Annotated in this window: 120 protein-coding genes, 1 tRNA gene and 6 pseudogenes (2 of these 127 only partly in view); 94 read left to right on the top strand and 33 right to left on the bottom strand. The window is 59.6% G+C overall.

Features of this window, described 5'->3' with window-relative positions:
* Window positions 1-348, bottom strand: the 5' end (the start) of a protein-coding gene (locus tag QA644_RS07505) for an oxidoreductase (protein ID WP_283071747.1). The gene continues 501 nt to the left of window position 1, outside the view; 348 of the gene's 849 nt are visible here — the first part of the coding sequence; its start codon is at window positions 346-348; its stop codon lies off the left edge, out of view.
* 126 nt (window positions 349-474) lie between these two features.
* Here QA644_RS07505 and QA644_RS07510 point away from each other — a divergent pair, with 126 nt between their 5' ends.
* The 5 genes and pseudogenes from QA644_RS07510 (at window position 475) to QA644_RS07530 (ending at window position 4,362) form a co-directional block, all read left to right on the top strand.
* Complete coding sequence (locus tag QA644_RS07510; protein ID WP_283071748.1) at window positions 475-1,014, top strand: NAD(P)-dependent oxidoreductase; 540 nt, start codon at window positions 475-477, stop codon at window positions 1,012-1,014.
* A gap of 119 nt (window positions 1,015-1,133) precedes the next feature.
* A pseudogene (locus tag QA644_RS07515) lies at window positions 1,134-1,763 on the top strand (CoA transferase); the annotation flags it as partial.
* A 92-nt stretch (window positions 1,764-1,855) separates the two neighbouring features.
* A pseudogene (locus tag QA644_RS07520) lies at window positions 1,856-3,099 on the top strand (aldehyde dehydrogenase family protein).
* A gap of 237 nt (window positions 3,100-3,336) precedes the next feature.
* Window positions 3,337-3,636 carry an MFS transporter gene (locus QA644_RS07525; RefSeq protein ID WP_283072346.1) on the top strand — a complete coding sequence of 100 codons (300 nt, stop codon included), beginning with the start codon at window positions 3,337-3,339 and terminating at the stop codon, window positions 3,634-3,636.
* A 486-nt stretch (window positions 3,637-4,122) separates the two neighbouring features.
* Entirely contained in the window at window positions 4,123-4,362 is a 240-nt protein-coding gene (locus QA644_RS07530; protein WP_194729614.1) for a hypothetical protein, read from the top strand.
* Here the strand turns inward: QA644_RS07530 and QA644_RS07535 are convergent.
* The gene (locus QA644_RS07535) at window positions 4,343-4,546 is read right to left on the bottom strand and encodes a DUF1515 family protein (protein WP_283071749.1); all 204 of its coding nucleotides are present in this window, start codon (window positions 4,544-4,546) and stop codon (window positions 4,343-4,345) included. The genes QA644_RS07530 and QA644_RS07535 overlap by 20 nt on opposite strands.
* A 150-nt stretch (window positions 4,547-4,696) precedes the next feature.
* On the opposite strand from QA644_RS07535, the gene QA644_RS07540 reads away from it, so the two are divergent.
* Window positions 4,697-5,227: a cytochrome c gene (locus QA644_RS07540; protein WP_283071751.1), complete on the top strand. Its 531-nt coding sequence runs from the start codon at window positions 4,697-4,699 to the stop codon at window positions 5,225-5,227.
* Between the two features lie 409 nt (window positions 5,228-5,636).
* On the opposite strand, the gene QA644_RS07545 is transcribed toward QA644_RS07540, so the two are convergent.
* From QA644_RS07545 to QA644_RS07560, 4 genes are all read right to left on the bottom strand, one after another.
* On the bottom strand, window positions 5,637-5,780 hold the full coding sequence (locus QA644_RS07545) for a hypothetical protein (RefSeq protein WP_283071753.1): 144 nt from the start codon (window positions 5,778-5,780) through the stop codon (window positions 5,637-5,639).
* Between the two features lie 556 nt (window positions 5,781-6,336).
* Window positions 6,337-6,678: a hypothetical protein gene (locus QA644_RS07550; RefSeq protein WP_283071755.1), complete on the bottom strand. Its 342-nt coding sequence runs from the start codon at window positions 6,676-6,678 to the stop codon at window positions 6,337-6,339.
* Window positions 6,679-6,986: 308 nt separating this feature from the next.
* Window positions 6,987-7,250 carry a DUF982 domain-containing protein gene (locus QA644_RS07555; RefSeq protein ID WP_283071756.1) on the bottom strand — a complete coding sequence of 88 codons (264 nt, stop codon included), beginning with the start codon at window positions 7,248-7,250 and terminating at the stop codon, window positions 6,987-6,989.
* Window positions 7,251-7,672: 422 nt separating this feature from the next.
* Window positions 7,673-8,191 (bottom strand): hypothetical protein, encoded by a 519-nt coding sequence (locus tag QA644_RS07560; protein WP_283071758.1) that lies wholly within the window; start codon window positions 8,189-8,191, stop codon window positions 7,673-7,675.
* Window positions 8,192-8,360: 169 nt separating this feature from the next.
* Here QA644_RS07560 and QA644_RS07565 point away from each other — a divergent pair.
* Window positions 8,361-8,738, top strand: a pseudogene (locus tag QA644_RS07565) (transcriptional regulator); the annotation flags it as partial.
* Window positions 8,739-9,185: 447 nt separating this feature from the next.
* Entirely contained in the window at window positions 9,186-9,473 is a 288-nt protein-coding gene (locus QA644_RS07570) for a DUF1330 domain-containing protein (RefSeq protein WP_283071760.1), read from the top strand.
* A 266-nt stretch (window positions 9,474-9,739) separates the two neighbouring features.
* Here QA644_RS07570 and QA644_RS07575 read toward each other — a convergent pair.
* Window positions 9,740-10,632: pseudogene (locus QA644_RS07575) on the bottom strand (NAD(P)H-binding protein).
* 86 nt (window positions 10,633-10,718) lie between these two features.
* Between QA644_RS07575 and QA644_RS07580 the strand changes: the two are divergent.
* Complete coding sequence (locus QA644_RS07580) at window positions 10,719-11,651, top strand: LysR family transcriptional regulator (RefSeq protein WP_283071761.1); 933 nt, start codon at window positions 10,719-10,721, stop codon at window positions 11,649-11,651.
* Window positions 11,652-11,826: 175 nt separating this feature from the next.
* Window positions 11,827-12,405 (top strand): alkylhydroperoxidase, encoded by a 579-nt coding sequence (locus QA644_RS07585; protein ID WP_194729619.1) that lies wholly within the window; start codon window positions 11,827-11,829, stop codon window positions 12,403-12,405.
* Between the two features lie 162 nt (window positions 12,406-12,567).
* On the opposite strand, the gene catB is transcribed toward QA644_RS07585, so the two are convergent.
* On the bottom strand, window positions 12,568-13,203 hold the full coding sequence (gene catB, locus QA644_RS07590) for a type B chloramphenicol O-acetyltransferase (RefSeq protein WP_239598916.1): 636 nt from the start codon (window positions 13,201-13,203) through the stop codon (window positions 12,568-12,570).
* Between the two features lie 298 nt (window positions 13,204-13,501).
* Window positions 13,502-13,653: pseudogene (locus tag QA644_RS07595) on the bottom strand (IS481 family transposase); the annotation flags it as partial.
* Window positions 13,654-13,759: 106 nt separating this feature from the next.
* On the opposite strand from QA644_RS07595, the gene QA644_RS07600 reads away from it, so the two are divergent.
* Window positions 13,760-14,518 (top strand): nucleotidyltransferase domain-containing protein, encoded by a 759-nt coding sequence (locus tag QA644_RS07600; protein WP_283071764.1) that lies wholly within the window; start codon window positions 13,760-13,762, stop codon window positions 14,516-14,518.
* A gap of 38 nt (window positions 14,519-14,556) precedes the next feature.
* Complete coding sequence (locus QA644_RS07605; protein WP_283071765.1) at window positions 14,557-15,276, top strand: HAD family hydrolase; 720 nt, start codon at window positions 14,557-14,559, stop codon at window positions 15,274-15,276.
* 16 nt (window positions 15,277-15,292) lie between these two features.
* Here QA644_RS07605 and QA644_RS07610 read toward each other — a convergent pair whose 3' ends face one another.
* From QA644_RS07610 to QA644_RS07635, 6 genes are all read right to left on the bottom strand, one after another.
* Complete coding sequence (locus QA644_RS07610) at window positions 15,293-15,418, bottom strand: hypothetical protein (RefSeq protein ID WP_275593272.1); 126 nt, start codon at window positions 15,416-15,418, stop codon at window positions 15,293-15,295.
* A 285-nt stretch (window positions 15,419-15,703) separates the two neighbouring features.
* Entirely contained in the window at window positions 15,704-15,994 is a 291-nt protein-coding gene (locus tag QA644_RS07615; RefSeq protein ID WP_074067951.1) for a hypothetical protein, read from the bottom strand.
* A gap of 213 nt (window positions 15,995-16,207) precedes the next feature.
* The gene (locus tag QA644_RS07620) at window positions 16,208-16,975 is read right to left on the bottom strand and encodes an amino acid ABC transporter ATP-binding protein (protein WP_022715463.1); all 768 of its coding nucleotides are present in this window, start codon (window positions 16,973-16,975) and stop codon (window positions 16,208-16,210) included.
* 16 nt (window positions 16,976-16,991) lie between these two features.
* A complete protein-coding gene (locus tag QA644_RS07625; RefSeq protein WP_283071770.1) occupies window positions 16,992-18,146 on the bottom strand; it encodes an amino acid ABC transporter permease in 1,155 nt (384 codons plus the stop codon).
* Window position 18,147: 1 nt separating this feature from the next.
* The gene (locus QA644_RS07630; RefSeq protein WP_074067955.1) at window positions 18,148-19,350 is read right to left on the bottom strand and encodes an amino acid ABC transporter permease; all 1,203 of its coding nucleotides are present in this window, start codon (window positions 19,348-19,350) and stop codon (window positions 18,148-18,150) included.
* Window positions 19,351-19,447: 97 nt separating this feature from the next.
* Complete coding sequence (locus QA644_RS07635) at window positions 19,448-20,473, bottom strand: amino acid ABC transporter substrate-binding protein (protein ID WP_283071772.1); 1,026 nt, start codon at window positions 20,471-20,473, stop codon at window positions 19,448-19,450.
* 367 nt (window positions 20,474-20,840) lie between these two features.
* On the opposite strand from QA644_RS07635, the gene QA644_RS07640 reads away from it, so the two are divergent.
* On the top strand, window positions 20,841-22,031 hold the full coding sequence (locus tag QA644_RS07640) for a cystathionine beta-lyase (protein ID WP_283071774.1): 1,191 nt from the start codon (window positions 20,841-20,843) through the stop codon (window positions 22,029-22,031).
* Here the strand turns inward: QA644_RS07640 and QA644_RS07645 are convergent, their stop codons facing one another.
* Entirely contained in the window at window positions 22,032-23,180 is a 1,149-nt protein-coding gene (locus QA644_RS07645; RefSeq protein WP_283071776.1) for an FAD-dependent monooxygenase, read from the bottom strand. It lies immediately after the preceding gene.
* Between the two features lie 23 nt (window positions 23,181-23,203).
* A complete protein-coding gene (locus tag QA644_RS07650) occupies window positions 23,204-23,449 on the bottom strand; it encodes a zinc-finger domain-containing protein (RefSeq protein ID WP_283071778.1) in 246 nt (81 codons plus the stop codon).
* Window positions 23,450-23,605: 156 nt separating this feature from the next.
* Between QA644_RS07650 and QA644_RS07655 the strand changes: the two genes are divergently transcribed.
* The 8 genes from QA644_RS07655 to QA644_RS07690 all read left to right on the top strand — a co-directional run bounded on the left by QA644_RS07655 (window position 23,606) and on the right by QA644_RS07690 (window position 30,203).
* On the top strand, window positions 23,606-24,391 hold the full coding sequence (locus QA644_RS07655) for an alpha/beta hydrolase (RefSeq protein ID WP_283071780.1): 786 nt from the start codon (window positions 23,606-23,608) through the stop codon (window positions 24,389-24,391).
* A gap of 126 nt (window positions 24,392-24,517) precedes the next feature.
* Complete coding sequence (gene cysE / locus QA644_RS07660; protein WP_039844787.1) at window positions 24,518-25,348, top strand: serine O-acetyltransferase; 831 nt, start codon at window positions 24,518-24,520, stop codon at window positions 25,346-25,348.
* Between the two features lie 136 nt (window positions 25,349-25,484).
* Window positions 25,485-25,688, top strand: coding sequence for a DUF3126 family protein (locus QA644_RS07665; RefSeq protein ID WP_283071782.1), 204 nt, complete (start codon window positions 25,485-25,487; stop codon window positions 25,686-25,688).
* 159 nt (window positions 25,689-25,847) lie between these two features.
* The gene (locus QA644_RS07670) at window positions 25,848-26,258 is read left to right on the top strand and encodes a DUF3597 domain-containing protein (protein WP_283071784.1); all 411 of its coding nucleotides are present in this window, start codon (window positions 25,848-25,850) and stop codon (window positions 26,256-26,258) included.
* 252 nt (window positions 26,259-26,510) lie between these two features.
* Complete coding sequence (locus QA644_RS07675; RefSeq protein ID WP_039844789.1) at window positions 26,511-26,879, top strand: phasin family protein; 369 nt, start codon at window positions 26,511-26,513, stop codon at window positions 26,877-26,879.
* 260 nt (window positions 26,880-27,139) lie between these two features.
* Window positions 27,140-27,493: an ATP-dependent Clp protease adapter ClpS gene (clpS, locus tag QA644_RS07680; RefSeq protein WP_027509391.1), complete on the top strand. Its 354-nt coding sequence runs from the start codon at window positions 27,140-27,142 to the stop codon at window positions 27,491-27,493.
* A gap of 10 nt (window positions 27,494-27,503) precedes the next feature.
* A complete protein-coding gene (gene clpA / locus QA644_RS07685; RefSeq protein ID WP_074067965.1) occupies window positions 27,504-29,990 on the top strand; it encodes an ATP-dependent Clp protease ATP-binding subunit ClpA in 2,487 nt (828 codons plus the stop codon).
* An 18-nt stretch (window positions 29,991-30,008) separates the two neighbouring features.
* Entirely contained in the window at window positions 30,009-30,203 is a 195-nt protein-coding gene (locus QA644_RS07690; RefSeq protein ID WP_283071786.1) for a hypothetical protein, read from the top strand.
* Window positions 30,204-30,338: 135 nt separating this feature from the next.
* Here the strand turns inward: QA644_RS07690 and QA644_RS07695 are convergent, their stop codons facing one another.
* The 4 genes from QA644_RS07695 to QA644_RS07710 all read right to left on the bottom strand — a co-directional run bounded on the left by QA644_RS07695 (window position 30,339) and on the right by QA644_RS07710 (window position 33,279).
* A complete protein-coding gene (locus tag QA644_RS07695) occupies window positions 30,339-30,770 on the bottom strand; it encodes an HIT family protein (protein WP_283071788.1) in 432 nt (143 codons plus the stop codon).
* A gap of 53 nt (window positions 30,771-30,823) precedes the next feature.
* Window positions 30,824-32,014, bottom strand: coding sequence for a GNAT family N-acetyltransferase (locus QA644_RS07700; protein ID WP_283071790.1), 1,191 nt, complete (start codon window positions 32,012-32,014; stop codon window positions 30,824-30,826).
* Window positions 32,015-32,092: 78 nt separating this feature from the next.
* On the bottom strand, window positions 32,093-32,812 hold the full coding sequence (locus QA644_RS07705; RefSeq protein ID WP_194729634.1) for a glycerophosphodiester phosphodiesterase: 720 nt from the start codon (window positions 32,810-32,812) through the stop codon (window positions 32,093-32,095).
* Window positions 32,809-33,279, bottom strand: a complete 471-nt coding sequence (locus tag QA644_RS07710) for a RidA family protein (protein ID WP_283071792.1) — start codon at window positions 33,277-33,279, stop codon at window positions 32,809-32,811. Before QA644_RS07710 ends, QA644_RS07705 begins: the two co-directional genes overlap by 4 nt.
* A gap of 137 nt (window positions 33,280-33,416) precedes the next feature.
* Here QA644_RS07710 and QA644_RS07715 point away from each other — a divergent pair, with 137 nt between their 5' ends.
* The 16 genes from QA644_RS07715 (at window position 33,417) to lpxB (ending at window position 49,099) form a co-directional block, all read left to right on the top strand.
* The gene (locus QA644_RS07715; protein WP_194729636.1) at window positions 33,417-34,256 is read left to right on the top strand and encodes a cell envelope integrity EipB family protein; all 840 of its coding nucleotides are present in this window, start codon (window positions 33,417-33,419) and stop codon (window positions 34,254-34,256) included.
* 142 nt (window positions 34,257-34,398) lie between these two features.
* Window positions 34,399-35,109, top strand: coding sequence for a pentapeptide repeat-containing protein (locus tag QA644_RS07720; RefSeq protein WP_074067976.1), 711 nt, complete (start codon window positions 34,399-34,401; stop codon window positions 35,107-35,109).
* A gap of 52 nt (window positions 35,110-35,161) precedes the next feature.
* On the top strand, window positions 35,162-35,806 hold the full coding sequence (locus QA644_RS07725) for a metallophosphoesterase family protein (protein ID WP_074067977.1): 645 nt from the start codon (window positions 35,162-35,164) through the stop codon (window positions 35,804-35,806).
* Window positions 35,807-35,994: 188 nt separating this feature from the next.
* Window positions 35,995-36,759: a 30S ribosomal protein S2 gene (gene rpsB / locus QA644_RS07730; RefSeq protein ID WP_022715483.1), complete on the top strand. Its 765-nt coding sequence runs from the start codon at window positions 35,995-35,997 to the stop codon at window positions 36,757-36,759.
* A gap of 241 nt (window positions 36,760-37,000) precedes the next feature.
* On the top strand, window positions 37,001-37,927 hold the full coding sequence (tsf, locus tag QA644_RS07735; RefSeq protein ID WP_074067979.1) for a translation elongation factor Ts: 927 nt from the start codon (window positions 37,001-37,003) through the stop codon (window positions 37,925-37,927).
* 95 nt (window positions 37,928-38,022) lie between these two features.
* A complete protein-coding gene (gene pyrH, locus QA644_RS07740) occupies window positions 38,023-38,745 on the top strand; it encodes a UMP kinase (protein ID WP_022715485.1) in 723 nt (240 codons plus the stop codon).
* 53 nt (window positions 38,746-38,798) lie between these two features.
* On the top strand, window positions 38,799-39,359 hold the full coding sequence (frr, locus tag QA644_RS07745; RefSeq protein ID WP_022715486.1) for a ribosome recycling factor: 561 nt from the start codon (window positions 38,799-38,801) through the stop codon (window positions 39,357-39,359).
* A gap of 34 nt (window positions 39,360-39,393) precedes the next feature.
* A complete protein-coding gene (locus tag QA644_RS07750) occupies window positions 39,394-40,137 on the top strand; it encodes an isoprenyl transferase (protein WP_039844800.1) in 744 nt (247 codons plus the stop codon).
* Window positions 40,138-40,140: 3 nt separating this feature from the next.
* Entirely contained in the window at window positions 40,141-40,977 is an 837-nt protein-coding gene (locus QA644_RS07755; protein WP_194729640.1) for a phosphatidate cytidylyltransferase, read from the top strand.
* A 29-nt stretch (window positions 40,978-41,006) separates the two neighbouring features.
* On the top strand, window positions 41,007-42,140 hold the full coding sequence (rseP, locus tag QA644_RS07760) for an RIP metalloprotease RseP (RefSeq protein ID WP_022715489.1): 1,134 nt from the start codon (window positions 41,007-41,009) through the stop codon (window positions 42,138-42,140).
* Window positions 42,141-42,334: 194 nt separating this feature from the next.
* Window positions 42,335-44,677: an outer membrane protein assembly factor BamA gene (gene bamA, locus QA644_RS07765; protein WP_074070253.1), complete on the top strand. Its 2,343-nt coding sequence runs from the start codon at window positions 42,335-42,337 to the stop codon at window positions 44,675-44,677.
* Window positions 44,678-44,714: 37 nt separating this feature from the next.
* The gene (gene lpxD / locus QA644_RS07770; RefSeq protein WP_283071799.1) at window positions 44,715-45,776 is read left to right on the top strand and encodes a UDP-3-O-(3-hydroxymyristoyl)glucosamine N-acyltransferase; all 1,062 of its coding nucleotides are present in this window, start codon (window positions 44,715-44,717) and stop codon (window positions 45,774-45,776) included.
* A complete protein-coding gene (gene fabZ / locus QA644_RS07775; RefSeq protein ID WP_022715492.1) occupies window positions 45,773-46,240 on the top strand; it encodes a 3-hydroxyacyl-ACP dehydratase FabZ in 468 nt (155 codons plus the stop codon). The genes lpxD and fabZ overlap by 4 nt, the downstream gene beginning before the upstream one ends.
* Window positions 46,237-47,055, top strand: a complete 819-nt coding sequence (gene lpxA, locus QA644_RS07780; RefSeq protein WP_283071801.1) for an acyl-ACP--UDP-N-acetylglucosamine O-acyltransferase — start codon at window positions 46,237-46,239, stop codon at window positions 47,053-47,055. The genes fabZ and lpxA overlap by 4 nt, the downstream gene beginning before the upstream one ends.
* 2 nt (window positions 47,056-47,057) lie before the next feature.
* Complete coding sequence (locus QA644_RS07785) at window positions 47,058-47,936, top strand: LpxI family protein (RefSeq protein ID WP_239598895.1); 879 nt, start codon at window positions 47,058-47,060, stop codon at window positions 47,934-47,936.
* On the top strand, window positions 47,936-49,099 hold the full coding sequence (lpxB, locus tag QA644_RS07790; protein WP_283071803.1) for a lipid-A-disaccharide synthase: 1,164 nt from the start codon (window positions 47,936-47,938) through the stop codon (window positions 49,097-49,099). Before QA644_RS07785 ends, lpxB begins: the two co-directional genes overlap by 1 nt.
* Window positions 49,100-49,124: 25 nt before the next feature.
* Here lpxB and gltA read toward each other — a convergent pair whose 3' ends face one another.
* Window positions 49,125-50,414: a citrate synthase gene (gene gltA, locus QA644_RS07795; protein WP_022715495.1), complete on the bottom strand. Its 1,290-nt coding sequence runs from the start codon at window positions 50,412-50,414 to the stop codon at window positions 49,125-49,127.
* A gap of 727 nt (window positions 50,415-51,141) precedes the next feature.
* On the opposite strand from gltA, the pseudogene QA644_RS07800 reads away from it, so the two are divergent.
* Window positions 51,142-51,371 (top strand): annotated as a pseudogene (locus QA644_RS07800) (hypothetical protein); the annotation flags it as partial.
* On the opposite strand, the gene lexA reads toward QA644_RS07800, so the two are convergent.
* Window positions 51,352-52,068: a transcriptional repressor LexA gene (gene lexA, locus QA644_RS07805; protein WP_283071805.1), complete on the bottom strand. Its 717-nt coding sequence runs from the start codon at window positions 52,066-52,068 to the stop codon at window positions 51,352-51,354. The pseudogene QA644_RS07800 and the gene lexA overlap by 20 nt on opposite strands.
* 205 nt (window positions 52,069-52,273) lie before the next feature.
* Between lexA and QA644_RS07810 the strand changes: the two genes are divergently transcribed.
* Window positions 52,274-53,152, top strand: coding sequence for a VOC family protein (locus QA644_RS07810; RefSeq protein WP_074067992.1), 879 nt, complete (start codon window positions 52,274-52,276; stop codon window positions 53,150-53,152).
* Complete coding sequence (gene kdsA / locus QA644_RS07815; protein WP_283071806.1) at window positions 53,149-53,994, top strand: 3-deoxy-8-phosphooctulonate synthase; 846 nt, start codon at window positions 53,149-53,151, stop codon at window positions 53,992-53,994. Before QA644_RS07810 ends, kdsA begins: the two co-directional genes overlap by 4 nt.
* Before the next feature lie 22 nt (window positions 53,995-54,016).
* Here the strand turns inward: kdsA and QA644_RS35130 are convergent, their stop codons facing one another.
* From QA644_RS35130 to QA644_RS35140, 3 genes are all read right to left on the bottom strand, one after another.
* Window positions 54,017-54,649, bottom strand: a complete 633-nt coding sequence (locus QA644_RS35130; protein WP_349254110.1) for a methyl-accepting chemotaxis protein — start codon at window positions 54,647-54,649, stop codon at window positions 54,017-54,019.
* Window positions 54,649-55,521, bottom strand: coding sequence for a methyl-accepting chemotaxis protein (locus QA644_RS35135; RefSeq protein WP_349254111.1), 873 nt, complete (start codon window positions 55,519-55,521; stop codon window positions 54,649-54,651). The genes QA644_RS35130 and QA644_RS35135 overlap by 1 nt, the downstream gene beginning before the upstream one ends.
* Window positions 55,522-55,611: 90 nt before the next feature.
* Window positions 55,612-55,743 carry a hypothetical protein gene (locus QA644_RS35140; protein WP_349254112.1) on the bottom strand — a complete coding sequence of 44 codons (132 nt, stop codon included), beginning with the start codon at window positions 55,741-55,743 and terminating at the stop codon, window positions 55,612-55,614.
* A 77-nt stretch (window positions 55,744-55,820) separates the two neighbouring features.
* Between QA644_RS35140 and QA644_RS07825 the strand changes: the two genes are divergently transcribed.
* The 14 genes from QA644_RS07825 (at window position 55,821) to QA644_RS07890 (ending at window position 67,347) form a co-directional block, all read left to right on the top strand.
* Entirely contained in the window at window positions 55,821-56,066 is a 246-nt protein-coding gene (locus QA644_RS07825; protein ID WP_283071807.1) for a hypothetical protein, read from the top strand.
* A gap of 116 nt (window positions 56,067-56,182) precedes the next feature.
* Window positions 56,183-57,457: a phosphopyruvate hydratase gene (gene eno, locus QA644_RS07830; RefSeq protein WP_283071808.1), complete on the top strand. Its 1,275-nt coding sequence runs from the start codon at window positions 56,183-56,185 to the stop codon at window positions 57,455-57,457.
* 141 nt (window positions 57,458-57,598) lie between these two features.
* Window positions 57,599-57,919: a septum formation initiator family protein gene (locus tag QA644_RS07835; RefSeq protein WP_022715503.1), complete on the top strand. Its 321-nt coding sequence runs from the start codon at window positions 57,599-57,601 to the stop codon at window positions 57,917-57,919.
* A gap of 146 nt (window positions 57,920-58,065) precedes the next feature.
* Window positions 58,066-59,112 carry a pyruvate dehydrogenase (acetyl-transferring) E1 component subunit alpha gene (gene pdhA / locus QA644_RS07840; RefSeq protein ID WP_283071810.1) on the top strand — a complete coding sequence of 349 codons (1,047 nt, stop codon included), beginning with the start codon at window positions 58,066-58,068 and terminating at the stop codon, window positions 59,110-59,112.
* A 15-nt stretch (window positions 59,113-59,127) separates the two neighbouring features.
* Window positions 59,128-60,507 (top strand): pyruvate dehydrogenase complex E1 component subunit beta, encoded by a 1,380-nt coding sequence (locus tag QA644_RS07845; RefSeq protein ID WP_239598888.1) that lies wholly within the window; start codon window positions 59,128-59,130, stop codon window positions 60,505-60,507.
* Window positions 60,508-60,525: 18 nt separating this feature from the next.
* On the top strand, window positions 60,526-61,911 hold the full coding sequence (locus QA644_RS07850; RefSeq protein WP_074068003.1) for a pyruvate dehydrogenase complex dihydrolipoamide acetyltransferase: 1,386 nt from the start codon (window positions 60,526-60,528) through the stop codon (window positions 61,909-61,911).
* Between the two features lie 19 nt (window positions 61,912-61,930).
* Window positions 61,931-62,572 (top strand): SGNH/GDSL hydrolase family protein, encoded by a 642-nt coding sequence (locus QA644_RS07855; RefSeq protein ID WP_239598886.1) that lies wholly within the window; start codon window positions 61,931-61,933, stop codon window positions 62,570-62,572.
* Between the two features lie 2 nt (window positions 62,573-62,574).
* Window positions 62,575-63,156 carry a GNAT family N-acetyltransferase gene (locus tag QA644_RS07860; RefSeq protein WP_074068006.1) on the top strand — a complete coding sequence of 194 codons (582 nt, stop codon included), beginning with the start codon at window positions 62,575-62,577 and terminating at the stop codon, window positions 63,154-63,156.
* Window positions 63,157-63,171: 15 nt separating this feature from the next.
* Window positions 63,172-64,620 (top strand): dihydrolipoyl dehydrogenase, encoded by a 1,449-nt coding sequence (gene lpdA, locus QA644_RS07865; protein WP_283071812.1) that lies wholly within the window; start codon window positions 63,172-63,174, stop codon window positions 64,618-64,620.
* A gap of 54 nt (window positions 64,621-64,674) precedes the next feature.
* The gene (locus tag QA644_RS07870) at window positions 64,675-64,929 is read left to right on the top strand and encodes a GlsB/YeaQ/YmgE family stress response membrane protein (protein WP_239598883.1); all 255 of its coding nucleotides are present in this window, start codon (window positions 64,675-64,677) and stop codon (window positions 64,927-64,929) included.
* A 14-nt stretch (window positions 64,930-64,943) separates the two neighbouring features.
* Window positions 64,944-65,192: a GlsB/YeaQ/YmgE family stress response membrane protein gene (locus QA644_RS07875; protein ID WP_039844821.1), complete on the top strand. Its 249-nt coding sequence runs from the start codon at window positions 64,944-64,946 to the stop codon at window positions 65,190-65,192.
* 93 nt (window positions 65,193-65,285) lie between these two features.
* Window positions 65,286-66,257, top strand: a complete 972-nt coding sequence (lipA, locus tag QA644_RS07880) for a lipoyl synthase (RefSeq protein ID WP_283071814.1) — start codon at window positions 65,286-65,288, stop codon at window positions 66,255-66,257.
* Between the two features lie 67 nt (window positions 66,258-66,324).
* On the top strand, window positions 66,325-66,891 hold the full coding sequence (locus QA644_RS07885; protein ID WP_283071815.1) for an AAA family ATPase: 567 nt from the start codon (window positions 66,325-66,327) through the stop codon (window positions 66,889-66,891).
* 9 nt (window positions 66,892-66,900) lie between these two features.
* A complete protein-coding gene (locus tag QA644_RS07890) occupies window positions 66,901-67,347 on the top strand; it encodes a type II toxin-antitoxin system RatA family toxin (RefSeq protein WP_074068015.1) in 447 nt (148 codons plus the stop codon).
* 28 nt (window positions 67,348-67,375) lie between these two features.
* Here the strand turns inward: QA644_RS07890 and QA644_RS07895 are convergent, their stop codons facing one another.
* The 3 genes from QA644_RS07895 to QA644_RS07905 form a co-directional block, all read right to left on the bottom strand.
* Window positions 67,376-67,684 (bottom strand): hypothetical protein, encoded by a 309-nt coding sequence (locus tag QA644_RS07895; protein ID WP_074070255.1) that lies wholly within the window; start codon window positions 67,682-67,684, stop codon window positions 67,376-67,378.
* Between the two features lie 71 nt (window positions 67,685-67,755).
* Window positions 67,756-68,256 carry a CinA family protein gene (locus QA644_RS07900; protein WP_194729653.1) on the bottom strand — a complete coding sequence of 167 codons (501 nt, stop codon included), beginning with the start codon at window positions 68,254-68,256 and terminating at the stop codon, window positions 67,756-67,758.
* A gap of 2 nt (window positions 68,257-68,258) precedes the next feature.
* Entirely contained in the window at window positions 68,259-69,479 is a 1,221-nt protein-coding gene (locus tag QA644_RS07905) for a bifunctional 2-C-methyl-D-erythritol 4-phosphate cytidylyltransferase/2-C-methyl-D-erythritol 2,4-cyclodiphosphate synthase (protein WP_283071818.1), read from the bottom strand.
* Window positions 69,480-69,621: 142 nt separating this feature from the next.
* Here QA644_RS07905 and dusB point away from each other — a divergent pair, with 142 nt between their 5' ends.
* The 8 genes from dusB to hflX all read left to right on the top strand — a co-directional run bounded on the left by dusB (window position 69,622) and on the right by hflX (window position 79,767).
* Window positions 69,622-70,647, top strand: coding sequence for a tRNA dihydrouridine synthase DusB (gene dusB, locus QA644_RS07910; RefSeq protein ID WP_283072347.1), 1,026 nt, complete (start codon window positions 69,622-69,624; stop codon window positions 70,645-70,647).
* The gene (locus tag QA644_RS07915) at window positions 70,647-71,789 is read left to right on the top strand and encodes a nitrogen regulation protein NR(II) (RefSeq protein WP_239598876.1); all 1,143 of its coding nucleotides are present in this window, start codon (window positions 70,647-70,649) and stop codon (window positions 71,787-71,789) included. The genes dusB and QA644_RS07915 overlap by 1 nt, the downstream gene beginning before the upstream one ends.
* Complete coding sequence (gene ntrC / locus QA644_RS07920) at window positions 71,786-73,237, top strand: nitrogen regulation protein NR(I) (protein WP_039844829.1); 1,452 nt, start codon at window positions 71,786-71,788, stop codon at window positions 73,235-73,237. The genes QA644_RS07915 and ntrC overlap by 4 nt, the downstream gene beginning before the upstream one ends.
* A 224-nt stretch (window positions 73,238-73,461) precedes the next feature.
* The gene (locus QA644_RS07925) at window positions 73,462-75,732 is read left to right on the top strand and encodes a PAS domain-containing sensor histidine kinase (protein WP_074070256.1); all 2,271 of its coding nucleotides are present in this window, start codon (window positions 73,462-73,464) and stop codon (window positions 75,730-75,732) included.
* Window positions 75,722-77,086, top strand: coding sequence for a sigma-54 dependent transcriptional regulator (locus QA644_RS07930; RefSeq protein ID WP_022715522.1), 1,365 nt, complete (start codon window positions 75,722-75,724; stop codon window positions 77,084-77,086). The genes QA644_RS07925 and QA644_RS07930 overlap by 11 nt, the downstream gene beginning before the upstream one ends.
* Before the next feature lie 61 nt (window positions 77,087-77,147).
* The gene (locus tag QA644_RS07935; RefSeq protein WP_283071819.1) at window positions 77,148-78,011 is read left to right on the top strand and encodes a D-amino-acid transaminase; all 864 of its coding nucleotides are present in this window, start codon (window positions 77,148-77,150) and stop codon (window positions 78,009-78,011) included.
* A gap of 110 nt (window positions 78,012-78,121) precedes the next feature.
* Window positions 78,122-78,364: an RNA chaperone Hfq gene (gene hfq, locus QA644_RS07940; protein ID WP_003539403.1), complete on the top strand. Its 243-nt coding sequence runs from the start codon at window positions 78,122-78,124 to the stop codon at window positions 78,362-78,364.
* A gap of 77 nt (window positions 78,365-78,441) precedes the next feature.
* On the top strand, window positions 78,442-79,767 hold the full coding sequence (gene hflX / locus QA644_RS07945) for a GTPase HflX (RefSeq protein WP_283071820.1): 1,326 nt from the start codon (window positions 78,442-78,444) through the stop codon (window positions 79,765-79,767).
* Between the two features lie 381 nt (window positions 79,768-80,148).
* Here hflX and mazG read toward each other — a convergent pair whose 3' ends face one another.
* A complete protein-coding gene (gene mazG / locus QA644_RS07950; protein ID WP_283071821.1) occupies window positions 80,149-80,988 on the bottom strand; it encodes a nucleoside triphosphate pyrophosphohydrolase in 840 nt (279 codons plus the stop codon).
* Window positions 80,989-80,994: 6 nt separating this feature from the next.
* Window positions 80,995-81,582: a nucleoside deaminase gene (locus QA644_RS07955; RefSeq protein ID WP_283071823.1), complete on the bottom strand. Its 588-nt coding sequence runs from the start codon at window positions 81,580-81,582 to the stop codon at window positions 80,995-80,997.
* Between the two features lie 249 nt (window positions 81,583-81,831).
* On the opposite strand from QA644_RS07955, the gene cysG reads away from it, so the two are divergent.
* The 5 genes from cysG to QA644_RS07980 are packed head-to-tail and all read left to right on the top strand — an operon-like array spanning window position 81,832 to window position 87,035.
* Window positions 81,832-83,268 (top strand): siroheme synthase CysG, encoded by a 1,437-nt coding sequence (cysG, locus tag QA644_RS07960; protein ID WP_283071825.1) that lies wholly within the window; start codon window positions 81,832-81,834, stop codon window positions 83,266-83,268.
* 2 nt (window positions 83,269-83,270) lie between these two features.
* Window positions 83,271-83,585, top strand: coding sequence for a DUF2849 domain-containing protein (locus QA644_RS07965; RefSeq protein WP_194729659.1), 315 nt, complete (start codon window positions 83,271-83,273; stop codon window positions 83,583-83,585).
* A gap of 8 nt (window positions 83,586-83,593) precedes the next feature.
* Window positions 83,594-85,264, top strand: coding sequence for a nitrite/sulfite reductase (locus tag QA644_RS07970; RefSeq protein WP_194729660.1), 1,671 nt, complete (start codon window positions 83,594-83,596; stop codon window positions 85,262-85,264).
* Window positions 85,265-85,274: 10 nt separating this feature from the next.
* On the top strand, window positions 85,275-85,787 hold the full coding sequence (locus tag QA644_RS07975; RefSeq protein WP_283071826.1) for a DUF934 domain-containing protein: 513 nt from the start codon (window positions 85,275-85,277) through the stop codon (window positions 85,785-85,787).
* Between the two features lie 36 nt (window positions 85,788-85,823).
* Window positions 85,824-87,035, top strand: a complete 1,212-nt coding sequence (locus tag QA644_RS07980; RefSeq protein ID WP_283071828.1) for a UbiH/UbiF family hydroxylase — start codon at window positions 85,824-85,826, stop codon at window positions 87,033-87,035.
* A gap of 59 nt (window positions 87,036-87,094) precedes the next feature.
* On the opposite strand, the gene QA644_RS07985 is transcribed toward QA644_RS07980, so the two are convergent.
* A complete protein-coding gene (locus QA644_RS07985; protein ID WP_283071830.1) occupies window positions 87,095-87,844 on the bottom strand; it encodes a cytochrome c biogenesis protein CcdA in 750 nt (249 codons plus the stop codon).
* A gap of 194 nt (window positions 87,845-88,038) precedes the next feature.
* Between QA644_RS07985 and QA644_RS07990 the strand changes: the two genes are divergently transcribed.
* The 6 genes from QA644_RS07990 (at window position 88,039) to QA644_RS08015 (ending at window position 92,197) form a co-directional block, all read left to right on the top strand.
* A tRNA-Lys gene (locus QA644_RS07990) sits at window positions 88,039-88,114 on the top strand.
* 211 nt (window positions 88,115-88,325) lie between these two features.
* Window positions 88,326-88,547: a helix-turn-helix domain-containing protein gene (locus QA644_RS07995; protein ID WP_283071832.1), complete on the top strand. Its 222-nt coding sequence runs from the start codon at window positions 88,326-88,328 to the stop codon at window positions 88,545-88,547.
* 96 nt (window positions 88,548-88,643) lie between these two features.
* Entirely contained in the window at window positions 88,644-89,381 is a 738-nt protein-coding gene (locus QA644_RS08000) for a hypothetical protein (protein WP_283071833.1), read from the top strand.
* The gene (locus QA644_RS08005; RefSeq protein WP_283071835.1) at window positions 89,378-90,883 is read left to right on the top strand and encodes an AAA family ATPase; all 1,506 of its coding nucleotides are present in this window, start codon (window positions 89,378-89,380) and stop codon (window positions 90,881-90,883) included. The genes QA644_RS08000 and QA644_RS08005 overlap by 4 nt, the downstream gene beginning before the upstream one ends.
* Before the next feature lie 205 nt (window positions 90,884-91,088).
* Window positions 91,089-91,268 carry a hypothetical protein gene (locus QA644_RS08010; protein ID WP_283071836.1) on the top strand — a complete coding sequence of 60 codons (180 nt, stop codon included), beginning with the start codon at window positions 91,089-91,091 and terminating at the stop codon, window positions 91,266-91,268.
* Window positions 91,265-92,197, top strand: a complete 933-nt coding sequence (locus QA644_RS08015; RefSeq protein WP_283071838.1) for a hypothetical protein — start codon at window positions 91,265-91,267, stop codon at window positions 92,195-92,197. The genes QA644_RS08010 and QA644_RS08015 overlap by 4 nt, the downstream gene beginning before the upstream one ends.
* Before the next feature lie 606 nt (window positions 92,198-92,803).
* Here QA644_RS08015 and QA644_RS08020 read toward each other — a convergent pair.
* Window positions 92,804-92,986 (bottom strand): DUF3606 domain-containing protein, encoded by a 183-nt coding sequence (locus QA644_RS08020; protein ID WP_283071840.1) that lies wholly within the window; start codon window positions 92,984-92,986, stop codon window positions 92,804-92,806.
* Window positions 92,987-93,018: 32 nt separating this feature from the next.
* Between QA644_RS08020 and QA644_RS08025 the strand changes: the two genes are divergently transcribed.
* The 21 genes from QA644_RS08025 to QA644_RS08125 form a co-directional block, all read left to right on the top strand.
* Window positions 93,019-93,351: an HNH endonuclease gene (locus tag QA644_RS08025; RefSeq protein WP_283071842.1), complete on the top strand. Its 333-nt coding sequence runs from the start codon at window positions 93,019-93,021 to the stop codon at window positions 93,349-93,351.
* A gap of 113 nt (window positions 93,352-93,464) precedes the next feature.
* Entirely contained in the window at window positions 93,465-93,893 is a 429-nt protein-coding gene (locus QA644_RS08030; RefSeq protein WP_283071843.1) for a hypothetical protein, read from the top strand.
* Complete coding sequence (locus QA644_RS08035) at window positions 93,880-95,442, top strand: terminase TerL endonuclease subunit (protein WP_283071844.1); 1,563 nt, start codon at window positions 93,880-93,882, stop codon at window positions 95,440-95,442. Before QA644_RS08030 ends, QA644_RS08035 begins: the two co-directional genes overlap by 14 nt.
* Window positions 95,442-96,698, top strand: a complete 1,257-nt coding sequence (locus tag QA644_RS08040) for a phage portal protein (RefSeq protein WP_283071846.1) — start codon at window positions 95,442-95,444, stop codon at window positions 96,696-96,698. Before QA644_RS08035 ends, QA644_RS08040 begins: the two co-directional genes overlap by 1 nt.
* Window positions 96,695-97,306, top strand: coding sequence for an HK97 family phage prohead protease (locus QA644_RS08045; RefSeq protein ID WP_283071848.1), 612 nt, complete (start codon window positions 96,695-96,697; stop codon window positions 97,304-97,306). Before QA644_RS08040 ends, QA644_RS08045 begins: the two co-directional genes overlap by 4 nt.
* Window positions 97,307-97,402: 96 nt before the next feature.
* Window positions 97,403-98,683, top strand: a complete 1,281-nt coding sequence (locus QA644_RS08050) for a phage major capsid protein (RefSeq protein ID WP_283071849.1) — start codon at window positions 97,403-97,405, stop codon at window positions 98,681-98,683.
* Between the two features lie 44 nt (window positions 98,684-98,727).
* The gene (locus QA644_RS08055) at window positions 98,728-98,961 is read left to right on the top strand and encodes a hypothetical protein (protein ID WP_283071850.1); all 234 of its coding nucleotides are present in this window, start codon (window positions 98,728-98,730) and stop codon (window positions 98,959-98,961) included.
* A complete protein-coding gene (locus QA644_RS08060) occupies window positions 98,945-99,466 on the top strand; it encodes a head-tail connector protein (RefSeq protein WP_283071851.1) in 522 nt (173 codons plus the stop codon). The genes QA644_RS08055 and QA644_RS08060 overlap by 17 nt, the downstream gene beginning before the upstream one ends.
* A gap of 19 nt (window positions 99,467-99,485) precedes the next feature.
* Window positions 99,486-99,896 carry a hypothetical protein gene (locus QA644_RS08065; RefSeq protein WP_283071852.1) on the top strand — a complete coding sequence of 137 codons (411 nt, stop codon included), beginning with the start codon at window positions 99,486-99,488 and terminating at the stop codon, window positions 99,894-99,896.
* 186 nt (window positions 99,897-100,082) lie between these two features.
* Window positions 100,083-100,436: a head-tail adaptor protein gene (locus tag QA644_RS08070; protein WP_283071853.1), complete on the top strand. Its 354-nt coding sequence runs from the start codon at window positions 100,083-100,085 to the stop codon at window positions 100,434-100,436.
* 28 nt (window positions 100,437-100,464) lie between these two features.
* Window positions 100,465-100,941, top strand: coding sequence for an HK97-gp10 family putative phage morphogenesis protein (locus QA644_RS08075; RefSeq protein ID WP_283071854.1), 477 nt, complete (start codon window positions 100,465-100,467; stop codon window positions 100,939-100,941).
* 15 nt (window positions 100,942-100,956) lie between these two features.
* On the top strand, window positions 100,957-101,376 hold the full coding sequence (locus tag QA644_RS08080; RefSeq protein WP_283071855.1) for a DUF3168 domain-containing protein: 420 nt from the start codon (window positions 100,957-100,959) through the stop codon (window positions 101,374-101,376).
* A 60-nt stretch (window positions 101,377-101,436) separates the two neighbouring features.
* Window positions 101,437-101,868, top strand: coding sequence for a phage tail tube protein (locus QA644_RS08085; protein WP_283071857.1), 432 nt, complete (start codon window positions 101,437-101,439; stop codon window positions 101,866-101,868).
* A gap of 23 nt (window positions 101,869-101,891) precedes the next feature.
* A complete protein-coding gene (locus QA644_RS08090) occupies window positions 101,892-102,242 on the top strand; it encodes a hypothetical protein (RefSeq protein WP_283071859.1) in 351 nt (116 codons plus the stop codon).
* A gap of 29 nt (window positions 102,243-102,271) precedes the next feature.
* Window positions 102,272-102,460 (top strand): phage tail assembly chaperone, encoded by a 189-nt coding sequence (locus QA644_RS08095; RefSeq protein WP_283071861.1) that lies wholly within the window; start codon window positions 102,272-102,274, stop codon window positions 102,458-102,460.
* Window positions 102,461-102,508: 48 nt separating this feature from the next.
* Complete coding sequence (locus tag QA644_RS08100; protein WP_283071862.1) at window positions 102,509-105,679, top strand: phage tail length tape measure family protein; 3,171 nt, start codon at window positions 102,509-102,511, stop codon at window positions 105,677-105,679.
* Between the two features lie 2 nt (window positions 105,680-105,681).
* Entirely contained in the window at window positions 105,682-106,428 is a 747-nt protein-coding gene (locus QA644_RS08105) for a hypothetical protein (protein WP_283071864.1), read from the top strand.
* 13 nt (window positions 106,429-106,441) lie between these two features.
* Window positions 106,442-107,044, top strand: a complete 603-nt coding sequence (locus QA644_RS08110; protein WP_283071866.1) for a hypothetical protein — start codon at window positions 106,442-106,444, stop codon at window positions 107,042-107,044.
* Between the two features lie 14 nt (window positions 107,045-107,058).
* On the top strand, window positions 107,059-107,481 hold the full coding sequence (locus tag QA644_RS08115) for a hypothetical protein (RefSeq protein ID WP_283071867.1): 423 nt from the start codon (window positions 107,059-107,061) through the stop codon (window positions 107,479-107,481).
* Window positions 107,482-107,485: 4 nt separating this feature from the next.
* Window positions 107,486-109,669 carry a hypothetical protein gene (locus tag QA644_RS08120; protein ID WP_283071868.1) on the top strand — a complete coding sequence of 728 codons (2,184 nt, stop codon included), beginning with the start codon at window positions 107,486-107,488 and terminating at the stop codon, window positions 109,667-109,669.
* 65 nt (window positions 109,670-109,734) lie between these two features.
* Window positions 109,735-111,471, top strand: the 5' portion of a protein-coding gene (locus tag QA644_RS08125; RefSeq protein ID WP_283071870.1) for a tail fiber domain-containing protein. 390 nt of this gene lie beyond the right edge of the window; 1,737 of the gene's 2,127 nt are visible here — the first part of the coding sequence; its start codon is at window positions 109,735-109,737; the stop codon falls past the right edge of the window.

The raw sequence follows: 111,471 nt of genomic DNA on the forward strand, positions 1-111,471 counted from the left end.
CACCGCGCGGGTGACGCCGAGCAGCCCGAACACATTCGTGCGATAGAGGCGCTCAACCTCCTCAGCCGTGGCTTCCTCGACAGCCCCGAGCAGGCCGAAGCCGGCATTGTTCAGCAGCACATCAATGCGACCGAACCGCTCCACGGCGCGCGCCGCCGCCGCGCGGGCCTGCTCCTCGTCGGTGACATCGAGCGGCAGCGCCAGCAGGTTTGAATGCTGGCCCAGCCTGTCCGTGACACTGGCGGCGTTCCGTGCAGTGGCCACGACATTGTCGCCCTGTGCGAGCGCGAGTTGCGCGACCCTTGCGCCAAAGCCGCGGGAGGCGCCGGTGATGAACCAGGTTTTCATGATCATTCTCCTTCCATCTGTGAACTAGACGTGGAGGAATTAGCTCCCCTGGTGAACATGCGCCGTCTCCCGCTTTCGGCCGCTGTCGCATTCTTGCGATGTCAGTGCACCTGTCAGTCCGCGCCGATGGGCGATCAGGCAAGATGGGCCCTTTCCGTCATGGTTTCCGGTTGCCGCCTGACCTACGAAAGGCTCGAACCCACGTTTCGAAGCTTCGGCCGGAACATCGTGCACGTGGGCGACGACGTCGGGCAGGGGCAGATCCTGAAACCCATCAACAACATGATCGTCGGCACGAACCTCGTCGTTGCCGCGGAGGTGATCCTGTTCGGAGTGAAGGCGGGGCTCAGCGCTGACGTCATCCTGCAGATGCTCAACGCCAGCACGGCGCGTAGTTATGTGACCGACCAAATTCGGGCGGGCCGGATCCTCGACCGCAGGTTCGACTTCGGCTTCCGCCTGGAGCTCATGCGCAAGGACCTGCGGCTTTGCGCCAGCGAAGCCGATGCCGCCGGCGCGCCGCTTCTGGTCTCGGCGCTCGCCAAGCAGTTCTACGAGATCGGCCAGGCGCACGGTCATGCAACTGAAGACATGACCGTGGTGGTCAAGGAACTCGAGCATTTGGCGGGCGCCGAGATCGCGCGCCGAACCCAAGCTGCATTGTAATGGCAGTCGCCGGCTTACAAACGCTCTGCGCCGTGCCAGGACAAGGAGACGACCATGTTGCATGATGCTTTGAACAATCTCACGGTCATCGATTTCACCCATGTTGGGGCGGGGCCGACATGCACCATGTTGATGGCCGACCTGGGGGCTCGCGCGGCCCGACCTGGATTGGGCAAGACAGTGCCCTCTTTCACGGCTTCAACAGAAACAAGCTCGGCCTCAGCCTTGACATGAAGGCGGAGAGTGCGGTGGATGTGGCGAGGCGGCTCGTGGAAAAAGCTGACGTTCTGGTGGAAAGCATGCGACCAGGTGTCATGCAGAGGCTGGGCCTTGGTTATGAAACGCTGAAGGCGCTGAATCCTAGGCTGATCTATTGCTCCATTTCCGCCTATGGCCAGGAGGGCCCCTATGCGGATCGCGCCGGGGTAGATGGCATCATGCAGGCCGACAGCGGTCTCATGAGCATTATCGGCAGCGAAGGCGCTGAGCCGGCGAAGGTGCAGGCACCGGTCGTCGATGTCTTCACCGGTTAAGTCGCGGTAATGGGTATCCTTGCGCAATTGCGCAAAACCCAGGCCAACGGGTTCGGTGCCCACCTCGACGTCAACCTCTTTGGCGCGTCCATCGCGCTGCAGCAGGTATCACTTACCAACTACCTCGCGGACCGTGAGGTGCCGGAGAAGATCGGGAGCGCCGCGCCCTATTCGGCGCCGAACGAGGCGTTCGAAGTCGCGGACGGCTGGCTCATGCTCGCCGCTTACAATGGCGGTCGGTGGGAAAGGCTCTGCGATGTCCTCGGTCTGTCGCGTCGGCATCGACAGCGCTGCCGGCATGGCGCGACATGCGGCCTTCCGAACGCGGGCGCATCCTCGTCGATATCGCCCGCAAGCTTCGCGAAGAGGGACAGCACATTGTCGACATCGAAAGCCAGGAAACCGGCAAACCCGGCCGGGAGATGGCGACGCTTCTCGACCTGACGGCGCAGTATTTCGAGTTCTATGGTGGCATCGTCAACGTCATGGATGGCGAAGTCATCAATGTCGGGCCGGACTATCACGTCTATACCCGGCGGGATCCCTTCGGCGTCATTGGTGTCATCCTGCCCTGGAACGCGCCGCTGCACCAGGCTGCCCGTGCCATCGCTCCCGCCCTGGCGACGGGCAATACGGTCGTTGCCAAGCCATCGGAGCACACCTCCGGCTCCTCGTGGCCTTCGCGAAGTTCGCCGTCAACCACGGTCTGCCGGCCGGTGTCCTAAACGTCGTCGTCGGCAAGGGAAGCGCCATCGGACCGGCAATGGCCGGCGTGCGCAAGATCTCCTTCACCGGCGCCCTCAAAGCCGGCCAGGAGTTGGGACGCATAGCGGCGGAGCGCGTCCTTCCCCTGACACTGGAGCTTGGCGGCAAGAGCGCCAACATTGTCTTCGACGACGCGGATCTCGAAGCGGCGGCGGTCGGCTCCACGCGTGCGTTCACCTGGAACAGCGGGCAGTGGTGCGCGGCGGGAACGCGTCTGCTCGTCCAGGAGAACATTCACGATGCGTTTGTGAAGAAGCTCATCGACAACGTCGCGCAGTTGCGCCTTGGACCCGATTTCGACGCCTCCAATGGGCCGATCACGACGCAAGCCCAGTTTGACAAGATCAAGAGCTTCTTCGCCGTTGCCGAGCGCGATGGCCTGACGCCAGCGATCGGCGGCAAAGTTGCGGTCGGCGCCGAGCTCGAGGGCGGCAACTACATTGAGCCTACTGTCTATACCGGCGTCAGAAACGACATGGAGATCGCCCGAGAGGAGATCTTCGGCCCAATCCTGTGCGTGATCCCGTTCAAGAATGAGGCGGACGCCATCCGCATTGCCAATGATTCCGAGCTCGGCTTGTCCGCAGGCATCTGGTCGAGAGATATCGGCCGCGTGCATCGTGTCGCCGCTGGACTCGAAGCGGGCCGTATCGTCGTCAACGAGTATAGCGGTGGCTTCGTGCAGACCCCTTGCGGCGGCTTCAAATATTGCGGCTACGGCCGCGAGCAGGGCATCGACGCATTGTCGCACTACACGCAACTGAAATCGGTGATCATCCGCCTGTAAACCAACGACCGCGTGTCGGGGGGAGGAGCAAAGATGTCGTATTCCTATGTCGCCGCCTGGTCGGCACAGCGCCATGGACAATAGCACCGCTCTAATCGCTCTCGGCACGCGCGAGTATCGGCGCCTGGCCCTCGCTATGGTGACGGCCGGTTTCTCGACATTCTCGCTCCTCTACAGTGCGCAGCCGCTGGTCCGTTCTTCACGGGGCATTTTGCTGTCTCTCCGGAGACGGCGAGCCTGGCCGTTTCGCTTGCAACGGGCCCCATGGCCATTGGAATCATCTTCGCCGGCTGGATCGCCGATCGTGTCGGTCGCCGGCCGATCATGGTCTTTTCTCTGGCGAGCGCTGCAGTATACGGTTCGCTCGCGGGCTTGGCGCCGAGTTGGGAAAGTCTGCTCTTGCTGCGATGCCTGGCCGGCATCGCGCTTGCGGGGGTGCCGGCAGTCGCGATGGCCTATGTTTCTGAGGAGGTTGTGCCATCGGCCATCAGCCCGGCAATGGGGCTCTTCATCGCCGGCTCTGCCTTGGCGGGATGATCGTTCGCCTCGGTGCGGCTTTCGCTGCCGAATGGTTCGGATGGCGGTGGGACTCGGCGCCACTGGGCTCTTCAGCGCCGCGGCGGCACAGGTCTTCCGGGCCTATGCGCCGAGCTCAAGAGGCTTCGTTACAAGAACGCAATCACTCCGATCCGCCCTGGCAAGCTATCGCAAGGTTCTGAGGGATCGGGCCCTCCTGCTGCTCTAGGCCGAAGGCTTCCTAGCCCCGCTTCGGCGGGGCTCTTTTTAATGAAGGAGCGAATGTGAAGGCGAAGGAGCGCCGGCTGTGCCGGCAACTTACCCGTTCGGCAGTCCGGTTGACCTTCGAAGACTCCCATGCGGCCGGCGCTGGACAAACAAAAAGATGGCTTCGTTTGCCTCATGGGGCATTTAAGCGTATTCTTAGTTATCGGTCCGACAATTTCAACCGGGTGCCCCGGGCCGCTTGAGAGACGATCTGCTCTTGCCTGAAATAGGAGAGCTGTTATGTCTCTTTTCGAATTAATTTCCTTTACCGATGATGAGATTGAACTGATAACGTCCGTAGTCGGCCGTTGGTCAGAGAGAAATCATGTCGATGTCAAAAGCGAACACGGCCAGGCTGCGCTAACGCAGGCCATCGCCCTCGTCAGTTCCGGCATGAGTTCGCCGGGTGCGATCGTGGGGAGGCTCGATGAGGTTTGCGCGCCGCCCGCTCCCGAGTATCCTAGGTCTCTTGTTGACTAGTAAACGCTGGTGGCGACGAGGTAGCCCTTCGTCGTATGGCACTACCGTCCAAGAATAATCGCCCTGTCCGCCGGATCGCGTCTGCGAACGTAACGCCCATCGCCATGCCGCCGATGCCGATGTCGGCAAGCGCGCCGATCCCCAACAGCTTCCAACGCTGAACATCATCGGTGACCTTTCGCATTTCCGGAAGATCCTCCTGAATGGCCGTGACGCTGCCTGAAATAGCGGACCTCTTCCGCGCAATCGATAATTCCAAATGGCTAATATATAGAGCAGGTTCGTCGTGTTATTCAGTTCGTTTCCAGTTGCGAGGTAAGTCACGGAGGGTAAGATGTTTCGATTGAGCGCTCGGTTCGCGTTTTTAGCCGCCTCTGCATTGGGTCTGCAGCCGTCCATGGCAGCGGCTGCCGACGATACGCAGATTGCGCGCGGCGAATATCTCGTCACGATCGGCGGCTGCAACGACTGCCACACACCGGGATATTTCTTCGGAAAACCGGACAGCTCGCGATTTCTGGGCGGCTCGGATGTCGGGTTTGAAATCCCGGGGGAAGGTGTTTTCGTCAGCCCCAACATTACGTCTGATAAGGAGACCGGCATCGGCAGCTGGACCAGGGAGCAGATCGTGACTGCGATTCAGACCGGGCAACGGCCCGACGGTCGCGCCCTGGCGCCAATCATGCCGTGGCATGCATTCGCGCGGCTCACCGAAGAAGACGTGACATCGATTGCAGCATTCCTTCAAAGCCTGAAACCGGTAAGCCATCAGGTACCTGGTCCTTTCAAGCCAGGGGAGAAGGTTTCAACCTTTATGTTCCGGATCTTGCCGCCGGGCGAAACCGCAGCCGCCGCGCCAAACTAGGAGGTAACGGATGCCGGGAGAAGGTGACGGTGGAGTTGCGGGCGTCAGGCAGCACCCGAAGCAGCCATTGAACGCTGCATCCATTCCGGCTATCGCACTTGCTCCGCGATGGGTGCCCTGCCGTCCTTGGCCACGACTTGGCTCACTCAGCGCCATGACGATTTTGCGGATCGGCGCAGCAGGGAAGCGTCGCGCCGCGACGGCTGTTCGCCGAATACATTGACGAGGCGTCGCGGGCCTACGGCGATGCTCTCGTGACGGTCTCGCGGATCCGGCCAAAGCTGGTTTTCGCTATACGCCATCATGAACAAGCTGCGTTTCTTCGCAATGCCTGAAACGCTCACAGCTGCCGAGGGTGTGCTGACCCGGGTCGTCGAAACCTACGACGCCCCCGGCCGGGATGAATTGATCAGCAAAGGAAAGGAGGGCTGAAGACCTTCTGCGCAACTGCCTTTGAGGGATCGGCGAGACCATTGATGTAGAGAACCATGTTGCCGTCCGGCTCCATTTTCAGGATCTCCTGGAAATCGACCTCCTTGCCTTTCTTTCGCAAAGTGTCCGCTCTTTTGGTCGCGCCTGAAACAGCGCCTGTGACGAGCTCGGGAGCCCCCATCGTACATTTGCGAGCTCCCGGCCGGCCGGTGTGTTGCGGACGATCGGCGCCATCCTGTCTGGCCATATCTCTTCGATCGGCTCCAGATTGCCGGTGCTGTCGATCATCGCTCGGGTGATGGAGCGGATTGCCTCCTGGTTGCTCAGCATCCGGTAGAGATTGCACACATTTCCCTCCCTCGGCTCCCAATGGCCGCGTTTCGAAACTTCGTCTGTGTCGATGAACTGTCCGTTCCAGCGTGATTGAAATTCTGAGGCAGCTTCGCGAGTCGAGAAGCAAAAGATAAGATAGGTGTCGCCGTCGAGATGGGCGTGATACTGCCTGCACCGGCTATCGATCCGCAGACATGACGACAGGACCTCGCCACGCTCTCTGAACGTCGGGAAATTCCACACTATTTTCCGGCCGGTCGAATTGCTCCCACATGGAAAGGCAGCTCGTAGTTGAGGCGCGAGCGAGCCAGTGGATTATCTCGTCTTGATGCCACTGAGGTCTCCTAAAGCGTGGCGTCTTCCCAAACGGGAACTTTGACCGTCTTGACCTTGACCAGCCGGCGGACGACGAGCTTGCCGAAATCGGCGCCATTGGGATGATGCACATGTATGGCACGATCCCGGCCACGTCCTGGCGCGTCATCTTCTTCGGTCGTGCTTCCCGCCAACACTCGACGCCAAAGGCAAGAAGAACTGGAAGGCTTGCAGCCGTGGCTGAATGCGAGTGCCGGGCACACCTTGCCGCCGCAGAAGACAATCGCCCACAACGCCGCCGAGGCCTTTGCATTGGCCATCTGCTGGCGCGGCACAAAGCTCCATGTACGGCGGTACGAAGCCGCGTTCATGGCGCTCCTGCCACAGCAGACAAACATCGCAAGGCGCTGTTCACACAGCATCTGAAAGGTAGGGCGGCATGAGGGAGCGATTGAACTCACTTCATCGTCGGCGGAAACTCTTTTGGAGGCGGGGTTGGATTCGGAATTTCTTCCGGCGGCAAATCCGGAATGGGCTCTTCGATGGGCGGTTCGGGAACATCGGGATCAGGAACCGGCCTAGGCTTTGGGCTTGGCGTCGGCTCAGGCGGAATGGTCGTCATGGAGGGCTCCCTTCTATGGTCCCAAACCATTCCAGCGTTGATTTGTTCCTGCGAACGTCAGTGAACGACAGTGATCACCGGAATGCCAGCTTCCTCGGCCGCTCGGATGAGTGCGGATCTCGCCTCTGCCGGCGACGTCGTGCCGTGCAACGCCTCCAAACACGTCTTAACGGCCACGAGGTATTCCTCGCCATCGTCGAGGGGCCAAGACGCGAACAGGGCTTCTGCAGCGTCTCCCAGCGACTTCACCAACCTGTATTTTTCAGAGCCATTCATCACCAGCATCAGCGGCGCGAACGCTCCGAATTTGTGCCAGTTCATTACACTTGAACTCCTAGCGGCAAACACATTGGTAACTGTGCAAGAGTCGTGCCGTTCGGGGTGGCAGCATGAACGCCTACCGTGACGGGCTGGTTCTTAGCAGTGTTAGCGCCCCAGATGGACACGTCACCCGAAGTTGAAAAACGATCGTTCTTAATCCCAGGTTGGCAGAGGTCTCGTCGGCTTCCCCGCGGAACTGAGCTCAACAGGAGGCTTGAAGCCTCCACCCCCTCAAGTTCGCTGCGATCGTAGACAATGCTAGCCAGTCAAATGCTTGAATGGGAAGGTGTCAGACAACTGTTGACATTCATCGGACGGCCAACAGACCTGGTCTCAGGCATTCGAAAGAGCCATTACTCAGCTAGCGGGCGATGCAAGGCCGCGCGACAGGGGCCTTTACATGAACTGGATACCCGGCCGTTTTAAACGTCGACGTTTCCGATCATCGAGATTGCAGAAAAGCTTCTGAGGTTCCTGCAAAGCTCGATACCTGACAGGTCCTTCACGTCGAAGACATCGTCCTCGCCGTCCCAGAAATACCAGGCGAACCGATAAGCCGTTCCTCCGCCGTCGAACTCGATCTCCTCCACGGCGGCCAGAAGTTCGTCGCTCAGCGGATATCGCTCCAGATAGTCCTGTGCCTCGGGAATGATTTCGTAGCCTTCATCCTCGAGATCGACGGGGCGTCCCAAGACGTGGCTCGCGAGCTGTGCCGGGGTGCCGAGATCGATCTGCTTCGCGTCGAGAAGCAAAGACAGCACGACGAGCTTGAGGTTTGGGTCCGCAAAGGGCGCTCCGGCCATGCCCACGGCCGCCGGATAAGATGGTTCCGTCGGTTCCGGATATTCCGCCGCAGGGTTGGAGAAGCCGATTTCGTTGACGGTCTCGAGGGTGAGGCGGACACGCAGAGTGTAGCCCTCGGGAAACCGTCGCACGCCCATGCGCACGCCTCGCATCAATGGATCGTCGTCTCCCAGCGCATCGGACCTACTTCACAACCGTGTGACGCGTTCGAAAGACTGTCGACCCTAGGAACGATATCTCGCAGCGGGGCGGTGCGGTCGCGGTGCGGCGGTTCCCCAATCTAGAACTGTCAGGTATTTTCTCATCATGGTGGAGCCCATTCATGCCTTCGGCGATTTTGTGCTCGAACCCGACCGCGGACTGCTGCGGCGGAACGGCGAGCCTGTCGCTCTGGGCCAGCGTGGCCTCGCGCTTCTTCAGGCGTTGCTGGATGCCGGAGGAGACATCGTGTCCAAGGCCGATCTGATGGAGCGAGGCTGGCCGGACACGATTGTCGAGGAAAGCAATCTGACCGTGCAGATTGCCGCGCTTCGCAAGGCACTCGGCGGTGCTACCGACGGGAGGGAGTGGATCACGACCATCCCGCGCATCGGCTACCGCTTCGTACCTTCAGCGGCAGGGGCAGGAGACGGTCTTAGTTTGGTTCCGGCGCGGCCCGCGCTCGCGGTTCTGCCCTTTGCCAATGAAATACGCTTCAGTATTTGTTTTTACGTTTATGTCGATTTTTTCTGGGTGGTTATTCTATGAAAGGTACTGGAAGTTTCGAGATTGCATATCCCAAGCATTATCCAGCTGCCTCACTCCCGACGGTGACAATCTAACGCAAGGCGGTTCTTTGTGGGCGGGTTTTGCAGGGTTGTTCTTGTTGCTCGCTATCATCTCAGCCTGGCGCGCTTTCCGGACCCGGGATGCTGACAAATAGTTGTAGCTGCGTTCGCGGATTCGACGAGTGACAGGATGGCTGCGGCGCGCTCACCGCCTGTGTCCGATCCGGTGAACAGCCAAGAGGGATTGCTTCCGGCCCAAGCGGCCACTCCAATGTCTTCAACAGGTGGAAAGTGGCTATTGCATCAGCGGCGGCGAGGGAGGATTGTCGACTAGGTCAGCGTACCGTACACAGGGGGCATTCGAATGGCCGCTTATCTTATCGCAGACATAGAGGTCCACGACCCTCAGGCGTATGAGGAATACAAGAAGAGGGCGTCGTCGACGGTCAAGCAGTTCGGTGGGCGCTACCTGGCTCGTGGCGGAGACCAGGAGGTCCTTGAAGGAGGTTGGATGCCAACGAGGCTTGTCCTGCTGGAGTTTCCTGACATGGCGACGCTGCAGGCATGGTACAACTCAAGCGAGTACGCCATCGCCAAGCCGTTCCGCCTCGCCAACGCATGCAGCTGTTTAGTCGCCTTGGAGGGCGTGTGAACACCGCGTGCTCGCAAGACTTGCTTTTCCCTCTGCGCCATTGATCTGCCGCGTTCGAAGCAATGCAGCGGTAGTATCCGCATCGAAGTACGAGCCGCGACCTTCGCCGATTGCGGCCAAAGGTCCCGAAGTGGCACAATCCGGAAGTGGACCGGACCGTCTACCCCTGAACCCAGAGTGGCCATTGAACTGCATTCGAATCTGGCACTGTGCAAGCTACGGGAATGGCGGGCCCCGAGAAGCGGTGCGCACATCCCTAAGGCCCGCTACTGGGACGCAGAGCACCGATCGGCTGGTTCAACCGTTGCGACAATGCGCTCTATCGCCGCTGCTAGGGAGATCGTGCGCGCCGGTGCTCGCTGCCGTCCTGGCGCATGAACAGGCCGTTGGCGATGCCCTCATACATACCGAGAAGCGCGTCCGCCACCTCGGCGGGCACGCCTTCCTCGGCAAGAAGCGCGACGCGACCCTCCGGCGGGACGAGCATCGGCACCACCGGGCGGTCGAGAACCTCCGCGAAGGCCGATGCCACATCACCGGCGCTCCAGTCTTCCGGTCCGGCCAGTTCCACGACGCGCTTCCCGGTCCAGTCCTCGCAGAGCAGGGCTGCCGCAGTGCGCCCGACATCGATCGTGCTCACCATTGGAATCTCCTGAGACGGTTCGAGGAAGGTCGGGAGCAGGCCTTCGGACACGGCGGTTCCTGCCACCTCGCTCCACGTCTCGACAAAATAGGCTGACCGCAGGAAGGCGGTCGCCGGTGCCACGCCGGCAAGCCGCGCCTCGAACCGGTTGAGGGTGGCGATGACGCCAGTGCCCGAAGCATGCTGCGCTCCGATCGACGACAGGACAACGGCCTTGGCCAGATGCGCCCGCCGTGCTGCCTCGGCAAGCGCAGCACCGAGTTCGTCCGTGCGTGCATACGGATCACCGCTCACCGGCGGGGGATTGAGCAGGAACGCGCCCGACGCGCCTTTCAGTGCATCGGCCAAGGCCTCGGTATCCTCGATGTTCGCGACGGCGACCGCCGCGCCGAGAGCCGTCCATTTTTCACCCTGTTCCGGGTGACGCACGACGACACGCACGGCCTCGCCGTGTTCGATGAGGGCGCGCGCTGTCTCGCCGCCAGCGCGCCCATTTGCTCCAAGCACAACATACATAACTTCTTCTCCGTCATTGGTTGGTCGATCGAAAGACGATAGACGGGGGATTTCCATGCGTCCAATGCATGAGGTATATAGTCAGTATGCGTGAAATGGATTTACGTCAGATCGATCTCAACCTGCTGGTGGCGCTCGATGCGCTGCTGGCCGAAATGAACGTCACACGGGCAGCCCACCGGCTTGGCATGAGCCAGCCGGCCGCAAGCCGTGCTTTGGGGCGATTGCGCGCGCTGTTTGCGGACGCGCTCCTGGTCAACGGGCCGGGCGGTTACCTCCTCAGCGCCCGCGCTGAGGAGGTGCGCCCCGTTCTGCGCCGGATACTGGCCGGCATCGGCGAGATGCTGGAGGCGAATCCGTTCGATCCCGCGACGGCGATGGGTCAAGTTCGGCTTCTGATGCCCGATCTTCAGGCAGCCGCGCTCGCGCCGCATTTGCTCGCCCGCCTCGCACGCGAGGCACCGTCCCTTGATCTTGACATTGTCGCGCCGGGCGCGAACGGAATCGAAGCGCTGGAGCACGATGACGCGGATGCGATGGTGGCGCTGATCGACGAAGCACCCGCCGGCATCCGCCGCCGCCGCCTCTATGACGAAAAACTTGTGACATTGATGCGCGCGGATCATCCGGCCGCTGTCGGAAAACTCACGCTCGACCGCTTTCTGGCGCTTGAGCATATCGTGGTCAGTGTCACCGGCGTCGGGCCTGCGCCCGTCGATGAGGTGCTTGCGCTCATGGGGCGGAAGCGAAGGGTGAAGCTGCGCGTGCCGAACTTCTTTGCAGCGGTGGAGATAGCCGCCCGCTCAGACCTGATCATGACCCTGCCGTCGAGCCTGGCGCGATCCGCCGCCGACATGAGGCGCTTCGTGTCGCGGCCGCCGCCCCTTGATCTTGGAAGCTTCACGATGAGTCTCGCCTGGCACGCGCGTCAGCAGGACACTCCCAGGCACATCTGGTTGAGGCGCGCCATTGTCGCGGCGGCGGCGGATATGTCATCGGCCGCTGAATCGCACCGCTGAGTCCGCGTTCGAGACCTGATGGCGGGCACCTTTCGGCCCCGAAGCAGTCAGCCAATCCACCGCCCGATGTGGGTGTGGTGGCTGCCGAGTTGAAGGTAGCATATCCATAAAAAGATTCGCTTTGCAGCCGGTGCTTGCTATCCTCGCCGGCCTACAGCCGCATTGGAGAGCCATCATGTTCATTAAAACGATCGAACCCGATGAGGCAACGGGCGAAATCGCATCGCTTTACGATGCCGAGAAAAAATCAATGGGCCGCGTGATGCAGGCGACGCAATGCTGGTCCGCCCGCCCCGACGTTATTGTTCCAATTGAGAACTTGCTGCATCAGATACGAGATGGCTTTTCACTCGGTCTCTTGAACTTTCGACTGATCACCTTCGTTGCGGCCCAGCATGTCCCTTCAAGCTACTGCTCTCACGTATACTTCCGCGGCCTTTCTGAGATGCTCGGCAGGGAGCAGGCGCTGGCGGTTCGAAGAGATTACCGGAACGCCGGACTTGACGATCAGCAGGTCGAGATGCTCGCCTACGCGGAGCAGATTACCCGCGATGCATCGCAGATAACCGAAGCCAATATTCAGCGGCTGCGGGAACGCGGCTTCACCGATGCCAACATAGCCGACGTCGCATTGGCCGCCTCGTTCCGCAGCTTCATGAGCCGCTATTTCGATGCGGTGGGTGCCACGGTCGAGCCTGAGTTTCTCGATGACGATCCAGCGGTCAGAGAAGAAATGGCAATCGGTCGAAAGTAGTACGCAAATGGGATAGCCTGGCACTGGCTCGCGATTGATGCTGGGGCTGCTTTTGGCGCGCTTTGCGGCCGACCCGACTGCTGAATGTTCGGTACCGCTATGTCAACTTGTCAGGCAGGTGTGACGGTCCGTCCGGTTGAATTCCGGACGAACCTCTTTGTGTCAGCCTTGGCGATTGGGCGACAGCCAGTGGCGATGGAGTGCCTCCACGTCGCCGCTCGTCAAGATTGGCATCGCCTTCCTCAACTGGGCATCAGACCAATCCCACCACTTCATTTCGAGCAGCAGTTCAATTTTCCTATCCTCGAAACGCTTGCGGATTGGTTTGGCGGGATTGCCTCCAACTATGGTGTACGGTTCGACATCACGTGTTACCACTGCACGCGTTCCGAGCAATGCTCCATCGCCAACTTTGACACCAGGCATGACGACAACCTCAGAGCCGATCCAGACATCGTTGCCGACCACGGTGTCGCCGCTTGGCAGGTATCCGTTTTCCGCTCCGCTGAATTCGGGTACCTCCGGCATCCAGAAAAACGGAAACGTGCTGATCCATTCATGACGGTGCCCCTGATTACCTGCCATAATGAAGGCAGCGCCCGACCCGATTGAGCAGAAGCTCCCGATTACGAGCTTATCGGCTCCCACTTCGTCCAGAAGGTAGCGGGCGCAATCGTCAAAGCTGTGGCCATGGTAGTAGCCCGAATAATAGCTGTATCGCCCAACGATTATGTTGGGATTTGTGACCTGCTTGTCGAGCGTAATGCCCTTGAAAGGGCTTTCGAAATAGTTGTTCATCGATGTTCTCTCTACATACGCTTCCTGATCGCTTGCGCCATGGCAAACGGATGCAAGGCGAGAAGCCGTTCAGACTCTCGCTGAGCTCCTCGCGTTAGCGCGGGAGCACGATGTAGGGGTACTCGATGCGTTGATCATGCCGACTTCATATCGCAAAAACTGGTGTAAGCCAACGACGGCAATTAGCGCTTTCCGGAAGTGATCGCTCGACCGCTTTCGGCCAGACCTGGGGAGGCGAGTCAGAATGCCTGCCATGGCCGAACCGACTGAACCGGCCCTTGCGTAAACAAATTAGTATGAACTCGCCCTTGAAGGCGGCGCACCACAGATCGTTCGGCAGCAAGGGATGAGCTAAGGCCGTTTTCTTACCGCGAAAGCGTGGCGTTTACGGGCATGGGCGACCAGCCCGTGCCGGTCGAGAACGGCATGCACCGTGCTCTTGGACGGCACAAAACGTCACCCATCTCTCGGGCAGGCATATTGATTTTAAAGTGAAATTTGCCGTAACTAGAGGCGTTGCCAATCTGGTCTCTGAATGTCCAATGATGGAGTTAGGATGCCGAAGCAGATCGACGAAGCCTTGCGGATGACCGGCCCCGTCCTCTCAGCGCGATTTGATGGCTATTCTTTCGCATTTGCTGCTGGTTCGATCATTCGCGGGGAGGGTACAGAAAACTCCGACATCGACCTGGTGGTCGTGTTCGAGAGGCTCGATCGTGCATGGAGGGAGTCGTTCGTTGACAACGGTCTCCCCTTTGAAGCGTTCGTACATGATCCAGAGACGCTCAACTGGTTTTTTGAGCGCGACTTGAATTCCGGCCATCCGCTCATCGTAGACATGGTAGCGTCCGGACGGATTATAGGGCCGGGCAAGGAGAACGGCCGGGTTTGGCAAAGCCATGCTGCGCAATTGCTGAAGGACGGTCCACCTGAGCTTGCCGGACAGGAGCTGGACGCTCTCCGATATCTGATCACCGATTTGTTGGACGATCTTCGGGGTGAACGCAGCGGAGCTGAAATCCGCGCGATTGCGTCCCAGCTTCATCAGCCTCTTGCCGATCTGATGCTTCTTGGACGCGGCACATGGTCCGGGAAAGGAAAATGGATTCCCCGCCTTCTGAAGCAGCTCGACAACGAGTTGTTTGAGACGTTCGACATAGGTTTCAAACGCGCCGCTGAAGGGCGGGCTGGAGAGCTTTGCCGTTTGACAGAAGCGGAACTGGCTCGCAAAGGTGGCCGGTATTTCGATGGAGATCGCCGCGAGGCGCCCCTTGATGCCCGCAAGGCAAGTGCCGTGCCGGGACAGTCCCGCTGACTTGCGATTAGCTGGGCTTCGATGCAGGATTTGGGATGGTGAAAATCTTTTTTGATGTTGATGGTGTTCTCATCGATGGCTGGCATTCAGATCCGTCGCTTCGCAAGCCCTGGGATGCGACGATCGAGGCTGATCTCGGCGTTGACCGGGAAGCATTCGGCAACCTCTTCTTTGGAAATGCGGGCGACCGTTCGATCTCGCTTATGGCTGAATGCATCACCGGCAAACGCGATCTCGCTGAGGCGCTTGCCGAGATTCTCCCGGAGGTTGGATATCACGGCGATGCGAAGGACTTCATGAGATATTGGTTCGAAAAGGATTCGAATCTCAACAGGGAGGTCTTTGATCTGGTCGAGAGCATAAGGAGCGGCAGTGATGTCGAGCTCTACGTCGCAACCGGCCAGGAGCATCACCGGGCGCGATTTCTCTGGAACGAGCTCGGCTTCTCGAAGCTGTTCGACCGTATGTTTTACAGTGCGGAAATTCGATACGCGAAGAAGGACATCCGCTTTTTCGAGGCGATCAATTCCCGATTGAGCATCGGCTCCGGCGAGCGCCCGATATTTTTCGACGACCAGCCCGAAATCGTGGCGGTGGCGAGGCAGGCCGGCTGGGACGCAAATCCGTTCGTTTCCGCGTCAAACATTCGCCAGCTCCCGCGGCTGCGCCATCTTTGGGCATCCGGGTCTCGTCGGTGGATATGGTCCGCGTTTCCGCCCTGGAATGCGCGCAAACTGTACGCTTCGCAGGGCGGCTAGGCGGGAGGTGAATCCGTCAGTGGCTTCCGGCTTTCTTGCTGGCGAGCAGCATCACATAGTCTTCGGCCGCGTCCGCAAGCGCGAGCGCCACTTCGGCAGGCGTCCAGCCGTGCTGCTGCAAGCGCTTGATCATTTCGAACATCGCGGCTTCGACTTCCGTGCGGCAGTTCAGAGGATGCTCCGGTCTGCCATTTGCATGCTGAGAACCTTGAATTTCTATCATTTTCTCTGCCCCCGTGTTTTGGACCCCGTGCTATTTCAGGCGCCATTTTAGGCAAAGAGCATCGCATAACTTCACGCTGAAGCAAGTGGATGCCTAATCAAGAGTTAAAGCAGACCGTTGCATGACGTCATTTGACGACATTTCAGCAAACCGCGCATTGGCGAATTGGTGGGCTGGAATGCCACCATGCCCTGTCGCGGCGCCTTAGCGGTCATCACCCCAGTCGAAAAACGGGCGGTAGACGCGCCTTGCGATCATCAGGCTGCGGTCGGGACGGATGATGTAGGTCTCCTCCACCTCGCGTCCCCTGTTATCGTAAAATGTATGCGGGAATGAGGAACCGATCGGTGATTTCGTCAGCTTCGTGCGGGGCTGGCCGCTATAGGTGATGCTGCCGGGGATGGGCTCCAAGCCGGGACCGGAAATGTCGCCTACGGCCGTACATCCTGCGATCAATGCCCCCACGATAAGAATTGCGGCAAACTTGGCTTTCATCGAAGTGCTCCATGACGTGGGTCGGCAATGCTATCCTAGATAGGTATACCCCTCCGCTTTTCCATGGCCGAACGAACGCCGATCCTTCAGTGTACGCTGCCGTTCAGGCGGGTATTTCGGCAACCAGGTTGTGAGCGATGAGAATGCTCGCTGGCGATAAAAAAAGCCGCCCGAGGACCTCTCCGGCGGCTTTTCTCAAGGCAGTTCTTTGGCTCAATGCAGGATCTGGCTGAGGAAGAGTTTGGTGCGCTCGTGCTGCGGGTTGTCGAAAAATTCGGCGGGCGAATTCTGTTCGACGATCTGGCCCTGGTCCATGAAAATGACGCGGTTTGCGACCTGACGGGCAAAGCCCATTTCGTGGGTCACGCAGAGCATCGTCATGCCTTCTTCCGCAAGACCCACCATCGTATCCAGCACTTCCTTGATCATTTCCGGATCGAGCGCCGAGGTCGGCTCGTCGAAAAGCATGATCTTCGGGTTCATGCAGAGCGAGCGGGCAATCGCCACGCGCTGCTGCTGGCCGCCGGAAAGCTGGCCGGGATACTTGTTCGCCTGTTCCGGGATCTTGACGCGCTTCAGGAAGTGCATGGCGACCTCTTCGGCCTGCTTTTTCGGCATCTTGCGCACCCAGATCGGCGCCAGCGTGCAGTTTTCGAGGATCGTCAGATGCGGGAACAGATTGAAGTGCTGGAACACCATGCCGACTTCGCGGCGCACTTCGTCGATCTTCTTCAGGTCGTTCGTGAGCTCCGTGCCGTCAACGAGGATGTGACCCTTCTGGTGCTCTTCCAGACGGTTGATGCAGCGGATCATCGTCGACTTGCCGGAGCCCGACGGGCCAGCGATGACGATGCGCTCGCCGCGCATGACCTTGAGGTTGATGTCGCGCAGTACGTGAAAATCGCCGTACCACTTGTTCATGTTGATGATCTCGACCGCCACATCCGTTGCGGAGACGGTCATTTTCTTGGGTTCAGCCATGTTTATTCCCTCATTCTTATCGTTTGTGGCCGGTGTCGAGGTAGCGTTCCATGAACACGGAATAGCGCGACATGCCGAAGCAGAAGATCCAGAAGACGAAGCCTGCAAAGACGAGGCCTGTCAGCGGCGTGACCGAGCTTGCCCAGTTGGCGTCGGTGAAGTTCAGGCGGACGATACCAAGCAGGTCGAACATGCTGATGATCGAAACGAGCGACGTATCCTTGAACATGCCGATGAACGTGTTGACGATGCCCGGGATGACCAGCTTGATCGCCTGCGGCAGCACGATGAGCCGCATCTTTTGCCAATAGCCGAGCCCGAGTGAGTCGGCTCCCTCATACTGGCCCTTCGGGATCGCCTGCAGGCCGCCGCGAATGACTTCTGCCATATAGGCGGAGGCGAAGATCGATACGCCGATCACCGCGCGCATCAGTTTGTCGACATTCCAGCCGGTCGGCAGGAAGAGGGGCAGCATGACGCTTGCCATGAAGAGGACCGTAATCAGCGGTATGCCGCGGATCACTTCGATGAAAGTGACGCAGACCATCTTCACGACGGGCATTGTCGATCGCCGGCCAAGCGCCAGCACGATGCCGAATGGCAGCGAGACCGCCATGCCGACGAAGGAAACGACCAGCGTCACGAGCAGGCCGCCCCAGAGCGGCGTGTCGACGACTTCAAGGCCGAAGCCGCCATAGAGCATGAAGAACGAAACGATCGGCAGCACAGCGAAGAGCAGGATCGCGTTCAGACCTTTGCGCGGTACCGACGGGATCAGCATCGGGATCAGCAGCAGTGCAAAGAGGATGAAGACGATCGTCGGACGCCAGCGCTCGTCGAGCGGATAACGGCCGAATACGAACTGATCCAATTTCGCATTGACGAAGGCCCAGCAGGCGCCGCTCCAACCATCGGGCTGAATGCCGCCTTGAACCGCGGTTGCACAGAAGGTGCGGTCGGTACCCGTCCACACGGCCTGGATGAACAGCCAGTCGATCATCTGCGGCAGGACCCAGGCGAGGGCGGCGATCGCAAGCACCGTCAGCAGGATGTCCTTGGGCGTTGCAAGCAGGTTGCGCCTGACCCAGGCGACAGCGCCGCGTTCGCCGGGCGGCGGCGGTTCAGCCGTGAGGATCGCCGTTCTGACAAAGGGGGTGTTGGCAACGGACATCTTATCTCTCCACCAGTGCCATCTTGGCGTTGAACCAGTTCATGAACAGCGACGTGAGGATGCTGAGGCTGAGATAGACGACGATCCAGATCAGCACGATTTCGATGGACTGGCCGGTCTGGTTGAGGGTCGTTCCGCCGACGGCGACAAGGTCCGCAAAGCCGATCGCAATGGCGAGCGACGAGTTCTTCGTCAGGTTCAGATACTGGCTCGTCAGCGGCGGAATGATGATGCGGAAGGCTTGCGGCACCACCACAAGACGGGTGATGCCAGAAGGATGCAGTCCGAGTGCGCCTGCCGCCTCCGACTGTCCTTTGGCTACGCCGCGAATGCCGGCGCGGACGATCTCGGCAATGAAGGCTGCCGTATAGAAGGAAAGCGCCAGGAAGAGTGACATGAATTCCGGGCCGACGACCGAGCCGCCCGTCAGGTTGAACTTGCCGGCGACCGGAACGTCGAATGACATCGGCAGGCCGGTCACCAGGAAGGCAAGGACCGGCAGGCCGGCGATCAGTGCGATCGATGCCCAGATCGTATGGAACGGCTGGCCAGTCGCGGCCTGGCGCTTATGCGCCCAGCGCGCGGTTATAATGGCGGCGATGATGCCGACGATAAAGGCGATCAGAACCGCCCACATGCCTGGTTCGAAGATCGGCTTCGGAAAAGCCAGACCGCGATTGTTCAGGAACATGTTCAAGGGCAGGTGATACGATTCTCTGACCGCGGGCAGAATGGCAAGAACGCCGGAATACCAGAAGAAGATGACAAGCAGCGGCGGGATGTTGCGGAACACTTCGACATAGACCGTGCACAGCTTGGCAATCAGCCAGTTGTGCGACAGGCGCCCGATGCCGACGATAAAGCCGATGATCGTCGCGGTGATGATACCCGTAACCGCGACCAGGAGGGTATTCAAGAAGCCGACGAGGAGGGCGCGGCCATAGGTCGAGTCACTGGAGTAGGAAATCAGCGACTGGCCGACCTCGAAGCCGGCGCGTCCTCTGAGGAAGGCGAAACCAGAGGCCGTATTGCTGCGTGCGAGATTCTCGATCGTGTTGTCCACAATCCACCAGACCACCCCGGCGATCACGAGGACGGTGAGAACCTGATAAAAGATACCCCGGTATTTGGGATCATACATGGCGGACCGGAAGGTCCCGCCGGTTTTAGGCAACGGTGTCGTGCCCAGAGCCTCTTGCGTCATGCCGAGCCAATTCCCCTATGTGCCCGTTTTGGGCTTTTTTCTTGGACGTGGGAAAGGCGGTTGCCCGCCTTTCCGGTATTTCATTCCAGGCCAGCGATCAGCGGACCGGGGGCGCGTACTGGATGCCGCCCTTGCTCCACAGAGCGTTCAGGCCGCGTTCGATCTTGAGCGGGCTGCCCTGACCGATGTTGCGCTCGAAGACTTCGCCGTAATTGCCGACGCCTTTGATCACATTATACGCCCAATCGTTGGTGAGGCCGAGGTCGGTGCCGATCTTGGTGTCGGCTTCGGAACCGAGGAAGCGCTTGATATCCGGGTTCGGCGAGTTCTTCATCTCGTCGACATTGGCCTGGGTAATGCCGAAGTCTTCAGCATTGACCAGAGCGAAGGCCGTCCAGGAGACGACATCGAACCACTGGTCGTCACCCTGGCGAACGGCCGGGCCGAGCGGTTCCTTGGAGATGATCTCCGGAAGGATCATGTGCTCGTCGGGGTTCTTCAGCGTCAGACGCAGAGAATAAAGGCCGGACTGGTCGGTGGTGTAAACATCGCAACGGCCGGAGTCGTATGCGGCGTTGACTTCCTCGAGCTTTTCGAAAACGACCGGGTTGTACTGAAGGTTGTTGGCCTTGAAGTAGTCGGCGAGGTTGAGTTCGGTGGTCGTGCCAGCCTGAACGCAGACGGCAGCGCCGGAAAGCTCGAGAGCCGACTTAACGTTCAGGCCCTTGCGAACCATGAAGCCTTGACCGTCGTAATAGGTGACCGCGCGGAAGTTGAAGCCGAGAGCGGTATCGCGGTTGATCGTCCAGGTCGTGTTACGCGACAAGACGTCGACTTCGCCGGACTGCAGGGCCGGGAAGCGGTCTTTCGCGGAAAGAGGCGTATACTTGACCTTTGTCGGATCGCCGAACACGGCTGAAGCGACCGCCTTGCAGAAATCGACGTCGAAGCCGGCCCAGTTGCCGGACGCGTCAGGCTGAGCAAAGCCGACGAGGCCGCTGTTGACGCCGCACTGGACGAAACCCTTTGCCTTCACGTCAGCGAGAGTGGCTGCCGAGGCAGGCGAGGCGCCAAGGGCGAAAACTGCTGAGCCGACGGCGGCGGACAGGAGCTTAATCTTCATTTTTCCCAACCTTTATCTGTTGTCTTATGTTTTTGTGGAGGGGACGGCTGAAGCAAACCATTCGCCCCCCAATTCTCGACACCCTCCCGGCGCGAGCGGTTCTATCACAGTCGCAAATATCACCACGGTCAAGTGTCGCGGTTCACAATTGCGGCAGAAATTAGCATTTTGGTAAAATGCGCCGCCCTGATAGGCATTTGAGCAGGAAATGGGCAGCCCTTTGCGGAAAATTGTCGCGTAATCCACTGATATATCTGATAAAGTAACGAACTGGGGAATTTGCGTAGTCTTCGCCGGGGTTGACCGTTTCGCGGGGCGGGTCCAGAAGTGCAGCTTTGCATCATTCCGCCAAGGGCCATTCCAGATTATGAAAGACAGAGACAATTTACTGCAGAACGCGGGCATCAATACGCGCCTGACGCATGTCGGCAACGATCCTTCGGACTACTTCGGTTTCGTCAATCCACCGGTCGTCCATGCCTCCACGGTGCTCTTCCCCAATGCCAGGACGATGGAGACGCGGTCGCAGAAATATACTTACGGCACCCGCGGGACGCCGACGACGGATGCGCTCTGCAATGCGATCAATGCGCTTGAGGGGTCTGCCGGAACGATCCTGGTTCCTACGGGCCTTGCCGCCGTTACTGTGCCGTTGCTCGCATTTCTCTCGTCCGGCGATCATGTTCTCATCGTCGATTCGGTCTATACGCCGACGCGGCATTTCTGCGACACGCTGCTGACGCGTCTCGGCGTCGAGGTCGAATATTACGACCCGGCGATCGGCGCCGGCATCGAGCAGCTTTTCAAGCCGAACACGAAGCTGGTGCACACCGAGGCGCCAGGGTCGAATACGTTCGAAATGCAGGACATTCCGGCAATTGCCGCAATCGGCCACAAGCATGGTGCGGTCGTTGCAATGGACAATACCTGGGCGACCCCGGTCTATTTCCGGCCGCTCGACTTCGGCGTCGATATTTCGATCCATGCCGCGACAAAATATCCCTCCGGCCACTCCGACATCCTGATGGGCACGGTTTCGGCCAATGCCACGCATTGGGAGCAGTTGAAGGAAGCCAATATCACGCTCGGCATTTGCGGCGCTCCGGACGACGCCTACCAGATCCTGCGCGGCCTGCGCACCATGGGTGTACGGCTTGAGCGGCACTATGAAAGCGCGCTGACGATCGCCAAATGGCTTGAGGGCAGGGATGAAGTCGCGCGCGTCCTGCATCCGGCTCTGTCGAGCTTCCCGTCGCACGAACTCTGGAAGCGTGATTTCAAGGGAGCGAGCGGTATCTTCTCCTTCGTGCTCGCAGCCGATGCGCCGGAGAAATTCAAGGCGAAGGCGCATGCTTTCCTCGACGCACTGCAGATCTTCGGCCTGGGTTATTCCTGGGGCGGCTTCGAGAGCCTTGCAGTCCACGTCAATCTCAATGATCGCCGTATCCGCAAGGCGCCGCAGGAAGGGCCCGTCATCCGGCTTCAGATCGGTCTTGAAGACGTGGTAGACATCAAGGCCGATATCGAACGTGGTTTTGCAGCCGCCAATGCCGTCTGATCAGTCGGTCGGACGGTAGCCGTAGACCCAGTCGAGATCCGCCGCGAGGCTTTGCGGCGCCTTCAGCAAAAGAACGATATCGCGGCCGATGCGCACCGGACCGCGGGCATGATAAGCGAAGCGGTTGAAGGCGCCGCGCTTGCGAATTTTTGCGACGCGCGGCGCGCGCTGTTGTTCGAAGCGAAGCAGAGCTTCCTTTACAGGATGGGCTGCAAGCAGCGCCGCGAGCTCGTAGGAATCTTCGATTGCCATCGCCGCGCCTTGGGCCGCAAAAGGCGTCATGGCGTGAGCCGCGTCGCCGATAAGGACGGTGTCACTTCCGTTTTGCCAGTTGCCCTCCGTCGCCTCGTAGAGCGGCCAGAAGGTAATCCGGGCGTCACCGAACAGCGATTTGATATCGGCACTCCATCCGGAAAAGCGCGATGAGAGCTGCTTCAATTGCTGCTCCGTCGGATCGTTGCGCCAGTCCTGCGGCGCAGCATTGCCGGCCGTGATGGCGACCAGATTGAGGCTGCCGGTCTCCTTCAGCGGATAGCAGATGAGATGGGCCGACGGCCCGAGGAATGCCGAGACATTGGCGCGATCGAGGAACGCCGGCGCGGAATTGCCGGCGATCGTGAAGCGATAGGCTATGTCGCCGGAAAAGTGCGGCGAGGGACTTCCCTTGATCGACTGCCGCAGCGTCGACCAGACGCCGTCGGCACCGATGATTACATCCGGCCGGCGGGTGGTTTCAGGAAGTGCGCCCGAGGCGATCCGATGGCCGAGATGGATCGTGCAACGAGGGTTTGCTTCGACTGCCGTAAGCAGCGCCCCCTGCAGCGTCGCGCGGTGCACGACGCCGTAGGGAGCGCCCCAGCGGATGCGAGCGAAGTCGCCTGCGGGAACGGCCGCAAGCGGGCGGAGCGTATCGCCGGAGAAAAGGCGAATGAATTGCGGCTCGAGCCAGACTTTTTCGATGTCCTGCAGGACGCCGAGTTTTGCGAGGATACGCGAGGCGTTCGGCGAGATTTGCAGGCCGGCGCCGACCTCTGCAAGCGCGGCAGCCTGCTCGAAAATATCCGAACTGATGCCGCGTTTAGCCAGGGCCAGAGCCGCGGTCAGGCCCGCAGTTCCGGCGCCGATGATGGCGGCGTGTTCGACCGGCATCTGATGTCCGATCTTGAGTGAATTTACGCTGCCTTGACGTGGAAGACGCAACCGGCCGGGTTCGTCTGCGTCGGCTTCAGCGCGCCGTTGAAGCGATAAAGCGTCGAACAGTAGGAGCAGACCTTTTCGTTGTCGTCGCCCATGTCGATGAAGATGTGCGGATGATCGAAGGGCACGGATGCGCCGGTGCACATGAACTCCTTCACGCCGACTTCGATCACGCGGTGTCCGCCGTCGTTCTGGAAGTGGGGAATGTTGTGGCCGGCCATGTCTGTCTCCGAATGCTTTGAAATGTGCGCGGACATTATAATCCTTCGCCTCAAATGTGTAGAGCCAAAGCGCCGCACGGCACATGGTTTTTTGGCGCGGCGAGGGTTCACCTCCGCTGCTCGATAAAATATGGTCCGGCCAAAAAGGACGGCATTATGAATCTGAATACGCCCGCATTTTCCAGTTTCACCCACGGCGGCCTGAAACTTGTCTTTTTCGACGAAGGGGATCCCAACGGCCCACCGGTGCTGCTCATTCATGGTTTTGCTTCGACCGCCAACGTCAACTGGGTGCATCCTGGCTGGGTGAAGACGCTGGGCGATGCAGGCTATCGGGTGATCGCGATGGATAATCGCGGCCACGGGAAAAGCGACAAACCGCACGATGCCGAAGCCTACCGGCCGTGGATCATGGCGGAAGATGCCGTGGCGCTTCTCGACCATCTAGGCATTCCGGAAGCCAATGTCATGGGCTACTCGATGGGCGCGCGGATTTCGGTCTTCACGGCGCTTGCCCATCCGCATCGCGTGCGTTCGCTGGTGCTCGGCGGCCTTGGCATCGGGATGACGGATGGCGTCGGCGATTGGGATCCGATTGCCGATGCGCTGCTCGCGCCCTCGCTGGACGACGTCACGCATGCCCGCGGGCGCATGTTCCGCGCCTTCGCTGAGCAGACCAGGAGCGACCGGCAGGCGCTCGCTTCCTGCATCCGGGGATCGCGCGATCTCGTGGCGCGGGCCGACATGGGCAGGATCGATGCGCCGACTTTGATCGGCGTTGGAACAAAAGACGATATTGCAGGTTCGGCAGAGCAATTGGCGGGCTTGATGCCGCATGCCGAGGCGCTGGACATTCCGGGCCGCGACCATATGTTGGCGGTTGGAGACAAGGTATTCAAGAAGGCGGTTCTAGAGTTCTATGAGAGAGTCGCCGGGCGGTGACAGTCCGTCTCAGAGTGCCATGATTACCGAAAAATCATCCTAAAAAAGCATAGGACCGGCACCCATTTATGTTCTGGGCATTATGCCCTATATAATGTTGTTCCGACGGAAACGAGGAGACCTGGAATGGTCGCGAAGACTGACGTTCGTTTTGAGGCACCAAACCCGCTGAAGGTCATGGATCCGATCTGGGACAGCCTGCGCGAAGAAGCGCGTGTTGCTGCCGAGAAGGATCCGGTGCTGGCGGCTTTCCTTTATTCGACGGTGATCAACCACCGTTCGCTGGAAGAATGCGTCATTCATCGTATCTGCGAACGCCTCGACCATCCCGACATGCAGGCGACGCTGCTTCGCCAAGTCTTCGACGGAATGCTCGAAGACTGGCCGGAATGGAGCGATATCCTGCGGGTCGATATTCAGGCCGTCTACGACCGCGACCCGGCATGCCTGCGCTTCATGGAGGCGGTGCTGTATTTCAAGGGATTCCATGCGCTGCAGACGCATCGCCTGGCCCACTGGCTCCTCAATCACGGGCGCCGGGATCTGGCGCTCTATCTGCAGAGCCGGTCGTCCAGCGTCTTCCAGACGGACATCAATCCGGCAGCGCGCATCGGCCGGGGAATCTTCCTCGATCACGCGACCGGCCTCGTCGTCGGCGAAACGGCGGTAATCGGCGACAACGTCTCGATCCTGCATGGCGTCACGCTTGGCGGCACGGGCAAGGAGGGTGCTGACCGTCATCCGAAGATCGGCAGCGGCGTGCTTATCGGGGCGGGCGCGAAGATTCTCGGCAATATCCAGATCGGCTATTGCTCGCGTGTGGCGGCCGGCTCGGTCGTTCTAAAGGCCGTCCCGCCCAAGACGACCGTTGCTGGCGTGCCGGCGAAGGTGGTCGGAGAGGCCGGGTGTTCGGAACCGTCGCGCATCATGGACCAGGTGATCGGCGCCGATATCTGATCCGATTATATTTGTCAGAACGGAAAAGCTGGCGAAATCCTGAGGGGAAAGCCGGGGCAGATATGCCGCGGCAACCTTTACAGCTCCGCTTTTCCTGTGCAAGAAGCGGCCAACGAAGACCGCTAGGAGACCAAGTGTGAAGCCTGAAGAACTCAAGAAGCTCGACGCCTATTTCAAGAAGACGCTCAATCCGCAGATCGTCGTCAAGGCGCGCCCGCGCAAGGATGATTCCGCGGAAGTTTATCTCGGCGAAGAATTCCTGGGTATCGTCTATGTCGACGACGAAGACGGCGATCGTTCCTACAACTTTTCGATGGCGATCCTCGACGTCGATCTCTGATCCTAGGGCGGGCCGCATCATTGCGGCTTGCCTTGCCGGACGGCATCGGCTCGTCGGCAGCCTGCTCGGCAACAATTTAGCCATCCGCGCTGGATGAGTTCGTCCTCCGCCCCATTTTAGTTTCTGCGAATGCAACCGAACTAAATTGGAGGATGAGACGTGGGTATTTTCGATAAAATCAAGAACGCGATTTTCGGCGGCGAAGCGCAGGCAGCACCGGTGACCGAGGCGGCCGCGCCGAAAATGGAACCTGCGCAGAGGCAGTCCGCGCCATCGGCAGCACCATCCGTAACCCCAACGACCGCGCCCACGACGGTTGATATCGTTCCGATTCTCGATGCTGCCGTCAAAAAGAGCGGACAGAAGCTGGATTGGCGGCACTCGATCGTCGACCTGATGAAAGCGGTCGGTATGGATGCGAGCCTTTCCGAGCGCAAGGAACTTGCCGCGGAGCTCGGATATTCGGGAGACACAGGCGATTCCGCCAAAATGAACATGTTTCTTCACAAGGCGCTCATGAAGAAGCTGTCCGAAAATGGCGGCAAGGTTCCCGCAGATCTGATGGATTGAGACACCCTTTGCCGACCTCAAGATTGTGGCTTCGCGAGATTTTTTATGAAGCCTCAGTATGAAGCCTCAGGTTGTGGACCCCTGATATATGTTTTGAAAATCAATCGGCGACGTACGTTGCTCTTTTTTCAAGGCGCTTTAGAGCAGCGTCATGCAATCCCCGGTAGTTGTGCAACGCACAAAATCGCTTGACTATTTGTGCGACGCAGCTACCTTTTGCAACAGCCAGTACCACAAAAGGAGGAGACGAACATGTTCAACTTCGACGACACGAGCCGGAAGAGCAAGGAAGCCATGGACACGATGCTGAAGAGCTATTCCGACACGGCCAAGGGCGTCCAGGCGATCGCCACCGAAGCTGCCGAATATTCCAAGAAATCCTTCCAGGACGCCGTCAATCATTTCGAGACGCTCTCGGGCGCCCGAAGCTTCGAAACGGTCTTCGAATTGCAGACCGGCTTCATCAAGTCTTCCTACGAGAATTTTATCGCCGAGGCGACGAAGATGGGGGAAATGTACGCCGATCTCGCCAAGGGCGCCTATAAGCCTTACGAACCGCCAGTATCGGCTCCGTCCGCGAAGTCGCCCAAGGCTCCTCAGGTGACGCCCGCAGCTGCCTAAATGCGATGGTGCGAACAGCGCACCCTTGAAAAACGAAGACCGGCAACGCATCTGCGGCCGGTCTTTTTTTGTTTCCAGAAGCCCTTCAAGAATTCGAATGGGACTTTTTTAGTCTTTGCGTCGAGTCCTGCGGAATTGTGATTGCAGTCGCAAACAAGGGGCTTAAAATCGCTCTATTATGAACTAAGTTAGTGTTTCAGATATCCGGCGGGTAAAGCAGCCTCCCATGCACCACCGGATAGACCGAGGAATGAATGACAATGATCGCAAAGCCGATCCGGATGCAGAACGACAGCGAAAGGAACGGGGACAACGGAAATCGCGGAACCTCGGTCATCACACGCACAAAGCCGAAGACCAAGAAGCCCAATCTCTACCGCGTGCTCATCCTGAATGACGACTACACTCCCATGGAATTCGTCATCCACATTCTGGAGCGTTTTTTTCAGAAGGATCGTGAAAGTGCCACCCGCATCATGCTTCATGTCCATAACCACGGCGTCGGCGAATGCGGGATATTTACATACGAGGTAGCGGAGACGAAGGTAAGCCAGGTGATGGACTTCGCCCGTCAGCACCAGCATCCGCTGCAGTGCGTCATGGAAAAGAAGTGAGGATCTCAACGTGCCAACATTTTCGCCTAGTCTTGAGAAGGCGCTCCATCAGGCACTGACCTTTGCCAACGAGCGGCATCACGAATATGCGACGCTCGAGCATCTGCTGCTCGCCTTGATCGACGATGCCGATGCGGCAGCTGTCATGGGTGCATGCAATGTCGACCTCGACGCGCTGCGCAAGACGCTGATCGAATACGTCGACAACGAACTTTCCAATCTGGTCACCGGATATGACGAGGACTCCAAGCCAACCTCCGGCTTCCAGCGCGTCATCCAGCGTGCCGTGATCCATGTGCAATCGTCCGGCCGCGAAGAAGTGACGGGGGCGAATGTCCTTGTCGCGATCTTTGCCGAGCGCGAAAGCCACGCGGCCTATTTCCTGCAGGAGCAGGAAATGACCCGATACGACGCGGTCAACTACATCTCCCACGGAATCGGCAAGCGCCCGGGCTCTTCGGAAGTGCGCACGCCGCGGGGCGCCGACGAGGAAGCGGAAAGCAAGCCGACTGCATCGCGCGGCGGTGAGGATGAAGGCGGCGCCAAGAAGCAGCAGGATGCTCTGAAGGCCTATTGCGTCAATCTCAACGAGAAGGCCAAGAGCGGTAAGATCGATCCGTTGATCGGCCGTAACTCGGAAGTCAGCCGTACGATCCAGGTGCTGTGCCGCCGCTCCAAGAACAACCCGCTTTATGTGGGCGATCCGGGCGTCGGGAAGACGGCGATTGCCGAGGGCCTCGCCAAGCGCATCGTCGAAGGCAAGGTGCCGGAAGCGCTCGCCGACGCCACCATCTTCTCGCTGGACATGGGCACGCTGCTTGCCGGCACGCGTTACCGTGGCGATTTTGAAGAGCGCCTGAAGCAGGTCGTCAAGGAACTCGAAGAATATCCGGGGGCCGTGCTCTTCATCGACGAAATCCATACCGTCATTGGTGCGGGCGCCACCTCTGGCGGCGCGATGGATGCATCGAACCTTCTGAAGCCGGCGCTTTCGTCCGGCGCGATCCGCTGCATCGGTTCGACGACCTACAAGGAATACCGCCAGTTCTTCGAGAAGGACCGGGCTTTGGTTCGCCGTTTCCAGAAGATCGATGTCAACGAGCCGTCGATCGATGATGCGATCGAAATCATGAAGGGCCTGAAGCCTTATTTCGAAGAGTACCACCACCTGCGCTACTCGAACGACGCCATCAAGTCGGCGGTCGAGCTGTCGGCCCGCTATATCTCCGACCGCAAGCTGCCTGACAAGGCGATCGACGTCATCGATGAAACGGGTGCCGCTCAGATGCTGCTGCCGCCATCCAGGCGCCGCAAGCTGATTACCGAAAAGGAGATCGAGGCGACGGTCGCGACGATGGCCCGCATTCCGCCAAAGAGCGTTTCGAAGGACGACGAAGCCGTTCTCGCCAACCTGGAGCAGGAACTGCGCTCGGTGGTCTACGGCCAGGATACGGCAATCGAAGCCCTTTCGACCTCGATCAAGCTGGCGCGTGCCGGGCTCCGCGAGCCGAACAAGCCGATCGGCGCCTACGTCTTCTCCGGCCCGACCGGCGTCGGCAAGACGGAAGTGGCCAAGCAGCTCGCATCGTCGCTTGGCGTCGAGATGCTGCGCTTCGACATGTCGGAATATATGGAACGGCACACGGTTTCTCGCCTGCTCGGCGCACCTCCCGGCTATGTTGGCTTCGACCAGGGTGGGCTTTTGACCGACGGCGTCGACCAGCATCCGCATTGCGTGGTCCTTCTCGACGAGATCGAGAAGGCGCATCCGGATATCTACAATATCCTGCTGCAGGTCATGGACCACGGCGCGCTGACCGACCATAACGGCAAGAAGATCGACTTCCGCAACGTCATCTTGATCATGACGACCAATGCGGGCGCGTCGGAAATGGCCAAGGCCGCAATCGGCTTCGGTTCGTCCAAGCGCACCGGCGAGGATGAGGAGGCGCTGACCCGCCTGTTCACGCCGGAATTCCGCAACCGTCTCGACGCGATCATTCCCTTCGCGTCACTGCCTACGGCCGTCATCCACAAGGTCGTGCAGAAGTTCATCATGCAGCTGGAGGCTCAGCTTTCTGAACGCAACGTCACTTTCGACCTGCAGGAGGAAGCGATCGACTGGCTTGCGGAAAAGGGTTACGACGAGAAGATGGGAGCCCGCCCGCTTGCCCGCGTCATTCAGGATGCGATCAAGAAGCCGCTGGCGAACGAAATCCTCTTCGGCAAGCTGAAGAAGGGCGGCGTCGTGAACGTCACGGTCGGCCCGAAGGAAGACGGCAAGCCCGGTATCATCCTCGAAGCGATCCCCGAATCCGCGCCGATCAAGCCGAAGCCGGAAGCCGAAACCGTTCATCCGGAAACCGACGACGAGGATGACGGCGAGCTGAAGACGAAGGCAAAAGCCAAGAAGACGGCGGTGAAGAAGGCGAAGGCTGAGGTCAGGGACGCACCGAAGAAGGCGAGCGCAGTGCCGAAGGTACCGCGGAGGAAATAGTCCGTCGCCGTGACGTGAATGAAGAAGGCCGCAGCGATGCGGCCTTTGATTTTTCTAGGTTTTTTTCAGGGGCGCAAGGCCGCTCCAACTGAGCGTGTCAACATCTTTGAGCTTTGGCGCGATCAGCGGCCTCTGGACCCCTGGCGGGAGGTCGCGAACCCGCCGAAAATCGACAGGCGGGAAACCTACGTGTATCTCCACCGGACTGACTGATAAGGCTGAAGAGCCTTTCCTTTCTGACACGTGTACGCCGATCTTGACCGATCTCAGCTGCTCGAAGTTCGGAACGGTCAAGGCTGGGCTCGCCGCAGTCATTCGACGGGCTCTGCAAATTAATAGGTCCTGAAACTAGTTCCCAAGCTCACCCTTTATCTTTTCGGCATTCGCGGCAAGCACGCCGCCATCCTCCATTTTGCCGGAATGCGGCTTGAGGGCAACGCCCTCGTGGCGCGGGATGACGTGGAAGTGCAAGTGGAAGACGCTCTGGCCGGCGGCCGGTTCGTTGAATTGGCAGACCAGGACACCGTCGGCATCGAAAGCCTCTTTCACGGCCTTCGCGATCTTCTGGACGACGGGAATCGTCTGCGCGAGGACCGTGGGGTCGGCATCGAAAATATTGCGCGACGGCGCCTTCGGCATGACCAGGACATGGCCGGGGGCCTGCGGCATGACGTCCATGAAGGCTACCGTATGCTCGTCCTCGTAGATGCGGTGCGACGGGATCTCGCCGCGCAGGATCTTGGCGAAGATATTGCTGTCATCGTAAGCGGCGCTGGTCATCTCGAAATCTCCTCGTTCTCCGGTGATCGGGTAGCGCAGCAAAGGCGCGAGCGTCAATCCTCCTGCTGCCGCTCGCCTTTGCGGAACGGACTGTGCTCGGCGAGGATCTCGTTCATGTGCTCGACGTCCTCGCGTTCGCGTTCCAGATAGTCGGCAATCGCGCGACGCAGGCCGGCATGGGCGACATAGTGCGCCGAATGTGTTGTCACCGGCAGGTAACCGCGCGCGAGCTTATGCTCGCCCTGCGCGCCCGCCTCGACGCGCTTCAGGCCCTTGGCGAGCGCGAAGTCGATCGCCTGATGATAACAGACCTCGAAATGCAGGAAGGGATGGTCTTCGACGCAGCCCCAGTGGCGGCCGTAGAGCGTATCGCCGCCGATAAAGTTGATGGCGCCCGCGATATAGCGGCCGTTGCGCTTGGCCATCACCAGCAGGACATCTTCGGGCATACGCTCGCCGATCAGCGAATAGAACTTGCGGGTCAGGTATGGCCGCCCCCATTTGCGGCCGCCGGTATCCATGTAGAAAGCGAAGAACTGGTCCCAGATGCGCTCGGTGAGATCGCTGCCGGTCAGCCAGTCGATACTAATGCCGTTTTCGAGCGCCGTGCGGCGCTCCTTGCGCAGCGCCTTGCGCTTGCGCGAGGCCAGCGTTTCGAGGAATTCCTCGTGATTGGCATAGCCCTCGTTGATGAAATGGAACTGCTGGTCGGTCCGGTGCAGGTAGCCGTCGGTCTCGAAGACGCCGATCTCGTCTTCAGGCACGAATGTGACGTGCGCCGATGAGACGCCGAGGCGACGGACGACTTCCTTCAGGCCGTCGGCAACGGCGTTCTGGATCGGCCGCCGTTCAAGGCCCTCGGCAACGAGCATGCGCGGACCGGTCGCCGGCGTGAACGGGATCGAACATTGCAGCTTCGGATAATAGCGCCCGCCCGCGCGCTCGAAAGCATCTGCCCAGCCGTGGTCGAAGACGTATTCGCCCTGGCTGTGATTCTTCAGATAAGCGGGCAGAGCGCCGATCAGCTCGCCCCTGTCCGTCTCAAGCAGCAGATGATGGCCGAGCCAGCCGGTTTGCGCGGTGGCAGAGCCTGACTCTTCGAGCGCGGAGAGGAAGGCGTGCGACAGGAAGGGGTTATAGGCGAGCGCCTTGCCTTCCTTGGACGTTCCGGAAAGCCGGGACCAGCTCTCCGGGGAAATCGCGGTGAAGGACCGTTCGACGCGGATCGATAGTTCGTCTGTCATGGAGCAAATGCGAGGCCCTTGGGAGGAGGATATTGGCTCCCCTTCAGTCTGCGCACGATCTTGTCCAAAAAGCGAGCGTCAAACCGAACCGCGGGGATCGAAACCTTCGAACGTCATCTGATCGGCATTCTCGACGGTGTGCTTGCGCGCCTTCTCGTCGCGGACCGTCCAGGTGATGACCGGGATGCCCTTCGCGCGCTGGCCGGTGATGAAGGCATTCGGCAGATCGGCGAAGAAATAGGAGATGAAATCGAGGCCGATTTCCATGGCCCGTTCGTGGTTGGCGAATTCTTCCGGCTTGTTGCCGCCGGCGGTAAGGCCGAGCGGGTAGGGCGCGTTCAAGGCTTTGAGGTCGCGCAGCAGCCAATGGTCGAAGCTCATGAGCGCGACCTTGCCGTCATAGCCTTCCAGCACTTCGACCACCGCTTCGGCAAAGCCCTCGTCATCCGCCTCGCGGCCCTTCAGTTCGAGGACGAGCGGAACCTTGCCCTTCACGAGATCGAGCAATTGCCTGAGCGTCGGGATCTTGTCGGTCGTGCCGCCGACGGACAGCAGGCCGAGTTCCCTGGAGGTGCGCTCGCGGATATCGCCCTTTATGCTACAGAGACGTTCGAGGTTCTCGTCATGAAAGATGACCGGCACGCTATCGGAGGCATAATGGAGATCGCATTCGATCGCGAAGCCGGCTTCGACGGCGCGGGCAAAGGCGGTGAGCGTATTTTCCCAGACGAGCTTGTTGGTGTCGTGGTAGCCGCGATGGGCGACCGGCAGTTCCTTGATCCAGGCGGCGGAGGTCATGACGCAATTTCCATGATGGCATCGATTTCGACGGCGGCGTTGAGCGGCAGCGCCGCCATGCCGACGGCGGCACGGGCATGCTTTCCGGCCCCGCCGAGGACGCTGGCGATCAGGTTTGATGCACCGTTGATGACAAGATGCTGTTCGACGAATTCCGGGGTAGAGGCGACGAAGCCGTTGAGCTTGATGACGCGCTTGATGCGGCCGAGATCGCCGCCGAGCGCAGCCTTCGCCTGAGCGAGAATGTTGATGGCGCAAAGCTCAGCGCCGCGCTGGCCTGCGGGAACGTCGACATTCCTGCCAAGATGGCCGCTCACGGCGACCTTGCCGCCTTCGAGCGGAAGCTGGCCGGAAATATAGAGAAGGTTGCCGCTGATCACATAGGGAACATAATTGGCAGCGGGTGCGGCGGCTTCCGGCAGAGTTATCCCCATTTCCGTCAGGCGGGCCGCGATTTCAATCGACATTTTCGTCTCCGCTTTTTGTTTCAGTTCTTCAAAAAATTATGCATCGGGACTAGAATCTTGCGTATGACGGTTTCGAGCCTCGATTTGGCCGAAAGCGTTCTTATAACATCGCGGCCGAGTCCAACAGGAGATAATGGATGTTCCGACCGAGTCTTGCCGCCCTTCTTCTTGCCGGCGTCGCAACAGGTGCCTGGGCGGCCGCGCCTGCCTCCGGCGCTGCGATCGCCTCCGGTCTTGTCGCCCACCGGGCGATCTACGATCTCGAACTGAAGGACGCGACCGAGCGCTCTGGCATCGCCGGCATGTACGGCCGGATGGTCTACGAATTCAACGGCAATTATTGCGACGGCTTCACCACCAATTTCCGCTTCGTGACGCAGATCAACACCGGCGACAGCACCCGCGTCAGCGACCAGCAGACGAAGACCTTCGAAAACGTGAAGGACCGCCGCTTCACCTTCGAAACGAAGTCTTTCACGGACGATCAGCTCGACAAGGAAGTCAACGGCGAGGCAAACGACAAGCCGGACGGCGTGACAGTCGATCTGACCCGCCCTCAAAGCAAGGAACTGCAGCTTGCCGAAAGCCGCTTCCCGACCGAGCACATGCTCGACGTGATCGAGAATGCCAAGGCGGGCAGGCGTTTCTTTGAAGCCCGCGTCTTCGATGGCTCGGACGATGGGGACAAGCCCCTGGCGACGACGACCGTGGTCGGCAAGCAGATTACGCCGGTTGCCGGTGACGAGGCGGATGCGGGCAATGCCGGCGCGTTTTCCAAGACGGCCGTCTGGCCGGTGACGATCTCCTATTTCAACGAGAATACGAAATCAGACGCGCTACCGGTCTATCGCATGTCATTCAAGCTTTATGAGAACGGCATTACGCGCGATCTCACCATGGATTATGGTGATTTCGTTCTGACCGGCAGGCTCGCGAAGCTGGAAATGCTGGATAACAAGGCCGACACCTGCAAGTGAACCGCTGGCGGCATGGAGGCGCATCTTAGACAACGTGTTATGCCCTATTTCTCTTTTTCTGGTGCATAATAGAAGTGCAGGACGGACGTTGTCCTGCCCGGGCCTGCCGCCGTTGACGGGGCGGGGCCGATAGGGGTGGGATATGAAGAACTTGTCACGGATTGCACGTTCAGGTCTTGCGGTGGCGCTGCTTGCTGCTGCAGCCGCGGTATCGGGCGGTCATGTGATGGCGGCCGATTGCCACGACACGCCTAACGCAGGCGTTGACTGGAGCGAATGCACCAAGAAGAACCTGATGCTTGAAGGCAGCGACTTCGAAAAAGCCAGTCTCGCAGGCACGGATCTGTCGCAGACCAGCCTCAAGAATGCGAACCTTGCCGCGGCAAACCTCGAGAAAGCGACCCTGATACGGGCTTGGCTTGAAGGTGCAAAGGCCGACGAGGCCAGATTCGACAAGATCGAAGCCTACCGGGTCGTGTTCCAGAATGCGTCGGCGCAGCGCGCTTCCTTCATCAGCGCTGAGCTGCAGCGCGCGGATTTCACTGGCGCACAGCTTTCAGGTGCGAACTTCGAAAAGGCCGAGCTCGGGCGCGCGACTTTTGAAACGGCCGTATTGACCGGAGCCAGGTTTGCGCTTGCCAATCTCTCCCGCGCCGATCTCAGCGGCGCGAGCTTCGAAGGTTCGATCGATTTCGATCGCGCCTTCATGTTCCTGACGAGAATAGAGGGGCTCGATCTCTCCGCAGCAACCGGGCTTCAGCAGTCGCAGATCGAACTGGCCTGCGGCGATACGTCGACCAAGCTTCCTTCCGGTCTTACGATACCGAAGAACTGGCCCTGCGCAACGGACTGAGTGAGCGCGCAAACGGTGGCAATGAAATCAATGTCCCGCGGGAGGCGCCGGCATGAATTTCACATTTGCGGTTGGCGACATCCATGGCTGCCTGGAGCCGTTGAGAGAGATGCTTGATCGCATCGGGGCATACGCACGCGCCGGCACGGTGGTTTTCATCGGCGACTATATCGACCGCGGCCCTGACAGCAAGGGAGTGATTGATCTCCTGATGAACGGATCGGGCAGCGAGTCCTGGCGATGGGTATGTCTGAAGGGTAACCACGAGGATATGATGCTGCGCGCCTGCGCTAACGATGACGAGCGTATCTGGTGGTTGGAAAACGGCGGGATTGAAACGGAGCTTTCCTATGGGGGCAAAGTAGCCGCAAACCATATGCTGTGGGCCAGTCAGTTGTCGTTGATGTATGCCGATAGCCACCGGATCTTTGTGCATGCCGGCGTTGTTCCGGATTTACCGCTGGAGATGCAGGCCCCCCAAGACCTGCTCTGGCTTCGGGTTCCCGACGACTATTCAGCGGACTATTGGGGAAAACACCTGTGTCATGGACACACGCCCTCGGACGCGAATCCGCTGACCGTTGGCAACCGCACGAATATCGACAGCGGATGCGTGTTCGGCGGTCCGCTTTCGTGCGCCGTGTTTGAAGATTCGCTGGCCGGCGGACCGGTCGAGTTTATCCAAGTGCAGGGCTAGGGGCAGCCAGATGCCAGTTTTTTTGAGCGAACGCCTTGCATTTTCGGCGGATCGACGGTAAGGGCAGCCGCATTCCACACGTAAGGCATGGGATCGTCCGGGAGAAATCCGGATTTTTCCGCCGGTGGCATCTTCGAAGAGGATGCTGTTCGCCTTGCGGAGGTTCAACCGGAAAAGGAGTCAAAGGCATGGCATTGCCTGATTTTTCTATGCGCCAGCTTCTGGAAGCTGGTGTTCACTTCGGCCACCAGACCCATCGCTGGAACCCGAAGATGAAGCCGTACATTTTCGGCGATCGTAACAACATCCACATCATCGATCTGGCTCAGACCGTTCCGATGCTTTCGCGCGCACTGCAGGTTGTCAGCGACACCGTTGCCCGTGGCGGCCGCGTTCTCTTCGTCGGTACCAAGCGCCAGGCTTCCGAGCTCATCGCTGACTCGGCCAAGCGTTCGGCCCAGTACTACGTCAACTCGCGCTGGCTCGGCGGCATGATGACGAATTGGAAGACGATCTCCAACTCGATCCAGCGTCTGCGCAAGCTCGACGAAATCCTTTCCAACGAAGCCCAGGGCTTCACCAAGAAGGAACGTCTGAACCTCGAGCGCGAGCGTGAAAAGCTCGACAAGGCTCTTGGTGGTATCAAGGACATGGGCGGTACCCCGGACCTGATGTTCATCATCGATACCAACAAGGAAAAGATCGCGATCGACGAAGCCAAGCGCCTCGGCATCCCGGTTGTCGCAATCATCGACTCGAACTGCGATCCGGACCTGATCGACTATCCGATCCCGGGCAACGACGACGCTTCGCGCGCTATCGCTCTCTACTGCGACCTGATCTCCCGCGCCGCTATCGACGGTATCGCCCGTCAGCAGAGCGCATCGGGCCGCGACCTTGGCGCTTCCGTTGAAGCTCCGATCGAGCCGACGCTCGACGAGGCTCAAGCCTGATAAACAGGCGGACGGGCCTAAAGGTCCGTCCAGCTTGACTGGATTGGGAAAGGCCGCGCGAGACTTTGCGAAGCTCCGGCGGCCTTGACCTTTTTAGGGCGGTAGGTTCAGGCCGGTCCGCCCAACGAGTTCTGATATGGCGCGTCTTCATCACGCTGTCATACATAAAGGTACATTTCGTGCCTCAATCCGGTGGCGCAGAGCATTTTGCGGACCACCGTAAACCGACAAGAGGAAGCTTATGACCGAGATTACGGCTGCAATGGTGAAGGAACTGCGCGAAAAGACCGGCGCAGGCATGATGGACTGCAAGAAGGCTCTCGCTGAAACCAATGGCGACATGGAAGCGGCGATCGACTGGCTGCGCGCCAAGGGCATCGCCAAGGCTGACAAGAAGTCGGGCCGCACCGCTGCCGAAGGTCTCGTCGGCGTTGCCAGCCAAGGCACCAAGGCCGTCGTGGTCGAAGTCAACTCCGAAACCGACTTCGTTGCCCGTAACGACGCCTTCCAGGATCTCGTCCGCGGCATCGCAAAGGTTGCCGTTTCGACCAACGGTTCTGTCGAGGCCGTCGCTGCTGCGACCTATCCGGCTTCCGGCAAGTCCGTTGCTGACACGATCAAGGACGCGATCGCGACGATCGGCGAAAACATGAACCTGCGCCGCTCGATTGCCCTCTCCGTCGAGGACGGCGTCGTCGCCACCTACATCCACAACGCCGTTTCCGACGGCCTCGGCAAGCTGGGCGTTCTGGTTGCGCTGAAGTCGACCGGCAACAAGGAGGCGCTGAACGCCATCGGCCGCCAGATCGCCATGCACATCGCTGCGACCTCGCCGCTCGCCATCCGTCCGGAAGAAGTCGACGCCGCTGTCGCCGAGCGCGAACGCAACGTCTTCATCGAGCAGTCGCGCGCTTCCGGCAAGCCGGACAACATCATCGAAAAGATGGTTGAAGGCCGCATGCGCAAGTTCTTCGAAGAAGTCGCGCTGGTTTCCCAGGCTTTCGTCATCAATCCGGACCTGACGGTCGGTGCCGCACTCAAGGAAGCTGAAAAGACCGTCGGTGCGCCGATCGAGATCACCGGCATGGCACGCCTGCTGCTCGGCGAAGGCGTCGAGAAGGAAGAAACCGACTTCGCAGCCGAAGTCGCGGCTGCCGCCAAGGGCTGATAAAACCTCATATAATGTGAAAACGGCAGGGCATCGCGTGACAACGCGGTGCCCTTCGTGTATCCGGCAATCATGCCAACATACGAGGAGCCAAGATGTCGTCAGAGCCTGTCTATAAACGCGTTCTACTCAAGGCTTCCGGCGAAGCGCTCATGGGCAGCCAGGGATTCGGTATCGACGTTGCGGTAGCGGACCGCATCGCGTCGGATATCGCCGAAGCCCGCCAGATGGGCGTCGAAGTCGGTGTTGTCGTCGGCGGCGGCAATATCTTCCGCGGCGTAGCCGTCGCCTCCAAGGGCGGCGACCGAGTGACGGGCGACCACATGGGAATGCTCGGTACCGTGATCAACGCGCTGGCGCTCGCAACGTCGCTGCGCAAGCTGAACATCGATACGGTCGTGCTTTCGGCAATCTCCATGCCGGAACTCTGCGAGAGCTTCTCGCAGCGCGCGACGCTCTACCATCTGTCGATGGGCCGCGTGGTCATCTTCGCGGGCGGCACTGGCAATCCTTTTTTCACGACCGATTCTGCCGCAGCCCTTCGAGCCGCCGAGATGGGCGCCCAGGCGATCTTCAAGGGCACCCAGGTGGACGGAATCTATTCCGCCGACCCGAAGAAGGATCCGTTTGCGACGCGCTTCGACCGGCTGACGCACCAGGAAGTGCTCGACAAGGGCCTTGCCGTGATGGACGTCGCGGCTGTCGCCCTCGCGCGCGAAAATTCCATTCCGATCATCGTCTTCTCGATCCACGAGAAAGGCGGTTTTGCTGAAATCTTGACGGGCGGTGGCCTCAAGACCATCGTATCGGACAACTGATAGAGAGACGGCGCTGGACGGCCGCGCGTCTTCGACTGACAGGAGTATTGAGCATGACTGAAGCTACAGACATCAAGGAACTGAAGCGCCGCATGGACGGCGCGATTTCCGCATTCAAACACGATATCGCGTCGCTGCGTACCGGCCGCGCCTCGGCCAACATCCTGGACCCGGTGACGGTCGAAGCCTATGGTTCGCGCTTGCCGCTCAATCAGGTCGCCAATATCACCGTGCCGGAGCCGCGCATGCTTTCGGTATCCGTCTGGGACAAGTCGATGGTAAGCGCGACGGAACGTGCGATCCGCGAGTCAAACCTCGGACTCAACCCGATCGTCGACGGCCAAAACCTGCGCATTCCTTTGCCGGAACTCAACGAAGAGCGTCGAAAGTCGCTGGTCAAGGTCGCGCATGACTACGCCGAGAAAAGCAAGGTTGCGATCCGCCATGTACGCCGCGACGGCATGGACGGCCTTAAGAAAGCCGAAAAGGACGGTGTCATAAGCCAGGACGAAAGCCGGGCGCAATCAGATCGTGTGCAGAAGATGACGGATGAGATGATTTCCGAGATCGATCGCTTGCTTGCCGACAAGGAAAAGGAAATCATGCAGGTCTAGGGCTTTGCCTGCGCCCCTGGAGACCGGACGGGAAATGTCGGAACCAGTATTCTTGAGTATGCCAGAACATGTTGCCATCATCATGGATGGCAACGGCCGTTGGGCAAAGCAGCGAGGGCTGCCGCGCGCGATGGGTCACCGCAAAGGTGTGGAAGCCGTTCGCGAGACCGTGCGCGCCGCAGGCGATGCCGGCATCAAGTACCTGACGCTCTTTGCCTTTTCTTCAGAGAACTGGCGCCGGCCGGAAGCGGAGGTCTCCGACCTCATGGGATTGCTCAAGGCCTTCATCCGGCGCGACCTCGCCGAACTGCATGCGCAGAATGTGCGGATCAGGATCATCGGCGACCGGCATAGTCTTCGCAGCGATATCCTCAACCTCCTGCTCGAAGCCGAAGAGACGACGCGGGACAATACCGCGCTGACGCTGGTCATCGCTTTCAACTACGGCTCGCGCGACGAGATCGCCAGAGCCATGGTGAGCCTTGCCGAAGATGTCGAGGCTGGGCGGCTGCGAGCCCGGGAGATCACACCCGAGCTCGTCAATGCCCGGCTGGATACGGCCGGCATTCCCGATCCCGATCTAATCATTCGCACCAGCGGCGAGGAGCGCCTTTCGAACTTCCTTTTGTGGCAGGCCGCTTATTCCGAATTCGTCTTCGTGCCGGAATACTGGCCGGATTTCGGCCGGGAGCTCTTCTATGCCGCGCTCGAGAAGTTCGCGGCGCGCGACCGCCGATTCGGCGGCCTGTCGCCGCAGGCCGCGGCAGTAGGCACCTGATTGATGCAGCAGGAACTGAAACTCCGCATTATCTCCGGTGTCATTCTGGCAATCATCGTGCTCGCGGTGACCTGGTACGGCGGCTTCGCCTTCCGCCTGCTCTCGGCCGTAATTGCCCTGCTTATCTATTATGAATGGTCGACAATCACGCGGCTGCAAACCGAACAGCCGGTCGCGAATGTGGCAGGCTGGGTGGGGCAGGCGGCCATCGCGGCTGCAATCCTGCTCGGACGCTTCGATTTTGCGTTGAGCCTGCTTGTTTTCTTTTTTGCGATTGCTGTCGGCTTCGTGGCGGCGCAGAGCGCCAGCCGCTGGTTTCCGGCTGGCATCGTCTATGCCGGACTGACCGGCATCGCACTTGCCGAAATCCGGGGCGGGGACGCTGCAGGGCTGCAAGCCATGCTCTTCGTCTTCGCGGTGGTCTGGGCAACCGACATCCTTGCCTATTTCGTCGGCCGAGCAGTCGGCGGGCCAAAGCTCGCACCGAGGATTTCGCCGGGAAAGACGCAATCCGGCGCTTTGGGCGGCGCGGTTTCGGCTGTGATTGCGGGCAGTGTCATCGCCTACTTCTTCATTCCCGAGGCGGACTGGCTGATGGCGGCCGCCGTCGCCTTCATTCTTTCCGTCTGCAGCCAGGCAGGCGATCTCTTCGAATCCTTCATCAAGCGGCGATTCGGTGTGAAGGATTCCAGTCATCTCATTCCGGGACACGGTGGCGTTATGGATCGCGTCGACGGGCTGATATTCGCTTGTTTTGCAGCCTTCTTGCTCGCGACATTATTTTCCCTGATAAAGGGTGACGGCATGGCGCCGCTTGGCGCCGCTTTGTTCGGGTTCTGATATCTGCGCAGGGCGCAGCGGAAGGATTTATGGAAGGCATGACCGGTATATTCGGCTTTCTAACGGGTTATATCATTCCGTTCGTTCTGGTCCTCTCGCTGCTCGTTTTCGTGCACGAGATGGGCCACTATCTGGTCGGCCGCTGGAGCGGCATCCGCGTGCTCGCTTTTTCTGTCGGCTTCGGACCAGAGCTTGCGGGCTTTACCGATCGGCATGGAACGCGCTGGAAGATCTCGGCGATCCCGCTTGGCGGCTATGTGCGCTTCTTCGGCGACGAGGACGCCTCGAGCAAGCCGGACATGGATAAGCTCGAATCGATGTCGGAAGCGGATAGAGCGCGCTCATTTGCCGGCGCGAAGCTCTGGAAGCGCGCAGCGACGGTGGCCGCAGGTCCCATCGCCAACTTTCTGCTGGCGATCATCATCTTTGCGGTTCTTTTCTCGATCTACGGCCGCTCGATCGCCGATCCGGTCGTCGCCGAAGTGAAGCCGGAGAGCGCTGCCGCCGAGGCCGGAATCCTGCCCGGTGACCTGCTGATCGCAATCGACGGCGGGAAGGTCGATACGTTCGACGATGTGCGCCGCTATGTAAGCGTTCGCCCGGAACAGCGGATCGTCGTTACCATCGAGCGGAACGGCGAGAAGATGGACCTGCCGATGGTGCCGAAGCGCACCGACATGACGGACCAGTTCGGCAACAAGATGGAGATCGGTCTGATCGGCATCGTGACGAACCAGGAGGTCGGCCATTTCCGCGTGCAGACATATACGCCGCTCGCAGCCTTGGAGGAAGGCGCCGTTCAGACCTGGCATATCGTCACCGGTACCTTCAAATATATCGGCAATCTTTTCGCGGGCTACATGAAGCCCGATCAGCTCGGCGGACCGATCCGCGTGGCCCAGGCGTCCGGCCAGATGGCAACGCTCGGTGTTGCAGCCCTGCTTCAGCTTGCCGCGGTGTTGTCCGTTTCCATCGGATTACTGAATTTGATGCCTGTTCCGGTACTTGATGGCGGGCATTTGATGTTCTATGCGATTGAGGCAGTGAGGGGTAAACCTTTAGGGGCATCGGCCCAGGAAATTGCATTTCGCATTGGTCTGGCTATGGTCCTTTCACTGATGGTTTTTGCTACCTGGAACGACATTAGCGCGTTGATAGGTTAACGCGCGCGGTGAGGGGAAATTACCGTTTATTTACGATGTTTCAAAGCTGTAGTGGCGAATGGGTCACGCTTCGAAATGAAGTAAACAGAAATTAACTTGCTGCCTTGCTTGTAGGGCAAAAGCGGGTAAAACGACACACGTGCCGGAATCGGGTTCGCCCGGCGACGGGGACGAGAAAAAAGGTAATGGGTGAAATGAAGGCTGGTTCAAGATTTTTGAACGCAGTATCGGCGGTTGCGCTGTCTGCAGGTATTGTTGCTTCGGGCGCAGGCGCAATTACAATCGTCTCTGCGACGGCTGCGGAAGCAGCGGTTATCCAGCGGATCGATGTACGTGGAGCGAGCCGCGTCGGCGCTGAGGCAGTCCGGTCCAATCTCACCATCGCCCCAGGCAGGAACTTCTCGAATACCGACATCGATGACTCGGTAAAGCAGCTCTACGGCACGGGGTACTTCTCCGATGTCAAAATCTCCGTCTCCGGCAGCACGCTGGTAGTGACCGTCGAGGAAGCCCAGCTCGTCAATCAGGTCGTTTTCAACGGCAATCGCAAGGTCAAGGACGACAAGCTGGCCTCGGTTGTACAGACGCATGCCTCCGGTCCCTACAACGATGCGCTGATCCAGGCCGATATCGCGGCGATCAAGGAAGCCTACGCGGCAACGGGCCGCAGCGAAGTGCAGGTCACGACGCAGGTCGTTCCGCTTGGCGAAGGTCGCGTCAACCTCGCTTTCGTCATCGATGAAGGCGACCGCACGAAGATCGCAGCCATCAATTTCGTGGGCAACAATGCCTACAGCACCGGTCGTCTAGCTGCCGTCATTAGCACCAAGCGCTCGAACTTCCTCTCGTTCCTGACCCGCAAGGACGTTTACAGCGAAGATCGCCTGCATGCCGACGAAGAGGCGCTGCGCCAGTTCTATTTCAACCGCGGCTATGCCGACTTCAAGATCATCTCTTCGGATGCTACTTTTGACGAAGCCACGAACAAGTACACGCTGACCTTCAATATCGAGGAAGGACCGCGTTACGACTTCGGTCCGGTAACCGTACAGTCGACCGTAGAAGGCGTAACCGGCGAGCAGCTTCAGGGCCTGGTAGTGACGCGTGAAGGCGAAGTCTACAGCGCCAAGGACGTCCAGAGGTCCATGGAAGCTATTTCGGATCAGGTTGCTTCGGCAGGCTATCCGTTCGCCCGCGTGACGCCGCGCGGCAACCGCGACCTCGGCAACAATACGATCGGTGTCGAATACCTCGTCGACCAGGGCGAACGTGCCTACATCGAGCGCATCGAAATCCGCGGCAACAGCCGCACGCGCGATTACGTCATCCGCCGCGAATTCGACATGAGCGAAGGTGACGCCTTCAATCAGCAGATGATCACAAAGGCGAAGCGCCGTCTCGAAGCGCTCGGCTTCTTCTCGTCGGTGAATATCTCGACCGCGCCGGGCAGCTCGCCTGACCGCGTCGTTGTCATCGTCGATGTTCAGGATCAGTCGACGGGTTCGTTCGGTATCGGTGCCGGTTACGCCGCAGGCGGCGACGGTCTGATCCTGGAAGCGTCCATTGAAGAAAAGAACTTCCTGGGTCGCGGCCAGTATATCAGGGTTTCTGCCGGTGGCGGTGTCGAAGGCTCGCAGAGTTATGGTTTGAGCTTCACCGAGCCTTACTTCCTCGGTTATCGCCTTGCGACCGGTTTCGACCTCAATCACAGCGAAACCTCGAGCAACGATAATTACGACTATACCGAAGATAGCGTCGTTCTCCGCGCGACGGCGCCGATCACCGAGGATCTGGCGACGACGTTCCGCTACAACTTCAAGCGGATGAACTACGATGCCGACGGCAGCGATCTGAGCGATCTTTCGACACCCTATCAGGATCTTGTGAACGATGGACCTTGGATCCGTTCATCGATTTCCAATACGCTGACCTATAACACGCTCGATGACATGACGCTCCCGCGCGAGGGGATATACGCGACGTTGACGCAGGAAATTGCCGGCTTGGGTGGCGACTCGCAGTTTTACAAGATCTACGGGAAGGCGCGCTATTATCATCTGCTGGCTGACGATGCCGATATCATTGGATCTGTTGCGGCCGGTGCGGGCCATGTTGTCGGCCTCGGCAAAGACCTAAACATCTTCGACCAGTTCACATTGGGCAATAACGACATCCGCGGCTTCGAAAACAAGGGGATCGGTCCTCGCGTTGGTGGCGGACCGGATGATCCGCTCGGAGGAACGACTTATTTTACCGTCTCGGCGGAAGCGACCTTCCCGATGCCCGGATTCCCGCGTGACTTTGGTCTTCGTGGCGCGGTCTTCGCTGATGCGGGTACATTGTTTGGAAATGATGTTGACGTGAGTTCGCCAGAATTCGTGAGAGGCGATAGCGCAGCACTTCGTGCGTCCGTCGGTGTTGGCCTTGTCTGGCAATCGCCGTTCGGCGCGCTGCGCGTCGACTACGCGATCCCCGTCGTGAAGGAAGATTACGACCAAACACAGTACTTCAAGTTTGGCATCAACAACCAATTCTGATATCGGCAATCCAGAATCGAAAACTGGAGCTTTGCCGGTGGAGCAGAACAATTTCTTTCCGCCCCGCGACGGCGTCAAACTTTCAGAGTTGGCGCAATATCTCGGGGCGGAACTTGCCGACCCTGAAAATGGCGACATCCTTATCCGATCGGTGTCGCCGGTCAGCCGTGCGAAGGCCGGTGATCTTTGCTACATCATCTCACGCAGGAGCCGTGCCGAGCTTGAAACCTGTCGGGCGTCGGCAGTCCTTTGCGAGCCCGCGATAAGATCGGCGGTACCCCCTCATATTCCGGTTCTCTTGTCGAAGAACCCCCATGCCGCTTTTGCGATGGCAGGCGGGCATCTCCATCCGGCTGCTTTGAAGCCACTGGCAACAATGTCTTCGACGGCAGAGATCGCGGCGACTGCGGCGGTCGATCCGACGGCGCGGCTGGAACAGGGCGTGATCGTCGAGCCTTTGGCTGTCATCGGCGCGAATGCGGAAATCGGTCAGGGAACACGGATCGGCGCCGGCGCGCTTATCGGTCCCGGTGTCAAGATCGGCCGCGATTGCACGATCGCCGGCGGTGCCAGCGTGATATGCGCGCTCTTGGGCAATGGCGTGATCGTGCACAACGGTGCGTGTATTGGCCAGGATGGCTTCGGATATGCGCCAGGCCCCAGAGGGATGATCAAGATCGTTCAGATCGGCCGGGTCATCATCCAGGACAATGTCGAGATCGGCGCGAACACGACGATCGATCGCGGCACGATGGACGACACGGTCGTCGGCGAGGGAACGAAGATCGACAACCAGGTGCAGATAGGCCACAACGTCAGGATCGGGCGTCATTGCGCGATCGTTTCGCAGGTCGGCATCGCCGGCAGTGCGGTTATTGGAAACGGTGTGCAGATCGGCGGTCAGACTGGTATCAATGGCCATATTACGATTGGCGATGGCGTACAGATCGCGGCAAAGAGCGGCGTCATTCAGAGCATTCCTGCCGGTGAGCGTTATGGCGGCATTCCGGCACGTCCGGTAAAGGATTTTCTTCGAGAGTCGGCGGAGATAATGGCGCGCGCGAGCGCTCGGGCTCATAAAACGGGAGATCAAGAATGACTGAAGGGGTCAAGGAGACGCTTGCTTCGGCGGACATCATGGAGATCATGAAGCTTCTGCCGCATCGCTATCCGTTCTTGCTGGTCGACCGGATTATTGAGATCGATGGCGATGATTCCGCGATCGGCATCAAGAACGTCACTGCCAACGAGCCTCATTTCACCGGCCACTTTCCCGAGTCGCCGATCATGCCGGGTGTGCTGCTGATCGAAGGCATGGCGCAGACGGCGGGTGCGATCTGCGCGCGCAAGGATGGAACGAGCGGTAACCTCGTCTATTTCATGACCATCGACAATGCACGTTTCCGCAAGCCCGTCATCCCGGGCGATCGGGTCGAATTTCATGTGAAGAAGCAGAAGCAGCGCGGTAATATCTGGAAGTTCCATTGCGACGCCAAGGTCGACGGCGCATTGGCCGCGGAAGCTGATATCGGCGCGATGATTCTTCGTAAGGACGAGGCATGAGCACGATCGCAGGGAGCGCCCGCATCCATGCCATGGCCGTTGTCGAGGATGGCGCGGTCATCGGCGAAGGCGTGACCGTCGGTCCGTTTTGCCATGTCGGTCCGAAGGTTGTTCTTCATGACAATGCCGAACTGCTGGCGCATGTCGTGGTGACCGGCAGAACCGAGATCGGCAAAGGCACCCGGATTTTCCCGATGGCGGTCATCGGCGGCGATCCCCAGAGCGTGCACCATGGCGGCGAGGAGACGATGCTGACGGTGGGCGAGAATTGCACCATCCGCGAAGGCGTGACGATGAATACCGGCACCGCAGATTTCGGCGGCAAGACAATCGTCGGCGACAACAACCTGTTTCTCGCCAATTCTCATGTCGCCCATGACTGCCGTGTCGGCAATCACGTCATCATGTCGAACAATGTCATGCTCGCCGGGCATGTGACGATCGAGGATCGGGTCATTCTCGGCGGCGGATCGGCCGTGCATCAGTTCACGCGTGTCGGCCGCCAGGCCTTCGTCGGCGGCCTTTCGGCTGTCAGCTACGATGTCATTCCGTATGGGATGCTCAATGGAAATCCCGGTTTGCTGGGCGGTCTCAACGTTGTCGGCATGACGCGCGCCGGGATTGATCGCGCTGTCATCCATACGGTGCGGCGCGCTTACAAGGCGATTTTTGAAGGATCAGGTTCGATCCGCGACAACGCGGCAGCGATCCGCGACGAATATGCCGATTGCGAGCCGGTGATGCATATCCTCGATTTCATTGCCGCGGAAAGCGACCGCGCGCTGTCATCGCCGACGCGAGGACAGAAAGGCTGACCTTGTCTCCCGCCGGTGATACCGACAAAGGCCGTCTGGCGATCATTGCGGGAAACGGTCTTCTGCCGTCTTATGTCGCCGAGGCGGCGCGGGCAGCCGGCGAGGATCCATTCGTGATTTCGCTGAAGGGTGAACTTGACCGGTCATGGGAGGACTATGACCATGCAGTCATCGGCGTCGGTGATTTGTCGGCGCTGGCAGAAATTTTCAAGCGCAACAACATCACCCGCGTCGTCATGTCTGGCGGCGTTCGCCGTCGCCCCGAATGGCGGGAAGTGAGGCCAACCTGGCGGACGGTCGCAAAGATGCCGGGTGTGGTGCGTACGCTGCTTTCGGGCGGCGACGATACGGTGTTGCAGATGGTCATCAAGCTCATCGAAGACGACGGCCGGCGCGTCGTCGGCGCGCAGGATATTGCCCCCGACCTGCTGGCGGCTGTCGGGCCGATCGGCGTCATGTCGCCGGGGAATGACGACAAGATCGATATCCTGAAGGCGGCAGCAGCCGCCGAAGCGCTTGGTGCGCTCGACGTCGGGCAGGGCGCAGTCTCCGTCGGCGGACGCATCGTGGCGCTCGAAGGCGCGGAAGGGACCGACGGAATGCTTGAGCGCGTCGCATCGCTGCGTAGCGCCGGGCGTATATCGCCGCGCCGCCGTGGCGTGCTGGTCAAGCTCTGCAAGCCGCAGCAGGATGTCCGCGCCGACCTTCCGTCGATCGGCCTCTCCACGGTGACGAATGCCAAGGCGGCGGGCTTGGCGGGAATTGCAATCGAGGCGGGACGTGCTCTCGTGCTGGATCGCCAGGCTGTGATCAGGGCAGCCGACGAAGCCGGGCTTTTTGTCTGCGGGCTCGATCGCGGCCTACCGTCATGGGGGCTGTGATGAAGATCGCGATTGTGGCAGGCGAGGTTTCCGGAGACCTTCTCGGCGCCGATCTCGTGGCTGCGCTGAAGCGCAGGCATGCCGGGATTGAACTTGTCGGCGTCGGCGGCGACGCGCTGGAGGCACAGGGGCTGAAGTCGCTCTTCGACTTCTCCGAGCTTTCGATTATGGGCGTCACACAGGTGCTTGGAAACTTGCCGAAGCTTGTCGCCCGCATCAGGCAGACGACGGCTGCAATCATTGCGGCAAAGCCCGATATTCTGATCGTCATCGACAGCCCGGATTTCACCCATCGCGTTGCCAAACGTGTTCGCGAAGCCCTGCCGGAACTCCCGGTCGTCAATTATGTCTGTCCCAGCGTTTGGGCGTGGAAGGAATATCGCGCCCAGCAGATGCTCGCTTATATCGACCATGTGCTGGCCGTTCTGCCATTCGAGCCCGCGGTGATGGAGCAGCTCGGCGGACCGCAGACGACCTATGTCGGCCACCGGCTGACGGCGGATGCGGATTTGATTGCCGCCAGGCGCGGCCGGGCAGAAAAGCTCAAGACCGTCGCGGAGGGCCGGAAAACGATCATGCTGCTCCCGGGCTCACGCTCGTCGGAGATCACAAAGCTGCTTCCCTATTTTCGCGATGCCGTCAATGAGCTCGTCGCCCGCGGTGGCACAATGCGGTTTCTCTTGCCGACCGTCAGCCGCAGGGAATCGATGGTTCGCAACCTCGTGAAGGACTGGGAAACGAGACCGGAGATCCTGACTGGCAATGAACAGAAATGGCGGGCTTTCGCGGAGGCCGATGCGGCAATGGCTGCCTCGGGGACTGTCATCCTCGAGCTTGCACTTACAGGCGTGCCGACAGTCTCAGTCTATAAGACAGACTGGATCATCACTATGATGACGCGGCGCATCAAGACGTGGACAGGAGCAATTCCTAATCTGATCGCCGACTATGCCGTCGTCCCGGAATATATCAACGAGGTCGTTCGTGGCGCGAGCCTGGCGCGCTGGATGGAACGCCTTTCCAGCGACACGCTCCAGCGGCGCGCAATGCTCGAAGGTTTCGACCTTGTCTGGCAGCGCATGCAGACGGAAAAGCCGCCGGGCGAGAAAGCGGCGGATCTCGTTCTCGACATTCTGGACAAGAAAAAACCCGGCCGTCTCTGACCGGGTTTTTTCGGGCGGAAGCGGCTTAGCGCTTCGAAACCGGAACGTAGTCGCGCAGCGGTTCGCCGATATAGAGCTGGCGCGGACGGCCGATGCGCTGCTGTGGATCCTCGATCATCTCGTTCCACTGGGCGATCCAGCCGACCGTGCGGGCCAACGCAAAGAGCACCGTGAACATCGTCGTGGGGAAGCCCAGCGCCTTCAGCGTGATGCCGGAATAGAAGTCGATGTTCGGGTAGAGCTTCTTTTCGATGAAGTATTCGTCGGTCAGCGCGATGCGTTCCAGCTCCATCGCGACTTCGAGAAGCGGATCGTCCTTGTGACCGAGTTCGGCGAGAACCTCATGCGTCGTCTTCTGCATGATCTTGGCGCGCGGATCGTAGTTCTTGTAGACACGGTGACCGAAGCCCATGAGGCGGAACGGGTCATTCTTGTCCTTGGCGCGGGCGATATATTCCGGAATGCGCTCGACCGAGCCGATTTCCGAAAGCATGTTGAGCGCCGCCTCGTTGGCACCGCCATGAGCCGGGCCCCAAAGGCAGGCAATGCCGGCCGCGATGCATGCGAACGGGTTGGCGCCCGAAGAGCCGGCGAGGCGAACCGTCGAGGTCGAGGCGTTCTGCTCGTGATCGGCGTGCAGGATGAAGATACGGTCCATGGCGCGCGAGAGGACCGGGTTCACGACATATTCTTCGCACGGTACCGCGAAGCACATGCGCAGGAAGTTCGAGGCGTAGTCGAGATCGTTCTTCGGATAAACGAACGGCTGGCCGATATAGTACTTGTAGGCCATGGCCGCGATAGTCGGCATCTTGGCTATCATGCGCAGGCTTGCGACCATGCGCTGATGCGGATCGGTGATGTCTGTCGAGTCGTGGTAGAAGGCAGACAGAGCGCCGACACAGCCGCACATGACGGCCATCGGATGGGCGTCGCGGCGGAAGCCGGTGAAGAAGCGAGACATCTGCTCGTGCACCATGGTGTGATGCGTGACGCGGTAGTCGAAATCCTTCTTCTGGGCAGCCGTCGGCAATTCGCCGTAAAGCAGCAGATAGCAGACTTCCAGGAAGTCGCCATGTTCGGCAAGCTGTTCGATCGGGTAGCCGCGATGCAGCAGAATGCCTTCATCGCCGTCGATATAGGTGATCTTCGATTCACAGGAAGCGGTCGAGGTGAAACCAGGATCGTACGTGAAGGAACCGGTGTTTTTATAGAGTGCACCAATATCGATGACATCCGGACCGATCGTTCCGCTTTTCACGGAAAGATTGGCGGTTTTGTCGCCGATTTTGATTGTTGCGCTTTGATCCGTCATGCTGATCCTCCAAACTGGCGGCGGCGCCATAAAAGCGCCATAGGGTTAAGCGTCCTCTCCGATAGCTATATGATCACGGCGCCAATGCCAAGTTACCGTGGCGCCATTTTGTGCATCGCAGTATCAACTTTTAGACACTCCTGCGATGCCGGAGGCGCATAGCGGAAGCCAATGATTTAATTCGGCTTTTTGCAATCCATTTTTTTGGACTTTTTTCAATCGATTATTGTTGCTGAAACGCCCTCAGGGCTGCATTCTGGTTGTATTCATAGGGTGTCAGCGGGCTGGGTGCATGCCGGAGTTGAAAACGGCCGAGCTGCGCATTCCGCTTCAGCAGATGTCGCGGACAAGCAGTGTGCGCGCTTCCCGGCTTGCGCTTTTGGAATGCGGGAAGAAGCCTTTGGCAAAAGCAGAGCTCTCGCCCGTCAATAGCCACCGTTCAGTCCCGTAGCCACCGATCAGTCATTGTGGCTGCATACCCAAGGCTTTCGGCCTGCAAATGGCGAGCTAAGGAGCCGCTCAGGGCACACGCCTGCGCTTTGCGACGGTTTTTTCGGGCTTGGGGCGGCGATCTGGTTTGCGTCCGGCACGAATGTTTCGCTCAGCGCTTTGGCTTTGACCGAAAGCAGCCGTGAAGGCGCTGCGACCCGCGAAAGACGGAGGGAAAGCGAAATTTCACCGGAGCAGCAGGAAGAGGCAAGAAATGCGATGCGGAACGGTGCCACGCCCGGCTTGCGATGCCGCGGACATCGTCGTCACGCGGGCAAGGCTGCGGTTCGGCGCCTGCCGATGCGGCGCAGTGCATTTCGCGAATGAAACCTTGCGGAAAACCGGCGCCGTCGAACCGTGCTTTGGACAACCGCCTTCGAGAAACTCGATCGCCCCCGCCACGCCTATGAGTGGCGCGCCGTCGCCTTTGCCGGCGACGCGCTGCCGGTCAATGGTAGCGGCGGATAAGGCCGACGAGCTTACCCTGAACCTTTACGCGATCCGGTCCAAAGATGCGCGTCTCGTAGGCGGGGTTCGCCGCTTCCAGCGCGATGGACGCACCCTTGCGGCGGAACCGCTTCAGCGTCGCTTCCTCGTCATCGACCAGTGCCACGACAATGTCGCCGGGATTGGCGGTGCTGGTGTTGCGGATGATGACCGTGTCGCCATCGAAGATGCCAGCATCGATCATCGAATCGCCCTTGACCTCAAGCGCGTAGTGTTCGCCGGAGCCGAGCATATCGGCCGGAACGTTGATGTCGTGCGTGTTGTTCTGGATCGCCGAGATCGGCACGCCTGCCGCAATACGGCCCATGACGGGAACCGAAATGGAGCTGTTATTGTCTTCGTTCGCCGGCTTCGGCGCGGCGGCAGCAGGCTGCGGCTTGCCGAGGCTGCCCTCGATGACGCTCGGCGAAAAGCCGCGGCGGGGCTGGATGCTCGGGCTGTAGGCTTCCGGCAGCTTGATCACTTCAAGCGCGCGGGCCCGATTCGGTAGGCGACGAATGAAACCGCGCTCTTCCAAAGCGGTAATCAGCCGGTGGATGCCGGATTTGGACGCGAGATCCAGCGCATCCTTCATTTCGTCAAACGATGGCGGAACGCCGGATTCCTTCATACGCTCATGAATGAAGAGGAGAAGCTCCTGTTGTTTGCGTGTCAGCATCGAAGTTTAACCCCAAATTCGTGAAACAAAGCCAGAACGGACACTATATGTTCCATATGTGTTCCGCAAGTACCTAAATTTTCGTAAAACTTCGTCTCAACTGCGTTCATTTTTGGAAACTTTTGTTTGCCGGATCAGCGCTTTCAGCTTGCATTGACCACATAGCGGCACACATCTTCAGCACATTAAATGGAGACCTGACGCCATGCTGCATCCGTTGGATCATCTTGTTCTACCGGTCACCAACATCGATCTCGCGCGGGAGCGGCTGGGACGATTGGGGTTCACGGTTGCCGCCGAGGGCCGTCATCCTTTCGGTACGGTGAATGCTTGCGTTTTTTTCGCCGACAAGACCTATCTCGAGCCGCTTGGCGTCGCGAGCGCGAAAGAATGTGAAGAATCAGTGCGGCACGGAAACGTCTTTGTGGCGCGCGACCAGGCCTTTCGTTTCCGGTGCGGCAATGACGGATTCTCTGCGGCCGCATTCAGCACGGAGGACGCGGACGCCGACCATGCTCATTTCGTGCGTGCGAGAAAGAGCGGCGGCGCCATGCTGGAGTTTTCGCGCCTGATCAAGATGCCGGACGGGTCGCAATCGACAGGCACTTTCAAGCTTGCCTTTGCCGCCGATCTTCGGGTGCCGGATTTCTTCCTCTTTGACTGCCAGCGCATCAACGCCTTTCCGGCCGATCGGAGCGCGCTGGAAAAGCATGCGAACGGTGCAACCGGTATCTCGGAGATGGTGCTAAGCGCGCCCGAGCCTGAAGCCTTCGGCTCGTTCCTTCAGTTGGCCGTGTCTACGACGGAAATCGAGCGGACACCGTTTGGCGTGGCGATCGCGGCAGCGAATGCCAGGATCAGTCTTCTGTCGCCGGAAGGGATGGAGGCTTATTTCGATTCGGTGCCGTTATCCGTGGATAAGGGGCTAAGAGGCAGCGCTATCGTTTTCCGCACCACCGATCTTGCCGTGACAGAAGCGCTTTTGGCTGATAACGGGATGCCCTATACACGCAAGAACAACAGAGTCCTGGTGAAGCCTGCGCCCGGCCAAGGTGCGATCTTCGCCTTCGAGGAGATCCGATGAGCAATACGAATTCCGAAGTCGCAGTCGGCGAAGGTGCCGGCCGCGTCGTATTTTCAAACAGTGGCAGGCTGTCGCTGATCGCCGGCGCATGCGAAATGGAGAGCCGCGACCATGCCTTCATGGTTGCGGGCACGCTCAAGGAGCTTTGCGGCAAGCTCGGCATCGGGCTCGTCTACAAGACCTCCTTCGACAAGGCGAACCGCTCTTCGCTGTCGAGCAAACGCGGTATCGGTCTAGAGAAGGGCTTGGAAGTCTTCGCCGACCTCAAGAAGGAACTCGGCATTCCGGTTCTGACAGATATCCATTCGGAAGAGCAATGCGCGCGGGTCGCCGAGGTCGTGGACGTTCTGCAGATCCCGGCCTTCCTCTCCCGTCAGACGGACCTGCTTGTCGCAGCCGCGAAGACCGGCCGTGTCATCAACGTCAAGAAGGGCCAGTTTCTCGCTCCCTGGGACATGAAGAATGTTCTCGCCAAGCTAAATCAGAGCGGCAATTCGAATGTTCTGCTTTGTGAGCGTGGCGCGTCCTTCGGTTACAATACGCTGGTCTCGGACATGCGCTCGTTGCCGATCATGGCGGCCATGGGGGCTCCGGTCATTTTCGATGCGACCCATTCCGTGCAACAGCCCGGCGGCCAGGGCACGACGTCGGGCGGGGAGCGCCAGTTCGTCGAGACGCTGGCGCGGGCGGCAGTTGCGGTCGGAGTTGCAGGTGTCTTCATCGAGACCCACCAGGATCCGGACAATGCCCCCTGCGACGGCCCCAACATGGTGTATTTGAACGACATGCCGCGGCTTCTGGAAAAGCTGCTGGCCCTCGACGCCGTCGCCAAGGCGGCCTGATACTGGCGGAAGGTGCCCGCCGTCAACCGGCGAGCGCCATCCTTTGGCTTGAGTACGACCGCGTTGCGGCGGACGCCGTTACGTCGTCGAGAAGGAAACGGGCCAGCAGGTGATTGAGGTGTATCGCCTCGTCACCGAGCTCGCGGCAGGCGGCACTTGTCTGTTCAACCATCGCCGCGTTCTGCTGCGTGACGCTGTCCATAGTGTTGACGGCGGCGTTGACTTTCAGGAGAGCGGTCGTTTGTTCGGTGGAGGAACGCACGATCGACTCGATCAGCGCGGTGACCTTCAGAACCTGCTGATCGATATTGCTGAGCGCTTCACCGGTGCGGTTGACCAAGGCAACGCCGGCCGAAACCTGGCTGGAAGACGTCTCGATCAGCTGCTTAATTTCCTTTGCCAGATTGGCGGAGCGGCCGGCAAGGTCGCGCACTTCCTGTGCAACGACCGCAAAACCCTTTCCGGCCTCGCCCGCGCGGGCGGCTTCCACGCCGGCATTGAGCGCGAGCAGGTTGGTCTGGAAGGCGATTTCGTCGATGACGTTGATGATATCGCCGATCTGCGCAGATGATGTCTCGATCTTCTCCATCGCAGCGACCGCCTCGTGCACGACGGTTGCCGAATAGCTGGCGCTTTCCTTCGTCGCCGTCATCATCACGTTGGCTTCATTGGCCCGTCCGACGAGTTCTTGACGGTGACCGTGATCTGGTCGAGCGCCGAGGCCGCCTGCTCCAGCGAGGCGGCTTGATGCTCTGTTCGCCGGGCCAGATCGTTTGTGCTCGATGCGATTTCGCCGGAGCCGGTCCTTACTACATTCGTCACGGTCGAAATTTCCCTCATTGCCTCAGAAAGCGTGCGGACGCTCGAATTGAACTGCTCGCGCAGCTTCTCGTAGGCTGCGTCGAAAGGCTCGCTAAGCTGGACCGTGAGATCGCCGCCGGAGAGCCGTTCCAGGCCGCGGCTCAGGCTGGCGATGACGCCCTCGCGGACGGCTTCCTCGTCTGCCTTGGCAGCGGCAAGCGCCGCATCGCGCTGTGCTTGGGCCTGACATTCGGCATCCTGGCGCGCACGGATATTGTTCCGCTCTTCGGCGGATTCGCGGAAGACGGTGACGGCGCGCGCCATCTCCCCGATCTCGTCGGCCCGGCGGCTGAAGGGCACATCCTTCGAATAGTCGCCGCCAGCAAGGATCGCCATATAGTCGCGCATCGCCGAGAGCGGCACGATGGCGCGGCGGCGGAAGACGTAAAGGCCGCCAAGAAGCAGGCAAAGCGAGACTGCGGCAGCCGCGAGCGTGATAGCCGAAAGGATGCGTGTCTGTTCGGCGGCGTCCTTTTCAGCGGACGCCAGGAAGGTGTTCGCCATATCGACGAGTTCGTTGACGGCGTTTTCATGGATATGGAAATTCGTCGCAAGCTTTTCGAAGGACGCCGGAATGACTGCGGCGTCATTCTTGACAATGGCCGGCGCGAGTTCCTCCTGCATCACCTTCCAGAACACGTCGCCTTTGACAAGGACATCGTTCAAGAGCTTCTGCTTAAGGTCCGAGCTGAGCGCGGTCGCCAGCCAATATTTGCGGCGGTCCTCGTAGGCGGGTTTCAGGACATGTTCGATGCGCTAGACGTTCTTCTTGGCAACGTCGGGGCGCTGCACCGCTTCGAGCGCAAGCATGTTAGACTCAACGAGGTAGAGGGGCGGCGGCAGGATATCGGCGACGAGATCCTTGCCGTAGATGATTTGCTTGTACATCTCGCCGTTCACCCGCAGCTTATTGAAGGCATAATTCTGTATGCCGATCGAAGCGATTTCCGAGGGGACCTGAAATCGTGAAGGTCCGTATATCAGGCGGATTTGGACCGCACGAGGAAACGCATCATGCAATACTACTTGCCGGAGAGCGGGGCAGTATTTCCTCAATGAGTATTAATTATAATATTGATTGGTTACTGACCGATAAATTTACAACCAGATCGAAAGTGACGGGTGTCATTTCAAAACCTGAGGTTCCGAAACGCCTGAGCAAGCTCTCGGCAGGGATCGATGGGGTGCGAGCGGCTTCTTCAAAAGCCTGACATATTCGGGCTATAGGCCATGCCATGCCGTGTGTCGTCGGTGTGGCATTGTAATTTGCGTGCCTTCGATTAAACAGGCTTCGAACGATTTATCACCCACCGAGCAGGAAGAGATCATGACTGCAATTACCGACATTATCGCCCGCGAGATTCTCGACAGCCGTGGCAATCCGACCGTTGAAGTCGATGTCTATCTCGAAGACGGCAGTATGGGCCGTGCGGCTGTGCCGTCCGGCGCCTCGACCGGTGCGCATGAGGCCGTCGAAGTTCGCGACGGCGGCAAGCGCTATCTCGGCAAGGGTGTTGAAAAGGCCGTCGAGGCTGCCAACACGGAAATCTTCGACGCGATCGGCGGCATCGATGCCGAGAACCAGATCCAGATCGACAACATCATGATCGAACTGGACGGCACGGCGAACAAGTCCCGCCTCGGCGCCAATGCCATCCTTGGCGTATCGCTCGCCGTCGCCAAGGCTGCCGCCCAGGCTGCCGGCCTGCCGCTCTATCGCTACGTTGGGGGCGCGAGCGCGCATCTGCTGCCGGTTCCGATGATGAACATCATCAACGGCGGCGCGCATGCCGACAATCCGATCGACTTCCAGGAATTCATGATCATGCCGGTCGGCGCCGATTCGATCCGCGAAGCGGTTCGCATGGGCTCGGAAGTCTTCCACGTCCTCAAGAAGGAGCTTTCGGCCCAGGGGCACAACACCAATGTCGGCGACGAGGGCGGATTCGCGCCGGGCCTGAAGAGCGCGCCCGAAGCGCTCGATTTCATCATGAAGTCGATCGAGAAAGCCGGCTACAAGCCGGGCGATGACATCTGCCTCGGTCTCGATTGCGCTTCGACGGAGTTCTTCAAGGACGGCAAGTATGTTCTCGAAGGAGAGGGCCGCACGCTTGAATCGGGCGCCATGGCTGAATACCTCGCCGATCTCGCCGGCAAGTACCCGATCATCTCGATCGAGGACGGCATCGCTGAAGACGATTGGGACGGCTGGAAGGCCCTGACGGACCTCGCAGGCAAGAAGGTGCAGCTGGTGGGCGACGATCTTTTCGTCACCAACTCGGAGCGCCTGCGCGACGGCATCCGCATGGGTGTCGCCAACTCGATCCTCGTGAAGGTCAACCAGATCGGATCGCTGACCGAAACGCTCGACGCCGTCAACACCGCGCACAAGGCAGCCTATACCGCCGTCATGTCGCACCGCTCGGGCGAGACCGAAGACTCCACGATCGCCGATCTCGCCGTCGCGACCAACTGCGGTCAGATCAAGACCGGCTCGCTGTCGCGCTCCGACCGTCTGGCCAAGTACAACCAGCTGATCCGCATCGAAGAGGGCCTTGGCCCGCAGGCTCGCTACGCCGGCCGCTCGATCATCCGTGGCTGATAGCCTTTAAAAATCAGATCCTTGAAACCCGCGCTTCACCGGCGCGGGTTTTTTGTTGCTCTAAATTCATAGTCAACGGACGGTTAATCTCTCAGGCGTAGGCTCGTTCAATAGGTAATGCGTTTGAGAGCATGTGTGCGTATGTGGACAAAGCATCATAAGAAGAGAAAGATCGGCCGGTTCGTCATTCCGGCCATGACGGTCGCTTTTCTCTCCTATTTCGGTTATCACTGCATTCACGGCGACTATGGTCTCCGGGCCACGGAAGGCTTCGAGAAGCGCCGAATTGCGCGCGAGCGTGAGCTTGCGGTCTTGAAGGCGAAACGCGAACATCTGGAGCAGCAAGTCGCGCTGTTGAGCGATGGCTCGCTCGACAAGGACATGCTGGACGAAAAAGCCCGCTATCAATTGAACATGTCGCGGGCCGACGAAATCGTCATATTCAATTCCTACGCCAATTAACCGGAAATAGGTTAATTGACAATTCTGTAGCTTTATCAATTATTTAAAGCAGAATACGTGCCATGCATTTATGGCATTGCTGTGGCCAAATTTCTTCCCTATGGTACGCGCCACCTAAGAAACGACAAACCCATAGGGAGGGTTGAATGGCGCCGCGAAAGACCGCGACCGTTTCCAGCCGCAAAACCAGCGCAAAACCTCAGAGCAAGCAATCGAATGGCGGGGCTATCGCCGATTTCGACCGCAATACCGAACTTAAGGCCTATCGCGAAATGCTGCTCATCCGCCGTTTCGAGGAAAAGGCAGGCCAGCTGTACGGCATGGGCTTCATCGGCGGTTTCTGTCACCTTTATATTGGCCAGGAAGCCGTTGTCGTCGGCATGCAGTTCGCGCTCAAGGAAGGCGATCAGGTCATCACCGGCTACCGCGATCACGGCCATATGCTGGCGACCGGCATGAGCGCGCGCGGCGTGATGGCGGAGCTGACGGGACGCAGGGGCGGCTATTCCAAGGGGAAGGGCGGCTCCATGCACATGTTCTCCAAGGAAAAGCATTTCTACGGCGGCCACGGCATCGTCGGCGCCCAGGTTTCGCTCGGCACCGGCCTCGCGTTCGCCAACAAGTATCGCGGCAATGACAATGTCAGCGTCGCCTATTTCGGCGACGGCGCGGCCAACCAGGGCCAGGTCTACGAAAGCTTCAACATGGCGCAGCTCTGGAAGCTGCCCGTCATCTACGTGATAGAGAATAACCGCTACGCCATGGGCACGTCGACCGCCCGCGCGACCGCGCAGGCCGATTTCTCCAAGCGCGGCGCGTCCTTCGGCATTCCGGGCATGCAGGTGGACGGCATGGACGTGCGCGCCGTCAAGGCTGCTGCCGATGAAGCGATCGAGTACTGCCGTTCCGGCAAGGGTCCGATGATCCTCGAAATGCTGACCTATCGCTATCGCGGCCATTCGATGTCCGACCCGGCGAAGTATCGTTCGAAGGACGAAGTGCAGAAGATGCGCTCCGAATCCGATCCGATCGAGCAGGTGCGCCTGCGCCTCATCGAGAAGGGCTGGGCGTCGGAAGATGACCTGAAGTCCATCGACAAGGACGTGCGCGATATCGTCGCCGAAAGCGCCGATTTCGCCCAGGCCGATCCAGAGCCGGATGTATCCGAGCTCTACACCGACATTCTGCTCTAATCGGGGAGGGAACCTATGCCTATCGATATCCTCATGCCCGCCCTCTCTCCGACGATGGAAGAAGGCACGCTGTCCAAATGGCTCAAGAAGGAAGGCGACAAGGTCACTTCCGGTGACGTGATTGCCGAAATTGAAACCGACAAGGCGACGATGGAAGTCGAAGCCGTCGACGAAGGCGTGATCGGCAAGCTGCTGGTCCCGGCCGGCACCGAAAATGTCAAGGTGAACGCCAAGATCGCCGTGCTGCTGCAGGATGGCGAATCGGCTTCGGACATCTCCACCGCAGCGCCCGCCGCACAGGCGGCTCCGGTTGCGGCTCCTCAGGCCGAGGAAAAACCGGCCGCCCAGGCGTCCGTTCCGGCCGAGCCTAAGGCATTCGTTCCGAAGGATCCGGAAATCCCGACAGGCACCGAGATGGTGTCGATGACCGTTCGCGAAGCGCTTCGCGACGCCATGGCCGAAGAAATGCGCGCCGACGAGAGCGTCTTCGTCATGGGCGAGGAAGTTGCCGAATACCAGGGCGCCTACAAGGTAACCCAGGGCCTCTTGCAGGAGTTCGGCTCGCGCCGCGTGGTCGATACCCCGATCACCGAACATGGCTTTGCCGGCATCGGCGTCGGTGCTGCTATGGCCGGCCTGCGGCCGATCGTCGAATTCATGACTTTCAACTTCGCCATGCAGGCGATAGACCAGATCATCAATTCCGCCGCCAAGACGCTCTACATGTCCGGCGGCCAGATGGGCGCACCGATGGTCTTCCGCGGCCCAAACGGCGCGGCTGCCCGCGTTGCCGCCCAGCACAGCCAGGACTACGCTGCCTGGTACTCGAGCATTCCGGGCCTCAAGGTTGTCATGCCGTACACGGCGTCGGACGCCAAGGGCCTGCTAAAGGCCGCCATCCGCGATCCGAACCCAGTCATCTTCCTTGAGAACGAAATCCTCTACGGCCAGCACTTCGACGTGCCGAAGCTCGATAACTTCGTTCTGCCGATCGGCAAGGCCCGTATCCACCGTCCAGGCAAGGATGCGACCGTCGTTTCATGGGGCATTGGCATGACCTATGCCACGAAGGCCGCCGCCGAACTCGAAAAACTTAGCATCGACGTCGAACTGATCGACCTTCGCACCATCCGTCCGATGGATCTGCCCACCGTCATCGAATCGGTCAAGAAGACGGGCCGCTTGGTCACCGTCGAGGAAGGCTATCCGCAGTCGTCCGTCGGCACGGAAATCGCCACCCGCGTCATGCAGCAGGCCTTCGATTATCTCGATGCGCCGATCCTGACGATTGCCGGCAAGGACGTTCCAATGCCCTATGCCGCCAACCTCGAGAAGCTGGCTCTGCCGAATGTCGGCGAAGTCGTCGATGCGGTGAAGGCCGTCTGCTACAAATAACAAGGGGAGGGTATTTCGATGCCTATCAACATCACGATGCCAGCCCTTTCTCCGACGATGGAAGAAGGCAATCTGGCCAAGTGGCTCGTCAAGGAAGGCGACACCGTCAAGTCCGGCGATGTGATCGCCGAGATCGAGACAGACAAGGCGACAATGGAAGTCGAAGCCGTCGATGAGGGCACGATTGCCAAAATCGTCGTTCCGGCCGGTACGGAAGGTGTCAAGGTCAATGCGCTGATCGCGGTTCTTGCCGGCGAAGGCGAGGACGTTGCTGCCGCTGCAAGCGGCGCGGGTTCGGCTGCTGCCTCGTCTTTCGAAGCGAAAGCCGAAAGCGCTTCCGCCCCCCGCGATGAGGCAGGGAAAGGCACCGCGCCAGCCGCTGCCCTGCTTGCCGCAAATGCCAATGTGAGCCCTCAACCTGAGGTGCCGCTGCAGGCCGCCCCGAAGGGCGAGGGCGGCACACGCATCTTCTCCTCGCCGCTCGCGCGGCGTCTGGCCAAGGAAGCCGGTATAGACCTTTCCGCAATTGCCGGTTCCGGCCCCCGCGGCCGTGTGGTTAAGAGCGATGTCGAGGCCGCCGTCGCCGGTGGTGGCGCTAAAGCGGCTCCCGCTGCTGCGGCGGCGCAGCAGGCTGCTGCGGCCCCGGCTCCGGCTGTAGCCAAGGGTGCACCGGAAGAGGCTGTCCTCAAGCTCTTCGAGCCGGGCTCCTACGAGCTGGTGCCGCATGACGGCATGCGCAAGACGATTGCCCGCCGTCTGGTGGAATCCAAGCAGACCATCCCGCACTTCTACGTCACCGTCGATTGCGAACTGGATGCTCTGCTGGCGCTCCGTGCCCAGCTCAACGATTCCGCCCCGCGCAAGGATGGTGCCCCGGCCTACAAGCTTTCTGTCAACGACATGGTCATCAAGGCGATGGCGCTCGCGCTGCGAGACGTTCCGGACGCGAATGTGTCCTGGACCGAAAACAACATGGTCAAGCACAAGCATGCCGATGTCGGCGTCGCCGTCTCCATTCCAGGCGGGCTGATCACCCCGATCGTTCGCAAGGCTGAAGAAAAGACGCTGTCCGCTATCTCCAACGAGATGCGCGATCTCGGCAAGCGCGCCAAGGACCGCAAGCTGAAACCCGAGGAATACCAAGGCGGCACGACCTCGGTCTCGAACATGGGCATGATGGGCGTGAAGGACTTCGCAGCCGTCGTCAACCCGCCACATGCGACGATCCTTGCGGTCGGCGCCGGCGAGCAGCGCGTCATAGTCAAGAATGGCGAAATGGCGATCGCGACGGTGATGAGCATCACGCTTTCGACGGACCACCGTTGCGTCGACGGTGCGCTCGGCGCCGAGTTGCTGCAGGCCTTCAAGGGCTATATCGAAAACCCGATGAGCATGCTTGTCTGATCATTGAGCGGAGACGGAAATGACGAAGACCGTTCTTTGCTATGGCGACTCGCTGACCTGGGGCTACGATCCGGTTTCGCTGAGGCGGCATGCCTATGAGGACCGCTGGCCGAGCGTGCTGCAGGCAGTGCTTGGCGGTGCGGCGCATGTCATTCCGGAAGGCTTGAACGGCCGGACGACCGCTTTCGACGACCATCTCGCCGATTGCGACCGCAACGGTGCGCGCGTCCTGCCGACGATCCTGCAGACGCATGCGCCGCTTGATCTCGTCATCATCATGCTCGGAACCAACGACATGAAGTCGGTCGTGGCGGGATCGGCTTTTGCCGCCTGCCAGGGCATCGGCCGCCTGGTGCGCCTGATCCGCAATCATGCCTGGCCCTTCGAATTCGATGGGCCGGACATCCTAATCATAGCACCGCCGGCGATCTGCGCGACAGGGAATGTGCCTTTTGCCGCTTCGTTCCCGGGCGGTATCGAGGAATCGGCAAAACTTGCAACGCTTTATCGTGACCTTGCCGACGAACTCGGTTGCGGATTCTTCGACGGCAACTCCGTCGCGAAGACGACACCGGTCGACGGCATCCATCTCGATGCGGAAAATACCCGCGCTCTCGGGCGCGGGCTGGAATCAACTGTACGGATGATGCTGGGGCTCTGACCATGGCCGCTTTGGCAGCGCTGCGGCCGGCAGAACGGCGGGACGCGGCGGAGCTGGCCATCCTCGTGGACATCGGCTCGCACGGCTTTGCTTCCTGGCTTTGGTTCGCGGAGGTGGCGGGCAGCAGCGCCGACACGCCGTTGGAGCGGGGCCGGATGAAGATGAGCCGCGATGGCGCATGGGGGAATTGGCAGAGCGCGGTGATTGCCGAGGCTTATGGCGAGATCGCCGGAACGGCGGTGGGCTATGCGCTTGGCGAAGAGATCAGAGCGATCGCGGCGGATCGTCCTGCGCTGGAGCCGGTAATAGCGCTACAAAAGCAGGCGGCCGGAAACTGGTTCATCGGCACGCTGGCCGTCTACCGCCATCTGCGCGGCATCGGCATCGGAAAGCGATTGCTGGGCGACCAGATCGAGAAGGCGGGAGAGCGGGCTGTCAGCCTGATCACCGCAAGTGATAATGAGGCAGCGCTCGCGCTGTACGAGAAGAATGGATTTTCGCAAGCCGCCCGCGCTGAGGCCGTGGCGCTTTTCGAAAACAGCAGGAAACACGAGTGGGTGCTTCTGACCCGCCTCGCCGGATAAAAAGGGCAGGAATACATGGCTGAGAATTACGACGTCATCATCATCGGCTCCGGTCCGGGCGGCTATGTCGCCGCCGTGCGTGCCGGCCAGCTCGGTCTGAAGACCGCGATCGTCGAACGCGAGCACCTGGGAGGCATCTGCCTGAACTGGGGCTGCATCCCGACCAAGGCGTTGCTGCGCTCCGCCGAAATTCTCGACCATTCCACTCATTTGAAGGATTACGGCCTCGTTCTCGAAGGCAAGGTCAGTGCCGATGTGAAGGCCGTTGTTGCCCGTTCGCGCGGCGTTTCCGCACGCCTCAATAGCGGCGTCGGCTTCCTGATGAAGAAAAACAAGGTGGATGTGATCTGGGGCGAAGCCAAGATCACCAAACCCGGCGAGATCGTCGTCTCCAAGACTTCCAAGCCGGTTGTTGAGCCGCAGCATCCGTTGCCGAAGAACATCAAGAGCCAGGAAGGTACTTACACCGCCAAGCATATCATTATTGCGACCGGCGCCCGTCCGCGCGCGCTGCCGGGCATCGAGCCGGACGGCAAGCTGATCTGGACCTATTTCGAGGCGCTGAAGCCGGATGTCCTGCCGAAGTCCTTGATCGTCATGGGCTCGGGCGCCATCGGCATCGAATTTGCGAGCTTCTACCGCTCGATGGGTGTCGACGTCACTGTCGTCGAAGTCCTGCCGACGATCATGCCGGTCGAGGATGCGGAAGTGACCGCCATCGCCCGCAAGCAGCTGGAAAAGCGCGGCATGAAGATCTTCACGAGCGCCAAGGTGGCGAAGGTCGAGAAGGGCGCCGGCAGCATCACCGCCCATGTCGAGACGGCTGATGGCAAGATCCAGCACATCACCGCGGACCATATGATCTCGGCCGTCGGCGTGCAGGGCAATATCGAGAATCTCGGTCTCGAAACACTCGGCGTGAAAACGGATCGCGGCTGCGTGGTAGTTGACGGCTATGGCAAGACCAACGTTCCCGGCATCTACGCGATCGGCGATGTCGCAGGCCCGCCGATGCTGGCCCACAAGGCCGAACATGAAGGCGTTGTCTGCGTCGAAAAGCTCGCCGGCCTGCCGAATGTTCATCCGACCGACAAGGTCAAGGTTCCGGGCTGCACCTATTGCCAGCCGCAGGTTGCCTCTGTGGGTCTGACGGAAGCAAAGGCCAAGGAACTGGGCCGCGACATCCGCGTCGGCCGTTTCTCCTTCGCCGCAAACGGCAAGGCGATCGCGCTCGGCGAGGACCAGGGCCTCTGCAAGGTGATCTTCGACAAGAAGACCGGCGAACTCCTCGGAGCGCATATGGTTGGCGCTGAGGTAACCGAGCTGATCCAGGGCTTCGTCGTCGCGATGAATCTCGAGACGACCGAGGAAGAATTGATGCACACGATCTTCCCGCATCCGACCGTCTCCGAATCGATGAAGGAAGCCGTGCTGGACGCTTACGGCCGGGTGTTGAACGCTTGATAATTTCCCTTTCCACCGTCTATCCGAAGGTAGAAAAAACGAAAGGAAATCATCATGTCTATGGAGACGCAGGCATTGCTTGTCTTCCTCCTGATCGGCCTCGTTGCGGGCTTCCTCGCGAGCTTGGTCGTCGGCGGAGGCGGATTGATACGCTGTCTGCTCAGCGGCATCATCGGCGCGTTCGTGGGCGGGTTTCTGTTCAATGCGCTGGGTATATCGCTCGGCATTGAAAATGCGTTGGTCGTGCAGATCATTCACGCCACAGTCGGCGCCATTGTCGTGGTGTTGATTGCAAGGGCGATAGCTTAGGGAAAACGACAATCATGGAAGGCGTCGGCTGGATAGCGGCAATCATCATCGGCGGTTTTGCGGGCTGGCTCGCCGGCAAGCTGATGGAAGCGCGATATGGCATTGTGCTGAACATCGTGCTCGGCATCGTCGGTTCGGTGGTTGCGACCGCCATCCTGGCGCAATTCCACGTCGAGGTGGCCGCAGGACGGCTCGGCTACTTCGTCACCGGCTTCCTCGGCGCCTGCCTGCTGATATTCATCGCCCGGCTCGTGCGGCGATAATGCGCATCACGACTTGAATTGTAAGGTTCGAGCAAAACGCTTATGTGCAGACGGATGACGAAGCCGCATGGGCGGCGGAAAGTTGATACTGCAATGGTAACCATTCTCGACACGGTCAATCCCGACGCCAAGCGCGTGCGGCATCCGGAAAAGGCGAACCGCCCTGATACGGAAGTCATGCGCAAGCCGGACTGGATCCGCGTCAAGGCCCCGACCTCGAAGGGCTATGCCGAAACGCGCGCGATCGTGAAGGAAAACAAGCTCGTCACCGTCTGCGAAGAAGCCGGATGTCCGAATATCGGCGAGTGCTGGGACAAGAAGCACGCGACCTTCATGATCATGGGCGAGATCTGTACCCGTGCCTGTGCCTTCTGCAACGTCTCGACCGGCAAGCCGAACGCGCTCGACATGGCAGAGCCTGAGAACGTCGCCAAGGCCGTGAAGGAGATGGGCCTTTCCCACGTCGTCATCACCTCGGTCGACCGCGACGATTTGGAAGACGGCGGTGCTGAGCATTTCGAGAGGGTGATCTGGGCGATCCGCGCCGCCTCTCCGGCAACCACGATCGAAATCCTGACGCCGGACTTCCTGCGCAAGCCGGGCGCCCTGGAGCGCGTCGTCGCCGCCAAGCCGGATGTCTTCAACCACAATCTGGAAACCGTGCCGTCGAACTACCTGACGGTCCGTCCAGGCGCCCGCTATTTCCACTCCATTCGCCTGCTGCAGCGCGTGAAGGAACTGGACCCGACGATGTTCACCAAGTCCGGCATCATGGTTGGCCTTGGCGAAGAGCGCAACGAAGTGCTCCAATTGATGGACGACCTGCGCACCGCCGACGTCGACTTCCTGACGATCGGCCAGTACCTGCAGCCGACCCGCAAGCACCACAAGATCGAGAAGTTCGTGACGCCGGATGAATTCAAGTCCTACGAAACCGTCGCCTACACCAAGGGCTTCCTAATGGTGGCATCGAGCCCGCTCACCCGCTCTTCGCACCACGCCGGCGACGATTTCACCCGACTGAGGGCGGCACGCGAAAAGAAGCTGCTGATGGCGGCGGAATAATCAACGAAGGCTTGCATTTTCTGAAAGCCGCGGCGATCGTCCCGCGGCTTTTTCTTTGGAGGATGCCATGGCCTGGTTGAGCGATGTCAGGGATGCCGCCCACCGGCTGAAGACGGCTGATCGCGTACTCGTCATTGGCTGCTCCGGCGGCGGCAAGACCACGCTTGCGCGGACGATCGCAACGCGCTTCAGCCTGCCCTTCATTTCCATGGATCGCGAGTTCTTCTGGCTGCCGGGCTGGGTCGCACGCGCACGGCCGGAGCAGCGGGCGTTGATAGCCGAACGGATCAAGCGAGATCGATGGATCATGGACGGAACCAACACGTCGAGCTTTGATCTCCGGCTGTCCCGGACCGATATCGTCCTATGGGTCCGCATGCCGCGTCTGATATGCGTTTGGGGCGCCGTCAGCCGCTGGCTGAAGTGGATTGGGCGTACACGGCCGGAAATGACGCCGGGCTGCCCGGAGAAGGTCGATCTAGAATTCCTGCGCTACATCTGGAATTTCGAAAAGAAGCATTCGCCCATGGTTCTCGCCGCCATGGCCGCCCACGGCCCCGATGTCCCGGTTCTCCAGCTAAAATCACGCCATCAGATGCGCGAGCTTCTTGATCTTCTCGGTTCTCCCGCTTAACTGCCGATCATGCCGCAATTCGAAACGCATCACCGCGTCCCGCACTCCGCCGATCAGATGTTCGCCCTCGTGGCCGATGTGGAACGCTATCCGGAATTCCTGCCGCTCTGCGAAGCCTTGAGCATCCGCAGCTGCAAGGAGCGCGACGGCAAGATTTTGCTGATTGCCGACATGACCGTCGGCTACAAGGCGATCCGCGAGACCTTCACCACGCAGGTGCTGCTCAACAAGGCGGAGCGCTTCATCGACGTCAAATATATCGACGGGCCGTTCCGGTATCTCGATAATCGCTGGCGCTTTGAGGAGGCCGTCGGTGACGGCTGTACCATCCATTTCTTCATCGACTACGAGTTCAAGAGTCGCATCCTCGGTGCGCTGATGGGCTCGATGTTCGACCGCGCCTTCCGCATGTTTTCCGAGGCCTTCGAAAAGAGGGCGGAAGCGATCTACCGATAGCCGTCAGAAAGGCCGTGTCCTGACAGCCTTACCGATCGAAGAAGTGATAGAAGTACCGATTTGCCGGATAGGCATATGCCCCCCGATCAATAAAGTTGCGCCGGGACAGGCAACTTCTCAGGGCCGCGTTGTAAACGAGGCTGTACCGGTTGGGCGACCCTCTTCGCCAGGACATCGCCTCGTACTGGCAATATCCAAGCGCACGGTCGTATTTAGCCAGCAAGACAGGGTCGGAATCGACGCGGATTCCATGATATGTCTGATAGTTTGACGGTGCCTCGGCAGCCGATACGCAGCCCAGGCTCAAAGCAACTCCCATTGCGGCCAGATATCTCATCGACGTAACCCCTTGCGGAATGAAATCCGGCATAGGAACGGGCGCCAGTGCTCTTTGTTCCAAGCGCAGGATTAGGCGCGGTTTTCCTGGAGTTCGATCAGCATTTCCAGCGCGGTCTGTACGGTTGCAAGACGCACCTTGTCGCGGCCGATATCGCCATAGAGCATCTTGCGGCGGATGAGGGCGCCGGTGCGCGATTTCGCCGCCAGATGAACCAGTCCGACCGGCTTTTGCGGCGAGCCCCCGCTCGGCCCGGCAATCCCCGTCACGGCGACCGCGACGTCGGCGCGGGAGCGAAAAAGGGCGCCGTGCGCCATCTGCAGCGCAGTCTCCTCGGAAACGGCGCCGAAGCTTTCGAGTGTGCGTTCCTGAACGCCGAGCATCTCGATCTTGGCGGTATTGGTATATGTGACGAAACCGCGATCGACGACTGCCGAGGAGCCGGAGATTTCGGTGAGCGCGCCGGCGATCAGCCCCCCGGTGCAGGATTCAGCAGTTGAGATCATTTTCTTTGCCGTCGTGAAATCGCGCACGATGGTCTCCGCGAGCGAGAGAATGTCGGCGGTGAACATACTTACCCCTTTGCTCGGCGATAGACGACGGTCGCGGTTGCGATCGCCGCAATGCCCTCGCGGCGGCCGACAAAGCCGATCGTCTCGTTCGTCGTGGCCTTCACTGAGCAGCGGTCGATCGAGATACCCAGAAATTCGGAGAGATTGGTCCGCATCGCGTCGCGGTGCGGGCCGACTTTCGGCGCTTCGGCAATCAGCGAGACGTCGGCATTCATGATCGTGCCGCCGCGATCGCGCACGATCTTCGCCGCATGTTCGAGGAAGATGCGCGAGGGGGCACCCTTCCATTGTGGGTCCGAAGGCGGAAAGTGATCGCCGATATCGCCTGCGCCGCAGGTGGCAAGCAGAGCGTCCGTCAGGGCATGCAGCGCGACGTCCGCATCCGAATGGCCCTTGAGCCGCTGGTCGTGCGGGATGAAGACGCCGCAGAGCGTGACCCCATCGCCGGCTTCCAATTGATGCACATCATAGCCGTTGCCGGTGCGCACGTCGGGCAGCTGCGATGACGAAAGCCGGTCGTCGGCAAGGGCGATATCCCGTTTGACCGTCAGTTTCACGTTGTCGGCAGCACCTTCGACGATCGTCACGGGAATCCCCGCCCATTCGGCGATTGATGCGTCGTCTGTGAAATCCGTGCGGCCGATCTCGCTTGCCTTTTCATGCGCCGAGAGGATGGTGTCATAGACGAAGGATTGCGGCGTCTGGGCTGCGAAAAGATGCTCGCGCGACACCGTTTCCAGAACCGTGCCCGTACCGTCAGCCCGCTTCAGCGTGTCGGCAACAGGCATTGCGGGCAGGACCGCCGGCGCGCCGCCGGCCAGTGAATCGGCAATGCGATCGAGAAGCTGGTGGTCGAAGAAGGGGCGAACGGCGTCATGAATGAGGACATGCGTAATGCCCTTGTTTTTCAGGTGCCTTAGTCCGGCGAGAACAGACTGCTGTCGCGTTGCACCGCCGTGAACGGCTTCGATCGGCGTGGCGGACAGCACCTGGCGAAATGCCTTTGCCACCAGCGCGTCGTCGTCGGGATGGATGACGACGACGATGTGGGCGGCGTGCTCCCATGTCATGAAGTTTTCAAGCGTATGCGTGATAACCGGCTTTCCGCCGATTAACCGGTATTGCTTCGGACCTTCCTCATGCGAGCCCGCCCGCTCGCCGCGGCCGGCAGCAACGATGACAATTCCAGCCGAGATCGGTTGCTTCGAATGCATTTGCGGCATAAATCCCTAAAAATGTGCGGAAAGCGGCGTGACTGCTCTATCGCCTTCGCGGTCCGCTTTCCAGCATCTGCCCAAAAAATATCAATTCTCACCGAAGCCTCTTGGCAAGCCCCCTTAGTATGGCTAAAAATAGTGCAGCAGTATCGTATGCCTGAAAGATAATCAATTGCATCCAGTAAATCTTGCGGCGCCCTTGCAGATCGGAAATGTCTCCGTGCGCAACCGCGTTGTGCTGGCGCCGATGTCCGGCGTCACCGACATGCCCTTCAGGCAACTCGCCTGGCGCCATGGCGCAGGCCTGGTTGTAACCGAGATGGTAGCGAGCAGGGAGCTCGTGAACAATTCGGCCGAATCATGGTCGCGACTGAGGGCTGCCGGCTTCAAGCCGCATATGGTGCAGCTCGCCGGCCGAGAGGCGCATTGGATGGCGCAGGCGGCCAAGATCGCGGCCGATAGCGGCGCCGACATCATCGACATCAACATGGGTTGTCCGGCCAAGAAGGTGATCGGCGGCTATTCCGGCTCGGCGCTGATGCGCGATCCGGATCATGCGCTGAGCCTTATCGAGGCAACCGTGAAGGCGGTCGATGTTCCGGTGACGCTGAAGATGCGGCTCGGCTGGGACGACAATTCGATTAATGCACCAGAGATCGCCAAGCGTGCCGAAGATGCAGGGGTAAAGCTGATCACCATTCATGGCCGTACGCGGATGCAGTTTTACGAAGGCAAGGCGAATTGGGACGCGATCCGCGCCGTTCGCAACGCAATTTCGGTTCCGCTGATCGCAAACGGCGATGTCGACACACAGGCAGATGCGCAGGAGATCCTTTGCCGCTCGGGCGCTGATGTGGTGATGATCGGGCGGGGTTGTCAGGGGCGGCCATGGCATGCAGGCGTGCTGGCTGGAGCACCCGCGCCGTCGCCGGAGAAAATACCGGACATTGCCGTCGAGCACTACGAAATGATGCTGGATTTCTATGGCGAGGCGACGGCTATCCGCCATGCCCGCAAGCACCTCGGCTGGTATCTGGAGCGTTTCGCACCGTTGCTGCCGGTTTCGCAGAAAGCGGCAATCATGACATCGCATACACGGGCAGAAGTAGTCTCGCGCCTTCGCGATGCGCTGGCGGCCGGTTTGGAAATTTCAAAAAGCCGGGAGGCGGCATGATGGACAAGGTTCAAGCCGATCATACCGGCGGCGTTGCGATGGCAGTGCTGAACGCGATCCAGAATCCGGTGGTGATGGTCGACGAGGCGGGCTTGATCGCCTTCGCGAACTGGGAGGCGGAATCGTTTTTCGGCGCTAGCGCGTCGCACCTTGCCCGCTACAAGATTTCCACCTTCATTCCGTTCGGAAGCCCGCTACTGGCCCTGATCGATCAGGTGCGGGAGCGCAGGGCGCCCGTCAACGAATACCGCGTCGACCTGAGTTCGCCCCGTCTTGGCCAGGACAAGCTGGTCGATATCTACGTCGCGCCGGTGATCAGCGAGCCCGGCTCCGTCGTCGTGGTGTTCCAGGAGCGTTCGATGGCCGACAAGATCGACCGTCAGCTGACGCACCGGGCGGCCGCCCGGTCGGTGACGGGCCTTGCATCCATGCTCGCCCACGAAATCAAGAATCCGCTCTCCGGCATTCGTGGTGCCGCCCAGCTTCTCGAGCAGTCGGTCGTCGATGAGGACCGCGCGCTGACGAGGCTCATCTGCGACGAGACCGACCGCATCGTGTCGCTGGTCGATCGCATGGAGGTCTTCTCAGACGAACGTCCTGTCGATCGTCTGCCCGTCAACATCCATTCGGTGCTCGACCATGTGAAGGCGGTGGCAAAGGCAGGCTTTGCCCGGCACGTCCGCATCACCGAGAATTACGATCCGTCGCTGCCTGCAGTTTACGCCAACCGCGATCAGCTCGTGCAGGTCTTCCTCAACCTCGTGAAGAATGCAGCCGAAGCAGTCGGAGACCGGCAGGACGGCGAGATCATGCTGACGACGGCCTATCGCCCCGGCATCCGCCTTTCTGTCGCCGGAACGCGCGAAAAAATCTCGCTGCCGCTGGAGTTCTGCGTGCAAGACAACGGTCCCGGCGTGCCGTCCGACTTGCTGCCGCATCTCTTCGATCCGTTCATCACCACGAAGACGAACGGCAGCGGCCTCGGCCTTGCACTGGTCGCCAAGATCATTGGCGATCACGGCGGCATCATCGAATGCGACAGCCAGAACAACAAGACGACGTTCCGCGTCCTTATGCCGGCTTCCAAGGATGCTTCGGCCGATGATGCGGCAATTGCAAACCCAACAGGAACTTCTCGATGACAGCAACGATCCTCGTCGCGGATGATGACGCGGCCATCCGTACCGTGCTAAACCAGGCGCTCAGCCGTGCAGGTTATGATGTTCGCATCACCTCCAATGCCGCCACGCTCTGGCGCTGGGTTTCGGCTGGCGAGGGCGATCTGGTCGTAACGGACGTGGTGATGCCGGACGAGAATGCCTTCGATCTGCTGCCGAGAATTAAGAAGGCTCGTCCCGAGCTGCCGGTGCTCGTCATGAGCGCGCAGAACACATTCATGACGGCCATCAAAGCCTCTGAGAAGGGCGCTTACGACTATCTTCCAAAGCCATTCGACCTGACGGAACTCATCGGCATTATCGGTCGCGCGCTGGCGGAGCCGAAAAAGAAGCCAGCCAAGCTCGACGAAGACATGCAGGACGGCATGCCGCTTGTCGGCCGTTCCGCGGCCATGCAGGAAATCTATCGCGTCCTCGCCCGCCTGATGCAGACCGACCTGACGCTGATGATCACGGGTGAATCCGGTACCGGCAAGGAACTTGTGGCCCGCGCGTTGCACGATTACGGCAAGCGCCGCAACGGACCGTTTGTGGCGATCAACATGGCGGCCATCCCTCGTGACCTCATCGAATCCGAGCTCTTCGGCCACGAAAAGGGTGCCTTTACCGGGGCGCAGACCCGTTCCACCGGCCGCTTCGAACAGGCCGAAGGCGGCACGCTCTTCCTCGATGAAATCGGCGATATGCCGATGGACGCACAAACGCGTCTTTTGCGCGTCCTGCAGCAGGGCGAATATACGACTGTCGGCGGGCGTACGCCGATCCGCACGGACGTCCGCATCGTCGCGGCGACCAACAAGGATCTGAAGCAGGCGATCAACCAGGGGCTCTTCCGCGAGGACCTCTATTACCGCTTGAACGTCGTCCCGCTACGGCTTCCGCCGTTGCGCGACCGCGCCGAGGATATTCCGGACCTGGTTCGGCACTTCATCCAGCAGGCCGAAAAGGAAGGGCTCGGTACCAAGCGGTTTGACCAGGAAGCTATCGAGCTGATGAAGGCCTACGCCTGGCCGGGCAATGTGCGCGAGTTGGAGAACCTTATCCGCCGCTTGGTGGCACTTTATCCACAGGACGTGATCACGCGCGAGATAATCGAAGCCGAGCTTCGTTCCGACGTGCCGGACAGCCCGATCGACAAGGGGCCGATCCGTGCAGGATCAATGACGATTGCCCAGGCAGTGGAAGAAAACATGCGGACTTATTTCGCAAGTTTCGGCGATAATCTGCCGCCGCCGGGCCTTTACGACCGGGTGCTGACGGAACTGGAATATCCGCTGATCCTCGCCGCATTGACGGCCACGCGCGGCAACCAGATCAAAGCGGCGGATTTGCTCGGACTCAACCGCAATACGCTGCGCAAAAAGATCCGCGAACTCGGCGTCTCCGTTTACAGAAGCTCTCGAACAGCTTGACAAGGCTGCAGGCCGCGTTGCATTTTCGCCACAATGCGTTGCTTAAAGGTCACGCATAGGGTTTGGACTTCGCCATCGCATCGAGGCTGCTGAAGCTCATGTTTCAGGCTGTCCGGCGCCGTTTCAGCAGAAGGCTGAGACGCCGGGGGCTTTGCATGCATGGCGATCATATCCAGTCGATGAACCGTGACATACCGGCTTCTGCCGCTTGGAGTGATGACTTGATGAAGCAGGATGCGGCACCGCCTGCGGCAGACAGCGATACGGTCTCGACCGTTACCGATCGCCGGGCGCTGTTTGCGCTGCCGGGTCTTGTCCTGGCCGGCGGCGCGTTGCTCTGCGCGACGCTGACGCTCTTCATTCTGCTGGGTGTGACGCCGATCGACCCGACGACCCGCGTCGTCATCACTTCGGTCGTGGTGAATTCCTTCTTCGTGCTTGCACTGATAGCACTGATCGGACGCGAAGTTGCGCGGTTGCTCAAAGCGCGCACCCGCGGCCGCGCCGCTGCCCGTTTGCACATCCGGATCGTCGTCCTGTTCTCGATCGTCGCCATCACGCCGGCGATCCTGGTGGCGATCTTTGCAAGTATCACGCTGAATGCGGGGCTCGACCGCTGGTTCGCGCTGCGCACGCAATCCATCGTCAGTTCGTCGCGCAATATCGGCCAGGCCTACATGATGGAGAACGCCAGCTATCTGCAGGGCCAGACCATCTCCATGGCGAACGACCTGGAACGCAACCGGGTGCTTTACAACCTCGACCGCACGGGCTTCGGGGAGTTGATGACGCGTCAGGCGCGGGGCCGCGGGCTGCTTGGCGCATTCCTAGTTGAAAGCGACGGCACTGTCATCGTTCAGGCGGACATCAAGACCGAGAAACCGCTACCAGCGATCCCGCAGGATGCCCTGCAGAAAGCAGCCGCTGGCCAGCCGACGCTCATTCCGCCGGGCGTAACCAACCTTGTCGGCGCCATCATCAAACTCGAGCAGATTCCAAGCGCGTTCCTCTACACCGTGCGCGCCGTCGATCCGAAGGTCATGGGCGCAATGCGCATGATGGAGGAAAACGCAACGGAATACCGCTCGATGGAGGCGGGTCGCGTCTCGCTGCAGATCGCGTTCGCGGTTCTCTATATCGGTTTTGCCCTGATCGTGCTGCTTGCGGCGATCTGGACGGCTATAGCCGTTGCCGACCGGATCGTCCGCCCGATCCGCCTGCTAATCACTGCGGCCGACAGCGTGGCGTCCGGCAACATGGATATCGTCGTGCCGGTTCATGCGGTCGATGGCGACGTTGCAAACCTATCCCGCACGTTCAACAAGATGATTTCGGAAATCCGCACGCAGCGTGACGAGATTCTGGAGGCGAAGGACGAGGTGGACGACCGCCGCCGCTTCATCGAGGCCGTGCTGTCGGGTGTCACTGCCGCGGTGATAGGCGTCGAGAACGACCGGCGGATCACCATCGTCAACAGTTCTGCTGAGACGCTGATGTCGCTGCCGGCGCGCGAGATGCTCGGGAAGCAGTTGAATGAAATTGCTCCCGAAGTCGATCAGGTGCTGACCGAAGCCGCATCGCGCTACCGCGGCGATTTCCGCAAGCAGATTGCCCTCGTGCGCGGCGGAACGGTGCGAACGCTGAGCGTGCAGGTCACGCGCGAGGAAGTTCGCGATACAAGCGATTCCTACGTGATCACCCTCGACGACATTACCGATCTCGTGATCGCGCAACGCTCGACGGCCTGGGGCGACGTGGCAAGGCGCATCGCCCATGAGATTAAAAACCCTCTGACGCCGATCCAGCTCTCCGCCGAGCGCATCCAGCGCCGTTACGGAAAGCAGATCAATCAGGAGGATCGCACAGTCTTCGATCAGTGTACCGATACGATCATCCGGCAGGTTGGCGATATCGGCCGCATGGTGGACGAGTTCTCGGCTTTTGCGCGCATGCCCAAGCCGACGAAGGAACAGACCGATCTGCGCAATATTCTCCGCGATGCCATCTTCCTGCGTGAGATGGGCAATACGCATGTGAGCTTCCTGCAGGAATTCGGCGACAAACCGCTGGAGGGCCAGTTCGACAGCCGCATGCTGGGCCAGGCATTCGGAAACCTGATCAAGAATGCGGTCGAATCCATCGAGGCTGTTCCGAGCGGCGAGCGCGATCAACGGAAGGTTCTCGTCAGGGCGTCGTTGGACGAGAGCCGCGACCGCTTCACGGTCGACGTCATCGACAACGGCCGGGGACTGCCGGTGGAAAACCGGCACAGCATCCTGGAGCCCTACATGACGATGCGGGAGAAGGGCACCGGCCTCGGCCTCGCAATCGTCAAGAAGATCATTGAAGAGCATGGCGGGCAGTTGGAACTGCATGATGCGCCCGCCGATTTCGACCAGGGAAGGGGAGCCATGATCCGCGTGCATCTGCCGCGTCTCGAGCCGGTTCCCGCCGCCCCGGCGTCAAATGACAAGGAAAGTGTGTATGGCCTCTGATATTCTCGTCGTCGACGATGAGCATGATATTCGCGAGATCGTCTCCGGCATCCTCTCTGATGAAGGACACGAGACCCGTACCGCGCATGACAGCGACAGCGCGCTCGCCGCGATTTCCGATCGCGCGCCGCGCTTGATTTTCCTGGATATCTGGATGCAGGGCAGCAAACTCGACGGTCTCTCATTGCTGGACGAGATTAAGACGCGCCATCCCGACATCCCGGTCGTCATGATTTCGGGCCACGGCAATATCGAAACGGCTGTTTCCGCCATCAAACGCGGCGCCTTCGATTTCATCGAAAAGCCCTTCAAGGCTGATCGCCTGATCCTAATTGCCGAACGCGCGCTGGAAAACTCGAAGCTGAAGCGGGAGGTATCCGAGCTGAAGCGGCGCGCAGGCGACGCCGTCGAACTGATCGGCACTTCCGTCGCGGTCTCGCAGCTTCGCCAGACGATCGAAAAGGTCGCGCCGACCAACAGCCGCATCATGATCTTCGGCGCATCTGGCTCCGGCAAGGAGCTGGTGGCGCGGATGATCCACAAGAAGTCGGCGCGCGCCAACGGGCCGTTCGTGGCCTTGAACGCTGCGAACATTACGCCGGACCGCATGGAAGTCGCCCTCTTCGGGACGGAAGGCTCCCCTGGCCAAGCGCGCAAGACCGGGGCGCTGGAAGAAGCCCACCGCGGCATACTCTATCTTGATGAGGTCGGGGAAATGCCGCGCGAGACGCAGAACAAGATCCTGCGCGTGCTAGTCGACCAGCAGTTCGAGCGCGTCGGCGGATCGAAGCGCGTGAAGGTGGATGTCCGTATCATCTCTTCGACGGCTTACAATCTGGAAAGCCGCATCGCCGAAGGCTGGTTCCGCGAGGATCTTTACCATCGCCTCGCGGTCGTCCCCGTTCGCGTACCGGCATTGGCGGAACGCCGGGAGGACATCCCGTTCCTTGTCGATCAGTTGATGCGTCAGATTTCCGAGCAGGCGGGCATCCGCCTGCGCCGTATCGGCGACGATGCAATGGCGGTGCTGCAGGCTCATGACTGGCCAGGCAACATCCGACAGCTGCGCAACAATATCGAACGGCTGATGATCCTTGCACGCTCGGATGGCCCGGATGCGCCGATCACAGCCGACATGCTGCCGACGGACCTCGGCGACATGCTGCCCAAGGTGTCCGCCAAGAACGACTACCACATCATGACACTTCCGCTGCGCGAAGCCCGCGAGATGTTCGAGAAGGATTATCTGATCGCGCAGATCAACCGCTTCGGCGGCAATATCTCGCGCACCGCGGAATTCGTCGGGATGGAGCGCTCGGCGCTTCATCGTAAGCTGAAGTCGCTCGGCGTCTGATTGCTCCGGCGCAATTTTCTGCGCCGGTTTCCCATTTCATTGCCTTGGATGCAGGTTTTCCATGCCGAGAATTTCCTATGTAAATGGCCGCTACGTGCCGCACGCCGATGCGATGGTCCATATCGAAGACCGCGGCTACCAGTTCGCGGACGGCGTCTACGAGGTCTGCGAAATACGTCACGGCTTCATCGTTGATATCACGCGCCATCTCGACCGCTTGAACCGCTCGCTTGGCGAGTTGCGTATCGCCTGGCCGATGAGCCGCCAGGCGATGATCCATGTGATTCGTGAAACGGCGCGCCGCAACAGGGTACGCAACGGCCTGTTCTATCTGCAGGTGACGCGCGGCGTGGCGCGCCGCGACCATGTGTTTCCAGCCGAAGGCACCAAGCCTTCGCTGGTCATCACGGCCAAAAGCACCGATCCCGCGGTCATCGCGAAGAAAAACGCAAACGGCATCAAGGCGATCACCGTTCCGGACAATCGCTGGGATCGGGTTGATATCAAGACGGTCGGTCTTCTTTCGAATGCCCTGGTCCGCCAGCAGGCGAAGGAAGCCGGCGCCCAGGAGGCCATCTATGTCGATGCCAACGGCTGCGTGAAAGAAGGTGCCGCGACCAATGTCTGGATGGTCGACGCCGACGGCACCTTGATCACGCGCCCTGCCGAACATGGTATTCTGCGCGGCATCACGCGCACGACGCTGATGGATGTCGCGGTGAAGCTTGACCTCAGTATCGCCGAGCGGAACTTCACCGTCGCCGAAATGCTGGCGGCACGCGAGGTCTTCATCACGGCTGCCACAAGCATTTGTTTTCCCGTCGTTTCCATCGACGGGCAGACAATTGCCAACGGTCATCCCGGCACGATCTCGCAGAATATTCGAGAAGTCTTTTTCGACGTTGCGGAAAAGATTGCGATTTGATACCAAGATTTGCTGGACGGAAGGGATGAGGGTTACCATCCGTCTTTCAGGAGAGGTTGATTAATATTCACCGGCCAGATCAAGCCGGCAATAAAGAAAGAAGCGGCGCGATGGCGGAACGTTCTCAGAATTTGCAGGACTTATTTCTCAATACTGTTCGCAAACAAAAGATTTCTCTCACAATTTTTCTCATTAACGGCGTAAAGCTCACGGGCGTTGTCACTTCTTTCGACAATTTCTGCGTTCTTCTTCGCCGTGACGGCCATTCGCAACTCGTGTATAAACACGCGATCTCAACGATCATGCCAGGTCAGCCCATGCAGATGTTCGAGAGCGAAGAAGCAGCGTCCTAACAAGGTCAGCAGTCATTTCGACACGCGATACCAGGAATGATTCCATCATCCCGGAGGCTCAGAGACTTCGGGATGATATGCGGGCAACCGTCGTCGTGCCTGTGCTCAAGCAGGCGCGGAGTAGGAGTGCGCCCATCGAAGGAGCTGCGACCCGCTCGCCGGAAAGCCGCCTTGAGGAAGCGACCGGTCTCGCTGAGGCAATCGATCTGGATGTGGTCAACGGCGCGATCGTACCGATCTCCGACCCGCGTCCGGCTACGCTGCTCGGCACCGGCAAGATCGAGGACATCAAGGCGCAGCTCGATGAGCATGATTCCGGCCTGGTGATCGTCGATCACCCGCTGACGCCGGTGCAGCAGCGCAATCTCGAGAAGGAGTGGAATGCCAAGGTCATCGACCGCACGGGCCTGATTTTGGAAATTTTCGGCCGCCGCGCCTCCACGAAGGAAGGCACGCTGCAGGTCGATCTTGCGCATCTGAACTATCAGAAGGGCCGTCTGGTCCGCAGCTGGACCCACCTTGAACGCCAGCGCGGCGGCGGCGGCTTCATGGGCGGCCCGGGCGAAACGCAGATCGAAGCCGACCGCCGTCTGCTGCAGGATCGGATCATCAAGCTGGAGCGCGAGCTGGAGCAGGTCGTCCGCACCCGCCAGCTGCACCGGGCCAAGCGCAAGAAGGTGCCGCATCCGATCGTGGCACTGGTGGGCTACACCAACGCCGGCAAGTCGACGCTCTTCAACCGCATTACCGGCGCAGGCGTGCTCGCGGAGGACATGCTCTTCGCTACGCTCGACCCGACGCTTCGCCGCATGAAGCTGCCGCATGGCCGGACCGTCATCCTGTCCGACACCGTCGGCTTTATCTCCGACCTGCCGACGCATCTTGTCGCCGCCTTCCGCGCAACGCTTGAAGAGGTGCTGGAAGCCGATCTGATCCTCCACGTCCGCGATATGTCGGATGCAGACAATCAGGCGCAGAGCGCAGACGTGATGCGCATCCTGAAAGATCTCGGTATCGACGAGGCTGAAGGGGCACGACGCATCGTCGAAGTCTGGAACAAGATCGACCGTCTCGAACCGGAAACGCATGATGCGATGGTGCAGAAGGTTGCGGGCGCCGAAAACGTGGTCGCTGTTTCGGCCATCAGCGGCGAGGGCATCGATCACCTGATGCAGGAAATCAGCAAGCGCCTTTCCGGGGTGATGACCGCGACGACGATCAAGCTGCCTTTGGGCAGGCTGGCGCTGCTACCCTGGCTTTACGAACATTCGATCGTCGACGGCCGCGAAGACAATGAAGACGGCACGGTGACGCTCGACGTAAGGCTCGCCGAAAGCGAAGCCGCCGAATTGGAACGGCGCATGGGCGACGGCCCGAAGCCGCAGAAGGAAGACTGGGAATAGCGAGACTCCTGACCGCTTCTAAGCAAATTCGAGACCCGGCGTCCGTTGCGGATGAAAAGACGGTTCGGCACAGAAGCTGTCGCTGTTTGATGTCGCCTTGCCTCCTTTCTCATCCCTATGCCTGTGCAGGGATCTCAAGTCCTTGGGTGCAGGAGACTTTTCTCTCGTGGCATGTGAGTCATTCACCGCGCGGACGCGCGGTGGCTGGCTTCCTGTGAGGCGAGTATGGGATGGACGCTGGTGGCAATGGGCAGTCATTCAGCGGATCCATACCGCAAAGGCGATCTACGGGGGAGGAGATCCTTCGAGGCCCTGCGGCTTCGCCTTCAGGCACCTATGCCGAAGGCGGCAGATTCGACGAATAAGCGTCGACCCTCGACACTAGTCCCCCGCGACCGCCCGCTCGATCGCCTTGGCGGCCTGCCAGATTTCCTCCATGCGCTCCAGCGTTGCCGCCTCCAGTGTTTCGCCATCTGCTTCAAGCGTTTTCTCGATGTGATTGAATCGACGCCTGAATTTCGTGTTCGTGCCGCGAAGCGCCTGCTCGGGATCGGCCTGTACATGCCGGCCGATATTGGCAATGGCGAAGATCAGGTCGCCGAGTTCATCGCTGACCTTCGCGTGATTGTCCTCCTTGAGTGCGGCACGAAGCTCGCCGATCTCTTCCTCAATCTTGTCGAGGATGGGCTCTGGCGCCGACCAGTCGAAGCCGACCTTTGCTGCGCGTTCCTGCAGTTTCAGCGCTTCTGTGAGCGCGGGGAAGCTCCGCTGCACGGAGCCAAGAAAGCCTGCCTTGAAATCTTCGGAAACGCCGCGCCTTGCGCGCCTTTCGGCACGTTCGTGTTTCTCCGCCTGCTTGATCTCGTCCCACTGCTTCTTGACGCATTCCGGCGTGTCGGCATCGGATCGCGCGAAGACATGCGGGTGGCGGCGGATCATCTTGCGCGTGATGGCTTCGACGACGTCGCCGAACGTGAATTCGCCGGCTTCCTCGGCCATGCGGGCATGGAAGACGACCTGCAGCAGCAGGTCGCCAAGTTCCTCGCAAAGGTCGTCCATGTCGTTGCGTTCGATCGCATCGGAGACCTCGTAGGCTTCCTCGATCGTATAGGGCTTGATCGTTTCGAAGGTCTGGACGATGTCCCAGGGGCAGCCGGTTTGGGGATCGCGCAGTGCTGCCATGATCTCGATCAGGCGCGAAATATCTTTTGAAGCGTCCATGATATCTCAGTTCAAGGGGATGGCATTGGCGTCTTTGGACGCCTGATAGATGTCGGACAGCGCATCGTAGCGGGCCTTGATGCTGGCGGCCTGCGCTTTCAGACCGGTTTTCAGCGGTTCGTCCTCGGTTTCGATGAGATCGGCGATCGCAAAGCTGTTCCAGAATGCGTTGTGACGGCGGTATCCGCCCGGTTCGAGGCCGAAGACCTCCTTCAGAATCTTCAGATCATGCGGGATGGCAAAGCTGTCGCGCGAATCCTCATGGCTGAAGAAATAATAGAAATTATCGAAACCCGCCCAGGTGATCGCCGACATGCACATGCTGCAGGGCTCGTGCGTCGAGAGAAAGATGAGATCCTTGGTCGAGGGCTTATCGGAGAGTTCGTAAAAGCGCTTCAATGTGTGGACTTCGCCATGCCATAGCGGATTTTCCAGTTCGTTGTTCGTTTCGGCGACGACCAGCGCCAGGTCGGACTTACGCAGGATTGCCGCGCCGAAGACCTTGCTGCCCTCGGAAACGCCGAGCTCGGTGATCGGCAGGATATGCTTCTCGATGACTTCGAGAAGACGGGGAGCAATCGTCTTTTCCCGCATGGTGTTCTCCTGTTTCGTGCAGTTTACCGGTTGCCGCCGGGAAGCGGAATGCATGATCCCGCCGAATCTGCGCATTTGTCACCAACTTATGATGCGCTGCAGCAGCATTTTCAAACGACCGGGCGACTTTTCTCAAATCCTTGAGATGGCGAGCAAAAGAATACGCGCTCAGCGGGGCTTTCGAATTTCTGTTTCTTCAATCCGTTGACCGTAAAAGGCATAGTCGGAAAACTTCGAAGTGGAATGATAATGCCTTCCAGCAACGAACAGCTATCGGTGTTTCCCGCATTCTTCCGTGTGGAAGGGCGGATCGCAGCCGTTTTCGGCAATGGAGACGAGGCCTTCGCCAAGGTGCGCCTGCTGCTGAACACGCGCGCCCGCATTGTTGCTTATGCGGACCATCCCGAGGCTGATTATCATTCGTTCCTGATTTCCAATCGAATCGAAACGGTCCGTGGCGCTTTCTCGCCCGAGCAGGTGGACGGTGCGACGCTTGTTTTTGCTGCAACCGGTAATGCTGCCGAAGATCGCGCGGTCGTGGAAGCTGCCCGGGCGGTCAGAGTTCCGGCCAATGCAGTCGACCAGCCGGACTATTGCGATTTCTTCACGCCCGCTCTCGTCAATCGCGCGCCGGTCGCCGTTGCGATCGGCACGGAAGGTGCCGGCCCGGTGCTCGCGCAGATGATCCGTGCGCAGGTCGATCAGTTGCTTTCCCCGTCGCTCGGCCGCCTGGCCGATCTTGCGACGAGCTACCGCAGGACCGTCGAACATCTCGTTCCACGCGGCGTCGCCAGAAGGGTCTTCTGGCGCCGTTTCTTCTCTGGTCGCGTGGCGGACGCCGTTGCAAACGGCAATCTTCCCGAAGCGCGGCGTGCCGCAAACGGCCTCCTGCGCTCGGCGGAAAAGGTTGACGGTCGCGTCTGGCTCGTCGGTGCCGGTCCTGGAGCCGAAGATCTGCTGACGTTGCGCGCCCAGCGCGTGATGATGGAAGCCGACGTCATCGTTTTCGATGCGCTGGTGCCGCAGGCGATCGTCGATATGGGCCGCCGCGATGCCGAGCGCCTTTCGGTCGGCAAGCGCAAGGGTTGCCATTCGAAATCGCAGGAAGAGATCAACGATCTGCTTGTCCAGCTTGGACGCCAGGGCAAGCGCGTCGTGCGCCTGAAATCCGGCGATCCGCTGGTCTATGGCCGGGCAGGGGAAGAGATGGCGGCGCTGCGTGCCGCGGGCATCGGCTACGAGGTCGTTCCGGGCATCACTTCCGCTTTCGCCGCCGCGGCCGATTTCGAGCTGCCGCTGACGCTACGCGGCGTTGCCTCGTCGCTGGTCTTCACGACCGGGCATGATCTGACCGGCGACGTGCTGCCCGATTGGGCAAGCCTTGCCGTGTCCGGCGCGACGATCGCCGTCTATATGGGACGTACTGTCGCAGCTTCGGTCTCCGAGCGGCTGATGAGCGCTGGGCTTCCCGCCGAGACGATCGTTGCCGTCGTCGAGAATGCCAGCCGTGCGGACCGTCGCCTACTGCACGGCATTCTGCGCGATCTTCCCGACTTGCAGCATCGTGACGAGTTGACCGGACCGGTCATGGTCATTATCGGCGATGCCGTCGCAGGCGCCAATTTCGAACTGTCCGAGCCACTGGTGCGCCATGAGGCGACCGCGCCGGAATTTGCAAGGAGCTGAACATGGTCGACAAGGTTCTGACCGCCAACAGGCTGACGGACGGCGTGGCGGTCTGGCTTAACGCCGGCGGCGAATGGGTAACCTCGCTGCAGGATGCGCTCATCGCCCGCCATGCCGAGGCCGTGACGGCTTTGGAAGAGATCGGCAAGAAATCCTATGCCGACAACAAGGTCGTTGACGTTGCCGTCATCGAAGTTCAGGAAACCAACGGAGTTCTATGGCCGCTCCGCCTCCGCGAGCGCATCCGCGCCCAGGGCCCGACCATGGAATATGCGCCGGGCTACAAGCCGGCCGATCCCGAATTCATCGCAGTCTGAGGAAGCTGATGTACCGTTACGACGAATTTGACCACGCCTTTGTCGCCGAGCGCGTCGAGCAGTTTCGCGACCAGGTCCAGCGCCGTCTGTCCGGTGAGCTTGCCGAGGATGCGTTCAAGCCGCTGCGCCTGATGAACGGCGTCTATTTGCAGCTCCATGCCTATATGCTGCGCATCGCCATCCCCTACGGCACGCTCTCCTCGCGCCAGATGCGCATGCTCGCTCATATCGCCCGCACCTACGACCGCGGCTACGGTCACTTCACGACCCGCCAGAACCTGCAGTTCAACTGGCCGAAGCTCTCCGACATGCCGGACGTGCTTGCCGAACTTGCGACGGTCGAGATGCATGCCATGCAGACCTCCGGCAACTGCATTCGCAACGTCACGGCGGATCATTTCGCCGGTGCCGCGGCGGACGAAGTCGCCGATCCGCGTCCCTATGCGGAAATCCTGCGCCAGTGGTCGTCCGTGCATCCGGAATTCTCCTTCCTGCCGCGCAAGTTCAAGATCGCCGTCACCGGCGCCGAGCGCGACCGCGCTGCGATCCAGGTCCACGATATCGGCCTGCATCTGAAGAAGAACGACAAGGGCGAGATCGGCTTTGCCGTTTACGTCGGCGGCGGCCAGGGCCGCACGCCAATGGTCGCCAAGCTGATCCGCGACTTCCTACCGGAAGAGGACCTGCTGTCCTACACGACCGCGATCATGCGCGTTTACAATCTGCATGGCCGCCGCGACAACAAGTACAAGGCGCGCATCAAGATCCTCGTGCACGAGACCGGTGCCGAAGAACTGGCGCGCCAGGTCGAGGTTGAGTTCGTGCAGCTCAAGGATACCGAGCTCAAGCTGCCGGAGAAGGACGTCCAGGCGATCGCCGCCTATTTCGCGCCGCCCGTGCTGCCGGAACGCGCCGAAGGCTGGGAGAACCTTGCCCGCTGGAAGAGGGCCGATCCGGCATTTGCCCGCTGGGTGCAGCAGAACGTAGCGCCCCACAAGAACCCCGATTACGGCATGGTAACGATCTCGCTGAAGCCGATCGGGGGCATCCCGGGTGATGCCTCTGACGCGCAGATGGATGCTGTTGCCGACATCGCCGAGGAATATGCCTTCGACGAAATTCGCGTGAGCCACGAACAGAACCTCATCCTGCCGCATGTGGCGCTGGGCGATCTGGAAGCCGTCTATCGCGGCCTGGTCGCGGCCGATCTCGAAACTGCCAATGCCGGCCTCATCACGGATATTATTGCCTGTCCGGGGCTGGACTATTGCGCGCTCGCCAATGCGCGCTCCATTCCGGTTGCGCAGGAGATTTCCAAGCGATTTGGCGATCCGGCGCGTCAGGCGGAGATCGGCGAACTGAAGATCAAGATTTCAGGCTGCATCAACGCCTGCGGGCATCACCATGTCGGCCATATTGGCCTGCTCGGCGTCGAGAAGAAGGGTGCCGAACTCTATCAGATCACGCTTGGCGGTTCCGGCGACGAACACACCTCGATCGGCGAGATCATCGGCCGCGGCTTCGAACCGGACAAGGTGACGGACGCAATCGAGACGATCGTCGATACCTATCTCGGCATCCGCCGGGACCCGTCTGAAACCTTCCTTGCAGCCTATCGCCGCGTCGGACCGCAGCCTTTCAAGGACGCGCTCTATGGCGCGGCCGCGGAAGCGGCATAAGGAGGGGATGATGACGAAGATTTGGAGAGAAACCGGTTTTGTCGCCAACGATCCCTGGGTGATCGAGAGCGATGAGGTGAAAGCGACCGAAGATCAGAATCCTCTGCTCGGCCTCGACGAGCTGATCGCCATGGCCGGAGAGAGCAACGATGTCGGGCTTGGTGTGCTCATCAAGCCCGCCGACGACGTCCGCAAGCTCGAGCCTTACCTCGATCGCCTCGATATCGTCGCCGTTGCTTTTCCGGCATTCAGCGACGGCCGTGCCTTCAGCCATGCTTCGCTGCTGCGCGAGCGACTGGGTTATGCCAACGAATTGCGGGCGGTAGGCGATGTGCTAATCGACCAGATCCCGTTGATGCTGCGCGTCGGGATCGACAGCTTCGCCGTGACCAATGAAACGGCGCTCAAGCGCCTTTCCGAAAACCGGCTGCCCGGAATTCCCCATCATTATCAGCCGGCTGTGCGTGACGCGGAGGTCGGCAAGGGCTATAGTTGGCGCCGTCAGGCGAAGCCGGCGGCATAATGCCGGCTCGCCGTCTTTGATGACGGAAGCGATGCAATGAAACATTTCGAAGTGGCGGTGATCGGTGGCGGTCTTGCCGGCATGGTGGCCGCGATCGCGCTCGCCCGCGGCGGCCGCAGCGTGGCGCTGATTGCCCCTCCCGCCGCGACCGAGGACCGGCGCACGACGGCGCTTATGGATCAGTCGATCCGCTTCCTTGATCGCCTGGCGCTCTGGGAAAAGCTGAAGTCCGAGACCGCGCCGCTGAAAAGCATGCGCATCATCGACGGCACACGTCGCCTGCTGCGTGCACCAACCACGACGTTCCGCTCCGTCGAAGTCGGGCTCGACGCCTTCGGCTACAACTTCCCGAACAAGGCTTTGACCGACGTGCTCGAGGCGGCGGTCGCCATCGAAGGCAATATCACGCGCTTCACTGCTTTTGCTGACAGCATTGATATCGGCGAGAATGCCGTTTCCATTATGCTGGCGGGCGGCGAGATGCTGTCTGCAGATTTTGCTGCCGGCGCCGACGGTCGCAAATCGAAGCTTAGGGAAAAAGCCGGCATTGGCGCGCGCAACTGGTCCTATCCGCAGTCGGCCATGGTGCTGAATTTCAGCCATTCGCTGCCGCACGAAAACACCTCGACGGAATTTCACACCGAATGCGGCCCCTTTACCCAGGTGCCCTTGTGCGGCAATCGCTCTAGCCTCGTCTGGGTACAGAATCCGTCGGATGCCGCCGCCGGCCTCGAATTGTCGCTTGCCGAATTGAGCAATGTCGTCGAAGAGCGGATGCAGTCGCTGCTCGGCAAGGTGAGCGTCGAGGAAGGCGTCCAGATTTGGCCGCTTTCGGGCATGATTGCGCACCGCTTCGGCAAGGGCCGGATGGCGCTGATCGGAGAAGCCGCGCACGTCTTCCCGCCGATCGGAGCACAAGGCCTCAATCTCAGCCTGCGCGATATCATGGCGTTGACGGATATTCTCTGCGACCGGGCCGAACTGCCGATACCAGCCGATTCGGGCGATCGGTTTGACCGCAGGCGCCGCGCCGACATCATGACGCGAACGGTCAGCGTCGATTTGCTGAACCGCTCGCTTCTCTCGGGTTTCCTGCCGGTGCAGATGCTGCGCGCCGCGGGCCTCCACATCCTGTCGGCGTTTCCACCGCTACGCAGCGTCGTCATGCGCGAAGGCATCGAGCCGGGTCGGGGATTGCGGGATATTCCGACTGCCTTGCGGGAAAAATTCAGCCGGAAGAAAGGCTGATCTGATCGCAATCGGAACGGCGGCTTACTCTTTGCAATGCAGGCTATGATGTGCTGCCTTTAGCCAATCCGCATCAAGATCGGAAAGGTCTGCTGGAACCAGATGGCAGTATCGCTGACGAAACCGAAGATGAAGGCGAGCCCCGTGAGCACGAGGAAGCCTCCCATGATCTTTTCGATCGTGCCGAGATGGCGGCGGAAGCGCGCCAGAAAATTCATGAAGGCACCGGAAAAGCCGGCGGCGATCCAGAAGGGAATAGCGAGGCCGAGCGAATAGACGGCGAGAAGCCCCGCGCCGGCACCGACGGTCTCGCGCGATGCTGCAACCCCCAAAATGGCGCCGAGCACCGGCCCGATGCAGGGCGTCCAGCCGAAGGCGAAGGCAAGTCCCATGATATAGGCGCCGGTCAGCGTCGCCGGCTTTCCGCCGCTCTGGAAACGGGCCTCGCGCGCGAAAAGCCCGATTCGGAAGACGCCGAGGAAGTTTAGCCCCATGAGGATGATGATGAGCCCGCCGATCTTTGCCAGAAGATCCAGATGCTGGCGCAGCAGCATTCCGATGCTGGAAGCGCCGGCGCCGAGCGCGACGAAGACCGTGGCGAACCCGAGCGTGAAGAACAGCGCCGAAAACAGCACCCCGCGCCGGACGTCGGGCGCAACCGCGACAGCATTGCCGCCCCGGAACTGCTCGACGGATATGCCCGCCATGTAGCAGAGATAGGGCGGAACGAGGGGAAGCACGCAGGGGGAGAGAAAGGAGAGGGCACCCGCAAGCAGGGCGCTCAACAGGGAAATATCGGCAATCGACACGCATTCTCTCCGTCTGAATCTGGCGGATGTTTAGCGCCGCAACCCACCGAATGCCAATCACCTTTTCGAGCCCCGGCAAGAAATATGCCTAACGCGGCGAAAAAGGGAGATTTTTCGGTTGACCGCAATAGGTCGCCTGCATATGTTCCGCGCACTTCCGGCCGGGGGCTGTTTTTGAGTTCAAGGCGTCAAGGGAGAGCGTAGCTCAGCTGGTAGAGCAACTGACTTTTAATCAGTAGGTCATGGGTTCGAGCCCCATCGCTCTCACCAAACAAATCAACAACTTAGTGAATCAACTTCTTTTTGTGGAACCTTTCCAGTCGCCACCGAGTCGCCACGGTCTAGCTGTTAGTATCCGCACGGCAGGGCGCCTTAGCACCATTTGGCGGCGAGAATCGCTGCACTCCGATTTAACCAAAGTACCTCAGAGTGTAACTTTACAGCATATTCCGGGCATCAACGTGAAACGACGGAGGTGCTCATGAAACGAAATATACGAGTTAAGGAAGCAGCACACTACATCGGGCTTTCCAAGTCGACTCTCGACAAGCTGCGCCATTTCGGCGGCGGTCCACGCTACTATAAGCTTGGCCGAGCCGTAGTTTACGACACTGAGGACCTAGACGCCTGGAAGGCGGAGCGCGCTCGCACCGAGACTTGGAATGGCGCCAATGACAACAGCCGTGCGGCGAGAGCAGCTTAGCGTCGCCATGGACATCGGCACAGCCGATCCCGACAATACATCAACATCCACATCATCAACTTTTTGCCGACCGGCATCGCCGGCGAGAGGAGACCTATGTCAGAAGTTTCAAGCATCTCAGAACTTTGGGAAGACAGCCACTTCCTCCACTGGGAAGCTGTCGAGGAAAAGACGCGAGAGCCAATCGAGGATTCGAAAGCCAGATTCGATGCAGTCGGGGGCATTGATGAAGGTCGTGCCTGGTTGCTTGAGAACGATATTGATCCGGACAAATTGCCGTTTCAGCCCAAGTTAGTGCGGGTCGCCGCCTCTCGTGACTTTGATCTGCAGCACATTGAAAATCCCTGCGGCCGGACTGTCTTCGAATTCGACGACGAGGGCATAGCGAACGCGATCGTTTTCCCGATCATCGACCACGGCCAAACCATCGATTTCGGCATACTATTCATTGAGGATTTTGAATTCTGCACGGTGCGGCAGAAGGCCATCTGGCTTGGCGGGGATAATATCGATGGCGATGAGGTCCGGCTTCATAGCTGCGTCTCGGATTGGCTGGAAGCTGGGGCCGAAGGATGCGTCTACATTGATGAACAGCGCCGGACGCCACTCAAGCGCTTGCAGTCAGTTGATAAGATACTCTGCAACGATATCGCTTGGGCACTGGAAGTTTGGGATTGGGCATTCGAAGCCGATGAAGCTGCGCTTGAGCGCTTCGAAATCGACGACACCCGCGACAACATCGAAGCATATTTCAAAGCCCAAGCAGAGCGGCGTGTAATTTCCGATACTCTCAACAAAAAACACGCTGGCCGGTTTAATTTGGTGGTCGCATGACGTCTCTCGCCGCAATCTGGCGAGACGGAAAGGAGCTAGTCGAGGTAGAGGTTCAGCGCCTCTCCCTCGAACTCGCTGAGCAGACGCCGCACGAGCCTGTTGCGGCGCGTCGCTTCTCCACGCCGGCCGCCAACGATAACAAGCGTGACGTGCCGCAAGGCGATCCGCAACATCTCGCACGATTGCAGGCCATCCAGCGCGACCACGGTGGTGACATCCGCATGTCCGGTCGCTCGTGGACTCTGTTCGGGGCGACGATTGACGGAAAGTCAGGACAGGTAAGCATTGATGGCGGTGGCCAGATGCTGCTTTACGGCGCAAGGGGCACTTTTCCCGTTGACGACAGCCCCCGAAAGCGGTTGCACGCTACCGTATTCAAACTTCGGTCGACATCAACGATACCGATGCGTGAGTGGCTGTTTGGAAGACACTATCAGCGCCGGTACGTGACGGTGACGGTAGCGCCAGGAGGCGTTGGAAAAACGGCGCATGCCATTACTGAGAGCCTATGCATGGTCACCGGCAGACCGCTGCTTGATCTCGGCGGCCTGAGGAAAAAATTGAAGGTGTGGTACTTAAATCTCGAGGATCCAGCTGACGAGATCGAACGCGGCTTCGCCGCCGCCGCGAAGCATTTTAGCATAACAGAAGAGCAAATCGGTGACCGCCTTTTCACGGATTCAGGCCGCGACCAGGAATTCGTAATAGTCAGGCAAGAGAACAGGGACTTCAAGGTGTGCGAGCCAATGGTCGAAGACATGCTCGCCGCGATCCGTGACAACGAAATCGACGTCGTCATCGTTGACCCGTTTGTGTCGACACACGAGGTTCCCGAGAACGACAACACGATGATACAGCGCGTTGCGAAGCAGTGGCGCCGGATTGCTGATGAAGCCAATTGCTCGATTGAACTGATCCACCATGCCACAAAAGGTAACGCTGAGATAACGGCGGATTCCGCACGAGGAGGCGGCGCGCTAAAGGACGCAGCCCGTTCCGTACGCGTCATTAATGGCATGACACGAGAGGAGGCCGAGAAGGCTGGCCTGAAGGAGGAGCGAGGATATTTTCGCGTTGATTTCGGCAAAGTGAACAAGGTTGCAAGCACTGGCTCATCGCAATGGCGGCGGTTTGTATCGGTCCCGCTAGGGAACGGCAAGGGCCTTGTTAAGACGGGCGACGAAGTCGGCGTCGTTGAGGCATGGCGTTGGCCATCAGCATCTGAGTTGACGGCAGATGTTTCGGAAGAGGACCTCGAAGCCATCAAGCGAAAGATCGGTGGTCTCGACTGCCGAGAGAGCATCCAATCACCGCAGTGGGCGGGCTACCAGGTTGCTCAGGCACTGGGGATCAACGTTGGCGATGCTGCCGAGAAGCGCCGTGTAAAGCGCATGTTAGATGCGTGGACAAGGGATGGGCACTTCACCATTGAGATCCGCGAAGATCACAAAGGAACCCCACGTCCTTGCCTGGTTCCAGTCTTCCCCACTCCCGAATTTTGAGGTGGGAACGGGTGGGGAAGGTGGGGAGAAAACACCCTCCCTCACCACCCCCACCACACCTTTAGAGTGGGGTGGAGGGTGTGAGTGTCGGAAAAACAGCATTCAGGTGGTGGGGGGAATTCCCCGAAAAATGGAGATGGAAATGATCAGAACGCGCATACAAAATCTGGGCGGGCCGTTTCCAGGCCGTGGCGCAGCACCCAGCATGACCAAAGACAAAGTCCTGCCTCGCGGCCAGCGAGCAGCGTTCGAAGCACTCAACGACGCCGCAGCGATGCGCCCGCATGTGACCGATGCCGGGTCGCTCGTGGCCGCAAACGATAACAGACCCAAGACAGTCATGTGGCACGGCCGCGAACTGACGTACAAAGAGGTGACAAAGTGAAATTCAAATCATTCGCGGATGCCCTGACGGCGGAACGCCCGATGGCAGTCAACGACAATAGCCCGCGTAAGGTGCGGCAGCCACGCTATCGCGGCACGCTTCCGGCGCTCCGCTGGCTGTTCGACAATTATCCAGCTTTGGCGCCAGCGTTAGCAGCCGCCCTGCCGAAACCCGAGAGCGAGTGGTCGGCTGAGATTGCAGACAGCCGACAGGAAATTCGCCCCACGATCGGCGAGCTCATGAAAGCAGCGGAAGGTGCGAGCCTAAAGACCGAACGAGACGAGAAAACCGGCGAACGTATTTCTCTTGGCCCGCTCAAGTTCCTTCGCGGTCGACTGGTCAAATGGGGAGTGACGAAAAAGGGGCACATACTACGGCCAGTTGATCGCGTTTCGCCGGCGAACGCTGCGAAAACCGCGCAGCGTAGCCCTGAGCGCTATCTGGCTACTAAGGCAACGACGCCATCACCTTTCGAAGCCACGCCTCTGCCAAGGAACCTGTCTGACCGACCAGCCCTGCCGCCCATGCTTGATCCTCTTACCGGTGTCGAGGAAGGTCGACAGGTCCTACGCAGCCTGGGCATTGATGGCGCTGTCCCATTCGAGAGGCTGCCCATCCCGGCAACGCGATGCGAAACCGCGGTAGCGAAAGGCGCGGGATTTCTGGGTGGCATATCAAGTCTAAAGGGCAATACGTCTAGCGGCGCCCAAGCGTGGGAAGCTCCAGAGGTTAAGCAGGGCGAAGCGGCAGCCGTGATCGAGGAAGTGGCCGGGCGAGGAACGCTCAAATCAATCGGCATCCGCCTGGGATACGGCGAGGAATATGCGGATCGGGCTGGAAAGGCTGCGCTTGTGGAAGCGGCGAAGATATTGTCGGCGAACGACAATGAAAAAGTTTCGACCCGTATGCCGAAATGTGGAGCACTGTAACGTATCTTTATGAAAGAGTTTCAAGGCCGCGCATTGGCGGCCTTTCCTTTTGGGGCGCTGTCGATCCGCGGACGTTCAAACTCGCGTAGATCGCCGGGACCGTCCCGAAGCCAAAAGGCCGGCATTCGCGCCGGCCTCGCTTGTTACGTAAGCAGCTGGATCAGCATGATCATTGCTGCAATGAGTTGCGGTTCGAGCTCAAGTTTGAAGCCCTTGCCGCGAATGTAAATGAATCGCATGTTCGATTCCTCGTACATGCCTAAGTACTCAGGCGGATTAGACCTGAACGGATCCGTTCTTTGAAACTGACGCTATTGCGTCTTCCGATATGCGTAGCAGAGCTACGTTCAATGAATACGAGGTGCGCGCGCCTCGTTCTCTCATCTCGGTTGTCGGTCCGCTTGTTCCGTTAAGGAATGCGTCTTTCGATCCGCATCTGAGTTCTAAGATAGAATGCATGATTCTGGCGCGAGCGTCAACATCTTGTGCCCGAAGTTCTTTTTTTATCTATTGGTAGATTTGACATCTCCTGGCGCCATCTCCTCCTCTGGCGACGGGCGATCGTGCGGTCACCTCCCTTCGGGTTGAGGTGGCCGCTTTTGCTATCTACTTCAGTCGACCGGCTGCCTTGTCGGCGGCGTCGCGATCTGAGCCATGTTGCTTAACGATGCGTCGCGCGTCCTCGCTGGAAATTCCGTGCTTCTTGGCGAAGTAGGTGACCTCATAACGTCCGCCTACTGCTACCCTGTTTTGATCTGCGGCGCCACGCTTGCTCTTGTCGTCTGCCATGGCTGGCCTCCTTCCACTGCAGGTGTGAACGTATGGTGGAATCCAAGGTTCCCGATCGGCGCTCAGCGGAGGCCAAGCAGTACAGGCGGCTTTATAAGACTGCCGCCTGGAGGAAGCTGCGCCACTATCAACTGAGCATCGAACCGCTCTGCCGCTTTTGTATCGAGACCGAGGAAGTCACGGCTGCTGAAGTCGTGGACCACATCAAGTCACATCACGGTGACATCGCCCTGTTCCTTGATCTCACCAACATCCAGTCACTCTGCAAGCCCCATCATGATGGCACCAAGCAGAGGATGGAGCGAGGAGCGATCGACACGCGGATCGACGCGAACGGTTGGCCGGAGTGGAGAAAAGGTAAATGATATCAATCGCATGGTAGGGGTGGTCACCGGTCTCTCGCCATCAGGGTGGGTACCGGCGTCGGGGGCAACTTGCGCTAAACCTGTAGAAAAAAAGTTTTATAAGAGGAAATGTTATGGCGGCACGCGGACGTAAGTCGGCGGCTAGCACGGAGATCGTGATCGCTTCCAAAATTGAGGTGATCAACCGGCCGCAGCCGCCAAGAGAGCTCACTGTTGAACAGGGCATAGAATGGCGCGCGGTCGTCGATCGCATGCCGGCGGATTGGTTCCCCCGTGAAACGCACGCCATGCTCACCCAATATTGCCGCCACGTGGTTGTGGCTCGGCGCATCGCACTGCTGATCCAGAAAGCGGAGAAGGCCGAAGCTTTCGACGTCGAGGGATACGACAAGCTCCTCAAGATGCAAGAGCGCGAGGGTAGGGCGATATCATCGCTGGCCACGCGAATGCGGATCACACAGCAAGCAACGGTTCGTGCTGAATCGGCGAAGAAGCCGGGTCAGATCATCGCGCCATGGGAAGATGACGGTGCAGACACTTAGCCGCGCTGATCGGAATATCCGCTGGCTTGAGAAGCACATCAGAATCCCCGAAGGTCGTTTCGTTGGCCAGCCGATTAAGCTTGCCGAATTCATGAAGGATGACCTCCGGGCCATCTATGACAATCCGAACGGTACACGCCGAGCCATCATTTCCCGCGGTCGAAAGAACGCTAAGACCACGGAATCGGCAATGATCCTCCTGCTGCACCTGTGTGGCCCGGAGGCGAAGCCAAACAGCCAGCTGTTCAGCGCAGCGCAATCTCGCGACCAGGCCGCAATCTTGTTCGAGCTTGCCGCGAAGATGATCCGGATGTCTCCCGTCCTTTCTGCGTATGCCGAACCGAAGGACAGTGGCAAGAAAATCGTATGTCGCGAGCTAGGCACGATTTACAAGGCTCTCTCGGCGGATGCCGCGACAGCCTATGGCTTGTCACCGGTCCTCACCATTCACGACGAGCTCGGCCAGGTGAAGGGTCCGCGGTCGTCGCTTTACGATGCGCTTGAGACAGCGACAGCGGCGCAGGGCGAACCGCTTTCCATCATCATCAGCACTCAAGCGCCGACTGATGCTGACCTGCTGTCGGTGCTCATTGACGATGCCAAGAAGGGCCGTGACCCGCGAACCGTTCTGCGTTTCCAGACTGCCCCCGTCGATCTCGACCCGTTCACCGTGGAGGCGGTGAGGGAGGCCAATCCTGCGTTCGACCTCTTCATGAACAAAGAAGAGGTTTTGGGCATGATGGAAGACGCCAGGAACATGCCCGCTCGTGCAGCGGAGTTCGAGAACTTGGTTCTCAATAGGCGCGTCGAGACGAGCAACCCGTTTGTTTCTCGCAAAATATGGATGGAAAACGCAGCGCGGCCCAATCGGGATTTTGCGCAGCGGCCAGTATTTGGCGGTCTCGATCTCAGCGAATGCAACGACCTCACCAGCCTTGTACTTGTCGCCCCTGACGAGGCCGAGGGTGGAACGCTATGGGATGTTCGTCCGCACTTCTGGCTGCCTGGTGAAGGCTTGGCAGCAAAGTCACGAATGGACCGCGTCGGCTACGATGTTTGGGCTGCGGATGGCTTCATTGAGGCTATCGAAGGTTCCAAGAGCATAGAATATGAGCACATCGCGCGGCACATTCGCGATATCTGCGACGAGATGAACTTACAGAGGATGGCGTTCGACCGGTACAATTTCAGACACCTGCGGCCATGGCTTCTAAAGGCGGGCTTCACTGAGGAAGAGATTGCAGCAAAATTCGTCGAGTTCGGCCAAGGCTTCGTTTCGATGTCGCCGGCGTTGCGCACTACTGAATCGCTGCTTCTTAACAACAAGATCCGGCACGGCGACCATCCCGTTCTCACAATGTGCGCCGGTAATGCGGTGGTCAAAAAGGACGACGCGGGCAACCGTAAGCTCACCAAGGCAGGAAGCCGTGGCCGTATAGACGGCATGGTGTCGCTTGTTATGGCTCTTTCGGTTGCCGAAGAATATGTGCCCGAGGTTGCAGCGACTAGCCCTTGGGACGATCCAAACTTCCAACTTATGGCGGGATAATGGCTATCAAAGACTGGTTTTCCCGCCAAAACGCGGAGAAGGCGCTGGAAACGCGCGCAAGCCCTGAAAATGCTGGAGTTCCGGTAAGTGCCGATAACTTTCTGGCGTTCTTCGGGGTGCAGAGCGCAAACCTGCCTCACGTCACGATCGACAATGCCCTGAATGTGCCGGCCGTCATGGCTGCGGTGGCATTCATGTCGCGCACCCTTGCTGCGCTGCCGAGGCACGCTTACCGCACCCGCAAAGGCAGCGGCGAGCGCATCGGCGGCAGGCTCGAGACGGTCGTGAACTCGGCTCCGAACGATACTGTGGGCGCCTTCAAGTTCTGGCAATGGTTCTGGCAGCAGGTTTTTACCGGCGGCAGAGGCCTTGCTTACATCGAGCGCACGCCGCAAGGAATTGATTCACTGTGGCCAATGGACCCGACAAAGACCAACATTAAGCGTGTTGGGTTCAAGGTCACATACGAGTACGAAGGCAAGACATACGACGCGGCCGACGTCATCGATGTTCCGTTCATGCTAAAGCCATGCGGTCTTCGGCACTATGGCCCGATCGCCAAGGCATCGAAGGCAATCCAGCTTGCCCTCGCCATGAATGACTACGGCTCGAATTTCTTTGCCGGTGGCGGCGTCCCGCCGCTTGCCCTCGAGGGTCCGCTGCCCGCTGGCGCGGAAGCGATGAAGCGTGCGCAGGCCGACATCAAGAGATCTGTCGACGCAGCGAAGAACGCCGATGAGCCGATTTTTCCGATTCCGGCTGGTTACAAACTGTCGCCAGTCGGCATTGACCCCGCCAAGGGCCAGATGATCGAGGCGAGGCGATTCCAAGTCGAGGAAATCGCTCGGTGCTGGCAGCTTCCGCCTGTATTTCTTCAGGATTTGACACGCGCCACGTTCAGCAATGCCGAGCAGCAGGATCTGCATCTAGTCAAGCACCTTATCGGCCAGTGGGCCAAGGCGCTTGAGGACGAAATGAACCTCAAATTCTTCGGTCGCGGTGGTGGTCGATACATTGAACATGTGCTCGATGGAATCTTGCGAGGCGACTTCAAAACCCGCATGGAAGGCTACGGAATTGCCATTCAGAACGGCATCCGCAAGCCAGACGAGATCCGCGCCATGGAAAACCTCCCCACGGAGGGTGGCCCGGCAGACAAGCTCTACATCCAAGGCGCGACAGTGCCGCTTGGCACGTCACCAGCGACGTCACCGACCAATGACAACAAACCAGACGATGAGGCTGACGCCGCATGACGACCAATATTGAAAAGCGCAGTTGTGCCGACGGGGTTGAGCATCGTGCTGCTAGCGACAAGCGCACATTGGTTGGCTACGCGGCGAAGTTCGACCGCCTGGCCAGCATTGGCGGGTACTTTCAAGAAAAGATCGCGCCTGGTGCTTTCGCTTCCGCTATTGGCGGCGATATTCGGGCGCTGGTTGACCATGACCCTGGCCGCGTTATTGGCCGGACAAAGAGTGGTACGCTCCGTCTCGCCGAGGATGGCACCGGTCTGCGCGTCGAGATTGACGTGCCAGACACCACGGACGGCAACGATCTTTGGGTGCTCGTCGAGCGTGGCGACATCAGCGGCATGAGCTTTGGCTTCCGCGTGACCAAAGAGACTTGGGATGAGACCGGCGATGTGCCTGTCCGTACCATCGAAAAGCTTGAGCTTCACGAAGTCTCCGCAGTTGCGTGGCCGGCATACGAAGACACAACGATCGGCCTTCGCTCGCTTGAGGCGGCGAGGGCTGAGGGCGGATCCGCAAGCCGGAACGCCGCCGCCGCGGCGCGGCGTGTAGCCGATAAGCGCGCAGCAATGGAACAGAAGATTCGGGGCATCCGGCAGGAAGTCTCGTAGTCCACCCGGCGACGCGCCGGAGGGCAGGGCTTCCTGCCATCTCACCACAAACCACAACGGCTCGCCTCTGGCAGCCCTTTTTTATTGGAGACCAGCATGTCCCTTAAGGAACTGCAGGAAAAGCGCGGCCGTCTTGTGACGCAGGCGCGCGAAGCCCTGAACGAAATCACTGCAAACACCGACGAAGCCCGCTCCGCGGAACTCGACGCCCGTCACGACGCCATTATGGCCGACTTCGACAAGGTCGAGAAGCAGATCGAGCGTGAGCAGAAGCTTTCCGAAATCGAAAAGCGGTTCGAAGACCGAGCCGCTGAAGAGCGCGCCCGCAAGCGGCCGATCGCTGGTGACTGCGAGGCCCGTGGCCAGGACGATGGCGACAAGAGCGAGTATCGCGACGTCTTTTACAAGTTCATCGCTAGCGGTGCCGATATTGCAGAGCTCTCCGGCGAAGAGCGCGCAGTTCTGAAGGCCGGCGTTCAGTCCGCCAAGGAATTCCGTACCCAGACGACCGGCACGGCATCCGCCGGCGGTTATACCGTTCCCGTCGAACTTGCCAACTTCATCATTCGCTCGATGAAGGATTGGGGTCCGATGTACAACGAAGACATCGCCACGGTTCTAACGACCTCTGGCGGTAACATCATCAACATTCCCACGGTCGATGACACATCTAAGACCGGTGCAAAGCACACCGAAGGCGCCGCGCTCGCCGACGACGGTTCGCAGGATGCAGTCTTCGGCAACAAGGAGTTGTCGGCCTACGTCTACGACACTGAGTTCGTCAAGTTCTCTATGGAACTTGCTCAGGATTCCATCTTCAACATCGAGACGCTCCTTGGCAGCCTGCTCGGCGAACGCCTTGGCCGCATTGCCAACCGAGAACTCACGATCGGCGACGGCACTGGCGACCCGAACGGCGTTGTTACGGCTTCCTCGCTCGGCAAGACCGCTACCGCGGTTGCTGCCATTACCGGCGACGAAATCATCGACCTCCTGCATTCGGTCAACGCGGCTTACCGCCGTTCGCCGAAGGCTCGGTTCATGTTCGCCGACCTCACGCTTGCTGCTATCCGCAAGCTGAAGGATGGCGAAGGCAACTATCTGTGGTCGATGGGCGACATCCAGAAGGGCGAGCCTGGCACTCTGCTCGGCTATCGCTACGAGATCAACGACGACATGGACACTCTGGCTGCTGCCAAGAAGGTCATGCTGTTCGGCGACTTCTCCAAGTACTTCGTCCGTAAGGTCGGCTCGCCCGTCATCGGCGTCCTGCGTGAGCGCTTCTGGCCGGATTTGGGAATTGCTGGTTTGATCCGGTTCGACGGCGAGCTCGGCGATCAGGCCGCAATCAAGCACCTGATCACGGCTGCTTCGTAATCTTGGATGGCGGGCTTCAGCCCGCCTCCTTCCAAGGAGAGAACATGAATATCAGAATGTTGGTCGGCCTCGCCGGCAACGAGTATTCGCTCGCGCCTGGCGATGAGCGGGAGTTTCCAGAGAAGGAAGCAATTCGGCTGATCGACGCTGGTTATGCGGTGCCGGTTGCCGAGGAAAAGATTGAGCGCGCTGTAGCGCTGCCCGTCTTCGAACGTCGCGGCAAGAAGGGCAAGACCGATGTGGTATCCCACGAAAATAACGGTGGCGGCGACAAGTGAGCCTGTCACTGCCGCAGACGCGAAGCGTCGTCTGCGCGTAGATTTCAGTGACGACGACGCCGATATCGATCTGATGATCGCTTCGGCGCGCGATCATGCCGAGAAATACTGCAACGTCCGCTTCGCCAGCCAGACCGTTGAAATGAAGTGCGACGGCTGGTGCGATATGGTGCGCCTGCCGGTTGCGCCTGTGCAGGCGGTCACTTCCATCAAATACATCGACACCGACGGCGTTGAGCAGACGCTTGCGACGACGGTTTACGAGACGCGCGCTGACGGCTTAGAGGCGTCGATCGTCACGAAATACGGCCAGCAGTGGCCGCCTATTCGACCAGGATCGCGCATCGCAGTGACGGCTGATGCCGGTTACGAAGCGGCACCCGCGGCCGTGAAGCATGCAATTCTTCTGTTCATCGCCGACGCCTACGAGGTGCGCGAGAACGCGAAGATAGAGGATTGGACAGCGCTCGACGCTCTTCTTTGTAATTACAGGCGCGGCGCGTAGGCCGGCAAAGGAATTTTAGATGGCAGATCTAGTCATAACCGCCTCCGCGGTAACGCCCGGAAGCAACGCAACAATCGACCACGGCACGGCAGGCGAGGCAATTACTGCTGGCCAGCCGGTTTACAAGTCTTCGACCACCAACAAGTGGATGCTGGCCGACACGGATTCGGCGACCGCCGAGGCTCGAGTTGCCAAGGGCATTGCGCTTAACGGCGCAGCACTCAATCAGCCGGTTGCTATTCACAAGTCTGGCGATCTGACGATGAATGCCGTGCTGACGAAGGGCGTTGCCTATTACCTGTCTGGAACGGCCGGCGGCATTTGCCCTGTGGCCGATCTGGCAAGCGGCGACTACACCTGCCTGCTCGGCATTGCGAAGTCGACGACCGTTCTTGCCGTTGACATCGTGTCGGCTGGCGTCGCGATCTAATGCCTTCTTGGGTGCGGTTTCTGGCGCGTTACTGCTGGGCAGCCACGCCAGGAACAAGCCTCGTGTTTAAGCCAGACGGCGGCCCATTCAAGGATGGTCGCTATCTGGTGACGCGCGCATGTGGCTCCGAGGCGATAGCAGCCGGCAAGGCAGAGCGAACGGCAAAACCTAAAAGGGTGGTGCGCGATGGCGGAGAGACCTAGCGCCGGACGGGCGAGAGAAAGACTGCATTTTCAACACCGCATCGTTGAGCCGGATGAATACGGCAACGACAAGACGGTGTGGGAAACCGTTTTCACCACCGCTGCAGAGCTAATCCCGTTACGCGGCACCGAGACGGTTATGGCATCGCGCCTGACGGGCGTTCAGCCATTCATCGTCCGGATACGCAGTTGCGAGGCGTCGCGCGCTGTGACGCCTGACTGGCGGGCTGTAGATGCGCGCAATGCGGCGAGGGTGCTGAACATTCGCACGGTCACAAATCCAGACCAGAAGAACGCCTGGCTTGATCTTCTCGTCGACAATGGCGTTGCGACGTAACGTGGGCAGCAGCGTAGAGTGAGGCGGCATGGCAATAAATGCTGAACTGAGGGGCCGCGATGCTCTTATGCGGCGCCTTGAAAAGCTTGCTCCGAACGTCGAGAAATACGCCGCAACGGTGAAGCTTGAGATCGCCAAGGAGGCCGCCAAGCGCATTGCAGACGCGGCGCCAAAGAATACTGGCGAGTATGCGGCCAACATAAAGGCCGAGCCTATCGCCAACAATCCGAACAAGAAGCAAGTGGGCATTACGCAGACGAAAGACCCGACTGCGGCGGGCATTTATGCTCCGTGGTTTTGGCACTTTCTGGAGTTCGGAACTGCGCCTCACAACACAGCGCCTGGCGGCGGCAACAAAAGTTACAGTGGCCCGGTCAATCTTCATCCAGGCACGGCGGCTCGTCCGCATGTGTTCACGACATGGCGCGCTATGAAAAAGAAGGCCGGCCGAAAGATACGCGCCGCCGTCAATAAGGCCGTCCGCGAGGCCATGGGCAAGAAGTAACCACGGCAGGTGTCAATGGCCAGTGCAGAACTTGAATTGCAGGGCGCGATTGTCGCGCGCCTGAAGGCTGATGCACCGCTCATGGTGCTCATAAACGGCGTCTACGACCAGCCACCCGACACCTGCTGGGCCACTCCGAAAGAGTCCTACGTGACGTTAGGTGAGGCGCAGACCCTACGTGACGACGCGACGTGCATTAGCGGCGGTCAGGTTTATCTGACACTGCATGCGTGGTCGCGCCTGACTGGATACCCGGCCGTCAAGAAGATTGCGGACGCGGTTGCCGAGTCGCTGCACTTGGCACCACTCACTCTGGCGACGAACAGACTGATTTCTCTAATGCACCGGCAGACGCGGACGTTCCGCGATGCTGACGGGCTGACCAGCCACGCTGTCATCGATTTCGTGGCTAACACCGAAAAGCCGACTGCGTAGCGCGGGCGGCAGTAAACGCGCAACCGCGCTAACCACCACACCACATATTAGGAGACCACAATGGCAGACGGCCAACAGCTCGGCAGACTTTTGCTGATCAAAATCGGCGACGGCGCAGACCCGGAAGTTTTCAACAACATGTGCGGGCTGAAAACCCGCAGCTTCAACATGTCGGCAAACGAGATCGATACCACGATCCCGTCGTGCACGAACCCCGGAGGCCCGGTTCAGAAGACCAGCCGTCCCGGCATTTCCAATCGCACCTTCTCCGGCTCTGGCGCTTTCGTGTCTAGCACGGCGATGGACACTTTCATGGGCTACGTCCGCGGTGCGTCTGCGTTCAACGCGCAGGTAATCGTGCCTGGCGACGGCACGTATGAGGGCTCGTGGATGGTTACCGACTTCTCCTTCTCTGGCGATGTAGAGCCGAACATGGAATTCAGCGCGACGTTCGTTGCTGCTGACGTTCTCGAATTCACGCCTGAAGCATAATCATGGCTAAAGAGGAGAAAACCATGGCAGAGCCTGTCTACAAATACCCGGTCGTAGAGGCGCGCGGCGAAGCGCGCCTCCTCATCGACGACGTTGAGCTCGTCCTTGCCGCCGAGATGGGTCGCCTGTCTGCCGTTTCCACGCGCCTGCAGTGCAAGTCTCTGAACGACCTGTTCATGCGTCTGTCTGGTGTTGAGGCGGCCGCTACGCTGGCCGGCATCGAGCTCCTGACGGTCAAGGGCAATGCGCTTGAGGCCATCACCAAGATCAAGCTCAAGCACTTTTCGGCTTGTGCCGCCGCATTCTCTGCAATCTTGGCCCATCACTTTGACGGTGATGAGGGAAACGTGGAGGCCGCCGACGAGGCGGCGTAGGCAAAGACGGCTATCAGCCAGAAGAAGAAATGCCGTTCCGCCAATGGATGCGGATCGGCCTTGGTGGCCTTGGCTGGCGGCCAGCTGAATTCTGGTCTGCCACGCTGACCGAGTTCTTTGAGGCCATCAACGGTCACAACGAAGCGCAGGGCGCCGAGGCCGAGACGTCAGCACCAAAACCCAACGAAATTGATGCGCTTCTGGCGCGATATGGTTGACAAGAGCCCGCCACGCGCGGGTTCTTCTTTTTTAGGGATGCGCCGCGCATGGCTGACACTACCGATGACCTGATTATCAGTATCTCGACTGACCAGGCCACGCTTCGCCGCAGCATCCAGCGCATCGAGCGCGATCTGTCGGGGTTGGCCGGCAGCGTCCAAAAGCAGTTTTCCGCGGTCGGTAAGTCGATCGACAATTCCGTTTCATCAACGCTGCAACAGCGGATCAATGCCACGATGGGCATTGGCAAGGCGGCGGCGAAGGAGTGGACCGGCGCGCTTGCCGATCAGGGCAAGGAACTTGAGCGCCTTCGCGCCAAATACTCGCCGCTGTTTGCGACCATCAATCAGTACAAGATGGCGGTCGCCGACATCAAGCGCGCTCACGCGATCGGTGCAATTTCCGCTACTGAGATGGCATCCGCCATTAGCAAGGAGCGACAGGCTGCTCTGGCGTCAACGGCGGCCATCAAGGGCCGCAACGCTGCTCTTGCGGCTACTCCTGCCCAGCGCGCTGGAGCGGGCGTAGGCGCTTTCCAGACCGCCAACATCGCGGCGCAGTTTCAAGACATCGCCGTAACCTCAGCAATGGGGATGAATCCGCTGCAGATTGCCCTTCAGCAGGGCACGCAGCTTTCGTCGGTGATTTCTACGCTTGGAACTGGCAAGGGTGTTGTTGCTGGTCTAGCCGCAGCGTTCGGTTCGCTTATCAGTCCTGTCTCGCTGGTCACGATCGCGCTTGTCGCTGGTGGTGCAGCCGCGATTCAGTATTTTCAGTCGGTCGCAAATGGCGGCGCTGAATCCGAAGAAGCCCTCAAGAAAGAAGCCGAGCTCATCCAGAGCGTGGCTCAAAAATGGGGTGACGTTCTTCCGGAGCTTAAGCGATACGCCGATGAACGGCAGAAGTTGCTCGATGCGAAGGAGCAGAAAGACGCTGCCGCCGCTGCTGCCAACGCGCAATGGGAAGAACTGCGCAAGACTGCTGGCGATACAAAAATTGCTTTTGCCGACGTCGTTACGCAGTTGCAGGCGGCTGGCGCCGAGACAGAATCAATCTCCACCTTGCAGCGGTCGTTCAATGAATTGACCAACGGCATCGCGGACGGCACAGCCAACGCCGAGCAGGCGAGGGCAGTACATGAGGAGCTCGCATCGCTTGCGAAGGATATTGGCATTCCGGTCATATCGGAATTTGCCAAGGTCTTCGACACATGGGCGGCGTCGATAGACGGCGTTCGAGATGCGTCTGAAAAGCTTAAAAACAGCCCGATATTCAACGAGAATTTCAGCAAGAGCCGCCTTCCGACACTCGGCACTCTTGGGCCTGTCTACTCCGACAGCGGGACGCTGCTTACCGATCCGAATGAGATCGATCGTTACCTGAAGCGGCAGGAAGACAACCGTAATCCCACCATCGACACAGGTCGTGGGCGTCCGGTTCCTGTTCCGACACCAACGGCTAAGCCAATCCAACTTGGCGAAGAGGTCGACAAGAAGACCGAAACCGCCACTACCAGGGCCGCGAACGCCTATCGCGATTTGCAAAAGGCCGCAGACGACCGCATCGGGCAGATTCGCCAGGAGATCGGCCTACTCGGCAAGTATGGCACTGAGGCTGACGCTGCGCGATTTGCGCTAGACCTGTTTCAGCAGTCTGAAGATAAGGGTAGATCGCTAAGCGAACAGCAGCGCAAGGAAATTGAGAAGAAGGTCGAACTTTACAAGCAGTATTCCGAGACGCTCGCGAAAGCCAAGCTTTCTCAAGATCTGCTTATGGATATGCGATTTAACTCGCTATCCAAGGAAGATCAGCAGATTACCACAACGCTGCGTCAATACGGCCTTCCGGAAGACCTGAACAGCGAACAAGCCAGCCAGGTACGGCAATCCATTCGCATTGAAGGCGCGCGCGAGGAGCTTCGATCGTTCTTTGGCGACTTCAAAAGCGCGCTCCTGAACAACGGCGGCGACATAGGCAAGGCTTTCGGCGAAGCCATTCAGAATGCGCTTTTGAACCAAGCGTCAAAGCTTTGGGATAAAGTCTTCGATCAACTTACCAACGCCATTCTTGGCGGCGGGAGCGGGCAGGCGACGAGCGGTGGCGGTGGTCTTGGTGCCATAGGCGGCGCAATTGCGAGTGCGCTAGGTGGGCGGCCCTCCGGCGGCTCTTCTGGCGGCGCTAGCGGCGCGGTTGACAAGGCGTTCTCACTACTCGGCTCCACGGAGAGCACAAGCCGCGGCAGTATCAACACTTTCCTTAAGCAGGGCGGCGTTGATATTGATGCGGCGCAGACCGCTTGGTGCGCGGCCTTCGTCAATTCATCGTTGGCGCAGGTCGGTGTAGAAGGTTCCGGATCGTTAACCGCCAATTCGTTTTTGGATTGGGGCTCTAAGATTGATCCTAGCAAGGTGCTGCGCGGCGACGTTCTCGTTGAGAGCCGTGGCCTTGGAGCTAACCAGGCTGGCGGTCATGTCGGGTTCGCTACTGGCGCCATGCGTTCTGCTGGCGGCGTTGACCAGTTGCAGATGCTGTCTGGCAATCTCAGCAATGGCGTAAATACGTCATGGGTTGATGCCACGCAGGTGCAAGTACGGCGAGCAACAGAGGCAGCCAATGCACTAGGCAAGGTGGCGGATTCTGCTGGATCGGCGACGCAGGGGCTCGGTACATTTGGTTCAGGTCTTGGGCAACTTGGCTCGCAGCTAGGTGGCGCACAGGGCGGCGCGGGCGGCTGGCTTTCATTCCTGTCCGGCACGATATTTAGCGGATCGGGCCAGTTGGCTGCGAGCGGCGGTATCGGATTGTTCGCCGACGGCGGTCACGTCAGCGGTCCCGGTGGGCCAACTGACGACAGTGTCCCGGCGATGCTTTCGAATGGTGAGTTCGTCATAAACTCCCGCGCTACGCGCAAGCATAGGCAGTTGCTCGAGGCCATCAACACTGGTCGAGTCGCTCGTTTTGCAACGGGCGGTCTAGTAAATTCTAGATCGATTGGCGCCCCTACCGCGCCCCCGCTTTCGCCGCGCGGGCGTTCTGCTTCAAACGATAACGCCAATCCTGGCGTTCTTGTTGTCCGCATTGATGGAGCCAACGGCGACGATCATGTCCGAACGATCGTCAAGCAGGGCGTAGACGAAGGTCTCGGCCAGTACAACGAGAACCAGCGCCGCGGTGGCTTCGGGACGATGCAAACGCGCTTCACATCTCAAAAGGGCTGACGATGGCCAATTACCTAAATCAGCCAACGCTGGCGGCAGACTTCCTGTCGCCAGTCAAGACCAGCTATGACGTTGCTGGGTCGTCGATCGATGGCGGCCGCAATGGAACCGGCGAAAGTCAGACCATAGAGATGAGCGGCGGCGGCATCGTCATTGCGACATATGAAGACTGCAAAATAAAAGACGCCGAGCAGTACGAGTACATAAACTGGCTGGGCGCCAGATTGAACGGCGGCTATCGCTTTATCAACGTTCCAATCATCACCGATTGGTTTGGGCCATTCCCGAAGATCGGCAAGTTGCCGACGCCGATCGTTACGGGCATTCCACATTCGGATGGTTCCTACTTCGACGATGGCTCTGGTTACAGCCAGGCTACCGTTTGGGGAGTGGTCACGGAAGCCGCGGCCCTGAACGCAGGCATTCTCAAGATGCGCGTTTACGGTCTGTCTCGTCCATTGCGTTGGTCGGATTGGTTTTCAATCTACCACGCAACCGCAAAGGGCTGGCGCGCCTATCGATATTGGGATGTGCTGGCCTCGACATCCGGAACGGACGATGTCGGATCATACAGAGATTACACGCTGGCGCTTGCTCCACCACTCCGCGAGGCGGTTAGCGTGGACACGCGCATCGAGTTCGCTCGCCCACGGTTCGTTGCCAAATTCAAGGCGGAGTTCACTCTGCCGTCAGTTGTTGAGGCGTTCTTTGTAACGCAGCAAAGCATCCAATTTTCGGAGGCTTTTTAGCCTTGGAGGGACTATGGGTTGGGTTCCTGATGCCGTAGTCGATGCGATGCGCGGCAGCCATCAGCTTGGCATATTTCTTCGCGTAGACACTGATCCGGCGCTGCACATCTGGTTCGGCGTCAACGATATTCCAGTTGGCTTCGATAGCATAGATCCAGACGGCACAGTTTATCTGGGTGGCGGCGTCCTTATCGGCGTTCCGACGCTTGAGGTTCTGGTAAACGGTACGGCAGACAGTGTCGACTTTACCGTTGCCGGAATCGATCCTGCGACCGGCGGGAAAATGCTAGACAGTCTTCCGCCGCTGCGCGGAGCTGCTGTGCAGCTCGGGCTGACCACGCTGGACGATTATTTCCAGCCAATGAGCAATATTATTCCGATTTGGACGGGCACCGCTTCCCACGTATCGGAATCGAGCGCAGCCGTGCAAGGGACGCAGTCGCCAACACTGACATTGGCTCTTTCGGTTGTCTCTGGTGAGACGACGCGCTCACGGCCATCTCGCTCGCTGTGGTCTGGTCCGCATCAGAAGGCGATTTCGCCAACTGACCTGTTTTGTGATGGCACCGCTCGCCTATCGCGCGGCGTCCAGCCCGTCTGGCCGCATTACACCTAATTTTTGGATATCACATGACGCTGCATGAATATCTGCGCTTGCCTCATCGGTTTCGGTGGGGCGGCCGCGCCGGAGAAGACTGCATCATGTTCTGTGCGTCTTGGGTTGCAGAGCAGACCGGGACGGATCCCGCCTCAGAGGTGCGCGGCACGTATCGCGATGAGCCGGGGGCGTTGCAAGTGCTGTCGTCTGCCGGAGGGATTAAGGCGCTTTTTGCGAGTGGACTTGAGCCACTTGGTTATGAGCGAACTCGCAAGCCCGTTTCCGGAGACGTCGGAATTGTTCTGGCACCATCTGGGATTGACGGAAAGATCAAAGAAATAGGCGCCATCAGATTTGGTCCGCTCTGGGCGCTTTTAGCGCCCGACGGTGTGCGCGCCAAACCACTTCAATTCGTTGCCGCGTGGCATCTGCCAACCGCCAACCGCGGAGCGTAATATCTTGAGTCTTCATCATAGAATGATGCTCCAGCGCTACGGGCTGGCATGCACAACTTCGCTTTATAGCCAGGTTCTTTTCGATCCGATCTTTACGCCGATCTTTACGGCGTTGTTCACTCCGATCTTCGGGGCCGGTACCGCGCTCACGTCGTTTGCAGTTGGTGCGGCAGCGGCCATCGCGACCACGGCGTTGACGGTCGGCCTGCAGCTGCTGCTCGCGCCAAGCGTCAAGACTCCAAAGCCGGAAGACGGCAAGGTTCCGAAGGCGCAATCCATTCCTTATCGGTGGTGGGGCGTCGGTCGAACCCGCATTGCCGGCGCCTACATGCTATGGGAGGCGAAGGGCCCTCGGTTGTTTTCCGTGCAGGCTCTCACCGGCCATCGCATCAAATCAATCAACCGCTACTATCTGCACGATGATGAAGTAACGATCGGCGCCGGCAATTTTGTAAATGGCCTGCCGGGTGGTCGTTATGCCGATCAGAAGGTAAGGCTCTACTCCCGGCTCGGGCTAACCCCGGAAACTGCATATAGCGACATAGTAGCGCTCATCCCCGAGTCATGGACTTCGGCGCATCGCGGCGATGGGCAAGCGTCCGTTGCCATGATCGCAAAGACACCGGACCAGAAAAACTTCAGCGCGCGGTTTCCTTACAATGCGCCGTCCGTTTCGGTGGAGGCCGATCTTGCCTATTGCTGGGATTTCCGAGACCCGGCGCAAGACCCGGACGACGAAAGCACATGGGAGTGGACACAGAACTGCGCCGTCATCCTGGCATGGCATCTGTGCTTTTCCGAGTTCGGTGAAAAGCTCGATTACACCAAGGCCATCCTTCCGGTCCTAGATCTGTGGATCGAAGAAGCAGACATCTGCGATGAAGACGTACCGGTGAACGGAGGCGGCACGGAGAAGCGCTACCAGTGCAACGGCTTCGATACCACCGAGAATGGCCCGAAGGCTGCGACGAATGCCATTCTGGCGGCCTGTGACGGCCATCTGGTAGCCCGCGGCGATGGCGCCCGTATCCTGACGGTCGGCAAGTTCCGCGAGAGCCGGTGCGGCGTTCTGGCGGATGCCGATATCGTCGGACATAACATCCAGTACGACGTGCTGTTCGAGGACGAAATCAACCGCCTCGTTCCGAAGTTCACCTATCCGGCCATCGATTATGCGACGGCTGACACCGATTATTTTGAGGACACGGATGCGCAGATCAGCGCCGGCCGCGTGCTGGCGCAGGAAGCGGAATATACATGGGTTCATCAGTGGCGGCAGGCCCGCAGACTTGCCAAGCGCGAATGGCTGCGCATTCAGGAGAAGGTGCGCGGCTCACTCGATGTCAGGCTCTCCGGCATCAACGCGGTCTACAACCGCTGGAACCGGCTGGAGACGCCGAACCGGCTGCCTCGGCTGAATGGCGAGATCATCGAAAACCGCCGTGCTCTGCTTTCGATCACACGCGGCGGGTTCACGATGGATATCGTCCAGCATCCCGAGAACATCGATGCATGGACGCCGGCGACGGACGAAGGGCAACAGCCTCCTGTTCCGCCCGCTCCAAACCCGGCGGGATTGGTGACGCCCGTCATCAATCTGGTACAGGCCAAATCCAATTCCGGTAGCGTCTATATCCGGGTGGTCATCATCGATCCGGATGACGACAGCCTGACGCCGACGGTTCGGTATCGCGTGGCGGATGCAGGTTCAGGCAACCCCGGCGCATGGATTGAACAGCAGTTTCCAGACACTACGGCTTTTGGCGGGTACGTTGACCTAGCAACCGGGACGGTGCCAGCGGACGAACTGCTCGACATACAGGTCGCGTTCATTTCGTCTAAAGGCAAATATTCCGATTGGTCGATCACGGCGAACATCACGTCGACGGTAGACTCCACACCGCCGGGGACGCCGATAAACCTGACGGCTCCAAACTCGGTCACAACGGTTCCGGTCAGCGCAAAGGCGGCAAATGACAATACCCGCTATCTGATCTTCAAGCGCGGCACGACGGGACAAAGCTTCGCCGCTGCAACGTTGATCGGACAGTATTCGGTGACTGCCAACCAGACGATTAACTTCAACGATACGCCCGGTGCAGGGACATACAAATACTGGTGCGGAGCTGAGAACATCTCCGGCATTCCATCCGCGTCGCAGGCGTCGGTAACCACCGTCGTCACCTAATCCGCAAGACATCGTATTTTTTAGCCCTGGCTTCAGAGCCGGGGCGATTTTCTATGGGAGCCGTTATGGCAGAGAATGCAAACACCATCTGGGCAGACGGCCCTAGCGGAGAACCTTACCAGCCGGAGAAGTCGCGTATTAGGGCTTGGGGAACTTGGCTGGAGGAAAACATCGGGGGTCGGATCGCCGCAACTCGAACGGCGCTCAAGGCTGTAGATACCGACGCGTTTCAGGTCATGTATCTCGCCGAAGCCGGACGCCAGGGTTCCTTCAGTTGGAAAACCGGTGATTTCTCGACACTGATCGCGGCCGATCCGCAGGAAGGTATTTATATTGAGGCGGATGACATAGCCGCCACCGCCGGCGCGTGGGTCCGGCAAGACGGCGGCTGGCTGTTTGGCGACATGCGGGCTGAGTGGTTCGGCTTTGTCGACAGCACAGACGGCGCGACTACCGCGGCCACGAACCAGACGGCAATTCAGGCGGCCCTCAATCTTCGCTATCACCTGCGCGGCGGCATCGTTAGGTATAAGGGATTCGGCTATTTCTCCGACTTCCTTGCCATCCCGGCGTCGTGCTTTCTTGAGGGCGATATCCGTCATAACGTGTTGCTCGAATACGGCGACACGACTGGCGGCGTAGATCATCCGAATACGGGCAGCGTGCTCCACACCTATGGAGCTGGAACGGCTCGTCTCTGGACGGATGAAAGCGGTACGGGCAGCGATACACCGATAAAGGTCGCTATTGCGGTCCTCGGTGAGAATGCTGGCGTCCGCAATATGACGCTTCAGACCCCGACGACTTCTGACGCGTGGGATGTTGGTATCCATATTTGCGGCGTTTCTCGGGGGAGCTACGAAGGCCTCGACGTTCGCGGCGCATGGAAAAAAGACGCTATACGCCTTGACGCCACATGGAGCCGAACCAGCACGAATATGCTGGCAACCGCCTTCCTGCCGTCGTGGTTCACCGCCGATTACAAGGCTATCTACGACTTTGGCCTGACCAACAATTACTTTGAGCAATGCCGCTTTGAGGGCGGCGGTGCGCTGGCGGTCGAAGGCGGCCCGAACGTGGCGCTCTCCACGAACGGAATTTCCGACACGGTTTTCATTGCTTGCGAGTTCTACAATGAACAGTCCGCCACGACGAAAGCAACGCGAACCGGCGTAAACGGACACCTGATCAGGCTTAATTACCGGATCACAGGTCTCGGCGGCGCACAGGGCTTGAGCTTCATTGGCTGCCGCTTTGATGCCGCCTCGCGTTGGGTATTCGATTTCGATTATTGGTCGAACGTCGATCTGGTGCAGCGATGCTTCGTCGAAACGTCGGCGGCTTATGTCGCCTCACAGACGACGGATGGCGCTCCAACCGAACAGCTTCGCGGCCGTATTCGCACGACCACCAACACTTGCACGCAGACCGGCGACGTGCTTCGCTTCTGCGGCGAGTTCTTCTGCAACCTCTCGACCGCGAACAGCGTCGCCGGCGACAATGCGGCAAACGGCACGCCCATCACCTGGGTTCCGCGCGCCGAGGCCGGCAAGCGCATCACCTTCGAAACCGGGGCCTATCGCCGCACGTTCGATGAACTGACGGACGGGGAGGTCGGCACGTCCGGCTACTTCATTCGCTCGTGGGCCACAGCAGGCAGGATCAACCTCCAGAAGATGACCGGCAACGCGGTCGATACTTGGGGCTATCTTGCCAACAATGAGAATTCGTGGGGCACTGCCTACGATCAGAAATGGGGCGCAGGGACTGTCACCTTCCAGCGTAACAGCGTCACCTTCCTG

The sequence above is a fragment of the Rhizobium sp. CC1099 genome, assembly GCF_029714385.1.
Taxonomy (GTDB): Bacteria; Pseudomonadota; Alphaproteobacteria; order Rhizobiales; family Rhizobiaceae; genus Rhizobium.

Bases quoted from the DNA above. Each gene is read 5' to 3' on its own strand.
- QA644_RS07995 (WP_283071832.1), top strand. From the start codon at position 88,326: ATGAAACGAAATATACGAGTTAAGGAAGCAGCACACTACATCGGGCTT.
- QA644_RS08115 (WP_283071867.1), top strand. From the start codon at position 107,059: ATGACGCTGCATGAATATCTGCGCTTGCCTCATCGGTTTCGGTGGGGC.
- QA644_RS07900 (WP_194729653.1), bottom strand. From the start codon at position 68,256: ATGTTCACCGCCGACATTCTCTCGCTCGCGGAGACCATCGTGCGCGAT.
- lpxB (WP_283071803.1), top strand. From the start codon at position 47,936: ATGAAGATCGCGATTGTGGCAGGCGAGGTTTCCGGAGACCTTCTCGGC.
- QA644_RS07690 (WP_283071786.1), top strand. From the start codon at position 30,009: ATGAAGAAGGCCGCAGCGATGCGGCCTTTGATTTTTCTAGGTTTTTTT.
- mazG (WP_283071821.1), bottom strand. From the start codon at position 80,988: ATGGACGCTTCAAAAGATATTTCGCGCCTGATCGAGATCATGGCAGCA.
- QA644_RS07710 (WP_283071792.1), bottom strand. From the start codon at position 33,279: ATGTCGATTGAAATCGCGGCCCGCCTGACGGAAATGGGGATAACTCTG.
- QA644_RS07720 (WP_074067976.1), top strand. From the start codon at position 34,399: ATGAAGAACTTGTCACGGATTGCACGTTCAGGTCTTGCGGTGGCGCTG.
- QA644_RS08000 (WP_283071833.1), top strand. From the start codon at position 88,644: ATGTCAGAAGTTTCAAGCATCTCAGAACTTTGGGAAGACAGCCACTTC.
- QA644_RS07535 (WP_283071749.1), bottom strand. From the start codon at position 4,546: ATGCGAAAGGTCACCGATGATGTTCAGCGTTGGAAGCTGTTGGGGATC.
- cysE (WP_039844787.1), top strand. From the start codon at position 24,518: ATGGTCGCGAAGACTGACGTTCGTTTTGAGGCACCAAACCCGCTGAAG.
- QA644_RS07860 (WP_074068006.1), top strand. From the start codon at position 62,575: ATGGCCGCTTTGGCAGCGCTGCGGCCGGCAGAACGGCGGGACGCGGCG.
- QA644_RS08110 (WP_283071866.1), top strand. From the start codon at position 106,442: ATGGGTTGGGTTCCTGATGCCGTAGTCGATGCGATGCGCGGCAGCCAT.
- gltA (WP_022715495.1), bottom strand. From the start codon at position 50,414: ATGACGGATCAAAGCGCAACAATCAAAATCGGCGACAAAACCGCCAAT.
- QA644_RS07875 (WP_039844821.1), top strand. From the start codon at position 64,944: ATGGAAGGCGTCGGCTGGATAGCGGCAATCATCATCGGCGGTTTTGCG.
- QA644_RS08010 (WP_283071836.1), top strand. From the start codon at position 91,089: ATGACCAAAGACAAAGTCCTGCCTCGCGGCCAGCGAGCAGCGTTCGAA.
- QA644_RS08070 (WP_283071853.1), top strand. From the start codon at position 100,083: ATGGCGGAGAGACCTAGCGCCGGACGGGCGAGAGAAAGACTGCATTTT.
- QA644_RS08030 (WP_283071843.1), top strand. From the start codon at position 93,465: ATGGCGGCACGCGGACGTAAGTCGGCGGCTAGCACGGAGATCGTGATC.
- QA644_RS08085 (WP_283071857.1), top strand. From the start codon at position 101,437: ATGGCAGACGGCCAACAGCTCGGCAGACTTTTGCTGATCAAAATCGGC.
- tsf (WP_074067979.1), top strand. From the start codon at position 37,001: ATGACCGAGATTACGGCTGCAATGGTGAAGGAACTGCGCGAAAAGACC.
- QA644_RS07600 (WP_283071764.1), top strand. From the start codon at position 13,760: ATGCCGAAGCAGATCGACGAAGCCTTGCGGATGACCGGCCCCGTCCTC.
- QA644_RS07895 (WP_074070255.1), bottom strand. From the start codon at position 67,684: ATGAGATATCTGGCCGCAATGGGAGTTGCTTTGAGCCTGGGCTGCGTA.
- QA644_RS07700 (WP_283071790.1), bottom strand. From the start codon at position 32,014: ATGACAGACGAACTATCGATCCGCGTCGAACGGTCCTTCACCGCGATT.
- lipA (WP_283071814.1), top strand. From the start codon at position 65,286: ATGGTAACCATTCTCGACACGGTCAATCCCGACGCCAAGCGCGTGCGG.
- QA644_RS07540 (WP_283071751.1), top strand. From the start codon at position 4,697: ATGTTTCGATTGAGCGCTCGGTTCGCGTTTTTAGCCGCCTCTGCATTG.
- QA644_RS07930 (WP_022715522.1), top strand. From the start codon at position 75,722: ATGGCCTCTGATATTCTCGTCGTCGACGATGAGCATGATATTCGCGAG.
- QA644_RS08025 (WP_283071842.1), top strand. From the start codon at position 93,019: ATGGTGGAATCCAAGGTTCCCGATCGGCGCTCAGCGGAGGCCAAGCAG.
- QA644_RS08040 (WP_283071846.1), top strand. From the start codon at position 95,442: ATGGCTATCAAAGACTGGTTTTCCCGCCAAAACGCGGAGAAGGCGCTG.
- QA644_RS07870 (WP_239598883.1), top strand. From the start codon at position 64,675: ATGTCTATGGAGACGCAGGCATTGCTTGTCTTCCTCCTGATCGGCCTC.
- QA644_RS35130 (WP_349254110.1), bottom strand. From the start codon at position 54,649: ATGATGACGGCGACGAAGGAAAGCGCCAGCTATTCGGCAACCGTCGTG.
- hfq (WP_003539403.1), top strand. From the start codon at position 78,122: ATGGCGGAACGTTCTCAGAATTTGCAGGACTTATTTCTCAATACTGTT.
- frr (WP_022715486.1), top strand. From the start codon at position 38,799: ATGACTGAAGCTACAGACATCAAGGAACTGAAGCGCCGCATGGACGGC.
- QA644_RS07715 (WP_194729636.1), top strand. From the start codon at position 33,417: ATGTTCCGACCGAGTCTTGCCGCCCTTCTTCTTGCCGGCGTCGCAACA.
- QA644_RS07675 (WP_039844789.1), top strand. From the start codon at position 26,511: ATGTTCAACTTCGACGACACGAGCCGGAAGAGCAAGGAAGCCATGGAC.
- catB (WP_239598916.1), bottom strand. From the start codon at position 13,203: ATGAACAACTATTTCGAAAGCCCTTTCAAGGGCATTACGCTCGACAAG.
- QA644_RS07630 (WP_074067955.1), bottom strand. From the start codon at position 19,350: ATGACGCAAGAGGCTCTGGGCACGACACCGTTGCCTAAAACCGGCGGG.
- QA644_RS07885 (WP_283071815.1), top strand. From the start codon at position 66,325: ATGGCCTGGTTGAGCGATGTCAGGGATGCCGCCCACCGGCTGAAGACG.
- QA644_RS07925 (WP_074070256.1), top strand. From the start codon at position 73,462: ATGAAGCAGGATGCGGCACCGCCTGCGGCAGACAGCGATACGGTCTCG.
- QA644_RS07620 (WP_022715463.1), bottom strand. From the start codon at position 16,975: ATGGCTGAACCCAAGAAAATGACCGTCTCCGCAACGGATGTGGCGGTC.
- QA644_RS07615 (WP_074067951.1), bottom strand. From the start codon at position 15,994: ATGAAAGCCAAGTTTGCCGCAATTCTTATCGTGGGGGCATTGATCGCA.
- QA644_RS07845 (WP_239598888.1), top strand. From the start codon at position 59,128: ATGCCTATCGATATCCTCATGCCCGCCCTCTCTCCGACGATGGAAGAA.
- lpxA (WP_283071801.1), top strand. From the start codon at position 46,237: ATGAGCACGATCGCAGGGAGCGCCCGCATCCATGCCATGGCCGTTGTC.
- QA644_RS07640 (WP_283071774.1), top strand. From the start codon at position 20,841: ATGAAAGACAGAGACAATTTACTGCAGAACGCGGGCATCAATACGCGC.
- QA644_RS07935 (WP_283071819.1), top strand. From the start codon at position 77,148: ATGCCGAGAATTTCCTATGTAAATGGCCGCTACGTGCCGCACGCCGAT.
- QA644_RS07835 (WP_022715503.1), top strand. From the start codon at position 57,599: ATGTGGACAAAGCATCATAAGAAGAGAAAGATCGGCCGGTTCGTCATT.
- QA644_RS08050 (WP_283071849.1), top strand. From the start codon at position 97,403: ATGTCCCTTAAGGAACTGCAGGAAAAGCGCGGCCGTCTTGTGACGCAG.
- QA644_RS07530 (WP_194729614.1), top strand. From the start codon at position 4,123: ATGTCTCTTTTCGAATTAATTTCCTTTACCGATGATGAGATTGAACTG.
- QA644_RS07915 (WP_239598876.1), top strand. From the start codon at position 70,647: ATGGACAAGGTTCAAGCCGATCATACCGGCGGCGTTGCGATGGCAGTG.
- QA644_RS07975 (WP_283071826.1), top strand. From the start codon at position 85,275: ATGACGAAGATTTGGAGAGAAACCGGTTTTGTCGCCAACGATCCCTGG.
- pdhA (WP_283071810.1), top strand. From the start codon at position 58,066: ATGGCGCCGCGAAAGACCGCGACCGTTTCCAGCCGCAAAACCAGCGCA.
- QA644_RS35140 (WP_349254112.1), bottom strand. From the start codon at position 55,743: ATGTACAAGCAAATCATCTACGGCAAGGATCTCGTCGCCGATATCCTG.
- QA644_RS07695 (WP_283071788.1), bottom strand. From the start codon at position 30,770: ATGACCAGCGCCGCTTACGATGACAGCAATATCTTCGCCAAGATCCTG.
- QA644_RS07705 (WP_194729634.1), bottom strand. From the start codon at position 32,812: ATGACCTCCGCCGCCTGGATCAAGGAACTGCCGGTCGCCCATCGCGGC.
- QA644_RS07980 (WP_283071828.1), top strand. From the start codon at position 85,824: ATGAAACATTTCGAAGTGGCGGTGATCGGTGGCGGTCTTGCCGGCATG.
- QA644_RS07725 (WP_074067977.1), top strand. From the start codon at position 35,162: ATGAATTTCACATTTGCGGTTGGCGACATCCATGGCTGCCTGGAGCCG.
- lpdA (WP_283071812.1), top strand. From the start codon at position 63,172: ATGGCTGAGAATTACGACGTCATCATCATCGGCTCCGGTCCGGGCGGC.
- QA644_RS08105 (WP_283071864.1), top strand. From the start codon at position 105,682: ATGGCCAATTACCTAAATCAGCCAACGCTGGCGGCAGACTTCCTGTCG.
- QA644_RS07965 (WP_194729659.1), top strand. From the start codon at position 83,271: ATGGTCGACAAGGTTCTGACCGCCAACAGGCTGACGGACGGCGTGGCG.
- QA644_RS07655 (WP_283071780.1), top strand. From the start codon at position 23,606: ATGAATCTGAATACGCCCGCATTTTCCAGTTTCACCCACGGCGGCCTG.
- rseP (WP_022715489.1), top strand. From the start codon at position 41,007: ATGGAAGGCATGACCGGTATATTCGGCTTTCTAACGGGTTATATCATT.
- QA644_RS08065 (WP_283071852.1), top strand. From the start codon at position 99,486: ATGGCAGATCTAGTCATAACCGCCTCCGCGGTAACGCCCGGAAGCAAC.
- QA644_RS08055 (WP_283071850.1), top strand. From the start codon at position 98,728: ATGAATATCAGAATGTTGGTCGGCCTCGCCGGCAACGAGTATTCGCTC.
- QA644_RS07755 (WP_194729640.1), top strand. From the start codon at position 40,141: ATGCAGCAGGAACTGAAACTCCGCATTATCTCCGGTGTCATTCTGGCA.
- QA644_RS07750 (WP_039844800.1), top strand. From the start codon at position 39,394: ATGTCGGAACCAGTATTCTTGAGTATGCCAGAACATGTTGCCATCATC.
- QA644_RS08095 (WP_283071861.1), top strand. From the start codon at position 102,272: ATGCCGTTCCGCCAATGGATGCGGATCGGCCTTGGTGGCCTTGGCTGG.
- QA644_RS07635 (WP_283071772.1), bottom strand. From the start codon at position 20,473: ATGAAGATTAAGCTCCTGTCCGCCGCCGTCGGCTCAGCAGTTTTCGCC.
- QA644_RS07625 (WP_283071770.1), bottom strand. From the start codon at position 18,146: ATGTCCGTTGCCAACACCCCCTTTGTCAGAACGGCGATCCTCACGGCT.
- QA644_RS08020 (WP_283071840.1), bottom strand. From the start codon at position 92,986: ATGGCAGACGACAAGAGCAAGCGTGGCGCCGCAGATCAAAACAGGGTA.
- kdsA (WP_283071806.1), top strand. From the start codon at position 53,149: ATGAGCAATACGAATTCCGAAGTCGCAGTCGGCGAAGGTGCCGGCCGC.
- QA644_RS08005 (WP_283071835.1), top strand. From the start codon at position 89,378: ATGACGTCTCTCGCCGCAATCTGGCGAGACGGAAAGGAGCTAGTCGAG.
- clpS (WP_027509391.1), top strand. From the start codon at position 27,140: ATGATCGCAAAGCCGATCCGGATGCAGAACGACAGCGAAAGGAACGGG.
- rpsB (WP_022715483.1), top strand. From the start codon at position 35,995: ATGGCATTGCCTGATTTTTCTATGCGCCAGCTTCTGGAAGCTGGTGTT.
- fabZ (WP_022715492.1), top strand. From the start codon at position 45,773: ATGACTGAAGGGGTCAAGGAGACGCTTGCTTCGGCGGACATCATGGAG.
- QA644_RS07955 (WP_283071823.1), bottom strand. From the start codon at position 81,582: ATGCGGGAAAAGACGATTGCTCCCCGTCTTCTCGAAGTCATCGAGAAG.
- QA644_RS08075 (WP_283071854.1), top strand. From the start codon at position 100,465: ATGGCAATAAATGCTGAACTGAGGGGCCGCGATGCTCTTATGCGGCGC.
- QA644_RS07610 (WP_275593272.1), bottom strand. From the start codon at position 15,418: ATGTTCGAAATGATCAAGCGCTTGCAGCAGCACGGCTGGACGCCTGCC.
- QA644_RS07560 (WP_283071758.1), bottom strand. From the start codon at position 8,191: ATGGGCGTGCGACGGTTTCCCGAGGGCTACACTCTGCGTGTCCGCCTC.
- QA644_RS07890 (WP_074068015.1), top strand. From the start codon at position 66,901: ATGCCGCAATTCGAAACGCATCACCGCGTCCCGCACTCCGCCGATCAG.
- QA644_RS07855 (WP_239598886.1), top strand. From the start codon at position 61,931: ATGACGAAGACCGTTCTTTGCTATGGCGACTCGCTGACCTGGGGCTAC.
- QA644_RS07810 (WP_074067992.1), top strand. From the start codon at position 52,274: ATGCTGCATCCGTTGGATCATCTTGTTCTACCGGTCACCAACATCGAT.
- QA644_RS07585 (WP_194729619.1), top strand. From the start codon at position 11,827: ATGTTCATTAAAACGATCGAACCCGATGAGGCAACGGGCGAAATCGCA.
- QA644_RS07555 (WP_283071756.1), bottom strand. From the start codon at position 7,250: ATGAACTGGCACAAATTCGGAGCGTTCGCGCCGCTGATGCTGGTGATG.
- pyrH (WP_022715485.1), top strand. From the start codon at position 38,023: ATGTCGTCAGAGCCTGTCTATAAACGCGTTCTACTCAAGGCTTCCGGC.
- cysG (WP_283071825.1), top strand. From the start codon at position 81,832: ATGCCTTCCAGCAACGAACAGCTATCGGTGTTTCCCGCATTCTTCCGT.
- QA644_RS08045 (WP_283071848.1), top strand. From the start codon at position 96,695: ATGACGACCAATATTGAAAAGCGCAGTTGTGCCGACGGGGTTGAGCAT.
- QA644_RS07850 (WP_074068003.1), top strand. From the start codon at position 60,526: ATGCCTATCAACATCACGATGCCAGCCCTTTCTCCGACGATGGAAGAA.
- QA644_RS07570 (WP_283071760.1), top strand. From the start codon at position 9,186: ATGGCCGCTTATCTTATCGCAGACATAGAGGTCCACGACCCTCAGGCG.
- eno (WP_283071808.1), top strand. From the start codon at position 56,183: ATGACTGCAATTACCGACATTATCGCCCGCGAGATTCTCGACAGCCGT.
- lexA (WP_283071805.1), bottom strand. From the start codon at position 52,068: ATGCTGACACGCAAACAACAGGAGCTTCTCCTCTTCATTCATGAGCGT.
- bamA (WP_074070253.1), top strand. From the start codon at position 42,335: ATGAAGGCTGGTTCAAGATTTTTGAACGCAGTATCGGCGGTTGCGCTG.
- QA644_RS08100 (WP_283071862.1), top strand. From the start codon at position 102,509: ATGGCTGACACTACCGATGACCTGATTATCAGTATCTCGACTGACCAG.
- QA644_RS07645 (WP_283071776.1), bottom strand. From the start codon at position 23,180: ATGCCGGTCGAACACGCCGCCATCATCGGCGCCGGAACTGCGGGCCTG.
- hflX (WP_283071820.1), top strand. From the start codon at position 78,442: ATGCGGGCAACCGTCGTCGTGCCTGTGCTCAAGCAGGCGCGGAGTAGG.
- ntrC (WP_039844829.1), top strand. From the start codon at position 71,786: ATGACAGCAACGATCCTCGTCGCGGATGATGACGCGGCCATCCGTACC.
- QA644_RS07510 (WP_283071748.1), top strand. From the start codon at position 475: ATGGGCGATCAGGCAAGATGGGCCCTTTCCGTCATGGTTTCCGGTTGC.
- QA644_RS07550 (WP_283071755.1), bottom strand. From the start codon at position 6,678: ATGAACGCGGCTTCGTACCGCCGTACATGGAGCTTTGTGCCGCGCCAG.
- QA644_RS08080 (WP_283071855.1), top strand. From the start codon at position 100,957: ATGGCCAGTGCAGAACTTGAATTGCAGGGCGCGATTGTCGCGCGCCTG.
- QA644_RS07580 (WP_283071761.1), top strand. From the start codon at position 10,719: ATGCGTGAAATGGATTTACGTCAGATCGATCTCAACCTGCTGGTGGCG.
- QA644_RS07905 (WP_283071818.1), bottom strand. From the start codon at position 69,479: ATGCCGCAAATGCATTCGAAGCAACCGATCTCGGCTGGAATTGTCATC.
- QA644_RS08090 (WP_283071859.1), top strand. From the start codon at position 101,892: ATGGCAGAGCCTGTCTACAAATACCCGGTCGTAGAGGCGCGCGGCGAA.
- QA644_RS07970 (WP_194729660.1), top strand. From the start codon at position 83,594: ATGTACCGTTACGACGAATTTGACCACGCCTTTGTCGCCGAGCGCGTC.
- QA644_RS07650 (WP_283071778.1), bottom strand. From the start codon at position 23,449: ATGGCCGGCCACAACATTCCCCACTTCCAGAACGACGGCGGACACCGC.